This is a genomic window from Lactiplantibacillus sp. 3062 (assembly GCF_055413545.1).
The window spans coordinates 518,544-633,886 of sequence record NZ_JBVAYE010000001.1 but is presented as its reverse complement, the minus strand read 5'-3'; the positions used below and the strand labels follow the sequence as shown (position 1 = coordinate 633,886).

Below are 115,343 nucleotides of genomic sequence, written 5' to 3'. Positions count from 1 at the left end.
TGCTGTTTTCCGCCGCATTTTTCGGACTCGCCTACTACTTGTCCGTTGAACAGAGCAAAATTATGGCTCGGGTCGGCAAATTATTAAATCCATTATTTTTGCTATTATTAGTCGCCATCTTCGCCGTAGCTTTCAGCAGTCCGCTAGCTCATGCCGGTAGCACCAGTGCAACTGCTGCCTATCAGACCGCAGGCTTTACCAATGGTTTCTTGCAAGGCTACAACACGATGGACGCCTTAGCTGGGTTGGCGTTAGGTGTCACTATCGTCACTGCCGTTAATTTCATGGGCCAAACCGACCCGAACAAAGCCGCGTGGGTGACCGCCCGAGCTGGCTTCTTCTCAATGGCCTTTGAAGGCTTGATTTACGTGCTCTTAATCTTGTTAGGCGCGCAATCGTTAGGTCAATTCAAATTATCCGATAACGGCGGGGTCGCCTTTGACCAAATCGTTAACCACTACATGGGTAATGTCGGACAAGCCATTTTAGCCGTGTTGATCATTACCACTTGTTTGACCACCGCTATCGGGCTCGTCGCCGCCTTCGCTCAGGACTTCCATAAGCACTTCGGTTTCTTGAGTTACAAAGCCTGGTTAAGAATCACGTGCCTCGCCTCATTTTTAACTGCTAATGTGGGATTAAATCAGATCATTGCATGGTCCACCCCCGTCCTGATGTTCCTTTACCCGTTAGCCATGGCACTAATCTTCTTATCGATCCTTTCGCCACTCTTCCACAAGTCAAGTGTCGTCTATGTTTGGGTCGTCGTCTTCACCGTCGTCCCCGCCGTCTTTGATATGGTTGCCGCTTTCCCCGCCGTTGTTAGCCAAAGTACTTTCGGCCAAGCAATGGCGCATGTCCAAAGCTTCTTACCACTTGCCAGCAGCGGAATGGATTGGTTAGTCCCTGCGCTAGTTGGTGCCGTCTTTGGCACGGCCCACTACTTGTTGTTACAGCGGGCAAAGACCAGCACTGGCATGGAAGTACCGATGAAACGCTAACCCGTACCGTACTTGTTAAACAATTTAATGAATGCCAAATAAGCACTGCCCACTATTTTGTGAGCAGTGCTTATTTGATACCTCAAGTCTAACACGAACAATTATCGCAATGAGTCGGCGTTGTCATGACCGACAACTCCAATCTATTTGAATGTTACTTTCATTGCTGATTGACCATGCTGTACTTCTGTTGACCAATCTTCAGTGTGTGCTGTAACGCGACCAGGTTGCGTAAAGAAAGTAACAACCACATCGTCATAACCACTCTGTTTGATCAGATCACGATCAAAGGTCATCAGTAAATCACCAGCGTGTACGACTTGCCCATCTTGATAATAAGTCGTAAAGCCAGCACCACGGAGGTTAACCGTCCCGATTCCCACGTGAATAATTGTTTCAAGACCGTCAGCTGACACGATTCCTAACGTATGTTTAGTTGAGAACGTAAACCGAATCGTCCCATCGAATGGCGCATAGAGGCGACCATCACTTGGCCTGATGGCGAAACCAACTCCCGGTAAGCCTTGTGGCTGTGCGGCACTTTTGACATCCGCTAATGCGAGCGGTTGACCGCTTACTGGTGCTAAGATTTCAGTGGTCAGAATGTCAGATGCAGGCGTTACCGCAACATCCGCTGCTTCCCCTGTTGCCAATTTGGCCTGTAACTCTTCAACAATTTCGGCATGTTTCTTTTCGGTAATGGTTACTTTGAATGTAAAGACTAACAATGACAAGATTGCACATGCTAACGGCAAGTAAAACGCTAAGAGTTCAAACGTATGAATATTACTTGCAGTCATATCGGCGGCCGTTGCACTACCAGTCATACCAGCAACTAAAGCAATGGCACCGACGATACCGTTGGAAAAGGCACCAGTAATTTTGTCGAGCATCGGCCGAACGGCAAGCACCACCGCTTCATTACGATTGCCATTCTTCAATTGACCGTATTCAATGGCATCGGTCATTGATAGGACCGTGACTAATTGGGCAAAGTTAATATTGAAAAGGACTAATCCGATGATCAATAAGGTCAAATTCGTCTGCGCAACAATAAAGATAATATAGGCTAAAATCATTGAGCATTGACCGAGTGCAAAGAGCACTTTCCGTGGAATAAACCGGTTCAAGATTGGATATAGTGGTGACGTCACAAAACCGATCACAGTTGCGACCGCCCCAGCAATCCAAAATTCACTAGGTTTACCAATCACGAATTTAAAAAGATAGAATAGAACCCCGTTGGTTGTCACGTATGCTAATGAATAGAATAAGTAACCCAGACTGACCCACATAATTTGGTCATTCTTGATAATGCCCATAAAGACACCTTTGATCGTCGTCTTTTGTTTGGCTGCTTCCCGAATCGCATTGTGCTTCTCACTGGTTCCAAAGGCGACAAATAGTGCAGAAATGACTGCCACAATACCGACAATAACGGCAAACGCTAGCCAGCCTTGTGGACCTTGGGTATGCTTACCAGTTGCGATAAAGGTAAAGTACGTGGTAATTGGTACAACGACCATTGTCAGGCCGTTCCAACCGATCGTCCCAGTAAAACTGCCAAGAGCCGTGAAAATTCCCCGGGCATGACTATCTTCACTAATCGCTGGAACCATGCCCCAATACGAGACATCTGTTAACGAATAGAAGACATCCAAGATAATAAATAAAATCACAAAAACAATTGCAAATAAAATCCAGTTTACCTTTGCTAATCCAAAGATTCCTGAGAAAATAACGACTAATAAGACCGAACTGATAATACTCCCAATGACTTGCCAAGGCTTAAACTTGCCCCAACGTGTTTCCGTATTATCAACAATATTGCCTAAGATTGGATCGACAACGACTTCCGCTAAACGAATCACCACCACCAGTCCTGTGATTAAACCAATCAACCGATTGGCGATAGCTGGTGCAACGCCGCTAAACATCCCACTAGTGACAAAGACAATAAAATAGGTACTCAACGCACCATAGAATGCCGAGTGTCCTAAGTTACCTAATCCAAAGGCAACACCTTCATTAATTTGATGCCATGATAACTTTTTCTTGGTTACTGGTTGTTGTTCAACATTTTGTGCCATTAATTTCACCCCACTTAATTATTTATTCATCATATAGACTTGAACACCATAGCTGGCCAAGTCTTGCTTGCCACTGACCACTTGATTCTCAAAAATCTGCCGTAACGGCACTTCAAGTGTCACCGTCGTTGGTCGATGACTAAAATTGATCACGAAGTAATAGCGCGTCGTCGCATTCTCTCTAACTTGAATACTTACCTTGGCATTCGCTTTGATCACTGGCAAGGCCGGTTTAAGTGCCAAACTTGTGGCAAGCCGTTCATAGAAAGCATCCAAGAAGTCAGTATCGGTCCGCGCAGCCAAATAATACGCCGCTCCCTGGCCCAATTGATTGAGCGTTACAGCCGGCGTTCCAGCATAAAAGTCTTTTTGATACGTGCCGAGGACTTGTGCTGTTGTCGTCTCAACTACATCACAATAATCATTCACTTGATACGCTTGGTGATAAGCAGTCAGTGCATTATGTTGTTGCGGATATAATGTATCAGTTTCCTGAACTTTAATTCCGTAAGTTGCTTCTAAGTCAGCTAACCCATCACCTTGATAGGCTAAGAAGTCATGATCAACGACGCCCGTAATATAGGTGCCGATCAGATGGCCGCCCTGTTGCACATATGCTTTAAGCTTAGTCGCAAACTGGGCGCTCATCATGAAGTGCATCGGATCAATCACCAAATCATAGGCCGTCAAATCATCAGTAGTCGCAATAATTTCAACTGGAATATCATGTTTCCAGAAATACTGGTAATGTTCTTGAATCGTGCGCCAATACTTTTTAGTTTCGTTAGCGTAGTTGCGGGCATCATCTAACCCCCACATGTTGTCATAATCAAAAACAATAGCGACTTTAGCTGCAGTTCTGGTCGTTCCATGCGCGGCCTGTAAGCTTTGTAAGTCCTGACCAACTTTTTGAACGTCCTTAAATGCCCGCGTATTTGAGCCACGATGGTTGGCAATGACGGCGCCATGAAACATTTCAGAAGCTCCTAATGATTGATGTAGTTGGAAATACAAAACTGAGTCGGCACCATGGGCAACCAGTTGCAAGCTCCCCATTTCGTGCATGCCTGGTCGTTTGGCACGATTATATGGGTGCCAATTAACCTGTGACGGTGTACTTTCCATAATCAAGTAGTTATCATGCTTGAGGCTCCGCATCACGTCATTCATCAAAGCAGTTTTCATGGCCAAGTGGGCCGTACTTTCGTAACCATTACTCCAATTAGGATATGAATCCCAACTCACAATATCGACATGCTTCGCAAACTTCTGATAATCTAAATCATAAAAGACGTGTGATTCTGATGGGTTGCCACCCATAAAATTGGCTGTCACAGGGATATTAGGTGTCAGCGCTCGTAACGGTTTAATTTCATTATCAAAAAAGTCAATCGTCCGGTCTGTTACAAAACGATGCCAATCCAGGTTAAGTCCCATTACATTCGTATCACCCAGCGGCGACGGTGCCTGAACCTGATCCCAACTTGTATAATCGTGACTCCAAAAAGCACCACAGTAAGCATGGTTCAAATTGGCTAACATTTGATACTTTTTTTGAACCCAATGACGAAAGGCTTGCTGGCACAAATCACAGTAACAAGCACCGCCATATTCATTAGAGATATGCCATAGCAGCAAGCTTGGTCGTTGACCGTAACGTTCCGCCAACTTCTGGTTAATCATTTGAACCTTTTCTCGGTAAACTGGCGATGTGTAACAGTGATTATGTCGCTCGCCGAATTGATTTCGCTGTCCGTGTTCATTGACACGTAACACTTCTGGATATTTCTCAGCTAACCAGCGTGGACGAGCCCCGCTTGGCGTCGACAAAATGATCTTAGTCCCTTGGGCTTCGGCACGATCGAAAATTTGATCTAACCAGCTAAAATCATACTGCCCCTCAGCAGGCTCTAACTTGTCCCAAGCAAAGATTCCCAATGTCACCGTATTTAACTTAGCAGCCTTAAACGCTTTAAAATCCTGCTTAATCACCTCGGGTTGGTCAAGCCACTGGTCTGGATTATAATCACCACCATGCAAAAATTCTGTTGTCTTTAATGGATTGGACATTCAAACGCACCCTCACTTCTATCAACTTAATTACGCTTTAACAACTCTTATGATAAGCGCTTTCATTTACGAATGTAACCCGTTTTACTAAAATAATTACTAAATATCAGTAAACACTATTTACGTTTTGTTTATATTCATTACTGCTTTTATTAGCGCTAATGAAAGCGTATTATTATAAGTGAAGCTTTTTAACTCTGGTAATCATCTGTTTAGTAACTTGTTTGACGAAAGGAGTCTTCCACTGTGCCGACTATTCGTGAAATTGCCGCTAAAGCGGGCTATTCACCGGCAACCGTCTCACGGCTGTTGAATAATGATCCGTCATTTTCAATCTCGGATCACGCTCGCAAAAAAATACTACAAACTGCTCAAAACTTGAATTACGAACAACCAAACACCACTCACGGCCTTGCCTATCAGGTAGCTACAATCTTCGCTGTCCAACCAAAACAAGAACTTGAAGATATTTATTTCAGTAATTTGCGTCAGAGTCTCGTTGAACACGGAAAACAGGCTAATTTAAAGCTCACCTTTTATCCGGATATCGACCACATTCCCCACGACATCGACGGTGTGATGGCAGTTGGCGAATTCGATTCTGATGCGCTCCATAAATTGCGCCAGCTAACACCCCACAGAATCTTCGTTGATTCCAATCCAGACCCGCATCACTTCAATTCGGTACAGCCTAACCTCCAAGCAATTACCGAACAAGCCATCGATCAATTGATAGCCGCAGGTGATACGCCCATTGGTCTCATTAACGGCGGCTACTGGAATAAAGATCAACAAGTCACCCATCAACAAGATCCGCGTCAAAAATACTTTGAAAGTCGACTACGCGAGTTACAACTATTTGATTCGCGGTTTCTATTCATCGGTGGTGAATTCTCCGTTGCAAGTGGCTATCGCTTGGGACAACAAGTCGTGCAATCGTTGAGTAAACAAGCATTTCCCAAAGGGTTCTTAGTCGGTTCAGATCCGTTGGCCGTGGGTGTCTTACAGGCTTTCAATGAAAACAAAATCACAGTCCCCACTGATACCGCAATTATTAGTATTAACGATATCGACATTGCGCGCTACGTTTCACCACCATTGACGACTTTCCACATTGACACAGACGACTTAGCCGCACAGGCTATCACAACATTGAAAGATACGATTATTTTTGACCGTCCACAGAAGCGCATGGTATTAGTTGATGCTAAATTAATTTATCGGAAAAGTTTTGTGAAACCGACGAATAAATCATAGTTTGACACAAATCAAAGACACTTTTGGTATGCACTTGCTTCAACAAGCGCATACCAAAAGTGTCTTCTAAATTAACCCATTAAAATAATGACGGCTACACTGGGACCACCGCAGTTCCATTAGGTTCCAAAGATTGTCTTTGCCCATCCACAATCAATGTCCCACCAGCTCGGCTAGCAGTGACTGATAGTTGGTGTTGATCTTTTACGACAGTCACGGTACCGCCTTTAATGGGTAACACGGTGTGTAAATGATGAAATTCTGATAACTCAGGCTTGATCTCAAAAGTCTGGTATCCTGGAGCCGTGGGCCGTAATCCTACAAAATGACGACCTAATAAATATATCGGACTGGCTCCCCAGGCATGGCACAGGCTCTTACCATAGGGATCACCATACATGGCATACATATCCTTGCCATGCTGCGACGGATCGAATTCTTCCCAGAAGGTCACGGCCCCGCGATCTAACATGCCGCCCCAATAGTCTAATAAAACTTGGTAAACACGGTGTTGTTCCCCCAGCTTACATAAAGCATCTTGTTCAAAAAACTTAAAATACGGCGTGGTAATTTGAGTAATCGCATTATTCAACAAAACATTCTTTAAAATTAATTGTTGTTTGTTCTCATCAACAACGTCAAACAAAATGGCAAAAATATTAGCATGACGAGTAACGTGCCGCTTACCCGATTCATAACTATCAATAAATGCTCCTTGTTCATCATCCCAAAAGTATTTCATTAAGTTCTTAAACAACTGGTCATACTTCGCTTGGTAGCCCGCCACATCTTTGCCTAAGACCTCACCACAAGTCATAATTGTCTTGTAATCTTCAAGTAATAAGATTTGTTCAGCCGCCACGGTACCCTGTTTATCCATTTCTGACCAATCGACAAAGATCCAGTCATTTTTCCGACCATAAATAAAACCATGCTCATTTGTCTGTTGAATAAAGTATTGCACCATACTCTCTAACTTAGGGTAAATAATTTTGAGAAATTCACGGTCACCCGTCATCTGGTAATGATTTAGAACACCAATCACCCACAACATGGAATAGTCGACAATCGTATTCATATGTTGCTTAATATCATCTTGCCCACGCAACGCTAATAACGTCCGTTTATCAATATCTTCATTGAAGAAAGAATATTGATTGATAAAATTAGCTTGGTACGCGTCACCAGCCCAAATCCACCGATCACGTTTGATCCCATCGATAAAGAACAAGTCACTGCAAAGGTTTAACGTTTCCGTCGCTACATTCCAAATTTGATTGATCAACTTATTATCAGAGGTAAAACTGGAGGGATTATTTTTAGGAATATATTCGTGCATAGCAGTTAATTCAATGTCACCTAACTGACAATGAGGCACAAAGACATATCGAAACGCACGTTTACGAACCTTTGTTGTAGCTGTAACGTCCGACTGCTTGTAATAACACATCTCAACATCCCGTGCTTCAGTTTCGGACTCCCCGTAACATAGTGTAACTGGCCCATTCGTTTTGACTGTGACAGTTCCATTCACAGCGCGACCAAAATCATATAAAACGCCACCATCAACTGCTTGTTGTGCTTTGGCCACTACTTTTTCTGTCCGATATTCAATCACATTAGGATCCTGGTTACGGTCAGTGTAGAGAATATCGTGACCAGCGGGTAATGTGGTGACAAAATTGCTAGCTAGCCAACCACTATCAGATTTGATAATCTCACCAACAATATAAATTGTCGGCAATCCCTGAACGTTACCAACAAACACTTGAATATCAGTCGCACCCGCATCACAATTAATCGCATGATTTAAGCGATACTTAGTGCCATTAACATCAACATAGCCCGTTCCTTTGGCGAGTACTGTAAATTGTGTGGATTCTTTTAAATCATAGTGCCGTTTAAAATTAACATTACGGTTGCAATCATCAATATACCAATAGGCAGGCCAACCCATCCCACGTTCTTCACGTTTAAAATTTTGTAACATTCCTTGGTGGATTTCAAAATCACCAGGATACCATAACCAAACAGCCTCTTTTGACATGAGCATTATCCTCCTTGATTTTAAATAAATAAGCCCGGCAATGCCCGGCTTACATTTTTAATTCTTAGTAATATTAATCAATTTGTTAAGAAACCGCTTTCATCGTTAGGTCTTTTAAACCGGTCTTCTTAATAATAGCGACAATGATCACTGCACAGGCACCGAATAGCACCGTACATCCAACCATAATCCATAATAAGAGTTGCGGCGAATATCCCATTAATGTTGGCGTTACTAGTGAGAAAGCAGCGGTCAGCACCCGAACTAAGCCATAAGAAAAACCCGTCATCGTTGCCCGTGCATCCACTGGATAGAAAGTCTGACTCCAAATTTTATAAAGGGCCTCACCACATAATACTGTGCTACCAGAGTAGAAAATATAAACAACGGTGAAAATCTGCCAGTCATCACTAAAGATCCCTGCAGTCACAAAGGAAAGCAATGCTACGGCAATACCTAAATACATCACTCGGTAGCGATACCTAGTGTCTGAAACCTTTAAATAGATCAGGTTAACTAACAGACACACGATATTGGCAATTAATGCCACGATTGTCGAATAGGCTTGCGTACGGCCATCAACAGTCACTAAGAAATAGTTAACAAATGACCCCCACGTATTGGCCGGCAAATTCCAAAATAGATAAAAAACAGTTAGTAGAATCATTGGTACTAACAAACCACCTGTTCGCAATAGCTGACCTAATCGATACTTCTTAACCGATTGACCGTTAGATGCACAGTCCACATGTTCATGGTCAACTAAGTCTGTTTCAATCTGTTTAAAACGCTTTGAAAAGACCCGCACGCACCAATTAATAATCGCCACTAATCCAATCCAACCAAATAAGGCTGCCGGGCTTCCCATACCACTGTTAGCAGTTATAAAACCAATAAACTGTGACAACAAAATGCCCATCGTCCAAAAAATCTGAGTTGAAGAAATTGCCCGACCATAAACTTTACTAGACATCCGTTCCGAAATAACCGCCAATGACGTTGGTAAATCAGCACCAGAGGCCAAACCAGCAATCACAACACCAATAATCAATATCGTCGTATTTTGTGCAATCGCAATAATAAACGAGCCAATCGCGACAAAAAAGATATCAGCATTAAACACCGCGACCCGGCCAAATTTATCCGACAGCCAGCCGCCCACAAATGAACCAATTGCAACCGCGACCGTCAGCATAGTACTTAGTAGTCCGACCATCCAGCTATTCAGTGCTAAATATTTTGTCCAGATAGGTAGCGCTACTCCCAGACTAACGAGCAACGCTGCATCCATATAGGAAGCTAGACCAGCAACAATTATTAAGAGTACGTTTGCTTTACTCAGCTTTACTTTTTCGTCAACCATCGCAGACACTCCTCCTAAACGAGGTACTTATTAATCAAGTACACCGGTGTACAGCTCCAAGCATGACAATAACTATTTAAAATGGGACTCCCATACGGCGAATAATCAGGTTGATTAGGATCAAATGCTTCCCAATAAGTATCCGCACCTAGCGTAATCATTTTGCCCCAGTAATCTTTCATTAATTGGACGGCCTCTTGCTTTAAGCCTGCTTCAAATAATGCTTCCGTAATATGGTGATACATATACGGCGTTGCAATACCAGTAATTGGAAACAGTTTCGTGACGGTCGTTTGCATAAGCGCCGTGGTTTGCTCAGGATCCAAAACATGTGCTAGTGTCATCCACACTTGGCTTGCCACATTAACTTCACGCTGATCCCCTGAGACAAATAACCCCGATTGCGAATCAAACAATTGAGTTTTAGCGTACTGGTTTAATTTACGCAGTATCGCTGTATAGGTCTCTAAGCTTGTATCATTAACCAGTTCCGCAAGCGTAATAAATTGTTTTAGCGTATAAATAATAATGGCCTGCCCAGCCGTTTCTTTGTCAAAATCATTTGACCAGTCGATGAAAACCGGATTTTCTTCAGTCAATTTCAATTTACCTTCAGAAGTAACTTGTGCCAACGCCAAATCCATTTGCTTTTTAGCAACACGATATAAATCATTCAAAACTGTTTTATCAGAACTAAACGCCTCATAATCAGCCAAAATTGAAATAAAGAATAGACTGTAATCAAACAAGAAGGTGTCATCTGGAACTGCCGTTGGTTTAGTAAAAACATTGGCAGGAATCCGGCCAGCCGTTGTAGGCATCGCACCGAACAAATACAGACACCGCTTGACCAGATCTGTATCTTTGAACGTTGCATAATTGGCCAATGCTTGTAGCCGAAGATCACCAATCCATAATCGCCGATCGCGCTTTGGTCCATCTTCAAAGACATCCTGCATACAATCAGCTAATGTTTTCAAGCCAACCTCATAAATCCGTTGTAATTGTGCATCGGCTAATTCCGGTTGATGCACTGTCGCAGTGTCTACCGCACTTGTCGCCGTGACCACTGGATTGCTAAAAACAGCTCGCCATTTTGGTGACGTATCAACAACTGTGATCTCAGCATAACGAAAACTATAGCGTCGTGGTAACGTCAGCGTGGTTGGCAGCACATCTAAGTGAACAGTTTCTTCTTGAATCCAAGATTTGCTCAACCAACCGTCGTAATCTTCACTCTTGCGTGCTAATTCTGCAGGCATTTCAGCAAACTTAATCTTAAAACATAGTGGTGCATCCATTGGTGAACCAACAGCGTTAATATTAATACTAAATTGACCAACCTGATGATCGCCAAAATCTATGATAATTTGGTCGTCACGTTTCAACTCATAACTTGATAATCGTTCAATAGGTGCAATTTGTTTAACACCCCATCCTTCAAGGTATTGCGTATCACGCTCGAGCGCCACAATCGATGCCGCCTTAACTTGGGTTTCTTTCAGTATTGGCCGATAGCTTGCCGACTTGTCTAATAATGCTTGATTATGCCGAAATTGAACATCATTATTGATCTGAAAAGTAAACGCCATCTCTTCCACTCGCTTTCTAAATACTTTGTTTAAAAGTTATTAATACCATGTTTCTTTTCCAATCGCATCATTGTCAGCCCTGCTACAAAGCTAATAAAGACAATGGCAGCGAACCCAAACATCGTGTTACGAATTGCTGATGGCACAACTAACGCAGGTGTAATTAAGGCAAATAGGCCACAACATACCCGTGAAAAGCCATTAATAAATCCTTGAACTGATGCCCGAACTTCAACTGGAAATGCTTCCTGTGTCCAAACTTTATACATCGCTTCACCAGCAATATTATTCCCAATGTTGTAACAGCCAATCGTGATGACAATTGGCCATAACGAATGACTACTCATTGCTAGTCCGAGCATTGCCAAAAATTGAACGGTAATCCCAACTAAGAAGAACTTATTACGATACTTACCCCCAGCGACTGATGCAAAAGCCATGGTTGCCAACAACGAGATAAAGTTTAGGACTATCCCAGCACCAGTTGCGAAACTTTGACTCGCATGTGCTTGAACCAGCGTAAACGTTTGAAACTGTCCGAACGTATTGGCCAGTAGATTCCAGCAAACATAGAAGATTAAAATACTGAAGAAGAATGCCATAAAGCGTCCCTTGTTGGCACCAGCGAAGACCGTCTTAATCGAGACCTTCTCTGTTGTCTGTGAAGCTGCTTCGCGATCAATACGCCGTTGTTCACCTTCTTCATGAAATGCTCGGAACTTAGTTGAAAAAGTCCGCCATGCCCAAGTAATCAAGGCAAAAATTGCTAAAATCGAAAAAACAATCCGAGCACCGGAAGCACCGGCCATTTTAGAAACAATAAAGGCACAAACATAAGACATGAAAACCCCAATTTGCCAGAAGATTTGCGTCGACGATACTAAACTAGCCGAGGTCTTATCATCCGGTGCATCATGCGAAACTACGGTTAAACTAATTGGTAAATCAGCACCCGAAGCTAACCCGGTAATGATGACGCCAATCAAAAGCATGATATAATTATTCGAGAAAACACAGATCAAGGCGCCAATCGCATAAATCAGGTTTAACCAATTAAACGATTTAACTAGACCAAAAGATTTTGTTATCTGTCCTGCTAATAGGGATCCAATTGCAATTGCAAAAGTTAGTGCACCTGAAATAATACCAACTTGACTGTTAGTAAGACCTAGTCCGTTCTGCCACACTGTAATAGTCGCGGATAAGCCAACGATAATTCCTGATCCTAGAATGGAACCAATTCCTGCAGCTACTGCTAATGGCCGATATTTTTTCACCATTGAAGTTGACGTCTCGCCGTTATTCATATGAAGAACCTCCCTTTATTTATACGAATATTGTAAGCGATTACTGTAAGGGGTACCATATCTCAACTACATGAATGATCGTGCAAAATCACAGGTTGTACTAAACGATAAATATTAAAGAAGGTTAGTATTAATGACTAGTAAATTTCTCAATTACGAATTATTTGCTCTGACACCGGTTGAGCTAAAGCAACGCCAATCACATGGTAACGTTAACTACATGGACTTAGACTATGTGAATAATCCGATTCCCCAGATGCCCCGCTCAGATTTTTTTAAGCACGGTGATATTGCTGTTACCAAAAATAATCGCTTTTCCTATGTTCCAGCTCACACGCATAGCTTTATTGAGCTTAATTATATGTATGCTGGCACTTGTACTCAGTATATTAATGGCGAAAAAGTGACCCTCCATCAGCACAACCTAATTTTGATGGATAAAGACATTGTTCAGCAAATTGAATCAACGGGCAGTAATGATATTTTGATTAACATCTTGCTCAAGAATGACTCAACGATGAACCAACTTTTCGACTATATTGCCGTTTCAACCAATGAAATCACTCAATTTTTATATAATGCATCCCACATCAATACGTTGCACAACAACTTTATTCTGTTTGACTTAACACACCAAGAAGTTGCCATCAATTTAGTTGAAAGTTTAATTATCAAGGGCCTTACAAAGAGCCGCCAACGTAATAAATCAATGGGCCTGCTGCTATCTACATTAATTCTTGAATTATCGCAATCGATTGAGCAAGAATACATTAACTTTTCTGACAATACGGACGACAATCTTTTGCCAATCATTCAGTACATCAATCAGAATTTCGCCAGCGTGACATTACGTGATGTCAGCGCCAAGTTCTCTTATAATACGAATTATCTGGGTAACAAATTAAAAGAAGCGACGGGCAAGACCTTTAAAGAACTTGTTGACCGCCGCCGAATTTCTGCTGCCCAAAATCTGATGATCAAAACTAACTGTACACTCGCTGACATTTGCGACATCATCGGATATCAAAACACCTCATCACTCTTTCGTCTGTTTAAAAAATACCTAAAGACCACCCCATCCGAATATAAACGAAAAGTTAGTGGCCCACTCAAGCAGTAAAATTGACCGCTGCGACAAACGTCATATATCTCACTAAACTAAAACAACAAGTGCACTCAGATTAGAAATTTCCGAGTGCACTTGTTGTTTTAATTTAAGACCATTCTTAGTATCACGACTAACAATAATTGATCTATTTGGTTAGTACTTCCAGGAACACCTGTGCCATCATCTCAGCATCATCTTGAATTGACGCTTGCATGTAAGCATCCTGCTGTGCCTGGGTATAGTTGATGTCAAAACCATGCTGCCAAGCCAAAACCTCAGTAAACAGCCGCGTCGTGCGGCCATTACCTTCCCGAAACGGATGAAACATGTTGATTTCGGTGACAACTTGTCCCAACGCCTGTGCAAGCTGTTCCCGATCATTCGGTAACATCGCAAAATTATCGAGTTGGCGTTGAATATCCATCTCAGCATTACCAAATAAAGCCACCGGGTGGAAAAACGTCACCACGCCATTCGCAGTCTTGTTGAAATCAACTTCGCGATAGTGACCGGCCCAGTCGTAAATTTCACCGAGCAAAAACCCATTGATCAATTTTAGCTCTCCAATTTGACGTCCTGTCAATTGATGAGAGTCTGGCAGAAGATAGTGATTGCGGGATAATTGCTGTTGCCGTTGCGTACTCACTTTGTACTCAATTTTCTGCAAAGTAGCCGCTTCAGTAATGCCTAAGCGATTTTTCAAAATACCGTTTGGTTGTAGGTAGTCCGCCCATACCTTTCTCATTCGGCTTTACGATTGGTCGAAGTACGTATTCTTGCTAGCATCTCTTGTGCGCTAATCGGGCCTTCGTCATAGAAGCGACGAGCGTCTTGAACATCTTCCTTAGTCGGCTCAAAACCCTCATACATATTGCTGATAATTGCATTCATGGTCGCCCGGTATTCCTCTTGATTCCGAAACTGCACACCCATGATGGTGAACTTCTGATCATCGTGTTCTAAATACATAATCGTATTCTCCTCCTCGAGGTTTGTCAGTGCGGTATATACCGCATCGTCCGTAGCCAAAATCTGAATCAAACGTACCGCGGTGCCACTTGGTTGGTAGTCCGCTTGTTCCCAGTGCTGCACCGTTCTAACCGAGGTGTTGAGTAACTTTGCCAGCTTTGCCTGACTAATTTGGTAATGTTGCCGAATCTCCTTAAGGATTGTGGCAGTTGTTTTCATTTTCATCACCTCACTCACAATTATACCCTTGAAGGGTACAATTGTCGTTATTATGGCCTCACACCTTAGCAAAACAGACCAACTAATCAGAAAGTAGTAGCATGACCAATCAACCCATTCACGTGCGCTATTCAATACCAACCAGTGCCCATCAAAGTCATGCACCACTTTTTAACAATCGGGTGGCACATTAATTAATTACGATATTTCTGCCAAATTTCACGAACACTCGATGATTTCATTTGGTGCTTTCACGTTCTACCAACGTCGTTCCCAGTTCAATGCGCTGGGCTGCTTGACGATCATCTTGGAATCGGCTCACCAACAAATCGATGGCCGTCTTTCCCATCAGTTCAGTCTCAACATTGACCGAGCTAATCTCTGGATACACATATTCGGCCAGCGTCGTGTTATTGAAACTAAACAACTTGACCCGCTGTGGCACAGCAATATCAGCTTGCTGTAACGCTTTGAGCGCACCGGCTGCCATCGGATCATTAGCGATAAAGAAAGCGTGTGGTAAGCGGTCACCTAACATTTCAATGGCCCGTTTCATCATCAGATAACCAGATTGACTAGTGTAATCACCAGCTAATACATACTCAGCATGATAGGCATGATGCCGCTGCAACGCCTGTTCAAAGCTTTGCTGACGTTGGTTGGGAATCTCCACCTGCTGATCAGTGGACCACTCTTTGCCATAAATCATGCCGATATCTCGGATACCACGCCGCCAAAAATAATCAACGACGCGGTTAGTAGCAAACGTAAAATCAGTCACCACACTGCTGAATCCCTGAGCAAAGTGATCGTCATCAACAAAAACAAGCTGGCTTGACAAACGACTCAACTGTTGTACTTGAACAGGGCTAAATTTTCCCACCGCCACGATTGCATCAATATCATCGCCAACCTGATCTAAATTATTCTGGAAGATACTAGTCGTCGTAAAACCACACACTTGAGCTTGATGCTCAATTCCTTTACGAATCGCTAAATAATATAAGTCATCATGTTCTTGAATCTTAGAGTACCACTGAATCACAGCGATATTTTTCCGCATTAGCGCCTTTATATGCTGACGTTTACGCTTACTGTACCGCAGCTCGCCAGCAATCGTAAACACGCGCTTGCGTGTCTGCTCGCTCACTGATAGTGTCTTGTCATAATTTAAGACCCGCGATACCGTCGCCAATGAGACATCTGCTCGTTGCGCAATATCTTTTAACGTTACGGCCATCGTCATTCCTCTTTTCTCTTAATTAGCACTGAATAACAAACGTGGGGCAACTGGGCGTGACACTATTCACCAATCATGACTCGTCGGTAAATCGCGTCTGCAACACCCCGTTGCCCCACGTCTTCATTTGATTAACAACTTAATCGTGCATTGCTGCGACAAAACGATCAAAGGCTGCCTCACCAGCGTCATCCCACTTAAAGACCCCAGCATCGGCCAGAACCCGGGCAAAGACGTTGCCGACCGCCGTATCAATGACAGTCGTCACATTGTCAGCGGTGATGGTATTAGTGGCCTTCAATTGATCAGCCCATGCTTGATGCATCGCGACCATTTGATTAGGCTGATCCAACAAGTATTTGCCGACTTCAGCTAATTCGGTCTTCAACCGGGCTGGTAAAATGGCCCGGCCCATCACTTCAATCAAGCCAATATTTTCCTTCTTGATATGTTGAACATCCTGATGTGGATGGAAGATGCCATCTGGAAATTCAGCAGACGTCTGATTATCACGCAAAACGATATCTAATACGTAGTCATCGCCAACTTTGCGTGCAATCGGTGTCGTTGTGTGATGACGTGTGCCATCCGTATAAGCACGAACATCCACACTCTCGTCCGAATAATTCTTCCACGTCTCATGAATCTTCACAGCGGCATCCGTTAATGCAACCAAGTCCTGACTCGTCAGCCGAATCGTCGACATTGGCCATTTAACAATCCCAGCCTTAACACCCGCGATACCTAAGTCAATCGTGCGTGCAATTGGCGCTTTCATCATTGGAAATTCGTGCCGACCACCTTGGTAATGCTCGTGTGACAGCATTGAACCACCAACAATTGGCAAGTCCGCATTACTGCCCACAAAGTAATGTGGAAATTGCTGAGCAATTTCAAGTAAGTTGGTAAAAGTTTGCCGGTTAATGACCATTGGCCGGTGCTCTTGATCCAAGAAAATCGAGTGTTCATTAAAGTAAGCATATGGAGAATATTGGAAACCCCAAGTATTGCCACCAAGTGTTAACCGAATAATTCGGTGATTACTCCGTGCTGGGTAACCGAGCCGGCCTAGATAGCCTTCATTCTGCATACATAGTTGGCAAAGTGGATAGCCATCTTGCGGTTGGTTACGCGCTGCCGCAATCGCTTTAGGATCCTTTTCAGGCTTTGATAAGTTGATGGTAATCTCTAAGTCACCAAATGGCGTTTTTGCTGGAAAGACCACGTTTTTCGCAATGGCCCGCGTCTTGATATAATCATTAGCTTTGCTTAAGTTAAAGAAATAATCGGTTGCCGTTTGCGGACTAACCTGATACTTATCCCAAAAACGTTGGTTTAATACGGATGGTAACGGGGTCACAAGATCCATCAATTGATCCGCTAAGATATCTTCATCCGATTGGGTCGCTTCGATCTTGCCATTTTGAATCGCCGTTTTAACCAAGGCATCGGTTAAACTTGTTAATTGGTCATCGCTTGCCGCAATCGGATCACCCTCGCCGACCAAACCAAGAACCCGGTTATGCACATAGATTCGATCTAATTCAGTATATTGCGAAGGCGACGCGATCACCGCCGTGACAAATTGATCCAAACTCGTCATTATGCTTGGCCTCCCCGATCATCATAGCCGGCCGGATGACTTTCTTTCCAAGTCCAAGCCGTCTTGATAATTTCTTTCACATCATCATACTGAGGTGTCCAACCTAAAACAGTACGTGCCTTGTCGCTAGCTGCAACCAATGTGCTTGGATCACCAGCGCGGCGTGGTGCCATGATTGCTGGAATTGGCTTACCAGTGACTTCACGAGCAGCGTCCAACATTTGTTTGTTGGAGAAGCCCGTTGAAGAACCCAAGTTAAACGCATCACTATCGTGCCCCTGCTTTAGGTATTCCAAGGCTAAGATATGTGCATCAGCTAAATCGACAACGTGAACATAGTCCCGAACATTGGTCCCGTCTGGAGTGGGATAGTCGTCACCGAAGATTTGTAATTGATCCCGTTCACCAGCAGCTACTTGTAAAATAATTGGGACGAGATGCGTTTCTGGTGCGTGATCTTCGCCGATGCTGCCGTCAGGCTTAGCCCCCGCCACGTTGAAGTAACGTAAGGCCACGAACTTAATCCCGTAAGCCACATCTGACCAGTGCATGATCTTTTCCATCGCTAATTTACTTTCGCCGTATGGGTTAGTTGGCACTTGTGGGTCCGATTCCTTGATTGGCACCTGCTTAGGTTCACCATAAGTTGCTGCGGTCGATGAGAAGACGATTTTCTTCACATCGTGCTTAGCCATCACTTCGAGCAACTTAACCATCCCTGCCGTGTTGTTATCAAAGTACTTGAGCGGATTCTTCATCGATTCAGGAACAACTGAGAAAGCTGCAAAATGAATGACACCTTCAACGTTTTCTTGGTCAAACACGGTATTCATGAACACCGTATCCCGGACATCACCTTCATAAAAACGCGCGTGTTCATTGACTGCTGCCCGGTGCCCCGTGACCAAGTTATCAACAACCGCCACGTCATACCCCTTTGCAACCAACCGATCAACTGCGTGTGAACCGATGTAGCCGGCACCACCTAAAACTAAAACTGCCATTCTAATTCCTCCTCAATATTTCTCAATGCTTACTGCTAATTTGTATTTTAAATCAATTCTTTTATTAAAGTTCCTTAGGGCCGTCTGCGATTTCAGCAATGTAGAAATCAGCGTCGTAACCAATCGTGTCGCGATAAACTTTACCGACGTTTTCCTTAAAGGCATCGACTTGGTCCTTATCAACGATGGCAATACCACAGCCACCAAAGCCAGCACCAGTCATCCGCGCACCAAGCACGCCTGGTTGTTTCCAAGCTGTTTCGGCCAACGTATCCAATTCTTTCCCAGTCACTTCATAGTCAAAGTGTAGTGAAACGTGGGAAGCCGTCACTAATTCGCCAAAGGTCGTTAAATCATCGTCAGCCAAGGCCTTAGTTGCGCGAATGGCCCGTTGATTTTCGAAAACGGCATGCCGGGCACGTTTGATTAAGGTTTCATCATTGATTAAGTAGGCCGCTTCGTCAAACTGGTCGTTAGTTAAATCGCCAAGTGATTTGATGTCTAACTTAGTTTGTAATCGGCGTAATGCTTCTTCACATTCGGAGCGGCGTTCATTATATTTTGAATCCGCCAATTCGCGCCGTTTGTTCGTATTCATGATAACGATTACGTTGTTGCCTAACTTTACGGGTGCATAAGAATAGTCCATGGTGTTGGTATCAAGTAAAATTGCTTGGTCCTTTTTACCCATTCCAACAGCAAATTGATCCATGATCCCGGAGTTAACACCAACATAGTTGTTTTCGCACTTTTGACCAATCTTAACAAGATCTAATTGGCTAATACCGAGATTAAAACCAGTGTTTAAAATGATTCCAGTTAATAACTCAATTGACGCAGATGATGATAATCCAGCACCATCAGGCATGTTGCCATGGACGTAGAAATCAAAACCATGATCGAATTTAACGCCGGTCTTCGCGATTTCGTCCATCATTCCCTTAGGATAATTTGTCCAACCAGCGGCTTTGTCATATGAAAGGTCGTTGACATCAAACGTGACGATCCCAGCATCTGGAATATTAGCTGAGTACATCCGCACTGTCGTATCTGTCCGGGGTGCATAAACACCATATGTCCCGATTGTAATCGCACATGGGAAAACATGGCCCCCGTTATAATCAGTATGTTCACCGATCAAGTTGATTCGACCAGGTGAGAAAAAGACCCGTTCTGGCTTGGTATCAAAGGCTTCGGTAAACTCCTGTTTTAAGTCGCTAGTATTCATGAAAAATCCCTCCGTAAATAGTTTTACTAAAATTTTATTAGTTTGACTATAATGCTTTTTTTGATTGTTGTCAACACCCCATAAGACCTTTAGAACAAGATTTGGTAACGCTTTACAAATTTATCACGTTATCGATTCAAATTCTTCTTATCGCCCGTTGTCGTTGTCAGTAGTTGTTGTCATTTAGTTAAAATTTAACTAAAACGACATATACAAATTTAATATTTTGTTTTATGATAATTGTAAGCGTTTTTATTTATGTAACTTTGAAAGGAGCTTCCTCATGCAAGCTAATCTTCAATGGTTAGATGACCCAGAAGTCTTCCGGGTCAACCAATTACCTGCACATAGTGATCACCATTATTATCACGACACAGCAGAATTCAAAACGGGTAGTCGCTTCATCAAGAGTCTCAATGGCGCTTGGCGTTTTAACTTCGCCAAGACACCGGCTGAACGCCCAGTTGATTTTTATCAACCCGATTTCGATGCAACCGACTTTGATACGATTCAAGTTCCCGGTCATATTGAACTAGCCGGCTATGGTCAAATTCAATACATTAACACGCTATACCCATGGGAAGGTAAAATTTATCGTCGCCCACCGTATACCCTCAATCAAGATCAATTAACACCAGGCCTATTCAGCGACGCTGCGGACAACACCGTCGGCTCGTACCTCAAAACCTTTGATCTCGACGATGCTTTTAAAGGGCAACGTATTATCATTCAGTTCCAAGGGGTAGAAGAAGCCCTGTACGTCTGGTTAAATGGCCATTTTATTGGCTACGCTGAAGATAGTTTCACCCCTTCAGAATTTGATTTGACGCCGTATATTCAGGACCAAGGTAACGTTTTAGCGGTTCGGGTCTACAAACGCAGTACTGCTGCCTTTATTGAAGACCAAGATATGTTCCGTTTCTCTGGTATTTTCCGTGACGTCAATATACTGGCGGAGCCTGCTAGCCATATTACTGATTTGGACATCCGACCAGTTCCAAATGCCAATCTCAAAAGTGGTGAGCTCAACATCACTACTAAAGTAACCGGCGAACCAGCCACTTTAGCGCTGACCGTTAAAGACCATGACGGGCGAGTACTGACGAGTCAAACGCAAACCGGTAGTGGCAGTGTAACCTTTGATACCATGTTATTCGACCAACTGCACTTGTGGTCACCACAAACGCCGTATCTCTATCAATTGACAATTGAAGTTTACGATGCTGATCACCAACTCTTGGAAGTCGTCCCATATCAGTTTGGGTTCCGGACGGTCGAGCTGCGCGATGACAAAGTCATTTACGTCAACAATAAACGGTTGGTGATCAACGGGGTTAACCGGCACGAATGGAACGCCCACACCGGTCGCGTTATCAGTATGGCTGATATGCGCGCTGATATCCAAACCATGTTAGCTAACAATATCAATGCCGATCGGACCTGCCATTATCCTGATCAATTACCTTGGTATCAATTATGTGACGAGGCCGGTATCTACCTAATGGCCGAAAACAACCTCGAATCGCACGGGTCATGGCAAAAGATGGGGGCTATCGAGCCTTCTTACAATGTTCCTGGCGATAATCCACACTGGTTAGCAGCGGTGATCGACCGGGCCCGTTCAAACTACGAATGGTTTAAAAACCACCCATCGATCATTTTTTGGTCACTTGGCAATGAATCGTATGCTGGCGAAGATATCGCGGCGATGCAGGCTTTTTATAAAGAACACGATGATTCACGACTCGTCCACTACGAAGGTGTTGTCCACACACCAGAATTAAAAGATCGCATTTCTGATGTTGAAAGTCGGATGTACGAAAAGCCCCAAAATATTGTAGCTTACTTGGAAGATAACCCAACCAAACCTTTCCTAGATTGTGAATATATGCATGACATGGGGAATTCTCTGGGCGGTATGCAATCATATAATGATTTGATCGACAAGTATCCGATGTATCAAGGTGGCTTTATTTGGGACTTTATTGATCAAGCCCTCTTCGTTCATGACCCAATTACCGACCAAGACGTGCTCCGGTATGGCGGTGATTTCGACGAACGCCACTCCGATTATGAATTCTCCGGTGACGGCTTAATGTTTGCCGACCGGACACCAAAACCAGCAATGCAAGAGGTGAAATATTATTATGGCTTACACAAATAATCAACTACACGTTATTTACGGCGACGGGAGTTTAGGACTACAGGGGGCTAATTTCCACTACCTCTTTAGCTACGAACGTGGCGGACTCGAATCACTCGTCGTCAACGATAAAGAGTGGCTCTATCGTACACCCACGCCCATCTTTTGGCGGGCGACAACCGATAATGATCACGGTAGCGGCTTTTCAGTCAAATCCGCACAGTGGTACGCGGCCGATAAGTTCTCAACTTGTCAAGATATCGAATTGACGGTTGACGACCAACCAGTCACACCGTTACCAATCGCGCCACTCAATAACAAATACACGGATCACGAAATCGCCACGAAAGTCTCACTGGCTTACCACTTCGTTACCACGACCGTTCCTAGTACCATCGTCACAGTGACTTATACGGTGACAGCAGACGGTCAGATCAATATCGCCACCCATTATAGCGGTCAGTCTGATTTGCCAGAGCTACCCGCATTTGGTCTGCGGTTTATCATACCAACTACCGCGACCGGCTTCGACTATACCGGTTTGTCCGGTGAGACTTATCCTGACCGGCTGGCCGGCGCAACGCACGGGCGATTCCACGTTGACAGTCTGCCAGTCACACCATACTTGGTCCCACAAGAATGCGGCATGCACATGCAAACTGAACAAGTGACAGTAACGCGATCAACAACACAAAATAACGCTGACCACGACAACACACCGTTCAGTTTGACATTTAGCCAAGCCGATGCACCATTCGCCTTCAGCTGCCTTCCCTATACCGCCGCTGAACTAGAAAACGCAACGCACATGGAAGAATTACCATTAGCACGGCGAACGGTCTTATCAATCTACGGTGCCGTTCGTGGGGTCGGTGGCATTGATAGTTGGGGAACAGACGTAGAATCCCCATATCATATCCCCGCTGATCAAGACATTGACTTCAGCTTTAATATTCATTTCTAAAAGTTATTTTGATTTCAAAAGAACGCTCCGGCGAGTTATTTGCCAGAGCGTTCTTTTAGATTAACGATGATTAAGTTTTAATATGTTTAATGGCTGAGCTTAGTCCTTAGCCTTGAAGTAATGTACCTGCGCCGTAAAGTCACTAGTTTGAACGGGAGTCGTGTAGAGTCCTAGTTGCATCAATTCATCGCCACCGTACATTTTGTTTGTGTCGGTCTCAACGTAGGTCTGCTGAGGGTCTAATCCCGCTAACTTCGTAATATGCGGTTCTGGTTGAACTGCACCTAAAATAACGAAGGTGAACAGCAAGGCTTCTTTCTGATCCGGACTAACAAACATCCACGCCACCGTATTAGATTCAAACGGGCTCTCTAATCGATAAAAGGTCCCGTATTGAACTAACTCACGGTGCTGCTTATAGAAGGCAACCTGTCTTTTAACGGCCTGCTTGTCCGCATCACTTAGTTGGGCCGCGTCCAGTTCATAGCCCAAGGTACCACTCATTGCCACAGCACCACGCATCTTCATCGACGTCGACCGTCCTAACAATTCATCCGGGCTCGTCCCAACATGGGCGGTAATTGCAGAAATTGGATAAACGAGTGAAGTCCCATATTGAATTTTGAGCCGTTCAATCGGGTCATTATTATCTGATGGCCAACTCTGTGGCATATAATACATTAAACCAGCATCAAAGCGGCCACCACCGCCAGAGCAGCCTTCAAATAAAATCTGTGGATAGCGTTTCGTTAAACGCTCCATCAAGTCATATACACCTAAGATAAAGCGGTGGCTAGTCTCACCTTCATGAGCTGAATCGCTATGTGGCGAATAGACTTCCGTTAAATTGCGGTTCATATCCCACTTGATATAATCAATGGGCACCTTATCAAGAACTGCGGTCATTTGTTCAAAAATATTGTCGACAACATCCGGTTGGCTGAAATCAAGCACGTATTCGTTCCGCGATAACGTTCGACCACGATCCGGTACGCCTAGCACCCAGTCAGGATGGGCCCGATAGAGTTCGGAATCAGCCGAAATATTTTCTGGCTCGAACCAAAGTCCGAACCGCATCCCTTTATCATGGGTCCGTTTGCTAATATCCGCTAAGCCTCCTGGTAACTTGTTCCGATTAACAAACCAGTCACCTAGCGAACTATTATCATCATTTCGATGACCGAACCAACCGTCATCCAGCACAAACATTTCGATACCCAGTGGTGCTGCAGCATCCAAGATTGATTGAATCTTGTCCGCATCAAAGTCAAAGTAAGTAGCTTCCCAATTGTTGATCAAGATCGGCCGGAGATCGTGCTTGTAACGACTGCGCGCCACGCGATCACGCAATAAATCATGGTAGGTTTGCGACATACCATTAAGCCCCGTCGTTGAGTATACCATTGCAACCTCGGGCGTTTGGAAACTATCACCGGCCGCCAATCGCCAGTCGAAGTTATATTCATTGATTCCCATAGTCAAGCGTGTCTGACCAATTGGGTCCCGTTCTAAACTAATCTGGTGGTTACCTGAATAAATTAGCAATGCACCAAGGACATTGCCTTGAAATTCATTAGTATTCGGATCAGCTAGCGCCACAAAAGGATTCATATGATGAGAACTAGCACCCCGGCGACTTTCAAACTGAGTTACACCTCGATGGAGCCGTTCACGACTAAGCTGGCGCTCACGCGCATAGCTTCCAGGTAACGAAATGGCATCTAATGGTTGGGTTGGCAGGTCCATCTGCATCGAAGCCACTTTTTCTAAGTCGACAGCTTGCTCACTGTGATTAATCAACCGGGCGCTACGCGTGATAACTGGCCGATCCCGATAAATCGTGTAGGCTAATTCGAGTGTCACGCCTAATGTGGCATCTCGCAACGTCACAATCAAAGTTTGGGCTTCATCCTCATCTTCGACATAAGTTTGTGGCAAGCCCTTAAGTTCCGGCTTACCGGCTTCCATCCGGCAGTCTTGATAACGAAAATCAACTGTTCGAGCACCATTGGCCGCGCGAATAATCGCGGCGGGTTGCCGATAATCACCGGTATTATTGCCACCGTATTCCTGTGGCAAATCATCCTTGGAATAGCTTCGATCAGTCGTATTCGGTAAATTTCCTGAGAACCCCCGATCAATCCGGGGATACTGACGCTCGCCATGATAACCCCGAACCCGTGGGCCAAAGTACAAGTGGGCCAACACGTTGCCTGTCTCCACACCTAGAATATACGAGATTTGATCGTTATGCAGGTGAAAGACAAGTTGTTCTTCATCAATGTCAATTAAAGTTTGCTGCAACGTTACTGCCATAGTAAAATCTTCCCTTCGCTATTAGCTTTTTCTATTTCAGTTCACAAAAAGAGCTATTAATGGCTCGCGTCATTAATAGCTCTCCTCGTAAAGAAACTATGCTTGATCCGGTAAGCCGACATTCGATAATTGTAAGACATCTTCATCATCTTGTACGGTGGTTCCTGAATCTTTAAGATACGTAAATTCGGGCATATCTTTATAGTTTGTAATAACGACCATAACGGTATCATCCAAGCCAGCCTTTTCAATTGCTGGTTGCCAGAATTCAATTAATTCTTGCCCTTGTGTGACATGGTCGCCCTTCTCAACGTACTGAACAAATCCAGTCCCACGCATCTTAACGGTACCAATCCCAATATGAATTAGCGTTAAAATACCGGTATCAGAACGTAATCCGATTGCATGGCGAGTCGGGAAGGTTGCAACAACTTCACCATCAAATGGTGCGACAACGCGACCATCCGTTGGTTTAATGGCGAAACCTTTACCCATACTACCGTTTGCGAAGGATTCGTCAGCAACATCTTTCAAACTGAGCAGTTCCCCGGCAACAGGATCTTGATAAACCGTCGTCTTGGCATCGGCTTCTGCTTCAACTTCAGCAGGAGTTTCATCGGTTTCCAAGTGAGTTGACCATGTTTTTTCAAGTTCATCAACGATTTGTGCATGCATCTTTTCATCCAACTTAACCTTCTTGAAGAAGATGAATGTCCCAATCAAAATCATAGCAGCAGGTACACCGAACATCATTAACTTGAAGATGGCAGCGCCATGGCTAGTCACATCACCAGCAGTGGCACCAGCTGTCATCCCAGCCCAAACAGCAGTTAAACCAACGACACCGTTAGAAATCGCACCGCCTAATTTATCAAGTAAAGGCCGAACGGATAAGGTTAAAGATTCGTCACGATGACCAAACTTCAACTGCCCATATTCAACAGAATCACTCAAAACCATCAAAACAACTAAGAAAATTAATGGTTGTGGAATGTAGAATAATACGGCCGCTGTTAAGATCATTGGTAATGACTGACCAGCAAAGGCAAACATGATCAGTGAAATCATCATAATAACAACTGCTAAGAAGAACACCTTACGACGACTAAACTTCTTTGCTAATGGTGGGAAGGCCAATACGGCAAAAATCCCAATAATCGCATTTAGTGAACCTAATAGTGTAAACTTCGAGGCGTCACCCAAAATATAGGTGAAGTAGTAAAGTTCTAGTGAGTTCGTAATGGCAATCCCTGCCGTGTAGATCCCATACATCAATGATAACCACATCAATTGATCGTTACGGGCTAACACTTTGAAGACTTCCTTGAAGCTAGTCTTTTCAGTGTTCTTACGCAATTCAGAATCATTTTCTTTGGTTCCAAGTGCAACAACTAAGGCAGAAATCAAAGCGATTGCGGCAATAATGATCCCAAACGCCATCCAACCACGGTTGTCACCTTGACCACTGTTAGACTTAACAGAAAACATTAAGACGATTGGCATAACGATAACCCCAACGATGTTGGCACCAATGTTAGAGCCAACCCGGGCGTATGTCGCCGTCTTTTCACGTTCTGCTGAGTCAAATGAGATTGCTGGAATCATTGACCAAAAACCAACGTCTTTAAACGAATAGAAAATATCCATTGTAATGTATAAAATTGCAAAAATAATTAAATATAGAATGGGGTTTGAGGTATTTAATCCGCCTAAACTCGTGAATAAAAGTGCTAAAACGACGGAACCTATAATCCCACCAATGACAATCCATGGTTTAAAGTGGCCCCACCGAGAATTAGTATTATCAATGGCATTCCCGATCAAAGGATCAATTGCTAGTTCCACGAACCGCAAACCTGCAATAATCATGGTGATCCAAGCAATCATTTGTGTTCCTTGAGCCCCACTACTCTTATCGAACAAGTGGGAGGTCACAAACATAATAAAATAAGTTGATAAAGTGGCATAGAAGGCATCGTGCCCAAACGCCCCAAACGAATAAGCAAGTCGCGATGTTATTTTACGACCTTTACTCTGCTTTGTCTCTGCATCCATAATCTCGCCTCACATCTTCCTTGAATAATTTACAAGTTTAAATGTAATCGTTTTCAGAAGTAATGTCAATGATTTTTAGTAAAATTTGTTCAAAAGTTTTATCTATACCGTTTTTGATTAGGACCTGCTAATGCGCCTATCGACACTGATTGCCCGCTTTCCAAGGGCTTAAGCAGTCTGGCACTCATTATCTTACCAATGATCATCGTTTTACTAATCACGGTATTAATCAGATGCTCGGGACTTTGTTAACTAAATTAAACATTGTTTACTCATACGTTTACAAAAAAGGCGCCAGGCAGAACTCGCCTGACACCTCAACTAGTATTAATTTAACCGTTCATATTGGTACCGAATCGTATGCGTCACTGGTGCTCCTGGACGTAACACAATATCACCAAAATCAGGATGATTGATTGCATCAGGAAGTGTCTGGGCTTCCGTCGCTAACGCATTATATTGATGCGCGTCTTCCTTATCAGCATCAAACGGATTAGCCGTGAAGATAATAAGACTATTGCGATCTGAATAAATTTTTACTTGGCGCTTATCATCAGTATCCCCAACGATAGCAATTGGTTCTGCCGCACTTGGGGCGACTTCATACGCATCGTCAAATTCAATGCCACCATTCTCAGTCTTCAGCTGGGCTAATGCCTTTTCAACTGGTTGTGCCTGGTTAAAGTCATACGCTGTGCCTTTAACTGCTAATTTCTTACCAGTTGGGACTTTTTCATCATCAAATTCCAAGTGAGCTGCACTCGTAATCTGTAATTTTTGTTGGGCCAAACTGGTCCGATCATCAGTTGTGTTCCAATAAACGTGATTAGTTGGATTAAAGAGGGTTGCTGCATCAGTATCACCGGTAAATGCAATGGATACTTGATCCTGATTATCTAATGTAAACTTGATAGCGACATCCATATTTCCCGGGTAATTATCATCACTGGCGTTGATATGCTTCTTCAAAGTCACACTGACACTATCATTGGTTTGGCTAAAAGCACCTTCAAAGTTCAGCGTGTTAAAACCATGATTCCCACCGTGTAGCGAATGGGTTTGTTCGTTCATATCAACTTGATAGGATTGATCGTCGATTTTGAACTTAGCACCGCCAATCCGGCCAGCAACCCGACCAATTGATTGACATAGGCAGTATCCCACCCGTTGATAGTCAGTCATGTTATCAAGGCCCCAAATCAAGGGATGCTCAACGCCGTCTTCATTGACGACGAATTCTTGCCACGTCCCACCATAACTAATGACCGAGATACGAGTTTGATGGTCATTGACCAGCGTATAACGCATTACATCTTGACCATCTAGTTGGTCAAACACCGTTTTTTTAGTTTCCAAAATCATGCACCTCCGTGTTATTTAAACCGCTTTCATTTAGAAGTATACCAGAATTTCTTGAAGTTGAGTAAAACTTTTAGTTAAAATACTAAAAGAACGATCTGGTTTCTATCCCAGATCGCCCTTCACTACTTGGAACTTGCTCGCTCAACCAGATTAGTACCCAGCTCAACCCGTTGTGTCGTTGTTCGCCCTGCTAGTCGACTGATGACCAAATTAACTGCGGTCGCCCCCATCAACTCAGTATCTACGTTAACTGCGCTTAATTCGGGATAAACGAATGTCGCCAGCGAAGTATTGTTAAAGCTAAATAACTTCACTCGTTCTGGCACCTGGATGCCACTAGCTTGCAACGCTTTAAGCGCACCTGCCGCCATCGGATCATTTGCCACAAAGAAGGCTCCTGGTAGCTGATCTCCCAACTTACGAATGGCTTTTTGCATCATTTTAAACCCAGATTCACTAGTATAATCGCCCTTAAAAACGAACTTAGGATCAAACGCATGCCGTCGTTCCATCGCGGCCCGAAAACCCAGCATGCGTCGATCAACTACCGCTAACTGATGGTCGGTTGTCATTTCTTGACCGTGAATAAAGCCAATATGATGAAAGTTGCGTTGCCAAAAATAATCGACAACTTTTTCTGTAGCCAACCGAAAATCAGTAATGACACTATCAAAACCAGCATCAAACTGATCATCATCTACGAATACTAAGTTGTCAGTTACTGATGCCAAGTCCTTGACTTGTGGCTCGCTGAACTTTCCAACTGCAATCACTGCATCTACGTCTGGTCCCAATTCTTGTAAATTATTTTGGAAGATCCGAGTCACTTCAAACTGATTATCCTGTCCACGACGTTCAATCCCCATCCGGACTGACATATAATACAAATCATCTTGTTCCTTAGATTCCGAATACCATTGAACAATAGCAAGTCGCTTACGCGCCGTCGTGACAGTATGCCGTTTATTTTTTGAATACTGTAATGCTTCTGCTGCATCTAGAATTCGTTGGCGCGTTGTATCACTAACAGACAATGATTGATCTTTGTTTAACACGCGCGATACCGTTGCCAATGATACGCCAACTTTATTTGCAATATCTTTTAGCGTCGCCGCCATGAATTGGCCCCCTTAAATTCAAACTAATTCTTACTACCATCTAAAGTCGCTATCGCATGATTTATTTGCAAATTATTTTAATTTTCAAGTATTGCGCCGAACTTCAACGCATAATCGTGATAACTATCATGTAAAACTTTATCATTAATTGTGAAAATTGGCGAATTTAAACACTAATTTATTTAGTAAAGGCCCCCTGTGCGTGCAAATCTGCAAAATTATGTTATTATTAACTTAACTATTAGGTACAGAAAGGGCCATATCCTCGGATATGGCCCTTTCTTTTGCGGCTCTATAACATTGACTATAGCGAATTGTGCAAACGCTATGATCGACCAGCATTCCAATCAATTGCCGGTTGTTCGGTAAGAATCTGTTCAATCGTTGCTAATTCTGATTCACTAAATTTCAACTTTTCCAATGCAGCAACGTTATTAACCACCTGCTCTGGCCGGCTAGCACCAATCAAGACACTTGCTAAGGCTGGCTGACGTAGGTTCCAAGCCAAAGCCATTTGAGCTAAGCTTTGCTCCCGTTGTTGCGCGACTTCATTTAAGCGCTTTACCGTAGCTAGTGTCTGTTCTACCTGGACTGGATTCAAAAATGGAATTGTTTGCTTATTGGCCCGCGAATCTGTCGTGATTCCGTGCAGATACTTGTCCGTCAATAACCCCTGTGATAGTGAGCTAAAGCCAACCGCCGCCTTATGAGTTGCTTGTAGAACGGGGAACAAGTCCTGTTCCACCTGTCGATTAAACATATTATAGCGTGGTTGGTGAATAATGTATGGGGTTCCTAATGATTCAAATATCTTGGTCATAGCAGCCGTCTGCTTGCCATTATAATTTGAAATGCCTACATACAATGTCTTACCCTGCCGTACTAGCTGATCAAGCGCAGCGGCCGTCTCCTCCATTGGTGTTTCAGGATCAGGACGGTGACTATAAAAAATATCAAAGTAGTCTAAACCAGTTCGCTGCAGACTCTGATCAGCACTGGCAATAATACTTTTTCGTGACCCCCAATTGCCGTATGGTCCCGGCCACATCACATAGCCCGCTTTACTAGCAATGACCATTTCGTCACGGTATGGCCGCATATCGGTAGCCATAATACGACCAAAATTAGTTTCTGCACTGCCGGGCTCCGGGCCATAGTTATTGGCTAAGTCGTAGTAGGTAATTCCCAAATCAAAAGCTTGATGAATGATTGCCTTTTGATTAGCGATCGGATCAACGCTTCCAAAATTATTCCAAAGACCTAGCCCGATTGCTGACAGCTTCAAACCACTATTGCCTACTCGATTATAAATCATATGGTCATAGCGCTTCTGGCTTGCTTGATACATATTAAACACCCTCTCGTTATTCGTTCCTAGCTAAAGTTACCGCTTTCATTAGTAAAAAGCAACGCCTGGTTTTACCATGCTACCTCCGCTAAGATTATTGAGACATCGAACACTCTCGCTTGATAATTTATATATATCAATTACAATATATTATGAGAATATAAACGTAAAGGAGTACTTATTATGGACCCTAAATTTATTGAAGTTATCAAAGACACGACCCCCGCAACCATCGTTACGGTCAACGCCGCACCAGCACACGTCGTCAACACCTGGAGTCATTATATGCAACTTATCGATGATCATACCCTATTGATCCCATCGGCTGGCATGCACTCAATTGAGGCCGATTTTGCTACCGACAACCACATTACAATTGCTGTCGGTAGTTACAAGGTTCCCGGCACAACTGGTACTGGCTGTGGTTTCCACATTCATGGTACCGGCAAGTTTGAAACTAGTGGCGCTTATTTCGATCAAATGCATACTAAGTTTGATTGGATTCGCGCGACCCTGGTTGTCACAATCGACGATGTGGAACAAAAGATTTAACAACTAAAATCTAGACTAAAAGAACGTACACGAGTTGTGTACGTTCTTTTAGTCTAGACAGTAGTTAATTCGTCACTGTCTTCTTAGATGCTAATTCAAGCCCCTCTAAAAAGTGCCCAAAGCACTGCTTCAAGAAGTGTTCACTACCGTCATCATTCAGATGATCGTTCTCATCAAACTTATTGCCGGCTTGAGGTAACATGAACTCGTTACCAGGCATAACTTTGGCATCCACACCGGGTGAGTCCAAAATCTGTCGTAAGTTCATCTGAGCACGTACCGTACCTTGAATACCTAACGAAGTCCCAACAATCATCACTGGTTTATCTTTGAATGGATGTTCTGCACAGGACAGCCATTCAATGGCACTCTTCAAGGCAGCTGGAATCGAATGATCGTATTCTGGCACGCCAAAGACGACACCATCAGCGGCTTCAATCTTAGCGGCTAACGCTTTTACACTTGCCGGTTCCCGATCCATATCATCTTCATTGAATAGCGGTAAATCTTTAATTTCACAAATTTCAAAATTAACTTGCGTTTCAAATAATTCTTTCATGGCATACAACAACTTACGGTTATATGATTTTGAAGCGTTAGTCCCCACAATAGCCACAATATTGGCTTCGTCATCGCCCGCGGTTGCCTGCCGCTGAGCGTTTTCGCTAGCCGCGGCGCCGGCAACGTAACCCGACGAAATCCCCCAAGTATTCATCATACTTGGCATTGAATCATGTCCGTTAGCGCCGCCGATGATTTCCCCCGCACCAAAGTAATTAGCTACCGGTGCATTTTTAGTCGTTACCAATTGCAAGTTATCAGCATCAACACTATAGCCACCTAAAGTCGTCGCAAAGCGATCACGTTGTTCAATGATGTAGAATGTTTCACCTTCAAATTGGTGCAAGTACTTCGGATCACGACCGAAATCATGATCGTGACCATCTTGAACATAGCCTTGATAATTTTTGACCGTTTGGACTAATTCATCAACCACAATTCCGGCCTGCTCAGCAGCACTTTCCAAAGAACCCTTAACAAATACTGGCCGTTTACCCTTATTCTCAAAGAAGCTCTTAATTTCTTCTGGTGTGAAATCATGCAGGATCAGTAGGTCGTAAACTTTCTTCCAAGTCCGTTCATCCATTACTAGGTAAGCAACTTTATCCGCTTGTTTAAGGATGGCATTCCGAAAAGTCGTATAAACATTTGATTCGTTAACGATTCGATCACCCTTAGAGTTAACGTAAATTGCACCCATATCAGTTGCTTGTTTCGACGCGTACGTGGTCAATTTAGCAACGCCTGGTTCCACTTCAACACCATGTGGATACAGCTTGTACCAACCTAAATCGTGCGTTTGCAAATCCAAATCACCATTAAATTGATAGGCATCCCCAGTGGAAGTCATTGGGCCATAATAATCAATGCCTTCGCTTTCAGTACCACGCATCTTTTGGTTAGCGCCATGACCACCTGCAGCAAGCACAACTGAACGTGCCTTGATGTTGACTGTTTGGTCCTTTTGAGCAGCAATCACACCGCGTAACTTTTTATCGTTGTCCAACATAAGCTTCTCGACTCGAGTATCCAACATAATTTGACCACCCGCAGCAGCAAACGCCTTCGAAACTTTTTGAATGAATTCATAGCTACTTGCTGAAGGTAGTTCAATCTGACGGTTAATCGAATGTTCTGGCGTTTGCGTCTGTGCTTTTTGATAATGTAAATCTGCAAACTTACTAATAAAATCAATGGCTGGACCAATGTTATGCACCATTAGGTCGGTCAAAGCTGGATAGTTCGTCTCCAAGCTTTCACGAGCAACATCTTGTGCCAACATTTCTGGCGTATCATGATTATTATCAAAAATTTGCGCAGCAACATCAGACCCGGTACCAACTACGTTAGAACCATTCAGAATCGTCGCACCACCAAGATAGCCGTTCTTTTCAACTAAGATAACCTTCTGACCCATTGTCAACGCTCGACAGCCAGCGACTAAGCCCGCTTCTCCGCCACCAATAATGAGCACGTCGGTCCGCAAGTTTTGCGTCTTGGGGGCTTTTTTCTTAGGAACTGGCTGCACATCAACACCAGCATCGGTTACAGCCTTATCTGCCGACTTAAGTAACGCTTGGGTCATCACCGTTGCACCACTAATTGTGTCAACATTGAATGATTGTTCCGTAATGATATTTTGTTTCAATTTATCAATGACTTGGTTAAAGATCCCCGACGTTTCGGAATGCTTTAATATTTTCAAATCCTCAATCTTATTATCTTGCACGTCAACTTCATAATTGATAATACCGTTGTGGCCCATTGCTTGGCCGGTAATTTGTTTTTTACTCAATAGTAAACACTCCTTTGCGTCGCGGCGTTAAGCCACTGGTAACTGTTACCTGTTGTTCATGATCAATAAAAATTGCTTCCGTATGTGGCAACTGTTCGATTAGTTGACAACCACGGTTTGGCCCTTCAAAGTAGGCCACCGTTGATAACACTTCAGCTAATTCTGACCGTTCAGTTATAATCGACACCTGATCAACTTGATTTTCAACTGGATAACCAGTTCGCGGATCAAGGATATGGTGGTAGCGGTGATTGCCAATTTTAAAATATCGTTCGAAGATACCTGACGTCACTACCGTTCTAGCAGGCGTTTCAACCTGTAGCGCTGGATAGCCACGTGGCGCTTCGGGTGCTTGAATTCCAACTTGCCAACGCCGATTATCGGTTAGCGGATTGGCCCCTAATAGCTTAACGTTACCACCAAGATTAACAATAGCGCTGGTAATGCCAGCCTGCTGTAACTGCTTAACGACCTGATCGGCAAAATACCCCTTGGCAATCGCACCAAGATCTAATTGCATGCCAGATTGACGCAAGTAGATACTCGATTGGGCTTCATCTAGGATAACTTCGTGCGTATCTAATAAGGCTAATCGTTGGCTAATTCCCTTGGCCGCTGGTACTTGATGCCCACCAAAACCAATCTTCCAAAGTTTAACCAACGGTCCAATTAGCACATTAAAACTATCCGCATATTGCTTTGTGTACTTAATAGCATCCGACACTAGTTGAAAGCATTCAGTGCTAACCAAAACTGGATGAATACCGGCATATTGATTGATCGCAGCTAATTCTGAATCGGCACGATTGACAGAAAAGACACCATCCATCCGCTGCAAGTAATCATAGACCGCTTCGACCGCTAACTGATTCGGCTCAAATAATGTCAGCGAGATGACGGTTCCCATCATCGTAAATTGTGAAACATACTTTTTTTGTGTCCCAATCATCACTCTGACCTCACGATTTCTTTCAGTTATGCTTTAATTTAACTTCAGATCTTCCAATTCCGGCCGTAAATTTTCAAGTGCAATTTGCCCAGGTGCCGAAGCCGCCCCGACCGTTGCAAATGATAAACAAGAGCCGAACACTTCACCAGCAAGCCGTGACACTTTTCCTAAGTCACCCATCGACATTGTGATTACTGGCTGTGGTAGTGTTTGGCGTGCAATATTAGTCGCTGTCAGTAATGTTAAGACATCCTCCACCGATTGTGGCATCACAGCCATCTTAGCAACGTCAGCACCATAATCGACCATACTAGTAAGGTGCTTAACGATCTCAGCAACCGCCGGCGTTTTATCAAAATCATGATTACTCATGATCACAACTACTTGATGCTCATGAGCTGCTGCAACAATTTGTTTAACAGCTTGTTCGTCATGGTAACGCTCAACATCTAAGGCATCCGTGAACCCACCATCTAAGACCGTCTCACACAGTTTAAAATACTCAGTATCTGATAGTGCTAATTCGCCGCCTTCACCTTTAGTTCGGAAAGTAGTTAATAAGGCAATATCACCTAAAGCCTGACGAAGTTGCTGACCGGCCGATTTCAACTTTTCTGGATTAATTACATCCTTGAAAAAATCAATTCGCCATTCAACGACATCTGGCTGTGCAGCTAAAATCGGTGTCGTCGCTGCTAAAATATCATTAATCGTCGTTCCTGTGATAGGCACTGCCAACTTAGGTCGACCACTACCAAGTTCAATATTTCGTAGCTTTATCGCTGGTTGCATCTTAACTTGCCTCCTGTCATCAATTATTTATCCTGATCATCACTAAACAGAATCTGATGAATGTAATCAACTGGCATGTCTTCGCCAGTCCACAGCTTAAAGGCTGCTGCACCTTGTTCAAGCATCATACCTAAACCATTGTAAACATGCTTCAATCCTGCTTGACGAGCTACCTTCATTAATTTAGTCGTTCGTGGTGCATATACTGTATCAAACACAATTTGGTCTGAGCTGAACCAACTAGGATCGTCCACAAGCGTCTTATCTTCAAGTGGTTTCATTCCAACACCTGTCGAATCAGTATAGATATAAGAGCTTTGGATTTCCCGTTTGAAATCATCACGATCTTCTAATGAGTGTAAAGTGGCGTGACAGTCGGTCTGCTCATTAATTAGTTTAACGTTCCGTTCGGCATTTGCCCATGTTGCATCGTGCATATTAAAAATAGATATTTCTTTGACACCATCCAATGCAGCCTGCACTGCGATCGCAGTCCCGGCACCACCAGCACCAGCTAGCGTCATTTTATGTTCGCGAATATCCAAGCCTTCATCCGCGAGCGCTTTCATAAATCCGATGCCATCAGTCGTATAACCTGTTAAAACACCATCATCATTAACAATTGTATTAACCGCACCCACCATTTTAGCTGCTGGATCAAGCTTATCAAGCAATGGAATCACTTTTTGCTTGTTTGGCATTGAAATATTGGAGCCACGCATATCAAGTGTTCTGATTGACTCAATTGCACTTGGCAGCGTTTCATTCGTCACTTCAAATGCTAAGTAAGCGTAATTTAGTCCTAATTTAGCAAAAGCATTGTTATGCATAGTTGGGGACATTGAATGACGAATTGGATACGCCATTAAACCAATCAGTAAAGTATGCCCATCAATTCGTTCTGCCATGAAAAACCACTCCTAAATATTATTTTTGTCTGTTTGTTACTCAATTCACTTGTTATGTTAGCAAATTAGTTTAATATAATAAATATGGATGAGTTGTTTAAATCATCAAAGTTATCTATGAGTAAAGGAGCATTCCTCATGAATTTAAGACATTTAGTTTTTTTCAAAGAGCTAGCTCGAACACAACATATGGCAAAGGCTGCCGAAAACTTAGGTATCTCACAGCCTTCGTTGAGTTATGCCATCAAAAAACTCGAACACGAATTGGGTGTTCCACTTTTTGAAGCAGATGGCCGTAATATCAAGTTAACATCAATTGGCGGTGTTTATTTGAAATACGTCACTGCTACTTTAAATGATTTATCACAAGGCAACGAACTCGTCAAACAACTTATGGATCCAGATACCGGTCATGTTAAATTAGGATTTACCTACACCCTTGGACAGCAACTAGTTCCTGAGTTACTGTCCCATTTCAAAAATCAAAGCGAAAATCAAGCAATTACTTTTGAGCTTGGTCAAGGAAACTCCGGTGTGCTCCTGCAAGCACTAGCCGATGAAAAATACGACATCGTTCTAGCCTCTAACGTCGATAGACTGGGTGAGCAGCTAACTGCCCATCTCTTTGACTTTATCCCACTAGTTCAACAAGAAATTGTTGCAGTTGTTCCAAATGATCATCCCGCGGTACAAAAAAATCCGCTACACGTTGAAGACCTAGCACCTTATCCAATGATCTTATTTTCACAGAATAGCGGCTTGCGACCATTAATCGACCAAATCCTATCAGCAGCCCACGTTCAGCCCAAGGTAGCTTATGAAGTAGAAGAAGATCATACTATGGCTGGGTTTGTTCGTTACAATATGGGTGTTGCGTTAATGCCCTACTTACCACTTTTAAATCCCGAGCGTGTTCAAATCAAACACTTAGCTGATCAGCCATTACAACATCAAATTTACTTAGTCGTTCGTCGCAGTGGTTTTATTACACCTGCCGTCCACCGTTTCCAAGAGTTTATTCGCAGTTATTGTTGGCAACATTACACTAATCAAGAACGATCAATCTAAAAATTGCGCCTTTATTGAAGGCGCAATTTTTAATTAACTTTCAACACCGGAAGCAGCCGACGTACGTGTTGACCGACCACCATGTTTCACAATCAATGCTAAACCAACCCCAATTAACGTAATCACAATGTTCATTAGAATTATCATCCGTGGCGCATCAGCACCGGTAACTTTTGTCAAGTATGCCGCAGCTGATAATACAGCATAATTAGCCACGCTTGAGGCAATCATTACAAGGGATGTCGCTAGACCTTTACTATCTGGAAAGAAACCAATGGTCGTAGAGGTCGCCAATTGTAGTACCCCACCAGCAGCAGCGTAACCAATAACAAAACTACCAATATAGAGAATGACTGGATTATTAATGAAATAACATAACATTAACATGACGATTGAAATACTTGGATATAGTACTAATACGGTCGTCTCTTTCAGCCCCATATGGATAAACTGAGCAGTTAATAAGACCGCTACCGTTGCACCAACCGCATAAAATGATTGCAGGATACTGGGGTCTTTGATTCCGTAACTAGCTCCTAGCTCTTGATTGCAATTCAACCAAATCATAAACGTCGCTGAACTAGTAAAACCAATTAAAATTGATGCAATCGCAGCTGGTGTGAAACGATGCTTCGGTTTGTCAGTAGTCGTTTTAGCCTCAGCAGTTGCTTTATCTTGCTTAGGAAATGGTAAAACCAGAACTAAGATTGCATCAGCAATCATTAAAATTCCACACCCGATAAAAATGACTCGATATGACATTTGAGCACTAGCAACCAAACCAATAACGAACGGCAATACAAACTGAGCAACCGTTATGGCAAACTTTGTAAATAGATTTGCAATTGAGGCCGATTTAGGAAAGATTTCCATCACACTTGGTGACACACAAGTATCCAAGAACGAATTAGCAATCCCGTTAATAATACCAATAGCATACGCCCACCACATGCTGTGAACTGTGATCATCCCAAAAAAGAATACGGCGTACAACGCAATTCCAATGAAACCACTGATACGACGCCCAATCCTATCAGAGACTGGACCAGCAAATGGGTAAGCAATCAGCCGTCCCAGACCATAGGCAGCAATGACAGAAACTACCATACTAACATCAATGGTTCCGTTAGCCAGCGTGGATGCGCCCCACGCCTTTGCAAACTCAGTTTTATACTGTCCCATTATTGAAGAGGCAATTCCTAAAATAAAGTAAGCAAAGTACAATGCCAATGCTGTTACATAATATTTACGGTTTGAATTTGTGTTACTTGTCATCTTAACGTCCCCCATCATCTGAGAAGAACCGTTGCGTTACTTCTTCAACGGGCATTTCTTGGCCTGTGTACAATTTGAACGCTGCGGCACCTTGCCAAACCAGCATCCCCTTACCGCCAATTGTTTTGCTTCCATGTTCAGCTGCATCTGCTAACATTTTTGTGGTAGCAGGATTATAAACAGTATCTGTCACAACTAAATCAGAACGAAAAACGGTCATATCCTTAATATTAGTTTGTTCAACATTCGGTGCCATACCGGCCTTGGTTGCGTTAGCCAAAATATCACTTTGTGCAATTGCTTGTGTCAAGACTTCCTGGTCATTAATATCGCCTACAGTAACTTGGCATGCGGGAACTTTATCCATGATCTTTTGAGCCGTTAACTCAGCATTTTGATAAAACGAGTCCTTAGGATTAAAGATATGAATCGCCTGAGCGCCATCTAGTGCCATTTGAACGGCAATTGCTGTAGCAGCACCACCAGCACCTAACACCGTAAGGCGCTTTCCCTGTGGGTCAACACCATGCTGGCGTAGATTTTCAACATAGCCCGCACCGTCCGTATTATGACCAACTAACACGCCATCATTATTGACAATCGTATTCACAGCACCGATTAATTCTGCAGCTGGTGACAATTCATCAACTAATTCTGCAGCAACCTTTTTACAAGGCATCGTTACGTTAGCACCACGCATATTTAAAACGCGCATTTTAGTTAACGCACTGGCCATTTCATCAGCCTGAATGTCAAAAGCCAGGTATGCATCATTAATACCTGCCTTTTCAAAACTGTAGTTATACATTGCTGGTGAGCCTGAATGGCCAACCGGCGAGCCGAAAAGGCCTAGCATAGTTGTGTGTCCATCAATTCGTGCTTCCATCTTTTTATTGCCCCTTTCTAATGCTGCTTAGCTGCTTGACGTGCCTCGTAGGCTTGATATTCGGCCGTTGGCATAGCCTTACCTGTAAAGAGTGTGTATGCTGCATCACCTTGCCACAATAACATGCCTTTCCCCGGCGCTACCGTGCATCCTAATGCCTCGGCGTCTTCAATTAACTTGGTCTTTAGGGGGTTGTAAACAGTATCCGCAACAACCAAGTCTGAACGTAAATAGCTTGGATCGACTAATGATTGACCGTCCAGCGGCTTCATACCAACAATAGTAGCGTTAACCAGAATATCAGCCTTCTCAATCTCAGCTTTTAACTTGTCTTGGTCTTCTAGATGATAGACGTTAACGTCGACTTCTGGCTTTGCTTCCTTAATCTTCTTTTGAGTGTTTTCGGCATTCGCATAAAAGTCGTCCTCACGGTTAAAAATAGCCAATGATTTAGCACCATCTAATGCACATTGAACTTGTAGCGCCGTAGCAGCACCACCAGCACCAATCACGACTAGCTTTTTACCAGCAATATCTACACCGTTCTCTTTCAGATTGCGTACAAAACCAATACCATCCGTAATATGACCTGTCAACTTACCATTATCGTTAACAATGACATTAATAGCCCCCACAATCTTTGCGGCCGGTGACAACTCATCAACAAGTGTTGCGGCAACGCCCTTACATGGCATCGTTACGTTGCTACCGCGAACCTTAAATAATCGTAATGCATCAATCGCTTCTGGCATTTGTGCTTTTTTAACATCAAAAGCTAAATATGCATAGTCTAATCCTTGCTCTTGAAAGCTAAAGTTATACATTGCCGGTGAACCTGAATGACCTACTGGAGAGCCTAGTAAGGTAAATAAACCAGTGGTACCTGAAATTCGTTTTTCCATAATTGTTATCTCCTCTTAATTAATAAAGAAAGAGACCGAGACAGTCGTCCCAGTCTCATCCACGAGTTCATGTAACTGAATTAATTTCTATTTTTTCGCTGGTTGATGATGATCAATCGCGTATTGACGACGACCACCTGGCTTTGGAATCATGTCAGAAATCATCATATTCAAACCACCATCAACGGTCACTTCACCACCATTAGTGTAGTCAGAACGGTCACTAGCCATGAATAAGACCGTATTAGCAATATCATCCAAAGTCCCAATGCGGCGACTAGCCACTAACCGCTCACGGCCCTCTTCAACTTTAGGATCACTGTAAAAGTTCTCAGATAACGGCGTCTTAACCAGACAAGGTAAGACACAGTTACTCCGAACACCATACTGTCCCCATTCAGCAGCCATTTGCTTAGACATCATATTAACCGCTGCTTTAGTTGTACTATAGGCCCCACTATATGTTTCAGGATAACGTGACGCTACGGTTGAGATGTGTACCATCGCACCATGTTTCTGTTGAATCATGACGCGACCAAACCGTTGTGACATTAAGAAGTAACCCGTTAAGTTAACATTCAAGGCAGCTTGCCATTCATCCAAACGCAAGTCTTCAAGTGGTGAGAAGCGTAAAATAGCAGCCGTATTAACTAGCACATCGACTTCACCAAACTTATCAGTCACGGCCTTAACAGCAGCATCAACTTCCTCTTCGTTAGTCGTATTGCACTTAACGGCCAACGTTTCAACGCCATACTTTTCTGTCAATTTCTTTGCGTACGCTTCGGTTTTATCCGCAATCATATCAATCAAGACAATTTTGGCACCCTGCTTAGCAAACTCTTCACAGAACTTGGTACCCATACCACCAACAGCACCCGTAATTGCAACAACTTTATCCGTTAATCCTAACCAATTATTATTCATTAATAATCACTCCTTATAATCAAATATCTAAGCTTGAACTGGGTCTTTTAAAATTTCAGGCCACGCTTCCTTTAAAACAGACACAGTCTGCTTATAGGTGTAATCCGCAACGTAATCAATACCCTTAGCCATGTATTGATCAGAGATTACTTCGACACCAATCACCTTAGGATCAACACCTGCATCTTTTATCATCTTGACAAACCCAGCGGTATCCAAATCACCAGCACCTGGAGCCAACCGATCATGCATTGATTCATCCCGTAAGATAGAATCAGCATATGGCCGAGTATATGCATCATCAATTTGAATTGAAATAACCCGCTTTGCTTGTTCCTCGGTCAACAAGTCATATGGTTGGTTGGCTCGTACCCAATGCCACATATCTAGTAACATATATACATTGTCACAGTTGGCTTTTTGCATAATCTTCCAAGTCTTGTCCAAGTTAGGTAAGCCACTATAAGGCATTGGTTCCAATGCAATAATTAAATCACCCGCCCGGGCTGCTAATTCTTGTAACTTCTTTGCTGTATAGTCAATATCATAATCTTCCATCAATCCGGTATTAATATGCTTTACACCAAATAATTCACACATATGGAAGCAAGCCTGTTCCTTATATTTTTGTTCGTATGTGCGCGTTGCTTCACACCACTGAACAATATATTCGACTTCGGTGCAACGAATATTATACTTATCCAAAATAGCGAGAATATCATCGTCTGTTAACCCTTCGTTCAAGGCATCCACGTAAGTTTCAGCGCGTAACCCAATGCCATCGTAACCAGCAGCACTAGCCGCTTTGCAACGATCTTCAAATGTACATTGATCACCAAGTGTCCAGGAACTAATTGTAATTGGATGTGATTTTGTCATAATAATTTCCTCCAAATAGTGGATTCGACACATGCATGTTTTGTGATTCACATAATTTATTTTACAAGTTAAATGTAATCGCTATCACTCGACTCGTCCAATTGCTTTTAGTTGGGGCTATCCATAGCCAAAAGTTATTAATTCTGTTATATTAACCGTAGTTGTTAACTTTTGAGTATCAATCGTTACCCGTCAGAATGAACTTCGGGAGGTTATTTCTATCATGAATTTGGATCATTTACGATACTTCGTCGCATTATCAAGAACTGAAAACTATACACAAACTGCCAAGCTGTTACATATTACACAACCAAGTTTAACTAAAGCCATACACTCCTTAGAAGCAGAATTGAACATTGATCTCTTTCAAAAAGCCGGACGTAGTGTTACTTTAACTCCTGCTGGTAAGGTTTTCGCTAGTGATGTCGAATCCGCACTCCTACTACTCGACAAAAGTGTGACTAATATTAAACGTTTTGATCAACAAAAAGCCCCCATTCGTATTGCCGCACTCCGAACACTAAGTATTAAGTGGTTGCCAGATATTGCCCAGCGTTTTCTTCAACTAAGCCCCCATGCCGCTGTCCAATTTCAATTCAACACTGATACTGGCCTGTCCCCAGATATTCTGAACGGTTTACGTAACAACAAATATGATGTTGCTTTTTGCTCAAAGATGGATCACTTTAGCGATATCGAGTTTTTTCCCGTCGCTGAACAAACTATGGTTTGCATCACACCAACTACACACCCACTGGCAAACCGCTCCAGTATCAATTTGGCAGAAACATTAGCCTATCCCCAAATCACTTTTTCGCAACGCAGTGGACTTCATCCAATTATGCAAAAACTATTTAACGACTGTGGCGGTCAACCCATTAGTGCATATGCCGTAGAAGAAGATCAGGCCATCGCCGGTTTAGTGGCCAGCGGTTTTGGAATTGCCGTTGTACCTAATATGTCTATTCTTCAAACCATGCCAGTCAAGATTATTCCATTGTCATTTCCAACATGGCAACGAATTTTGTACATGGGTACCCTTAAGCACCGTACACCTCAACCCGCTGTTGAAGAGTTCATCACCTTCGTTCGTGATCAAAGCAAAACACTCTCTGTTAACAATATTTAACTCTGAACCAATAAAATCGCATTCGATTAATAGCTTCTAGCTATCGATTGAATGCGATTTTGTTATTAGACACTTCTCGAGACCGTGTTAAAATTTGAAGTGAATCAACGATTGTGAATTTAGTATCAATTAAAAATATTAATAATTATAAACCGTTTACTTGATTGATTTTTCAACATTTATATTGGATATTAAAAATGCCATTTTTGTTGCTTATAACGTTTAAAAATGCACACTTTGTGAAAATAAGAATTGGTGGGTGATACTATGGAACTTAAAGAAAAGCAGGATATAACCATGAAACATAAGACATATTTACCATTAGCTGCCGGAATTTACTTAAATTATGCTATTTTAGGAATGGCTACTATTATTGTGTCTCAATACGGGACTCAATTCCAAGCACTATGGCACACTGATGTTAAAGGGCTCTCAACTGTCATTGCAATGATTGGAATTGGCCGCTTATTGACAATTCTCATTGCGGGTTATCTTTCTGATCGCTTGGGGCGTAAGGGAACTATGTTAATCGGTATGGTTGCACAAATTCTATTTCTTATGGGCCTGTTCTTTAGTACTAATCTCATCAGTGCTTGCATCGCTGCACTCTTTATGGGCGCAACCAATTCCTTTGGTGATACAGCTAGTTATCCAGCACTGACAGATGCTTTCCAAGAGCAAGCTGCTAGCATGAATTCGTTAGTAAAAGCGGCCATGTCTCTTGCACAATTCGTCCTGCCGTTCATTGTTGCTGCTCAGCCAAACGCTCAAATCACACTAGTCGTCATGGTAGTTGTGATGGTTTTAGATATCATCTTAATTGGACTTGCCAGCTTCGCACCACAAACATTAACTCAAAAACACACTAAAATTAGCGACGAGCCTAAAACAACCATTAATCCTAGTGGCAATCAGCCTTCGATGTTAATTGATGGTAGTTTGCTAATAATTGTTGGTTTTACACTTTCATTTACGTTTTACATTTTCTCTCAATACGCACCAAACTTCGGTAGTAGCGTCTTAAAGTTGGGGCTAAACAGCTCTAAATCACTAATTTCATGGTATGCAATGGCCTCACTAGTATCCGTTTTTATTACCTCCTCATTAGTAACTCGCATTAAGCCAATCAAGTTGATCTTTGCTTACACTCTGATTTCGTTCCTAGCATTACTCCAAATGGTGGTTATCCCTAGTGCTGACGGTGCTCGGTTAACTGCCATTGCAATTGGCTTCTTCGCAGCCGGAGGTATTTGGCAATTAGGATTAACTTTACTAAGCCAATACTTTCCAGCTGAGAAAGGTAAGGTGACTGGCTACTATAGTTTTGCTACTGCACTGACATTCTTTGTAGGTCCATTAGTCTCTAGCTTCATCATTGATGACACAGCTGTCAGTGTTCTACATGTTTTCGAAATCGATACTGGCGTGACGCTGCTCAGTCTTGTAATCGTTATCATTTTAATGATTCGAAATCGCAAGTTTTCTATGTAAAACAGCACAAAAATTAGTAAAATGGCTATAGTTTGAGGAACTTGATTGCTCAATCTGTAGCCATTTTACTATTCAATAATATCGTTAATCTCATAGTGCCAACTTCACACCTGACAAACCACTCACCGACTAACACTTACCAAGATTTGAACCACCACCATCAAAGTCGCCAAAATATCCAACACCCAGCTGCTCCACACATAGTAGTTCTCCATTGGCCGATATTTTTGGCGGGTTACCTTGAGATTTTTTTCATATAACCGGTTGAAGAAGATAAATAGCCAGATAAAGAACCACAGAATCAGGCAAAAGACGGGATAAATGAAGATATTGCTCTTGATTCCCCACGGCGTCAGACTGGTGACAGCGGTTGGCACGTAGACACGATTAGGTAGCAGTGGATATGCGATAATTGCCAATAATAGCGGTAATAACGCTAATCCCGTCTGCCGCCACAAATTATAGTGGCCGTGCTCATCTTTAACATTAAACATTGCGCCAACCTCCCTTAATTAACCAGTGCATCGCAAATGGTAATTGATGATTCCAGAGCCGCCAATCATGGTGACCCGGTTGTAACTGCCATTCAAACTGGTCTTTAAACACAGCCGCCAACTCTGGCTTGAAGGCTTCATCCATTGACCGTAACATATCTTGATCACCCGTCGCCATTAGAACACGTAACGTCCCCCAGTTTGTCAGTTGCTGTACCAAGTAAGACAAATCCGCTGGCGTCCCTTGCATCTGTGCTGGTGAGAAAGCCAGCTCAAGGTCTGGCATAATTGCCGATTGTTCCACGTGAAACCTTTTGAGATCCGTCACCGGTGATAGTGCCGCGACAGCCGCAAACCGCTGCGGATAGGTAAAGGCATAACGTAATGCCCCATAGCCACCCATGGAGTTCCCCAACAAATAATTGTCTTTCGGTCGTGCCGACAACGGGAAGATATAACGCATTCGTGTTGGTAACTCGTGGGTCAAGTAATCCCAATAGCGTGGACCATGGACCATATTCGTATAAAATCCCCGCCCCGTTTCCGGCATGACGACCGCTACTCGGTATTGCGTTGCCAGTAGTTCGATTTCCGTTCGCCGTAACCACGACGTTGCGTCCCCACCTAAGCCATGCAACAGCCACACAGTTGGAAGTTGCTGTTCACCACTACTGTAGTCTGGTAAAATTTGTCCGACCGCGTTCACTGGTTCCGGCAAGATAACTTGGACTTGCACTGACTGTCGTAACACGTTGGAATAAAAGTTATTGCTATGAATTGACATTGTGTGCCACTCCTCTCTTTATGCATCGATCATCGAATTCGGTTAGGATCTACCGACTTGGAATCACTAGTTAGCGCCAGCCCAAAATAGTTAGGCAACATGTAACTAACGGTATATTCCAGCGTTTCTTCCCCTTGAAATACCCACCGTTCGATCTTAATCACCATCGTATCCAGACTCACGTGCAAATAATCCGCAATTCGTTGATTAGGAACGCAGGTCGCCGCATATTCTTGCTCAAAGGGCTGGCGTGATAAATCAAGCTGCGCATGTTTCCTAATTAGTGCATAAATCGAATGTACGGCCCGTAACTTCTTCATTGCTGTGGCAGGAATCAGCGTCGCCAAATACCACGACTGCGAAAATTCAAATGGTGCGTGTCTAATTTCGCGTAATCGCTCTAAATACCAGGTTGTCGATTCAGCCGTAAACTTAGCCCGTGTTGGTAGTGGCGTCGTCTGATTGGCCACTAAGATTGCAACCTGTTCCTCATCAACATCGTATGTATGGGTATCCGTAATTCGTACCGCAGTCCCCCGATTAAATTTGGAAACAAAGCTGCCCTTACCCTGAATACGATAGATATAACCCTGATCGGCTAACATATTCAGTACCCGCACGACTGTCGTGGAACTGACTTGATACTTCTTCCGCAGCTCACTCTCACTATAAAACGGATCATTCTTTCGAAAATGGTTCGTGTTCAATTCCAGAATCAAGGCGCTTAAAATGGTTTGATAAATTGGTTCTTTACGACTCATGGCTGCCCCCCTTATTATTAACTTAATACATTAAATGTCTATACTTAATCAAAATTTACCCATGTCAATTAACTAACAACAATGAAAGCGTTAACTATACTGTTATATTATGCTATACTCACTCATGAAATCAAGTTAATGTGTTAACTCAAATCAAAAAGGGAGGACTTAATTCAACACTAACTTGTCATTACTAATTTGTTAAGGAGATGAATGAATTATGGATAATTCACGTACGTGGAAAGATAAGACGATTGATGTCATGAGTAAGATCGCAGCCAACCGTTATTTACGTGCTATTCGAGACGGAATGGCCGTCATTATTCCAGTTACCATCGTTGGCTCATTCTTTACGATCGTCACGCAACTACCCATTACTGCTTGGACAAACTTTATTAAACCCTATGCCGCTGGTTTAGCAATTCCAATTAATTTTTCAATGGGGTTTATGGCTATTTACGCCGCGTTTGCCATTGCAGGTCGGTTAGCTGAAGATTATCACTTCGATCATATTTCAACCGGGGTCGTCTCAGTGATGGTCTTTCTATTGTTGGCAGTTAAACCAATTACGACCACCCCAGCAGCTTTCAAAGCGTTAGGACTAAAGGCCGCTGCCACCGTGGTGCCGCTAACACACTTCGGGGCTGCGGGGTTATTTACAGCAATGCTCGCTGGGATTTTAACGGCCGAAGTGACTCGGATCTGCCGCGACCATCACCTCGTCATTACATTACCAGATGGAGTCCCACCGGCTGTTGCAGCTTCATTCTCAGCTTTGATTCCCGCGACTTTCTTAATCGTTGGTGCTTGGGTCATTCACGTTGGTTTGAACTTTGACGTTAATGCTTTCCTACAATGGGTCTTCAGCCCATTAGCCTACTTTGGTCGTGACAATTTACTTTCAGTTATCGTACCAATCCTCTTAACTGATATTGTTTGGCTATTCGGGATTCACGGTGCTGCTTTAGCCACCCCAATCTTCTGGCCATTATGGTATCCAAACCTGAACGATAACTTAGCTGCCATTTCCAAAGGTGCAACTGCTGCAACGGTTCCTCACTTCATGACTGAACAATTTTTCCAATGGTTCGTCTACATTGGTGGTGCTGGGGCAACACTGTCTCTCTGTATCTTATTAGCATTTTTCTCTAAGTCCGCTTACGGTAAAACAATTGGACGGGTTACCATTATCCCAGGGATCTTCAACATCAACGAACCCGTTATCTTTGGTGTTCCAATTGTCATGAACCCATACTTTGCAATCCCATTTGTCCTCGCACCGTTAACCATGGGGATTATCACTTGGGCTGCAACTGTTCTACATCTCGTTAGTCGGACAGTAGCTTTAGTTCCATGGACATTACCAGGACCAATTGGGGCGTTGATGACCACTGCTTGGGACTGGCGAGCAGCCGTTCTATGTATTATTAATATTATTGTGGCCACCTTTATCTATTACCCATTCTTCAAGATCTGGGATCGTAACCAATTGAAGGCTGAACAAGACGCTGCTAAAGCCGATGCTGAAAAAGCAGCTCAAGCAGCCGTTGCCGAATAATAGCTTGCACAAAAATCACACGGATTTGTCATTACGGTATGCTTAAACTAACGACTACTTTCAATGAACATGATTGCTTATTTGCTGACAATCGGTCTGACTTTAGCGCCAACCGTAATTAGCCATTATGATCATGATTCTGGGAGGACTGCTGCATTGGCCGCAGTCCTCTTTGTACATATTCTAAGAAACGAGGGAAAACGATTGAAATCTGATATTAACCAACTTACTACTGAGGGTCGTAATCCTGCCAGTAACGACTTAGACGAAATGTCGATCCTGGCAATTGCCCAGTTAATGAATCAAGAAGACGCTAAAGTCAGTCAAAGCATCACACCCGAACTACCACAAATTGTCGCTGCTATTGCCCTTATCGTCACTGCCTTTAAAGCTAACGGCCGCTTAATTTACATGGGCGCTGGTACTAGCGGTCGCCTAGGCGTTTTAGACGCTGCTGAATGTGTCCCAACATTTGGTACTGAACCAGAGATGGTTCAAGGACTCATTGCTGGCGGGGCTCAAGCTATGACGGTCGCCGTTGAAGGTGCTGAGGATAATCCTAATTTAGGCGCACAAGACTTGAAAGATCTGGCCTTAACTGCTAATGATGCCGTGGTCGGCCTGGCAGCAAGTGGTCGCACACCTTATGTTATCGGTGCACTGGACTACGCACAACAAATTGGTGCGGCGACGATCAGTCTAGCCTGCAATAATCAGGCACTAATCAGTCAACACGCTCAGGTTGCCATTGAAGTAACCCCCGGCCCTGAAGTTCTCGCTGGTTCAACACGTTTGAAAGCTGGCACGGCAGAAAAGATGGTCCTTAACATGCTATCGACAATTTCGATGGCCAAGATCGGCAAAGTTTACCATAACTTGATGGTGGACGTTAAACCAACTAACGAAAAACTCGTGATTCGCGCGAAACACATGATCGAACTGGCCACTGGAGTTTCTGCCGATGAAGCCAGCGAACTATTCGCTGCAGCTCATCAAAACGTTAAGACAGCGATTGTCATGAACTTGGCTGGCGTCTCTGTCAGCGACGCCGAGCAGCGTTTGCAGCGCGCACACGGTGTCGTTCGTGACGCACTCGCACTGCAATGAGGAGGTCTAAAATGACATATTTAATTGGCGTTGACTGTGGTGGCACGCACATCGTTGGTCAAACTTGGACGACAGCCCCCGAGCATCTGGTCCAAAGCGTTACGGGTGGACCTGGTAACGTTGTCCTAGACTACTCTGCTGCCGTTACTAACTTAACCACTGTCTTAGACCAGCTCACTGCCGCAATTCCAGCTAGTCATCTTGGGTTGATTTTAATCGGAATTGCTGGAATTGAAACTGCTGGCCGGGCTGATCAGGTCCAACAAACCATCACCCAACGTTACCACGCTAATACCCAGGTCATAAGCGATGCAAAACTGGCCCTACTGAACGGTCTTGCAGGAGCAGACGGCACCTTAGTGATTGCCGGCACGGGCTCGGTCGTTTATGGCCGCCAAGCCGGGAAATTTCTGCGCGTTGGCGGCTGGGGTTACGTTTTAGGTGACGAAGGCAGTGCCTACGACATTAGCAAGCGGGCACTTAAACTGGTTCTGACCCAGACTGATAACGGTCAAACTAGTCAACTAACAGCTCCCCTATTGGCACAACTTAAAGTTACCGATGTTGCTGCCGCCGTCCAGAAATTTTACGCTCAAGATCGACAAACTAACGCTCAATTAGCACAGTTAATCGCCAAACTGGCCGAGCAACAAAATTCTGAAGCCATCACGGTATTAGTCACGTCAGCCCAAGCACTGGCACAACAAGTCGTTACCTTATATCAGCGGTTTGCAGAGTCCCGGCCACAACGGGTCGCCCTCTCTGGTTCCGTTTTAAAACACAATCGCCTGGTCCGCGACACGTTAACGACGACAGTGCACCAGTCAATACCAACAATTGCATTTAACGATATTACAACTAACAACGCCCACGCCGTCATCTATTGGCACCGGTGGACTCAGGAGGAAATTAATTCATGACAATGCGTCAACTAGGTTTATCCATTTATCCCGATCATAGCGACTTTGAAGAAAACGCCGCTTATCTCAAATTAGGCCAACACTACGGCTTCACTCGAATTTTTATGAGCATGCTGGAAGTATCTGGTACGGTCGCCGAAACCAAAGCTAAGTACCAGAAAATCATTGACGTTGGAAATCAGTTGGGTTACCAAACGATTTTGGACGTTTCACCACGGATTTTTAAACAACTAGGAATTTCCTATAAAGATCTAAAGTTTTTCGCTGATTTACACGTCGCCGGTATTCGACTAGATGAGGGTTTCGATGGCGCGACCGAGGCGCTGCTCTCGTATAATCCGTACGGCTTGATCATCGAACTTAATATGAGTAATGACGTCGATTATCTGAATAATATTCTCAGCTACCAAGCAAACGTCCCATTTATTTATGGCTGCCATAATTTCTATCCCCAAGTTGGAACCGCACTACCTTACAACTTTTTCGTTAAGTGTAGCGAACGTTTTCGTAAGTTCGGCATTCACTCCGCCGCTTTCGTGGCAAGTCAGGTTGGTACGATGGGGCCATGGAACGTCAACGATGGTCTGCCAACATTGGAAGCTGATCGGCGCTTACCAATCGCCGTCCAGGCCAAGCATCTCTTCGCTTCCGGACTAATCGACGATGTAATTATCGGTAACGCTTATGCGAGTGAAGCCGAACTGGCCGCATTATCAGCAATCAATCGGTACCAAGTACAATTTCACATTGAATTTGAAGCTCAGACGAATGCGATCGAAAGAACCATTGCCTTGACCCCACAACATTTTCGCCGTGGCGATATTAACCCAAATGTCATCCGTTCAACCATGCCCCGTGTGACCTACAAGGAAACGCCCAACAGTCCACACGATAATGATGTGGAATTTCAGCGTGGCGACGTATTAGTAGGCAACGATAACTTCGGCATTTATAAAAATGAATTGCAAATCGTCTTGCAACCCCACTGTGAACCCCGAAAGAATCGGATTGGTCGGATTGCACCTGAGGAACTGTTACTGCTTGACTTTATTAAACCTTGGAGTAAATTCCGGTTTGTGGATTGAATATAGTAAAAAATATGTTACTGATTATAAAAAAGTCTATCTCGAAATTTTAATAATTTCGAGATAGACTTTTTTAGTTTAATCCAACTTATCAAAGCAAATTTCTGCAATTCACATGCTATTTTAAACTGGGTGGATGCTAACAGTATCATTTCCCATCAGTTGATCACACCAGCGGCAAGTCAGTTCTTATATCACGTAAATTCACCATCATTAACTAATTAAGCTAGATCTTCACCATTAGATTTAATGACCTTCTGGTACCAGTAAAATGAATCTTTCTTATAACGTTTCAGACTTCCTTTACCAGCATCATCCTGGTCAACATAAATAAAACCATATCGCTTGGACATCTCTGAGGTAGAAAAACTAATCAAATCGATTGGCCCCCACATCGTATAGCCCATTAGTTGTACGCCATCCTGAACTGCAGCTTTCATTTGCGCAATATGTTTACGTAAATAGTCAATTCGATACGTATCATGCACTTGTTGATCAGTTGTTAATTGATCTAGAGCGCCTAGCCCATTTTCAACAACAAATAATGGCTTACGATAGCGATCCCACATCTCATTCAGTGTCACTCGCAACCCCACCGGATCAATTTGCCAACCCCAATCGGATTCCTCAAGGTAAGGATTACGACCACCAGTAGCCATATTACCGTTCACTTGTTCAGGCGCATCAGCTTGAGTTACTGTTGTCATATAGTAACTAAAACTAATAAAGTCAACCGGATACTTCGCTAAAATCGTCTGATCATCTGGTGCCATTTGCAGTTGAATATCATTCTCTGCAAAAAAACGGTTCATGAATTCTGGATATTCCCCCCGAGCTTGAACATCCGTGAAGAATAAGTTCTTATCGTCTTCCACTTGAGCAGCCTGAACATCTGCAGGATTAGGTGTGGCTGGGTAAGTTTGCATTCTTGCCAGCATTGACCCAATCTTAGCATCCGGGTCAATAGCATGTAATTGTTTGGTAGCCAGTGCACTAGCGATAAATTGATGGTGCAGCGCTTGGTAACGTAACTGCATCTGATCATGCGCCGAATTCTCAGTATCAACAGCTCCAGTGGCATGAAACCCCCAAGTTCCGGTATTAATTTCATTAAAAGTTAAATAATACGGAACGCGACCTTTAAAATGTTTAAAAACGACTTCAGTAAACCGATTAAAATCGGCAATGGTTGCCCGGCTGGCCCACCCATTTTGCTTAAGCGTTAATCCAATGGGCATTTCATAATGTGACAGTGTAACTAATGGTTGAATGTGATAGCGTCGCAATTCATCAATGACTCGATCATAGAAAGCAAGTCCATCTGAATTTGGCTTGAGTTCATCACCTTTTGGAAATAATCGCGACCAAGCAATAGAGAAACGATAAACTTTAAATCCCATCTCAGCAAATAGTTTGATATCTTCTTTGTAATGATGATAAAAATCAACACCTCGACGCTTAGGATACATTGTATCAGTTTGATCATCTAGCGCCGTTTGAATTGAAGATATCGTTACATCATCCATTGACATATGCTTGCGATCCGTCGTTTTTTTCACTACTTCTGCCGTTGTCAGGCCTTTACCTGCTTCATTCCAGGCACCTTCAACTTGATTAGCTGCTGTCGCTCCGCCCCACAAAAAGTCTTTAGGGAACGTTTTAGGATAAGTTGGTTTATACATTAGCTGGTGCTCCTTCCATGATCTCCTTAGGTTGTAATTCTAAAATCCAATTATCACTAGTCTCCGTCGCATCAGTTGGCTTGACCATTTGATAGTCAGCCGTATTCGTAATAATGACCATGACAGTTGTATCGTAACCAGCCGTTTTGATCTTATCCACATCAAATTTAGTTAATAAATCACCACGTTTGACTACTTGGTTTTGCTTAACCATTGTTTCGAAGTATTGACCATTTAATTGAACCGTATTAATACCAATGTGAATCAGAATTTCAGCACCACTATTGGCCGTAATTCCAATCGCATGACCAGTGGGATATACTGCCGTAATTGTCCCATCAACGGGCGCTGTGACCGTCCCTTTATTTGGAACAATGGCTAATCCTTTGCCCATTGCTTCAGACGCAAATACTTCGTCATGAACGCTAGTCAATGGAATAATTGTCCCTTCAACCGGAGCCATTACTGTGTTATCACTTTGATCACTTACTACTGAGTAATCAGCCTGCTGTTGACGAGCGAATCCAAAGAAGTACGTTAAGATCGCACCACCTAAGAATGCTACAATCAATCCAATGACTTCACCCATAAACCCATGCCCTAGAAAAGTTGGTACCGCTAATAAGCTAGGGAGTGTAAATGAGCTAGCGTGCGTACCAGCGGCGCCAATAATTGCACCACCAAGGGCACCACCCACAACGGCACAATAGAATGGTCGTTTTAACTTAAGCGTTACCCCGTAAATCGTCGGTTCGGTAATTCCAAACAATGCCGTGACAAAAGAAGACCCTGCTAATGCTTTCATTTTTTGATCTCGTGACTTCAAAAAAACAGCTAACGCAGCACCAGCCTGTGATAATACGGCCGCACTAAGAATTGGTAACAACGGGTCATAACCCATCTTAGCAATATTATTCATCATCAATGGTACGAACGTCCAATGTACACCAAAGATAACAAAGACTTGCCAGAAGGCACCCATGATAACACCAGCACCAATTGGCATGAAGTTATAAATTGCCATAACACCACTTGCTAATCCATTACCAATGAGTCCCCCAATTGGGCCGACAACTAACAGCGTCAATGGCACCATGATAATTAATGAAAAGAGGGGCGTGAAAATATTCCGAATTGCCGCTGGAAATAGCTTGTCCAGTACTGGCTCTAAATACGACAATACCCAAACTGCCAGCAGAATTGGGATAACCGTTGACGTGTATGTTGTTGGAACCACCGGAATACCAAAGAAATGTAGTGTTGTTGAATTCGTCATAACAGTTACTAAAGTTGGGTATAGCAGAGCTGCACCAAGTGACACCGCTACAAATTGGTTAACCTTCAACTGCTTAGCAGCAGTAAATGCTAGAAAAACAGGTAAAAAGTAAAAAATAGCATCACCAGCAGAATACCAAATCTTATAAGCCCCACTAGTCGTTGACATCCAATTAAAAGCAACCGCTAAAGCTAGCAACCCTTTCAAAATACCAGCACCAGCCAAAGCACCTAAAAACGGCGTAAAGATTCCGGAGATAAAAGCAATAAACCGATTAATGATGTTTTGCTTTTCACCCGTATCTTCCGTTGTAGTAGCTGCATCAGCCGCCGTATCAGGATTTGCTAATCCTGCTAAATCTGCTAAAACGGCAAAGACCTGCGCCACAGCATTACCAATAACAACTTGATACTGGCCCGCGCTTTGAACAACCGTAATGACACCATCTAAGTTTTCAATCGCCTCAGTATTCGCTTTGTCCGTTGACTTTAAGTTGAAACGTAGTCTGGTCGCACAGTGCCATGCTTTGCTAATATTATCTTTTCCACCAATATTGGTAAGAATTGATTGTGCTAATTCTGAATAATCCATACACTTTTTCCTCCCTTTATAAAACGACAAAAACCCAAGTAGGCCCGTTATCAACACTAAAAACACAGGTTGACTGGTTGCTACTTGGGTTTTGCCTAATCGAATAGTTACAATCCCAAAAATATTATTGATTCTCGTTCAACATCCGCTGAATGTGCATGATTAAGTAAATACGCTCATTCACCGAAACAGTCTGTTCCGTCGACTTCTTCACAAAAACAGCGATTTTTTGGACACAGGCAAAGGCTCGGGGGTATTGCTTAGATAAATGTTCAAATAAGAAATCATCATCTGCCCCTTGGGATTGATCAGGTCGTTTCAGCGTTAAACGCTCCGCAAAAAAGCGTAGATGAACTAAAAATCGTTGCAAACTAACACTCTCATCTGGCATCGTTAATGACAGCTGATACTTAACAATATCCAAAATATCATTAATCAACTTAGTCATTGCAAGTGTTTGATCAGTGTTAGAGTCAGCCATACTATTCTCAACAAACTTCATTGCAATAAATCCAGCTTCATCTTCCAACAACGTCACATTAAAATGCTTTTTAATCAGTGCCAATGCTTGCATACCGACTTGAAACTCACGGTGATAAATTCGCTTAGTTTCCCACAAGATTTCATTATGAATATCCATCTGATGGTGGTGCCGATAGACAGCAAAGTGAATATGGTCAGTCAACGAAATCAACAAATAAACATTAAAAGTCGTTTGCAATTGTTGTTCTGCCAACTCAATAATTTGCGAAGCAACTTCAAAATATTCCGGTTCAATATCTGCCATCAAGCTTTGGAAATTACTAATCCAATTATCTCCTTCTGGCGTATAAATCTTAGTAATCTGTTGTTGCTCAACATCGTCACCAGTATGCTTTTTGAACCCGATTCCTTTACCAATTAAGACAACTTCCCGTCCATTTTTTTCAGCCAATAGGACGTTATTATTAAAAACCTTTTTGATTCGCATGCGCACGCTCCTCGACTCTCATACCTAAATAAAGAAAAAAACCTAATAACCCACTGCATCCGTGCTATCAATCACGAATACAATCGATTAATTAGGTTTTGCCCACTAGCTAATGTTAGCGGTAACAATCCTTATTTACAATTAGCTAGTATAGCGGTTTCGGAAAACGATTGCAAGCGTTAAATGCCAATTTATATCATCTCAGCAATGATATATCGCTGTTAGATATCACTAATTGCATTTCAACTATTCAGATTTCTCCGCTAACCCATTATGCTTAATCACATCTTGATACCAGTAGAACGACTTCTTGGGATAGCGAGCTAACGTCCCGTGGCCCTGATCATCTAGGTCCACGTAAATAAAGCCATACCGCTTACTCATCTCGCCAGTTGATGCACTAACAAGGTCGATGCACCCCCATGGTGTGTAGCCCATCAAATCGACGCCATCATCAATGGCACCAGCCATCGCTTCAATATGTTGCTTCAAATAATCAATGCGATAATCATCTTCAACATAGAAATTCTTATCAGGTTTATCAATCGCACCTAGGCCATTTTCAACCACAAACAACGGTTTCTGATAGCGATCATATAGCTCATTTAACGCAATCCGTAACCCGGTTGGGTCAATCTGCCAACCCCAGTCACTCGCCTTCAAAAATGGATTCTTGACGCCGCCCATCAGGTTACCAGCAACAGTATCGGTTACACTACCCGTGGTTTCCACCGCGCTCGACATATAATAACTAAACCCAATATAATCAACTGGATATTGTTGTAGTAATGCCAAGTCGCCATCCGTGGTCTCCAGATCATCAAAGGTCAGATTATATTCAGCCAGCAGTCGCTTGGTATAGGTCGGATAAGCTCCACGTACTTGAACATCCGCACAGAAGAAGTTGAAATCTTGATTATGCTGCAAATTAGCCAGCTGGTTAACTGGGTTCGAATCATAAGCATAACTAGTGGCATAGAGAATCATACAGCCAACCTGAATATCGTCTCGCAATTCGTGGGCGATTTTGACTGCCTTAGCACTGGCCACAAACTGATTGTGCCATGCCTGAAAAACGTTCTTTTTGTCATTAGCACCCGTCGATGGCACTAATCCTTGGCCCATCACCGGAAAATGTGCCGCACTATTGATTTCGTTGAAGGTCATCCAATACTTAACCTTTGAAGCATAACGCGTTAAGATGGTCCGCGCGAAAGTTTCGTAGAATTCAATCAAATACCGGTTCTTCCAGCCACCATACCGTTTGGCCAAGTTCAATGGCAATTCATAATGTGAGATTGTAATCACTGGTTCAATATTATTGGCCAAGCATTCGTCAATCACATCATCATAAAACTTTAATCCGGCTTCGTTAGGTTGCGTTTCATCACCGTTTGGAAAAATTCGTGACCATGCAATTGAGAAACGATAACACTTGAAACCCATTTCGGCAAACAGTGCAATATCTTCTTTGTAATGATGATAGAAATCAATACCTTCATGGTTCGGATAGGTGTACTTATCTGTATCGATCGTCCAGTCAAAATCTGGTTGACTAACGATTTTAAATCGGTCTTTGCCACCTGGTAACGCATCCGCAATCGATAAGCCACGACCACCTTCTTGGTAGCCACCTTCTAACTGGTTGGCAGCAGTCGCGCCGCCCCATAGAAATCCTTCTGGGAACTCTGACATTTAATCAACACCCTTTCTAGTTAGCTAATAATGATAGCCCTTACAACAAGTATAATCAATCATTGGTCTGAATATCAATTATTAATAACTATCCCAAATCTTCCCCATTCGAAGCAATTACTTTCTTATACCAGTCAAATGAGTCTTTCTTCATCCGCTTCAAACTACCATTACCTTCATCATCTTGATCGACATAGATGAAGCCATACCGCTTAGACATTTCGGATGTACCGGCACTAATGACATCAATGCAACCCCAGGTCGTGTAGCCCATCAAATCAACACCATCCTTGACTGCTTCTTTCATCTGTTCAATATGTTGACGTAAGTAGTCAATCCGATAATCATCATGAATCTTACCATCGGCGCTGATTTCATCTTCGGCACCCAAGCCGTTCTCAACAACGAATAATGGTACCCGATAGCGATCCCAGAACTCGTTCAAGGTAATCCGTAAACCAACTGGGTCAATCTGCCAGCCCCAGGCACTGGATTTCAAGTATGGATTTTTACCACCCATTGATAAGTTACCACTGGCTTGTTCAACATCATCAGTCGCCGAAGTAATCGTCGTCATATAGTAACTAAAACTTAAGTAATCGACCTTGCCTTCAGCTAACAATTGTTCATCGCCAGCTGCCATCGTTAATTCAATCCCGTTTTCTGCAAAGTACCGGTTCATATATTCTGGATATTCACCACGTACCTGTACGTCAGTAAAGAACAAATTCAATTGATCTTGCAATTGGGCCGCCCGAACATCAGCTGGATTAGGCGTATTGGCATAAGTTTGCATCCGCGCAAGCATTGAGCCAATTTGGGCCTCAGGATCAATCTCGTGACACTGCTTAACTGCAATTGCACTTGCAACAAACTCATGATGTAGCGCTTGGTAGCGTAATTGCATTTGATCATGTAAGCTTAGATCACTATCAATTGCACCAGTACCAGTAAATCCCCAAGTTGAAGCGTTAATTTCATTGAAAGTTAGCCAATACTTCACAACACCCTTATAGCGTTTGAATAGCACTTCAGTATAGCGAGTGAAATCTGCAATTGTCTTGCGACTTGCCCAACCATTATTCGTTAATGTTAGGTTTAATGGCATTTCATAGTGGGAAATGGTCACTAGGGGCTCAATACCATACTTGTGACATTCAGCAAAAACATTGTCATAAAACTTCAAACCAGCTTCATTAGGTTCAACTTCATCACCTTTAGGAAAGATCCGAGCCCATGCTAAGGATAGGCGATATACCTTGAAGCCCATTTCCGCAAATAGCTTAATGTCTTCCTTGTAGTGATGATAGAAGTCGACGCCACGGCGCTTAGGATAGAGCTTATCCGTTTGATCATCAATGGCAGCTTGGACACTCTCTTTAGTAACCTCGTTCATCGACATTACTTTGCGGTCAGTAGCCTTCTGAACAACTTCAGCAGTTGTTAGGCCCTTCCCATCAACGTTCCAACCCCCTTCAACTTGGTTGGCAGCAGTCGCGCCGCCCCACAAAAAGTTCTTTGGAAAGCCAGTTGGCATTGTTTTTGAATACATAATTGAAAACTCCCTTTTAATTAGTCTAATTGTAATAATGGTTCAGTTGCATTAACTTCCGTAGCAGCTGGAAAGGCCAGTTTAACGTCATGATAGTTCTTAGAATTAGTCACAACCATTGGCGTTGTAACGGGATACCCTGCCGCCTTAATCGCTTCAATATCAAACTTCACTAGCGGCTGACCAGCTTTGACCGTCTCGCCCTTTTGAACTAGCGTTTCAAAACCTTTGCCCTCTAATTCGACAGTATCCATTCCAATATGCATCAGGATTTCAGCACCATCTGTTGTGTTTAAACCAACGGCATGTCCAGTTGGGAACACGAGTGCTACTTCGCCGTCAGCTGGAGCGTATAAGACACCATCAGTTGGTTCGATTGCAACACCTTTGCCCATTGCACCTGATGAGAAGACCTCATCCTTAACTTCACTTAGTGGGATGATTTGGCCCGTTTCGGGGCTACTCAACTTAGTGGCTACATTATAAGTGACGTTTGGTTCTACTTTAGTTGCTGCACCAGTTGGTGTCGCTTCTAATGAAACGACACCGGCCATGACAGGATCAGCCGTTGCCGCAGTTTCTACGACCTTAGTTTGCTTGTTATTACTATCAACACTCTTGTAACCAAATAACATTTGTAGGGCAAAACCAAGGACTGCAGCAATGGCCATCGCAATAATTAAGCCATATACAGAGCCGTCTACCCCAGTTTTAGAATTAATCGCAGCTGGGATTGAGAATAATCCCATACCGCCCATCATATACATTTTTGTACCTGCAAAACCAATAATACCGCCACCAATTGAAGCGGCCACACAACTCAGAATAAATGGGCGCTTACGTGGCAATGTTAACCCATAAATGGCAGGCTCCGTAACACCGAAAATACCGGAGATAAAGGCTGGTAAAGCAATACCGCGTGTCTTTTGATTTTTCGTTTGTAATAGAATACCTAATACAACTCCAGTTTGGGCAAACGAAGCGGCTAATGATAATCCTAAAATAGGGTCAAAGCCTTGTGAGGCTAGGTTGGCCATCATAACAGCTACGAACCCCCAGTGAACACCAAAGATAACGAAAGCTTGCCAGAAAGCACCCATCACAAGCCCAGCAACGATCGGACTGAAGTTATAGATTGCAACACACACTGTTGAAATACCATCACTTAACCAACTTGCAACTGGTCCAATAATTAAAAAGGTAATCGGCACTGCGATTAATAACGTAATAAATGGGACTAAGAACGTCTTAACTACCGTTGGCACGATTCGTTTTGCAAATGCCTGAACTTTAGATGCAAACCAAACGGCCAAGATAATTGGAATTACTGAAGAAGTATAGCTCATCATCACAACTGGAATACCTAAGAAAGTCGCGTGAATCTGTGATTCAAAAATACTGCCACTGAACAGCGTGCTTAATACTGTTTTACTGCTGTTCAAAGCGACGATACTTGGATAACAAAGTGCCATCCCAATCGCCATTCCGACAAATTGATCAACATGAAACTTTTTGGCTGCTGTCAATCCCAAAACAATTGGTAGGAAATAGAAGAAACCATCACCGATCGAGTAGAGAATCTTGTATGTTCCTGAATTCTCTGACAACCAATTGAACGCGACAAACATCGCAACGAACCCTTTGATCATCCCAGCCGCACATAAAACACCTAACATCGGAGTAAAAATACCAGAAATCAAATCGATGAACCGGTCAAAGATACTCATCTTTTCCCCGTCTTCATAATCATCAGGTACACTACCACCATCGGCAAAACCACCGACGCGAATGAGCGTTTCATAAACGTCTGCAACTTCATTTCCAATGACTACTTGGTACTGACCACCGGACTGAACAACTGTAATAACACCATCTGTATCTTTTAATTCATCAGTATGGGTAGCGCTTTCATCTTTGAGCTTAAACCGCAACCGGGTTGTACAGTGAACCACGCTCTTAACATTATCCTTACCGCCAACTCCGGCGATAATCTTTTTACTTAAATCTTCATAAGCCATCATTGTTCCTCCTCATTTATCTATAAATCAATAATTGCAATTTGAGTAAACAAAAACCCAAATGTCCTTTCTTCAAACCACGCCACTAGGGCCCTAGTGACTGCTGCTCTCAAGAAAAGATATTTGGGTTAATGCCTGCATAACCAGTAACACACCGTTAATAATCTTATTTATTCACTTTTTTGTCGGTGGGTGACGCGCCAGATGTGAAGGGTCAAATAGACTTTGTCATCCGGCTCTAGTCGCCAGCCAGCCTTACTTTGTAAAAATGTATCGATCCGTTCCACTGTTGCATAGGCATGCGCATATTTTATTTGCATCAACTGCAGTAATGACTGATCTAATTCACTGCCAGTTCCATTACTGCGGCTAACGCGTTGCACCATTAGCGCACGTAAATGCGCAATGAAACGATTGTAATTGAAGGACTCTGGGTCCAGATGCATCTGGTATTGATATTGCACGATATCAATGATGCCACTGATCAATTTCGTGATTTTAATCGTTTCCTGCAACTTGGAACCATCTGAACCAGCATTGATGAAATGATAAGTCATAAAAACCACTTCACTTTTAGGAAGGATCACGTCCGCCGTCACATTAATTAAATCGACCGCTTGACTGGCTGCGTGAAACTCCTTAGGAAACAATTTTTTAACTTCCCAACGGACTGTGCCGTTATCGACATCGATTCCATCATTGGCTCGCTTCAACGCAAAATCAATGTGGTCTGCAAGCACAAAGTACTGATAATCACTAAAACTGACCTTCAACAGCGGCTCCACTAGGTGAACCACCTTTGTTGTAATCACAAACGATTGGGGTTTTAAATCTTGAAAAGCGTCAATATCAACATTCTGTTTCAAAGTTGCCACAAAACGCCGCTGAATTTTCTGATCATCAATCTGATCACCCTGATGCTTACCAAAACCTACGCCATTACCAATTACAATCCATTCAACATCCTGATCGTCCACCACTAAAGCGGCATTATTATTGAAGTTCTTTAGAAATTTCACCACTCACGCCTCCTGGATTTTCAAACAAAAAACCTACTTAAAGAGTATCACATCTCACTGAAGAGACTGTGAATACAGATATGAGTAGGTTTATGCCTGATCGAATCAGTAACACGCTTTAATTTATGTTATTTATACTAGCAACAATTGTAAGCGGTGTCAACCGCATGTGAATATTTTTTTGTCATACTTCCATCTGGTCAATTCGCTATAATCCTTCATCATTCGCTACGGGCACCTTGCAATACATCATATTCTTTTCCAGCCACTACCACTACTAACGGTAAGCCAGTGACAAGCTTAACTTGCGTTTTATCTTGATATAGTTGAACTTCTAGCACTCGACCACGAAAACGCAACCGATAACTAAGATGCGTTATCTGAGTTGGTAAATGATTGGTAATGTGTAACTTACCGTCAGCGACATACATCCCAGCAAATCCATACGTTAATCCCAACCAACTGCCGCCCAGATTTGCTTCATGAAGCCCATCTTTGGCATTACCTTGTAGATCAACCAAATCCATTAACGATGTATCCATATAATAACTGAACGCCTTATCATGATCACCTAGTCGGCTCGCCAAAATACTGAAAATCGATCGTGATAAAGAGGAATCATGCGTCGTAATTGGTTCATAGTACTCGTAATCTCGCCGCAATTGTTCCAGTGATTGATCTTCTGGAAACAACATTTCCGCTAATAACGTATCTGCCTGCTTGTTGACCCGGTGACTATAGATCATGAGCGGGTGATAATGTAACAACAATGGATATTGTGTTGCTGCCGTCGTCGCAAAAGGCCATACCGGCATCTTTGGTGAATTATCATCTTGTGCAGTGACTTGTTGTTCTTGATCATACGGTAGGTACATGTTCGTACTTGCCTTTGTGAACTGTGCTTGCTCATCAGCATCGCCGTCAATATAATGATTTTCAAGTAACCAAGCTGCAAAAGCCATATTTTCCTTAGCCATCCGATTCGTGTAGTAATTATTATCTACCAAGGCGGTATATTCATCCGGCCCCGTCACCTTGTATAAGCAGAATTGCGACCGGCCATCACGCTGTTGCCAGCTACCAAACTGCAACCAGAAACGTGCGGTTTCCAGGACAACTGCTGCACCTTGTTCCCGCAAGAAGTTCTGATCATTAGTGACATCAAAATATAACTTAACCGTATGCGCAATGTCCGCATTGATGTGATATTGCGCAGTGCCAGCAGGAAAATAGGCACTTGCTTCTTCACCATTAATCGTTCGCCATGCGTACAATGCGCCCCGTGTCACACCCAAGCTCCGCGCCCGCTCTCGAGCTTGCGGCAAAATACTAAACCGATAATGCAACAGTTGCTTGGCAATTTGTGGCTGCGTATAAATGAAGAACGGTAACATATACATCTCGGTATCCCAGAAATAATGGCCCTCATAGCCCGGTCCAGTAATCCCTTTAGCTGCAATGTTCGTTAACCCGTTACGACCAGCTGATTGAAATAACTGGAACAAGTTATATTGAATCCCAGTTTGTAACTTTTTATCACTAATTTGCACTTGCGACTGTTGCCAAAAGTTCGTTAAAATCTGCCGATTACGATCCACAATATCGTTGGTCCAACTCGTTATCGTATCCGGCAGCACTTGATTAATTTCACTGATTTGACGCGTAAACGACCAGCTCAGCGTTGTCTGTACTTCGATGGTACCACTGCCATGAAAACCGGCATGATCGCCATATACTTCAAAGCCTGTCGGAAAGCTGGTCAACCAATCCCGTTGCGTTATTTGTTGGTGTGTTGAAGCTACCAACGTCTGCCACTTTATTTGCTGCTGACGATCAGCTGGTATAAATTGGTTGGTTAACCCAGATTGTCGTTGCGCTACTCGCGGATCGTCCGCGTCCGCCGTCGTCGCAGTCACATCATGAATAATTGGCCGCGTGAACCGCAACGTCCCCGTATAATCAAGCGAAGTCAGTTCGTAGTTCAAGAATAGTTGATGCGAATTATCCAACGCAATCATTGATTTAACGACCAGTTCAAAATGATGGTCGTCGGAGGTAACAATCTGAAACTTTTCCGTTAATACGCCCGTATCAAAATCAAGCACGGCATCGTCGACCGTCATATCCCAGTCACCAGGAATCTCAGAACTTGTCTTCTCAGTTGCAAAGTCTAAGTACCGCGGACTTGTTAATGAAATAATCGTTTGATGATTTTTCGCATATCCATAGGCACTTTCTCCATATGTGATTGGATTCGTCGCATAATAGCCATTGATGAGCATCACTGGTAGTGTTGCTTGTTGATTACCTGTAAACGGTACTGAGTCTCGAACACCCATGTGACCATCACCCAAGGCAAAAATCGTCTCCAGATACTGCCGATTCGTCGTTGCCACATCTTTTAATGTTAACTTATCAATTTGCATAGTCTCCCCCACTTTCGACTTCATTTGCTGTAGTATAGCATCCGAAATAAAGCGGTTTCATCGATTTGAGAATCACTTTGCTGCTTTTCGCATAAAACAATCGCTTAGTACCGACAATATACTAACGTTAATGAGAACGTATTTAAAGTGACGGAATAATCTCGTTGTAACCAAAAAGCTTCGCTGACCTGACAATCAAGTTCTCGATTATCAGGTCAGCGAAGCTAAAATTATTTCTCAGTACGCTTTATATAGTTGCAACACTCTCACGTTCAACCAATGTGACTGGGACTAACCGCGTGGCAGATTTGCCAACCAAACAATTAACACTTTCAATACCAATCTGGACAAAATTCTGGGTAACACTTGTCAACGCAGGAGTCGCAATATCGCAGATGAGCGTTCCATCAATGCTGACAACAGAAAGCGCCCCAGGTAGCTTCACATTACTCTCCTGAGCAGCCTTTTGTAGTCCGGCCGCCGTCATATCACTAGCTGCAACAACCCCAGTAATGCCCAGCTCTTGATAAGCATTAAAAACATTATAACCAGCCTGATAACTATAATCTCCGGGTTGCACCCATTCAGCTTGCCCATGAATCGAATAATTTTTTAACGCCGCTTGATACCCAGCAAGCCGTTGACTACCTGTATGATAATGGTCGATTCCGGCTAGGCCAATTGTCCGATGACCATGCGAAATTAAATACTTTGTCGCCAAATAGGCCGCCTGATAATTGTCAGAGCTAACGGATTTGACGCGTTCATCTGCTAGATTGATCGAAACAAAACAAAACGGTGTCTTTGATTCTGTTAATAATTGTAAGTCTGCTTTATCTGGTTCAATCGCCATTAACAAAATACCTGAAACAGTACGTTCCAAGGCGGTCACAATTGCTTGATGTTGTAACTCGGTATTCCGATTACCAGCATATAGAATAATAACCTGTAACCCGATCTCAGTCGCGCGCTGTTGAATACCATCAATAATTCCACTTGAAAAATTCGTCGGCGTGACGTTGACAATAACGGCAATCACGTCCGTCTTCTTTTTAACCAATTCCATGGCTAGTGTATTCTTCCGATAGCCGAGATCCTTAGCAACTTTTAAAATACGCTCCTGAGTCTTGTCGCTATATGTACCCTGTTTTTTCGCCAACACTCGTGACACTGTAGCAATTGAAAAGCCAGTTTTAGCGGCAATATCTTTGATTGTTGGCTTCATTTTTCCAGCTCCCCTCCGATTTAAATTAATTATAGCGCTAAAAGCCGGTAAAATCATTGCCAAAAGCGTAAACGTTTACTTTATTATTAAAACGGTATTGTAAACGTTTACGTTAAGTGCTAGTATTGCCCTGTTGAAAAGTGATTAACTTTTAAGGAGATGGATTCTCATGAACCAACCTGCAGTACACCCGAATAAACCAATCGCTGATGTTTCCAGTAAGCCTAAGACATCTACTATTGCTAATTCGCTGCCCAACCTCCCATTAAAAACCATCTTTGCAATTACCTTTGGTTTTTGTGGGGTTAATATGGCCTTCTCATTACAATCATCACAGATGAGCCGGATTTTCCAGACCATTGGCGCTGATCCCACCAAACTAGGACTCTTCTTCATTCTGCCGCCATTGGCTGGATTATTCGTCCAACCACTAGTCGGTAAATACTCTGATCGAACTTGGACGCGCTTTGGTCGTAGAATGCCCTACTTACTATTCAGCGCACCATTAGCGGCGTTGGTCATGGTGTTATTACCAAATGCTGGTTCATTCGGCTTTGGCTACGCTTCAACTGCTGCATTACTATTTGGTGCTATTGCTATTTTATTTATGGATTTATCAAGTAATGTTTGCATGCAACCATTCCGCATGATTATTGGAGATATGGTTAATGAAAATCAGAAGGACAAAGCATGGTCTTGGCAACAAGCTTTCAGTAACCTAGGAGGCGTACTTGCTACTATTCTACCGTTCGTCCTAACTTACTTTGGTGTTGCAAACACGGCGCAAAAAGGCGTTGTCCCTCTTTCTGTAAGAATTGCGTTTTATATTGGTGCCATTATTTTATTAGGCATCTCAGCATATACTATTCATACGGTTAAGGAATATGATCCTGACACGTACGCACTTTATCATCATATCGATCCTGAACAACATAAGCACACCAAACCTATTTGGCAATTAGTAAAAGAAGCCCCGAAAGCTTTCTGGGAAGTTGCCCTCGTTCAACTATTTGCCTGGATTGGTATTCAATATATGTGGACTTATACTACTGGTGCTATCGCCGAAAACGTTTGGCACACAACTAATGCTGCTTCGGCTGGCTATCAAGCTGCCGGTAATTGGTATGGAATCTTGACCTTCATTCAATCAATGGCCGCCGTTCTATATGGTTTCTTAGTTCTTTCACGGACTAATCCATACAAGCGAAAGTTTTGGTATCGCTTTGGCTTAGCTAGCTTCGCAGTTGGCCTCGTTTGGGTATTCTTCATTCACAACCAGTACCTATTAATTGCCCCATTCTGTTTAATCGGTATCGGCTTCTTTACGGTGCATGTCGAGCCCTTTAATATCTTTACTTCTTCACTAGATGGTGCCAATGAAGGCTCATATATTGGAATTTTTAACGGTACGATTTGCTTGCCACAAATTCTCGCATCCGTTGCCAGCTTTATGGTCTTTAAATTCGTTGGTAATTCGATGCCTGGAATGATGCTTATTGCTGGTATCTCAATGTTCATCGCAGTACTTGCCATTAGTATTATTAAGCAAGACAAGCCTCAAGAAGATTTGTCAGAGAATCCAACTAAATAAAAGTCATTTTACTAAGGAGTGTTTTTTAATATGAGTGCATTACCAAGTTACACACAGAACGGCCAAACGATCACGTTTGCTTTCGCCCAACCATTACAATTAACTATTGTTACGCCGGAAATCATCCGCGTCTTTATTAATCGCGGTGAGCAAGGTGAATCCTATGCAATTGAGGGTCATAAAATTCAGGCGACTGATTTCACTATTGAAAGTGCTGGTGATCATTACATTATCCGGACATCAGCTTTAACGATTCACCTCGATTCCGAACGGCATCTTGATACCTTTGATAAAGATGGCAATGCCTTGATTACCGATTATCGTGGTGAACGCATTCACTTGAAAGGCGTCGACAAAGTCCATGAACGATTAGTTGAGGCAGAAGGCCATTCAGTGACTAAGGCACCTACTAAATCTGATCAAGGTTACTACGAAATCATTAAATCGCTAGCACCTGATGAATATCTTTATGGACTTGGTGACAAGACCGGATATCTGAACAAACGTGGTTTTGCCTATGATAATTGGAACGTTGATAACCCCGCTCCCCAGCTGGAGATCCTACCTAATATTTACAAGTCAATCCCAGTGATGTTGGGGCTAAAAAATGGACATCCTTACGGTATCTTCTTCGACAATACCTACCAGAGCCATTTAGATATGGGTAAGGAAAGCAACCATTACTACTTTTATTCAGCTGTCCAAGGTAACCTTGACTACTACATTATTGGTGGTACCACGTTAAAAGACATTGTCACCAATTACACCTACTTAACTGGTCGAACGCCACTACCTCAAAAGTGGACGCTCGGTTACCAACAATCACGGTGGGGTTACAGTGCTAGTCAAGAAGAAGTGCAAGCAATTGCAGATAACCTTGCAAAGTACGACTTACCATGCGATGCGATTCACTTTGACGTCGATTACATGGATGGTTATCGGGTCTTCACCTGGGACAAGGATAAATACCAGGGTAATCCCAAGAAGTTTATTACCAAGTTGAACCAACAGGGTCTCAAGGTCATCCCGATCATCGATCCCGGTGTTAAACAAGATTCTGACTATCACATTTATGCCGAGGGTCTTAAAAAAGGCTATTTCGTTAAATCTGCTGACGGTGATGTCTATATTAACAAAGTATGGCCAGGTAACGCTGCTTTTCCAGACTTCGGTCGTCCAGAAGTTCGTCAGTGGTGGGCTAACAACGGTAAATTTTTAACTGATTTAGGTGTCGCTGGTATTTGGATCGATATGAACGAACCTGCTACGTTCGAAGGCCCAATTCCAGATGACGCGGTCTTTAATGATCAAGACACGCCTTCAACACATAAGAAGATGCATAACGTTTATGGCCATAATATGGCTAAAGCAACCTACACCGGACTAAAAGAGCAAACTGGCAATCGACCATTTGTCATCACACGGGCAGCTTACGCCGGAACTCAGAAATACTCGACTGTTTGGACCGGTGACAACCGCAGTATGTGGCCACATATCCAAATGATGATCCCACAACTCTGCAATCTAGGATTAAGTGGCTTTAGTTTTACTGGAACTGACATTGGTGGCTTTGCCTCAGACACGACATCTGAATTACTGACACGGTGGATTGAAGGGGCAATTTTCAGTCCACTGTTACGGAACCATGCAGCATTAGGGACTCGCCAACAAGAACCATGGGCATTTGGCGAGCCAACGTTAAACATTTATCGCAAGTATCTCAAATTGCGTTATCGTCTGATTCCTTATCTATACGATTTATTTGCTAAGGAAACCAAAACTGGCTTACCAATCATGCGTCCCGTTGTCTTAAACTACGATCAGGACCCTCGTGTACGCGACTTGAATGACGAATACATGGTTGGTGACGACATACTAGTTGCCCCCGTTGTTCAAAAATCTCAATTTAAGCGGTTAGTTTATTTACCAGCTGGGAACTGGGTTGATTTTTGGAACGGTGCTGAGTATGACGGTAATCAGGATATTGTAGTCGATACCCCACTCGATAAACTACCATTATTTGTAAAACAAAACACCATTTTGCCATGGGGACCCGCTGTTAGCCACATTAGCGATGAACCGTTGAAAGCGATGACGTTTAGAGTATTTGGTACTCAAGGGACCTACCAACACTATCAAGATAATGGACGTGACTTTAAGTATCAGTCAGGTGAATGGAACAATTACACAATTACCGTTGATCATAACAAGGTTAATGTGCAACTCACTCATCACGGTTATCAACCAGTTTATCAGCAGATCACAGTTGAATTGTCTGATCATGTTGTTAAACTCACTTACGATAATGACAGTAGCTGTTATCGAGAATAGTAGCTTAATATTTTAATCCTTAACTTTAATAAACACCTTAGGATACCAATCACTCCTAAGGTGTTTATTATTTCAATTACTATTGGATATATTAACGTGCTCTTTTCCTAAATAAACTTGTCATTAATATCTTAATGTCTATCCAGTCGCTCAAATTAATCCCCTTATTCAAAACATGATCATATAAAATTTGGTAAAAATGTATTTTAGTAGGTGTTTCAAGCATCTCATAACTATTATGTTTTCTACCAATTAAACCCAACTTACCATCGAGCTTAACATGATAACTTATATCATCTAGTGTCATATTAACAGCAATGCCAGCCATTGGAACTTACTCTGAAAACAGTGATACATAAAAGAGGAAATCAACTGATAACAAACTGATTTCCTCTTTTAAACAATTTTAACTATTACAGTAGTGGCTTTTAGTTAACTGCATAGTATTGTGCTTCTGATCGTAATGGATAAGAAATTAATTCAGTCGTATCCAAGTGCTCATGGTTTAAACTGACACTGTTAATTTGACTATTGTCATAAGTTCTATAGTAATAAACTCCCTTGTCCATATCACAACAAGAAGAATAGATTGTATATTCGTACTTTCCGTCAGTAACTTCACATAGCCCTTTTTGTTGTTCTACAGACCCTAGTATATGGAAAAACTGACTAACACTGCCACTCTCTGTCTGCATCGGCAACGAGTTTAATTTAGTAAAAGCGGCTCTGACAAATCTAGACATTGAGGACAAGTCTCCAGGTAATCCTAGTCCGCCCATTCCTCTACTATAACTATCTAAATCCACTTTTTCCGAAAAACTATTTTGAGGTGTGCTATTTGATAAGGCACGATAGTTGTTCAAATTAAATAATTGGTAGTCAAAATTAGGATTGTTTGTTAACACACCTACTGGATTGTCGTAAATTTTTAGTCCTTCTTTAACACTTTCAATAACTATCGATTCCTGTTTATCAGCAACCAACCAATGTAGCGGTGATAATGGTAATTGTTCACTAAAATTAATATTAACCAAGTTTAGTTTTTGTATGTTCTTTTTCACTTCTCTAACACTTGAAAATTGTCCCAATAACCAAGGAATTAATTCAAATGGTGTGATATTAACTTTATCAGCATCATATTTTTTATAATCAGCATAACCTGCAAAATTTAATCCCGCAATACACAAGCCTTTTTCATTCATCGCATCGTAGTAAAGTGGATAGCTTTCTACATCAGCAGTAATTCCAATTATTGCATAATGGTGATCTAAGTTCTCCACCTTACGAAATACTAGTGGATATTTTCTAGGCGTAATCGTAACCATTTCATTGTATGAAATTTCATAATCGAAATTTCTACCGAAGTAATTATTATAAGATTGATAAGTTATGGCAGTACACATAAATAGTAATCCTCCTCGAAAATAATATTTAGATTTGATAAGCCAATAAGCTTACATCTTTTTAGTATAATATCATTGCTGAAAAAATAAAGTTTTTTTCATGAAATCATCTCTAAAATAATTTAATCTATTCCAAACACTTTAAGAGTCAATAATCAATTGTAACCCTTATAGCCGATATAACAATGCTGTTATACCTACTTATCCTTATCTCGTGATTTCTTCAATAGCCTTTGCAACCCCATCATGTTCATTATCGACAGTTATTTCATCAGCCACTTGCTTCACTTCAGGAATAGCGTTGCCCATCGCTACTCCATGTCCTGCAAACTTAATCATGCTCAAATCATTAGCTTCATCACCAATTGCCATCACATTGGCAGCAGTCAAACTTAACTTTTCACAGAGTACTTGCAAAGCGTTTCCCTTACTAACACCATTAGTGTTGGCCTCGTAATAAAATGGTGCACTTTTCGTGAAAGTAACCTGCTTTTTCAACGGTTCAAATAGTTTTTGCTGTTTAATGGCAGCGTCTAAAACTTCGGGTTCATCAACGTACATCGATTTAATCAGTTTAATATTCCGCATCTCTTCTGGCGTCCGATATGAGATACCCATTGAAACGAGATTAGCTTCATAGAGTGTATAATCACCAATATTACGGTCGGCCGTATACAGCCAATCCTCAGATACCGCGTGAAAATGCAAGCGTAACTTACGTGCTAGGGCTTCCAAGTCAATATAATCTTCATAACTAATCGGTCGTTCATCAATCAGTTCGCCACTAGTTGTGTAGGTTGCAGCACCGCCAAAACAAACAACGTATTGATCATCTTGAGCATCGAGTTCCAACTCCTGCAACAATGCTTTAACACCTGTTAATGGCCGTCCCGTGCAGATAACCACTTTAATCTTCTTTTCCTTCGCCATTTTAATCGCTTGCTTGACTCGCAATGTCACCTGCTTTTTTGAATTAACTAGTGTGCCATCGATATCAATCGCAATCATCTTAATATTTTCCATCATAGCCATCCTCATTCTTTATCGAACACGAAATAGAAACCGAGCAACGCCCCGTTTCTATTTCTTCAATAATTATTTTAATTTCAGATAAGTATTCACAACATTAGTTACATTAAAGCCATACTTATCAAGTACCAAGTCACCAGGTGCCGAAGTGCCGAAGCGATCCACACCTATCTTAGCACCATGATCGCCAGCATACTGATCCCAGCCAAATGTTGATCCAGCTTCAATTGTCACCCTTCTTGTGACCGCACTCGGAAGCACACTAGCGCGATATTTTGGTGATTGTTGCGCAAACCGATCAAAGCTCGGAATTGAAACGACCGCGACATCTTGACTATGCTTTGCTAACTGGGCTTTGGCCTCCAATGCTAAGTTAACTTCAGAACCAGTCGCAATTAGTAAACCATCTGGTATTTCTTTTTGAGCAGCACTGACCACATAGCCACCCTTTTCAACGCCAGCAAAGGCCGTATCAACTGATACAGGTAATGTCTTCAAGGCTTGTCGACTCAATACCAGAACGGTTGGTTTATCAGTTGTTTTCAGTGCTTGCTCCCACGCAGCTGAAGTCTCATTACCATCAGCTGGCCGAATCACTTGTACGTTCGGCATGCATCGTAAACTAGCTAATTGTTCAATCGGTTCGTGGGTCGGCCCATCCTCGCCGACCGCAATTGAATCATGCGTTAAGACGTAGATAACCGGTGCGTGTTGTAGTGCGGACAACCGGACTGCCGCACGTAAGTAATCAGTGAAGACAAAGAATGTTCCCCCGAATACCCGAGTGCCGCCATGTAATACAATTCCGTTCATCGCAGCCGCCATGCCAAATTCACGTACACCAAACCAGATATTACGACCATCGTAGGATTCTGGCTGAAAGTCTGATGTTTCCGCAATCATTGTTTTGTTCGAACTCGACAAATCGGCTGCGCCACCCCATAAGCTAGGTATTACTTTGGCAGCAGCGTTAATCGCCTTAGCGCTTGCCGCCCGACTAGCCAATGCATCTGTTAATTGATAGTGCGGTAAAGTAGATTTCAAGTCATCAGAAAATTGTCCGTTGAACGCTTGCTTAAAAGACTGCGCCTGATCTGGATACTTCGCCTCATATTCTTCAAATAGCCGTTTCCATTGCTGCTCAGCACGCGCACCATTTTCCTGAATAGTTACTTCAAACCGGTCTGAAACAGCTGACGGCACTTCAAAATCCGAGTAATTCCAGCCATATACTTTTTCAGCTGCTTTAATGCCATCCGCACCAATTGGGTTACCATGAACAGCATTAGTCCCTTGTTTAGGTGCGCCATAACCAATCACCGTTTTCACTTCAATCAAAGAAGGACGGTCAGTTGTCTTTTTTGCAAGTTCGATTGCCGCGTCAATTGCATTAAGATCATTCCCATCTTCAACCACCAGATGCTGCCAGCCATAAGCAGTGAACCTGTCACCAACATTTTCAGTAAACGCTTGCGACGTCTTACCATCTAATGAAATGCCGTTCGAATCGTAAAGTGCAATTAACTTTCCCAGCTTAAGATGCCCAGCTAGTGAACCAGCTTCGTGCGAAATTCCTTCCATTAAGTCGCCATCACCGACAATTGTATAAGTGTAATGATCAACAATTGGAAAATTAGGTCGGTTATATTGGGCAGCTAGATGTGCCTCCGCCATTGCCATTCCAACGGCCATACCGAAGCCTTGTCCCAACGGACCAGTAGTTACTTCAACGCCATCGGTATGTCCATACTCTGGATGCCCCGGAGTCCGACTGTCCCACTGCCGAAAATGCTTGAGATCATCAATCGAAACATCATACCCGGCTAAATGTAACAGGCTGTATAACATAGCTGAACCATGTCCAGCTGAAAGAATGAAACGATCACGATTAACCCAATTCATGTGTGTTTGTGGGTTGACTTTTAGATGTTTTGTCCATAACACATAGGCCATTGGTGCGGCTCCCATCGGTAACCCTGGATGTCCGGAATTTGCTTTTTGAATTGCTTCGATACTTAACGTCCGAATAGTATTAACACCCAGCTCGTCAACTTTATCAAACATTATACTTACCTCCTAAGCTGCTATTATGATTACTTTTGCGTTGTTTGAAATGCTTTCCAATCCGAAGCAAAACTGGCCAAACCTTTGTCCGTTAATGGATGAGACCATAACTTACCGAAAACTGCGGCTGGAATTGTGGCAATATCAGCGCCAGCCAACGCAGCTTCTTGAACATGTTGTGGCCCCCGAACACTGGCAGCGATAATTTCCGTCTTGAATCCATAAGTATCCAAAACTTGACGTAAATCCTTAACTAGCTGAATTCCATTGCCACCAATATCATCAAGACGTCCTAAGAATGGTGAAATGTAAGTAGCACCGGCCTTTGCCGCTAATAAGCCTTGCGAAACTGAGAATACAAGGGTCACATTTGTTTTAATGCCCTCACCACTTAATACTTTGACCGCCTTAAGTCCTTCTTCAGTCATCGGAATCTTCACCACAATATTTGAAGCCCACTTAACTTCATTGCGAGCCTGGGCAATCATCTCTTCGGCCTTGGTTGCCGTTACCTCAGCGGATACTGGACCTGATACAATCTGCGCAATTTCTTTGATAACGGTTTCAAAATCACGACCTTCACGTGACACCAACGTTGGATTTGTTGTTACCCCATCTACTAAACCAAGTTCCGCGAAATGTTTAATATCTTCAGTATTCGCAGTATCTAAGAAAAATTTCATGATTAGATTTATCTCCTTTATTATTAGTTTTCATAAATTATTGAAAGTAGTACTCATAATTACTGATTACTTAGTTCCATCAGTCATACGTTTAGCACGCCGGGTAAGAAAAATACTGCAAAGAATCACAATAATTGTAAACAAGATAATTCCTGTAATAACTGCTACACTTCCGTAACTCCCTAATTTTCCTAACAAGATTCCTGGAACCAAATAGTCGGTATCTGCAAACGTTGAAGCTGCTAATTTCAAGCTTCCCAAAACTGGTAAAATAAACAATGGCAACCAACTAATCAACAAACTATTTACTGTAGCGCCAATGATTGCACCACGCCGACCACCAGTAGAATTACCATAAATTGCTGCAGCAGCACCACAGAAGAAGTGCCCCACTACACCTGGAATAATAACAGTAGTTCCTAGCGCAATCATGATAAACATACTTAGCGTCCCAACAATGAAACTGACAAAGAATCCTAATAAAACTGCATTTGGTGCGTATGGGAAAATAATTGGAACGTCTAATGCAGGCTTAGAATTAGGAACCAACTTGGTCGCAATACCTTGAAAAGCTGGCACAATTTCGGCCAAAATCATCCGAACACCTTGTAAAACAACCACGAAACCGGCAGCAAATGTTCCTGCTTGTACTAATGCATAAACAATATAATTAGTCCCACCACTCAATTTCGATTCAATGTAAGCTGGACCTGTCACAATCGCCAAAATAATGTAGACAATACCCATCAAAATCGTAATTGAAACTGTCGAATCACGCAGAAAGCCCAAACTCTTAGGGATTTCTAGATCCTCTGTAGACTTTTCTGCATTACCAAACCATTTACCCATCAATCCTGAGAGCGCATAGCCAATGTTACCCGTGTGTCCCATAGCAACATCATCGCCACCCGTGATTTTACGCATAAATGGTTGTGTCAATGCTGGTGTTACCGTTAATAATGTCCCTTCAAATAGACCACCAAGTACAATCGTTTGCCAACCCGTGCCAATGTTAGCGCTTACCAATATAACTGCAGTTAAACAAGAAACATATAACATTGCTTGCCCTGTCAAGAAGATATACTTAAAGCGAGTAAAACGAGCTAATAAAATATTAACAATCATCCCAACTAACATAATTAGTGCTGTTGTTGAGCCGTATTTAACCAGGGCAATTGCAACAACTGCTTCATTACTAGGAACAACTCCTTGCACATGTAACGCAAACTTAAACATGGAAGCAAAGGGTGACAATGCATTTTGAAGAATTCCGGCACCACCAGTTAAGACTAAGAAACCGGCAAAGGTCTTAATAGTTCCTTGAACAACTTCCGTACTTTTCTTTTTTTGAAGTAGTAGCCCTAACATCGCAATTAGCGCTACTAAAATAGACGGTTGGGTCACAATACCAACAAATAAGTTCAAAACAGTCTTCATGTGATTCTCCTCCTTTTCAGCGGCTAATCATGTTCAATATTTTCTTGATCCAGAATTGTATTGACATGGTTCCGGACTTCTTGCTTATCAATCAAGCTTTTTAGTAACACAACCTTATTCTCAGGAATACTTCCTAATGCACTTTGAAGCGTTGATTCAACAAAGAAGTAATCTGCTGAATCAGCGCCAACGCTCCCAATATCAGAATGATCCACTTGGATATCTTCTTTAACATTCTCGTCCTTTAAAATACTCTGAATGTTCATCTGAACCATAAAACTACTTCCCAGACCACTTTGACATACAGCTAAAAATTTCATAATAGTACCCTCCTATTTTTGTAATTCTTGCTCATGTGCAATAACTTCTAAAATATCAACTTCACTAGTTGCATTTAACATAGCTGTCACCGCCGACTCATCGGTTAACAACTCCATTAACTCTTTAATAACGGCTAAATGGCTGTTATTATCTACCGCGGCCAATACGAACCATAAATTGATGGGGTGTTCATCATTAACTAGACTAATGCTATGATTTGTTTTTAAGATAGATAATCCGATTTCATGGACGTTACCCGCTGGTCTAGAATGTGCGAGTGCGATTTGTGGTCCGATATTGATGTACGGGCCTTCTGATTCCACCACATTGAGCATTTCCTTGATGTATCCATCTTCAATCGTCTTATTATTAATCAATGGTTCCGCAGCTAATTCAATTGCTTGCTTCCAATCTAGCCCTGTGCCTTCTGATACTTGCACAGTCTTTTTATTCAATAAATCCAACAGCATTTTTATTCATCCTCCTTTCTTGATATCGCTATTTATCTGACAATGACCAGTATAAACTTGAATAATAGCGCCACAAGTGCAACAATGTTTTTGAGAATAGTGCAACTTTGGCACTTTGGTACCTTAATGCTTTAATTTTTTAGTAGACTTAATACAGGGAGGATACTGAATTGCGTGTAAATTTCAGCAAACGAAAACATGGTAATGAATTATTAGAAATTCTATTGACGTCATCGGGCTACACCACAGCTAACTTCTTACAACAACATCTACATATCTCACGTCGTAGCCTATTCTATCTAATAAATAAAGTAAACGATGAGCTTGATCAGCATGCAGAATTTCCGATTACTAATGTTAAAAAACTAGGATATTACCTTCCAACTGACACGATCAAATTTCTGCATAAAATGACAGAAAAAGAAACTTCTAGCAAGATCATGACCAACAATGCTAAGCAACGCCAACTACTAATTGCATTTAGTATCCTCAACACTAGTGGTTGCTCGTTAGCGGACCTAACTTACCAATTTAATATTTCTAAGAACACAGTTATTAGAGATATCAAAGTACTACACTCACAACTAGCGCTATATCATTTACAAATCACCAATACAGAATCCGGTAAAATAATCACGGGTTCCCCGACAGCAGTTCGCAAATGGGTGTACGATCATGCTACTCAACTGAAGACACTCATTGAACAAACTAGGCGGGCTACCATTAAGCCCACTACCATAAACGACCAGATTAAACTCTTTGAAAGAATAACTGGAAAATATTTAACCGACGATGCAAGTATCACAATTCGACTATTTTTATATTGGTACTTAACTAACATTAGAGACTGTAATAACCAACTAAGTGATGTTATATCCGCACAAACTGACTTAACACTGGATCACATTTGGGCTAAAAGTTTTTTGAACGATTATCATATCGATAACTCTAATGAGGTTGACTACTTAGTCAAGTTGATCAATTCTAGTCAATTTGCTCATGTCAATTGGAATGACGACTTGATTCAAAAGTTAAAACCATTCTCAGTTCGAATGATTTCTAGTTTTAACCACCTCTCCGGCGCACATGTTTCAATCAAGTCGATTAGTGACAGTTTAACGGTTCACTTGCTTTCAACCTACTATCGTGCTCAATATAATATGCCATTTGAATACCCTGACTTAAAAAGTATTCAACAGCATTATCACCACACTTTTGAAATCACTCGTAAAGTTGTCGTACCATTTGAACAATATATTCATCACACACTTTCTGATGATGAAATCGCATTAATTGCCATTTACTTTGGTGGTGCTATTCGTGAGCAAAAAACAAGCACCCCAACACAAAATGAAGTACTTGTCGTTTGTTCTAGTGGCATCGGTACCAGTCGTCTATTACTTCAACAACTAGAAAGCCGTTACCGCGGTATTCATTTTTCTAGTCCAATGAATGTGCTTCAATACGAAAATTCAGATCTAAGTAATGTTCAGCTTGTCATCAGTACAATCAAATTGAACACCCAGCGCAACATACCAATAACTACCGTATCTGCTTTTCCTTCCGAGTTGGAGTGGAAAATCATCGATAATGCTATTATTAAGGCTGGGTTGGCAACTTCTGACACACTCAAGTTATTTAATGTGGATACACTATTGGATATTGTAGGCAACTACGCTATGATAAGAAATCCTATGGGTCTGAAACTCGCACTCAACGACTATTTGACCCAGCTAACTCAGGAACCACTATTAGCCGCACCCCAAGAAAATTTATCAGAATTAATCAAACTACTGCCGCCAGAACATGTTGGTTTTCTAAATCATCAAAAATCTTGGAAGCAGGCGGTGCGTACAGCACTGTCCCCCCTACTTGAAGACTATAGTGTTGAAAAAAATTATATCGATCAGATCATTCATTTAACTGAAAGTAACGGACCATACATGGTTATTGGGTCAGGCGTTATGTTGGCGCACGCTGCTCCACGTGATGGCGTTAATAATCTCGGTGCTACTTTCTTTTTACTTGATAAGCCGCTACCTGTTATGACAAATCAAAAAATGGTCCATGTAATTATTGGTCTAGCCCCCATAGATTACGAGAAGCATCTATCATTTATCAGTGACTTGATGACACAATTACAACAAAAGGATTGGTTAACTAATCTGTATCATTTGAATAATAAAAGGGACTTATTCAGATATTTGTATAAAGATAACTAGCTCGTCTTCATTTCATTTATTAATGTATCTAAAAGCAGAAGCCAAGAAACGAAAGTTGCTATCTTGGCCTCTGCTTTTAGAGTTAAAAAGGATTTTTTATTATTAAATAATGCGCTCTTTCCAGTCTAATCTCATTTACTTACTGAACTATTCCAACGATATCATTCGGGGTCTTAGCTTGATATTTCGCATTATTAAAATCGACATTCGGTAATGCTCCCCATTTAGCAACTACAAAATCAACGCCTGCATTCTTTGAAGCCTGCATATCAAAGATACTATCACCAACATACAACGTCCTTTCACGTGCTAAGTTAAATCTCTCTAATGTGTAGGTAATCGGCTCTCCACTTGGCTTTGGATTTTTAGTTAAATCAGCAGTAGTCACAATTGGCATCTTTGCGATAATCGGAAAATGACTGACTTCTTTATCAAATTGAACACGATCCTTAGATGTAACCACTCCCACTGTGAGATTCATTGCCAATAAATCATCTAACATTTGTTCAACTCCCACAAAATACGTTAGTTCATTCATATTCTCGTTAAATTCAATTAGATATCTGGCTAATACATTCTGCCAATTTTGAACACCAAATTCTCTCAGGATCATCTCACCGGGCTGGCCAATTCTCTTACGATATTCTTCAATTGGCATATCAACACCCTCGCGAACTGCCCCCTCCTTCAATAACTTAGCAATTAAGTCCGCTGAATTAATCAAGGTATTATCAATATCGAACAAGATATTTTGATACTTCATAAAGAACCCCCCCTGCTCCCAAAAAAGAGCACTAAGACAAATATCTCAGCGCTCTAAATTAAGGAGGTTATAATTTTAATATTCTGTCATTCAACTACAATTAGTTTAGTCTGCTAAATCTGGATCATCAGGATTAGAGGCAATCATAACTTTGAGCTCTTTACCGGCCATCATTGCATCAAAAGCGTCACGCCAGTGTTCAAGATCAAAGACCTTCGTAATCATTGCATCTTGGTTAATAGCACCCTTGCTTTCAAGATGTAAAGCAATCGCCCAATCATACGGATTTTGTGACCGTGAGCCACGATACGTAATTTCATGCTGAATAATTGAACGTTCATCTAATTCATTCATCGGCTTTGCAAAAAGACCAACCTGTTGGAAAGTTCCACCCTTACGGATCAATGGTAATGCAGAGTTAACCGCTGGCGTTGCACCTGAACAGTCATAAACCTTGGTAACGCCAACGCCATCTGTCGCATCCATCACGACCTTGGCCAAGTCTTCTTTTTGGGTATCTACAATAATGTCAGCACCTAACTCTTTAGCAATTTGTAAACGATCAGCATCCTTAGTGATCCCAGAAACAATAACAAAGGCACCAATTTCTTTGGCAATCTGCAATGAGAGTAGCCCCATTGGTCCTGGTCCCATAATTAATAAAGTGTCGTGTAACGTGAATGGTGTCTTTTGATACATAGCATGAACACAAGATGCTAAAGGTTCCGACATTGCAGCCATCTTGTAGGAAACGTTATCTGGTAAAATGTGAGCACTTTCCTCACGAGTTAGAACATAATTTGCCATTGAACCATTAGCTTTAGTTCCGATTCCTACACGGTTAGGACATAAATTATATTCTTTATCTTGGCAGTAAACACATGTGCCATCCGTTGCAAAAGTCGTTTCACTAGTCACCCGGTCGCCAGGCTTTAGCGTTTTAACATCTGGTCCCACTTCAACAACTTCACCTGAAAATTCATGGCCCAAAACAAGTGGTGTCACCGCATTGGCATACTGACCCTTAAATGTATGAATATCAGTACCGCAGATCCCAGTGTAGGCCACTTTTAATAAAACTTTGTCTCCTGTTACTTCAGGGATTGGAATTTGCTTCAGTTCCATATTGTCGTAACCAGATTCCGTCTTAACGACAGCCTCCATAGTTTTAGCGCCCTTTAATTCGTCAGTTTTAGTTGTTTTTACAGTATCCATAATCCATTTTCCTTTCTACGGATAATCCTTTAATTAAATAATGGTTGTACTAACTGTGATAGTTTCAAAATTAACCAGTTCAAGATGTTACCACCCGTATCCAAGTTAGTGACCTCTGATGCGCCCTTTGGAAAGGCAACAATACCGTGCATCATTGATGTCAACGTTGGCCCAAAGTCAGTTGCCATCAACAATGCAAATACCATTACGATAGTAGCAGAGAGTACAGAGTGGACGATATTTCCTTTACGACTAGGAACAATCAAGGCAGCAAAGAATGGAATTGTTGCTAAATCACCGAATGGCAATACCCGGTTACCAGGTAAAATAATGGCTAAGAATAACGTAATTGGTACCATTAATAGTCCAGTTGCCAAAGTAGCTGGTGACCCGGTTGAAAGAGCAGCATCCATTCCTAAGTAAATCTTCCGGTTCCCGTACTTCTCTTGAAGTAACTTTTGAGCACCTTCTTGAATTGGAATTAACCCTTCCATTAAGATCTTAACCATACGCGGCATTAAGAACATCACACCACCCATGGACATTCCAAGCTTCAAAATGTTCGGTACGCTGTAACCACCTAAGGCTGCTAGTAACATCCCAATGACAATCCCCATGACCATGGGTTCACCAAAGACCCCAAACCGTTTTTGAATTGTTTGTGGATCCACATCCCATTTTCTGATTCCAGGAATTTTGCTGACAACCCATCCAATTGGAATACCAAGTAGGCCATAAGCCGCAGCAGAACCAGTTGGAAAGCTAATGCCATCCAAGCCATAAAACTCAGCGACTTTTGGCGCAGTTTTATCAGCAATAATTAAGACAGCGATTTCATAGATAATCCCGCAAAGAATTGCAAACCACCAGTTTTTCGTCACCACATAAGCCGTAGCCGCGGCCGCAATCATATGCCAGTAATTCCAAATATCGATATCAAGTGTTTTAGTAAGATTTAACAAAATTAAGCCAACGTTAACGACTAAAATAATTGGAATCATGATAGCTGAGATCGGCTGTGCCCATGTCCCAGCAGAAACGGCAGGCCATCCAGCATCAATAATCGTTAAATGAAACCCAAACCGTTTAACCATCGCCTGCGCAGCAGGACCAACACTAGTTGTCAACAAATTGATGACTAGGTTAATCCCAATCATACCGATACCAACAGTAATCCCAGATGTGAGTGCCTTACCCGGTTTAACCCTAAAGATTAACCCAACAATAAAGATAATAATGGGAAGCATAACGCTGGGGCCGACATTAATGATGCTTTGTACAACATCAGATAATACTTTCATAATGCATCCTCCTGCTTAAAACCCTAGCTCTTAATTATTGTGCTTGAATTTCGCGTGCTTTAGTCAAGATTTCATCCTGCAATTTATCAACACCAAGACCAGTTAAAAAGCCCATTGCTTTAATCGCTGGAATCTTATATTCAGTTGGTAGTACAGTTGTTGAAATCAACATATCCGCGTCATCCTGCTTAGAAGCAGCTTCAGCAATCTTAATTTGAATCAAATTAGCGTCAATATTATTTTCGGCAAACAAATCTTCAACTTTTTTCATAACAACCGTTGAAGTGGCAATTCCGGCACCGCAAGCTACTAATACATTTAATTTTTTCATAATAATCTCTCCTCGTATTTCTTCTATTTATCTTTTATTTGCTTAACAACTGATGAATTTGGTTAAAGTTCTCGGCATTTTCCAATGAATTTACTAATGAATCATCTTGAATAATTCCCATTAATGCTTGCAGCATCTCTAACTGAGCATGTGGTTTATTCAGACCAAGCACAAAAACTAATTTTGCATCAACCTTTTGCTCTGGATCATCCATCCGACTAAAAGCAATTGGAGCATCATTAACAACCACGGCAACAAATTCTTTGTTGATTGTATCCGCGTCAGTATGTGGAATTGCAACACCTCGATGTTCCAGTTGCAAGCCAGTTGGAAAAGTTGATTCTCGCTTGATTATTTTCGGTAAAAATTGATCAGTTACAAACCCATTTTCCTGTGCCTTCGCGTTAATCGCTGTAAATAATTCCTTCGACGTTTTAAAAGAGGTGTGTAGAAAAATAAGTTGGTCTCTCAAATAATCACTTACTTCAACAAGGTTCTCACTCAAAATAAGTCGCTCCCTTCGTATTTATATAAATGTAATCGCTTTCAACAGTTCAAATTGTATCATTTTGCAAATCTTTTGCAATACTTTTCTTTAAAAACTTTTTAAAGTGCTCTTTGCAAGCGATACTTTGCAAGGCAATTTACATAAAAAACACCAAATTATTATATTCACAAAGTTTATATAATCAGTATGTTAAGCGCTTACAAATCTGGGACAAAATTAATTATTTCATTCACTTTACTAAAACCAGATGCAAATAAATGCAAAATATATGATATTATTACAAATAGAAAATACTTTTATATTTTAGGGAGGTTAGCCCGATGGAAGTCATGCAACGTCAAAAATATATCCTAGACCAACTAAGGCAACAAGGAACAATCAAAATCACAGATATTAGTAAAGAAATTAGTGTCTCTCGCGAAACTGTTCGTAAAGATATTTACACTTTAGATAAACAGGGGCTAGTCCAAGCCATTCGTGGCGGGGCAACAACGCCACAAAGCGTCAATGAGACCAAGTATGGCAAACGACAGCATGAAGCCGTTGCGGAGAAGAAAGAGATTGCTACCAATGCACTTCGACTTATCCATGACGGCGAATCCATTTTCCTAGATTATGGCACCACGGCATTTCAAGTCGCTGAAAAAATCAAACATAGTCAACTAACTAACTTAACAGTTATTACTAACTCGACTTTCGTTTTAAATTCGTTACAGTTCGTTAAAGACATTCAATTCGTTCTATTAGGCGGCACTATGCGAACTAGCGAAGGGTCTCTATCAGGGCCAATTACATTAGATAACATTGATAATCTCTATGCAGATATCGGATTTTTTGGCTGTGGTGGCGTTGATCTGCAAGCAGGCATTACCAACCACTACATCGAAGAAGTTGAAGTTTCAAAAAAAATGATGTCACATTGTCGGATGAAAGTTATTTTGGCTGATCATACCAAATTCGAAAAAAACGCACTTTATAAAACTACAGACATTAGTAACGTGGACGCCATTATCACCGATGAACAATTAGATAGTCGGCTTGCGAAACAAATTCGGTTGGCTGACATCTCATTGATCAGCGGTAAATAAACAATAGAAGGACAAACAGTCAAGGGTACTTACATACCGCTTCCCTGTTTGTCCTTTGATGTTAAACTGATAAATTTGCCAAATATTGCTTGACTTTACAATTGAAACCGCTATCATAATAACCGTAATGATAAATAAAACAAATATTTGCAAAGGAGTTGCAAAATAATGAGTGAAGCAATTAAATCCAAAACAGTTGATTACTCTTCTGATGAATATCTAAAACGCGTTGATGAATATTGGCGTGCTGCTAACTACATCTCAGTTGGTCAACTCTATCTACTAAATAACCCGTTACTTCGGGAACCACTAAAGGCGACCGACGTGAAAGTTCATCCAATCGGCCATTGGGGCACGATTGCTGGTCAAAACTTTATTTATGCCCATTTAAACCGGGCAATCAATAAGTATGGCTTGAACATGTTCTACATTGAAGGCCCTGGTCATGGTGGTCAAGTAATGGTTTCTAACTCCTACTTAGATGGCACCTATACGGAAACGTATCCTAAAATCACCCAAGACAAAGCTGGGATGAAACGCTTATTCAAGCAATTCTCATTCCCAGGCGGGGTTGCTTCCCATGCCGATCCTAAGACGCCTGGTTCGATCCATGAAGGTGGCGAACTTGGCTACTCAATCCTGCATGGTGCTGGTGCAGTATTAGATAATCCAGGTTTAATTGCCGCTACCGTTGTTGGTGATGGTGAATCTGAAACTGGGCCATTGGCAACTTCTTGGCAAGTTAACAAGTTCCTTAACCCAATTACAGACGGGACAGTCTTACCAATCTTGAACTTAAACGGCTTCAAGATTTCTAATCCAACAGTTCTTTCACGTGAATCACATGAAGAACTTGAAGACTACTTTAAAGGTCTAGGCTGGGATCCACACTTTGTTGAAGGTACAGACCCTGCCAAGATGCACAAAATTATGGCTGAAGAATTGGATAAAGTCATTGAAGAAATCCACGCAATTCGTGAGAACGCCAAGGATAACAATGATGAATCTCGTCCTAAGTGGCCAATGATTGTTTTCCGGGCACCTAAGGGCTGGACCGGTCCTAAGAGTTGGGACGGCGAACCAATTGAAGGTTCATTCCGGGCTCACCAAATTCCAATTCCTGTCGATCGCAATCACATGGAACACGCCGACAAATTAGTTGACTGGCTCAAATCATACAAACCAGAAGAATTATTTGATGAAAATGGTACTTTAAAACCAGAAATTGCCGCAATCATCCCTGAAGGCCAAGCTCGTATGGCTGCTAACCCCGTTACTAACGGCGGTAAGTTAACTAAAGACTTAATTACACCAAATATCGATGATTATGCTTTGGACAACAAGAGTCACGGTAAGGAAGACGGTTCAGACATGACTGAACTTGGTAAGTATATCCGTGATTTAATTGAGTTGAACAAAGACAACAAGAACTTCCGTGGCTGGGGTCCTGACGAAACCTTATCTAACAAACTAGGCGCTGCTTTTGAAGATACCAAACGTCAGTGGATGGAACCAATCCACGAACCTAATGATGCTTTGTTAGCACCTCAAGGCCGGATTATTGACTCCATGTTGTCAGAACACATGGATGAAGGGATGTTGGAAGCTTACAATTTAACCGGACGTTACGGTTTCTTCGCAAGTTATGAATCATTCCTGCGCGTTGTGGATTCAATGTTAACCCAACACTTCAAGTGGTTACGGAATTCTCACGAAGAAACCCCTTGGCGGGCTGATGTACCTTCACTGAATGTGATTGCATCATCAACAGCCTTCCAACAAGATCACAATGGTTACTCTCACCAAGATCCAGGTATCATTTCACACTTGGCTGAAAAGAAGACCGAATACGTTCGTGCCTATCTTCCAGGTGATGCCAATACTTTGATTGCAACCTTTGATAAGGCTATCCAAAGCAAACAATTGATTAATTTAATCATTGCCAGCAAGCACCCTCGTCCACAATGGTTCACAATGGACGAAGCTAAGCGCTTAGTTCGTGATGGCCTTGGTGTTGTTGATTGGGCAAGCACTGATCATGGTGAAGAACCCGACGTTGTCTTCGCAACTGCCGGCTCTGAACCAACGACTGAAAGCTTAGCTGCCGTATCAATCTTGCATGCACGCTTCCCTGAAATGAAGATTCGCTTCATTAACGTTGTTGATCTTCTGAAGCTGAAGAAAGACGACCCTCGTGGTTTATCAGATGCTGAATTTGATGCTTTCTTCACTAAGGACAAACCAGTTATCTTTGCTTATCATGCATACGACGACTTAGTAAAGACCATCTTCTTCGATCGCCATAACCATAACTTACACGTTCATGGTTACCGCGAAGAAGGCGACATTACAACGCCATTCGACATGCGTGTTCGCAACGAACTCGATCGTTTCCACTTAGTCAAAGCTGCCTTATTAGCAACGCCAGCTTATGCCGAAAAAGGTGCCCATGTCATTCAAGAGATGAACAGCATTTTAGACAAGCATCATGATTATATCCGTGCTGAAGGTACCGATATTCCAGAAGTTGAAAACTGGAAATGGACTGCATTGAAGTAGAGTTTTAATCAATAATTCAGCGTAAATTAAAAGCGACTTTCAAATGAGAATTCATTTGAAAGTCGCTTTTTGCACATTATTAGTATTGCGGGTAACGCTTCATAATATCAATTTCTTTGCGATTCAGCGCATGATCAGCACACAAAATGATTGCAGCGCTTTCAGCATTATGCCGATAATGCTGACTATTCTTAATTGCAAATGGCATTGCACATCGATTAGCTAATCTGATATATTGTCCCAAAATCTCCATATCAAGACGACCATTAAATAATAGTTGATAATTACGTTTCTTTTTCATAACCTTCTCAAGAATCGTCGTCCAATCATAACGCATTGCTTCACTAAACGTTATTTTAAGCTCGATCCGCTCATAAAAAGTACCTAAGCAGCGATTTTGTTCATCAGGCTTTAGTAATGGCAGCCCTAAAACTGCATTTTTGACACGAGCGTCAATGTCTAAATCTTTATTTTGCATTTTCTCACCTCAAGAAGATAAGCGACTACACTAAAGATCACATTTCCAAATTACACGTTCAATAATAATCACTAATCCTTCTCATAATTCCCGAATCACCCGCGCTGGATTACCACCAACAACCACGTTATCTCCAAAGGACTTGGTGACCACACTCCCCGCAGCAACAATCACATTATTTCCCAATGTGACCCCTGGACAAATAATCGCGCCACCGCCAACCCATAAATCATCTCCTAGATTCACAGACTTACCAATACCCATGGCACCATTGCGTCGTAACTGAGGGTCATCAGGATGATTCACAGAATAAATTTGTACTTTGGGACCTAATAGACAGTGTTTTCCAATCTTAATCGGGGCCACATCTAAAATCACGCAGTCATAATTAGCAAAGAAATCTTCACCAACGAATAGGTTATACCCGTAATCACAACGAAAGGTAGCATGAACTTCAATTTTATCACCAGTCGCGCCAAATAATCGTTTAATTATTTGTTGGCTTTTATGGGGATTCGTCTCACCGAGCTGATTGAAAGCTTCTACTTGTTGCCGTGCTATGGCTCGCTCACCGACTAGTTCTGGGTCATAAACATTAAACAACTCACCAGCAATCATTTTGGCCTTTTCACTCTTAATCACACTAATCACTCCACTTCTGATTCTGAATAAAAATGGTTATGGCCACAATAAGTAACCACAACCATTTTGTGATATTCACTTTACTTTAAGAATGCCTTAGTCATGCCAACCATGGTTGCATAGTCTTCCATTTGTTCTTCAGTTAACGAGAAGGACAGCATCGTGTGGTGACCACCACCAGCTTGCATCCATTCTAGTGCACCTTTCTTTAAGCCCATCTTTGGGGTCCATAATTGCTTAGCAACTGGTAAATTAGGTGTTTCGGCTTCTGGCTTATTCGCATCTACCGCGTAGCTAATCATCTTGAACCCATCACGGAAATCGGCAACGGTGACATCAATTGCTTCACCTTCTGAACCAGTAAATACTAGGCGAGCAGGATCATCTTTACCCCCAATATCCAATGGATGAACTTCGACCCGTGGTTTATCACTTGCGATAGACGGATCAACTTCCAACATGTGTGAACCTAAGATCGCTTCATGACCATGACGCAAGTCTAACGTGTAGTCTTCCATAAAGGCGGTTTGCTTGTTGTGAGACATAATCTTCATAACCCGTCCTAAAGCAGCCGTCTTCCAGTCACCTTCAGCACCAAAACCATACCCATCACGAATTAATAATTGTGAAGCTAGACCAGGTAATTGCTCCATCCCCCAAAGATCTTCAAAGTTCGTGGTAAAGGCTGTGTAACCGCCTCTTTCTAAGAACCGCTTAATACCCAGATATTGTGCCAATTGAACCCGAACTGAATGTTTATACGTGTCCGCATCGTTATCACCTTGGACCATTTCATACCGAGACTCCAAGTCAGCGTATTCCTTATCAACATCAGCATCCGAAACCTTATTGATCTCTTCAACTAAGTCACCGATACCATAATAGTCAACTGTCCAGCCCATCTTAATTTGAGCCTCAACCTTGTCACCTTCAGTAACGGCCACATTACGCATTGTGTCGCCAAAGCGAGCAACCTTAACTTTAAAGCTCTCATTGTACGCTACGGCGACGTCTTCCCAACGTGCAATCTGCTCTTGCACATCTTCATCGCCCCAATAGCCGTAAACAATCTTATTATGTTTCTGCAACCGGGCGTTAATGTAGGCATACTCGCGGTCGCCATGGGCACTTTGGTTAAGGTTCATGTAATCAAAGTCAATGTCTGCATATGGAATATTATTCAAATATTGCGTTGCTAAGTGTAATAATGGTTTTTGTAACAGTTCAGTTCCACGAATCCAGTTCTTAGCTGGTGAGAATGTGTGCATCCAAGTAATAACACCGGCTACCTTATCATTGTAATTAACTTCTTTCATAAAGTTGGTGATACTTTCAGCCGTCGTCATAACATCCTTAAAGACTACTTTATAAGGTAACTTGCCGCTTGCATTCAATTTATCCGCAATATCTTGCGCATCCTTAGCAACAGACTTCAATTGTTCTTCACCATAAAGGTGTTGTGAACCGGTAACAAACCAAAACTCATAATCAGGTACTGATAACATAATTAAGCACTCCTCGTCTATTTGTATGTTTTTTAATTCAACTAATCCTTATTACTTGCGAACTGCATGATCCTTAGAATGCGCATTATTTTGACCATAATAGGCACTTGCACCATGCTTACGTAAATAATGCTTATCTAATAAATATTGTGGTAATTCGCTACTTGCACGGGTCAATTGCGCAGTATGATAATCTTCTTCGGCAACCACTTCCAACACTTTAGCATTGTAAACGGCTTTAGCTGGCGTTGGTCCCCAAGCAAATGGGCCGTGCTGGCTGACTAATGAGGCTGGTACAGCTTCATAATCGAGGCCCCGTTCTTGGAACGTCTTCACAATGGTTTTACCCGTGTTGCCTTCATAATCTGCTTCAATTTCTTCCTTAGTCAGCGCATCCGCGGCCGGCACGTCACCATAGAACGTATCAGCATGGGTCGTGTTCATAGCTGGCACATCCATTTGGGCAGCTGCATAGGCAACTGCCCATGGCGAATGAGTATGGACAATTCCGCCAATATTAGGAAAAGCGTTATATAACACCGTATGAGTCGGCGTATCACTAGACGGATTTAGTTTACCTTCAACCACTTCACCCTGTAAGTTAACAACGACTAAATCGCTTGGTTTTAATTCACCATAATCAACACCAGATGGCTTGATCACGAATAGGCCTTTTTCCCGGTCAATGCCCGAGACATTGCCCCAGGTAAAAGTAACCAGGCCCAGCTTCGGAAGCTGCATGTTAGCCTCATAAACTTCTTGTTTTAATGCTTCTAGCATTTTATTAACCCTCTTCTCTAATATTTGATTGCTTGCCCAGCCGCTGCTTCAACTGGTAAGCCAGCTTGATAACGTTGAATAAATTCACGATATCCGGCCACCCGTTCCGGTTCTGGACTCAACGTCATACTTTCTGGCTCTTTAAAGACTTCTTGATCTAAGAAATCTTCTAGGTTCATTGCAGTTTGCCGACAAGCAAAGTTGGCTAACACTGCCATCCCCCATGGGCCGCCTTCACCAGCAGTACTCATTACAGTAATCGGAATGTTCAGTGCGTTGGCCAATACTTGTTGGCCAATTACCGGCGTTCGGAACAATCCACCCTGTGCAATCATAACGTCCGTTTGAACATGTTCTTCGTTAACAAGAATATCCATACCAAGTTGGAGGGGTGCGAACGCCGCATATAATTGGGTCAACATAAAGTTCGGTAAACTAAATTTACTGTTTGGTGTCCGTACAAATAGCGGCCGACCAGCTTGAATCTTAGTAATATTCTCACCGGATTGATAACTATAATTAGCCAACCCTCCAGCATCCGCATCAGCGCGAGTTGATTCCAAGAATAACGTTTCATATAATCGATCCGGTTTCAATTCCATTCCCAACCGGGCTGCAAACTCACGAAAAATCGTTGCCCACGCATTAATATCTGATGAACAATTATTAACATGCACCATTGCAACTGGTGACCCATCTGGCGTCATAACAATATCAATATCGCGATAGACTTTAGACAATGGTTTATCTAGAACGTTCATCGAAAATGCTGAGGTTCCCACCGAGATGTTACCCGTGCGTTTACGGACGCTGTTCGTACCGACCATTCCTGTTCCAGCATCCCCTTCTGGCGGTGCAATAACACTGCCAGCGTCGAGCGTGCCGCTCTGATCAAGTAAGCTCGCCCCGGCAGCCGTTAACTTTCCAGCAATGGCTCCCGCTGGTAAAACCCGCGGTAAAATATGCTGGATATCCCATGAATACGGTTTAACTTTGTCAAGTTGGCTAAACTTGGTTAACATCGTCTGATTGTATGTGTCAGTCGTTTCATCAATTGGGAAAACGCCAGACGCATCACCGATTCCTAGAACTTTCTCACCCGACAATTTCCAGGTTACATAGCCAGCCAGCGTTGTTATGAAGTCCACCTGTTTAACGTGCGCTTCATTATTTAAGATTGCCTGGTATAAGTGCGCGATACTCCACCGTTGTGGAATGTTGAAATCAAATAATTCGGTCAATTCATCTGCTGCTTGCCCCGTAATGTTATTACGCCAAGTCCGAAACGGAACTAATAATTTCGCTTGTTGATCAAATGCTAGGTATCCGTGCATCATGGCACTAATGCCAATAGCATTGATATGCTTCAAACTCATGTGATATTTACTGCGGACATCTGCTGATAATTGCGTATAACTTTGTTGAATTCCGGTCCAGACATCTTCAAGTGCGTAAGTCCAAGTACCATCAACAAATTGGTTTTCCCAAACGTAACTTCCCGAAGCAATCGTATTAAAATCGTCCGTGATCAAAACGGCTTTAATTCGAGTTGAGCCAAGCTCAATTCCTAAAGAAACTTTGCCAGTTTTAATCGCTTGGGCTGTTTCAACTAAATTCATCTGACCTGCCTCCTAATTAATGACTCGCTTGTTGTACGGGTACTTGTTTGTGATGATTCGTTCCTGCTGCTTCAATCTCTTCAAGTGAGTGACCACGAGTTTCTGGAACACAGAATCGAACGAATAGCACTCCTAATACACAGATCACACCGAACACCGCAAAAACTGCTTCTTGTGACATTGAAGCCGTCATAATTGGGAATAATAACCCCACAGCCCATGACCCAATCCAATTGAATGAAGAAGCTAAGCCTGATGCCCGACCGCGAACTGCAAGCGGAAAGACTTCACCCACGAGCACCCAAGTCAATGGTGCCCAAGTGAATGAGTAGAAAGCCACGTAAATCGATAAGAAGACAACAATCATCATTGGACTTGCATTTGGCACCAAACTATTAATAACAGCTGGTAGCAGGAATGATAATGCCATGACGGAACCACCCAACATCAATAAAGTCCGCCGATTGAATTTTTCAGCAATCCAAATGTAAAGTAATGATCCTAAAACTAATAAGATGCCTTGAACAATTGGCCACATTAGTGCTGAACTTGCAGCACTACCGGTTGCCTTTTCAACGATTAACGGAATGTAGTAAAAGATTGCATTAGCACCTTGAAATTGTTGAAAAGCTGCAACCCCAACACCTGCCATGACTAAGTACCGATATTTCCCATTGAACAAGGTCGCCCAGGAGGTCTTTTCTAAATTGTTAGCCTCCGTTTGGGCTGTTGATTGAATCGCTTTAACTTCACTGTCAACTTCATCTGGTTTACGAACAAAAGATAAAACTTGACGGGCTTCGTCTAACCGATTGGCTTTAATTAAGAACCGTGGGGATTCCGGCAACTTCAAGACTCCCAGAAAGAGAATAATCGCTGGAACCGCTGCCAATCCTAACATTAGCCGCCATGACATATTCTCGGGTAGATCCTTCAGAATATAATCAACAATGTAAGAAATTAACATCCCCGACACAATCATGGTCTGATTAATCCCAGATAAACTACCGCGCAATCGTGCTGGTGCCATTTCAGACATATATGCAGGTACTAGTGCAGAAGCAGCACCCACGGCTAACCCCAAGAAGATTCGCATGCCAATCAAATAGTAAGTTCCGTTGTTAGGTGAAAAGCCACACAGAATCGAGCCAATTGCAAAAATCAATGATGACATCAAGATCATCCGCCGACGACCTAGTCGATCCGCCAACTGACCGGCAATTGCAGCACCAAAAATTGCGCCAAACATTACTGCTGATGTCACCCACCCAACCAATGTTGCATTAGTCAATGCCCAATCGGTTTTCAGAAACGGTAATGCGCCTGTCATTACCCCAATGTCATACCCAAAGAGAATGCCACCAAACGAACCAAAGAAGAAAATAAATTTACTGGAAACCTTTTTCTGCTTATCCAAAGTTGTTCCTCCTCATATCTGGACTTGTTAATAATTGCAAACCATTTTAGAAAGCCCTTTCAAAAAGAGTTGAATTTTAATTAACAACGTTATTACGATTCACCTTTTGATAAAACGCTTTCATTTTCGAACAACTACAGTCTAATATATTTATACGTATAAATCAACACAAAATTGTTTTATTAGTACAAATTATTTATTTCTTTTTCGATTTGTCACGGCTACTGGCTGTTTCAGGCACAAAAAAACTGTCCTAATCCGTTTTCGATTAAGACAGTTATAAGTTCAATAGGGTTAATTTAAGTCTGCTACTGAAGTGCGAACAATCAGTTTAGGCGTATAGACGATCGACTCTACTGGCTGCTTGTGCAACAACCGTAGCATTTGCCGCCCCGTATCCTCGCCCATCGTCGTCTTCTCATGATTCATCGTGGTAATTCCTGGACTCATGTACCGTGACATATGGTAATCATCAAAGCCAACAATGGATATGTCTGTTGGAATGTTTAATCCCTTCCCTTTGAGATAATCCATCACCCGAATTGCTAGTTGGTCATTGTAACAGGCGATTGCTGTTGGTCGCTCATTATTTTGCAGATAAGTATCCAGCCGATGCGCTAATTTTTCAAAAGGATCACCAGACTGATACATCAAAATATTACTCTTATATGAAATCTCAGGCTGCTCTTGATAAGCTTTCACAAAACCATTCATACGATGAACCCCCTGAGCATCATCCACCTGAAAAATACCCAGAATGCTCTCATGACCCATTTCAAACAAATATTCAATCATCCGCTGTTCGGCCTCTTGATCACTGGTTGTGACGGCTTGAAAGTCCAAATTAGGATAACTTGCATTAATGAATAACACGGGAATACCATTATCCTTAATTTCCTGATACAAGTCCATATTAGGATTGTCCAAAGCACTCTGAGTTGGTTCAATGATTAGCCCCGCAACCTTGCTATTGAGCATATTGATCAAATTTTTACGTTCACGTTGATGATTATTATGCGTATTGCCAAGTAGCAACGAGTAACCACCCTCCGAAATAACTTGATCAATCCCATAAATAATTTGCGGAAAGATATAATCTGCAACATGTGTCGCAATCACACCAATAATTTTACTGTCATGTTCACTCGACCAGTCCTTATGCCAATCTTGAACAAACATTCCCCCGCCTTGAATACGATAAATGAAATGCTCCGTTTCAAGGTCTCCTACAGCTCGTCGAATCGTATATCTTGAGACGGCAAAACGTTTCATCATTTCCGTCTCCGTAGGTAATTTTGCATCAATTGCATATTCTCCCGAAAGAATGGCTTCTTTCAGGGCATCTTTGACTTTTTGATATTTATTTTCCATACACTACTCCACTCAGTACTACCTATTTATTTATTCAAACTCAGGTCTGAATCTTCATGTTGCTCTTAACCACCGAACCCAAGCGCTAATATTATTGCTATCATTAAGCCAATTATCCCACGCCATTTCGTCAGTCAGCAATTATATTTGCTATTACTATTATAACAAACACAATTAATCATATAATTAGTTCTGACTCTATCAATTCAGATACTAGCGCTCCTAATTTATTAGCATTAATTTTATATTTATAAATTGTGCTGATAAATAAACGTGCTCTGGTCAATACACGCTAATTACTAGCGGAATTCCACCACTAAAAGATTAGCCTTGTCATATACGTCCCACTCAATTTATGATAACGTTATCATAAGTACAAATAATACGGGGAGAGACTATCCAATGAAAAATACATTCTTAAATACAGTTAAGGGATCATTAATTATCTCGTGTCAGGCGTTACCTAATGAACCACTGCATAGTTCATTTATTATGTCACGAATGGCCCTTGCCGCTAAGGAAGCTGGGGCCGCGGGTATTCGCGCTAATTCCGTTGTTGATATTCAGGCCATTCAAGACGAAGTTGATCTACCGCTCATTGGTTTAAGCAAAGTCGACTATCCCGACTCACCTGTTTACATCACGCCAACAATCAAAGAGATGCGAGCCGTTGCTGCTACGGGCTGTGCCGTAGTTGCCTGCGATGTCACGGGTCAGCCGCGTCCTAACGGTGAAAAATTGGCGGAGATTGTGGCCACCATGCGAACAGAATTCCCTGATACCCTCTTGATGGCTGATACTGATACCATCGAGAACGTCAAAGTAGCGGATAGGTTAGGGTTTGATATTATTGGGACCACGATGCACGGCTACACACCAGCCACGACTGGTGCCAACATTGCTGATAATGACTTCGCCTACTTAAAGGAAGTCCTCCAAGCCACATCACGCCCTGTTATCGCTGAAGGTAAGGTGGATACGCCCGAGAAGATGAAACGTTGCCTTGACTTAGGGTGCCACGCGGTCGTTGTCGGGGGCGCCATCACCCGGCCACTCGAAATCGCACAACGCTTCATTAGCGCCTTATAATTTTAGACATTAAAAATAAAAGCCAGTCGTAAGCAAAATAACTTACGGCTGACTTTTCATTTGTTACTGAACCATCGTTAATGATGGTCGATTTGTCCTGACGTACATTCACAATAGCGCAAATGTCTCATCCAGATACTATCCCTCTTGCTCTCGAATGGAACCTACCAAATCATCCGTGGCTGGAGCGTTCGCAAGCAATGTGCGAACATCATCAAGGTTCACCTTAACATTCCAAACTAAAACACCAACTAACTTACCGGCATCTATGAAATAAACAAGCGATCCATGCGTTCGCCGATCAAAAATCAATTGCAATTTAGGATCAATATTACCGATTGCTTGCCAGGAAATATCAAAAATCATGGAATAGAAGTATGGGGTATGTTGATAGCTCATGTGAGCACCTGCCATATTACGGCCAACTAATTCACCAGAAAGTCGGGCGTGGTCCACGTGCTCAATCCGTTGCCGACCCAAGATGTGATCTGGATAAGAGGCAATATCTCCAGCAGACCAGATGGCTGGGTCACTAGTATTGAGATACTCATCAACTTTCACACCACCATCAGCTAAATCCAAACTACTATCTTCAGCCAAACTAATCCGCGGCGTGACACCTAACCCAACAATAATCGTATCGGCTGCGATCGCCGTACCATCCTTTGTCAATAGAGTCAAATGATCACCTTGGCGTTGATATGATTGGACAAACTGACCACTCATCAGTGTGACACCATTACGTTTGAACGTTGCTTCATACTCAGCCCGAATGGACTCAGGAAATTTACCCTCGCCCAGCGCTTTTTCTGGAAAAATCATCGTAACTTTAGTCCCATTTTGAGTCAGTGACGATGCGAGCTCTGTACCAACATATCCACCACCAATGATCACAACTCGCTTGTTCGGACCACTAAATTTACGTAACTTGCGATAATCTGACCACTGTCTAAAGACTAGCACATGTGGATCAGCAGGTCCCTGGATTTGTCGAGGTTCTCCGCCAGTTGCCAGCAATAGCTGTTCATACTTGATTTGCTCACTATCAGTCAATGTAATGACCTTATCTTGCCGATTAATAGCCGTAACCGTTGTCTTGAACTTAAAAGTCACATTAGGATAATCTTCAGCACCAATCCGAATGTTCTCTTCAGTAAACTCATCATCTAGCCATAGCTTTTTACTCAGTGCCGGCCGTTCATACGGAACATCCGCCTCTTGCGAAATAACTAAGATTGCGCCCTCTGGATCTTCCTGTCGAATTCCCTTGATGGCATAGCCAGCAACCATTCCGCCACCAACAATGACGTATCGATAATTGTTTGTCTGATCCAAATCACTCATTTAATCGCCTCCATAACTTTACTTTTTCTAGGACCATTGTAATATAAAAACGCCATGATTCGAAAAATGACGCTCAAGATTATTAATCATTGATTCCTTTTATCAGAACAATAATTTTATTTGCATACCGCCAAACATCTATCAAACACCGCTGTGATCAAAATTTAGAACTGCTGCTAACACAACATAAAATAATGTTATTTTTAATTACTCAACCCAACTTTCAAGGTAAGCATTCTAAGGAATGTTTGATCATATCAGTTGTTGCTATGGCCGTTTTTTTTGATCTTGTACTAAACTATTGATCAATTCGCTATGCTATAATAATTGCGAATATTCACTTTAACTATCCGTCGTTTACAATCATCACCCGTTCAAAAGTATCAGTATATTCGGCATCATAATGATGAGTTGGTCCTTTTAATATTCACCTGTTAATTTTAAAATTCGATAAGGGAGTGTGGCCTATGCGTCTATGGCATGAACAATTAATCCATCAATTACCACGACAACAATTACTAGGTCAACACCGTGAGCTTGCCGCATTGAGAGGCAATGGTTGGGGTAAAAATCATGCAACCGTTAATTATGTTTTCAAATATTCCCCTTACAAGTTGTATCAATTTCATGTATTAGTGATGGATGAAATGCAACTTCGCGGCTATCATCCTAATAAAATATGGTATGATCCAAATTATCGTGGGCAGTTTTGCCCGCCTTATGATCACCTCACTCCTATTGCATTAACAACACCAATCTATCCAGAACACAACGCCAGCTACTTAGCAGAATGTGTCCGCAATTTAGCTGCTAAGGGAATTATCATGCCCACCACATAGCCGCTCTTTTATTTTGCTGGGTACCAACTCAACCATCGATACCCAAATTGTTTTTCCGCAGTCATAATAAGGCCAGTTAATATTAAAAAAGGTTGAACTAGACTTGAAGTGCAATAGAAAAGTTAGACTTATTTGTTTAACGATTGTAGCGCATTTCATACCATGTTCAACCTCTTTTTGTGGCATCCATCGATGTTATCTAAGCCCCATTCTATCAAAAACGTGTCGTTTTTCTAACGCCTTAATGAAGTAAAAAATAGCAATCACCTGTAATGGTATCTGAATGATGACGCGTGCCAATCTTCCCAACAATAACACTTTAAAATTAGTGCCAAATAGTACTGAAATCAGCCATGAGTCCATCATCAGACTAACAAAAATCATTACAAGTATTTGCGTCATCACAACGGATAACCAATTGACTGATTTACGATATAAAAACAAACCGTCAATAAATCCCCCTAAAAATGCAGTTAACAAAAAGGCAATCTGAAACGCGCCGGAACCAAAAATAGTAAAGCTTAATATATCGGAGATCATCTCCAAGAGACCACCCCAAATGGGACCATATAGATAACCAATACAAGCCATAGACAAAAAGCCAAAAGATAATTGAAAATACGCTGGTCCGATAGCAATTTTGTATAAAATAACGTCTAAGGCTAATAAGAAAGCCGATGTAGTCAGCACTAATAAATTCATTTTTGGCAACTGAAAAACATTTTTCGCAATAAGTTTAGACATAGGACAATCCTCTTTTTTTGATTTTAATCATACCCTCATTCTTAATAAAAGTAAATATTACTTTTATTCGATTGAAGGTAGTTTAAAATCGTCGCTCTTGATTTAGTTCCTTGAACTCAATGATATTACTCATACTAAAAGCCACTAACAGGTCAACTAGTACACCCATCAGTGGCTCATTGTAAAATTAATTTTTATCCATGTAACTTATCTTGTAATTTATCACCCAAGTTATCAATTCCCTTAGCAGTAAGTACGGTCCCACCAATAAGAACACCACTTACGATTAAGGTTGCAGCTAAACAAAACTTTAAAATGCTTTTAATCATCGCAATCATCTCCTTACTAATCCATCCGTGTCAGAACAAATGAGGTTATCGCAACAACAATCACACCACCAATAATTGAAGGAACAATTGCCATTCCGGCTAATTGTGGTCCCCATGATCCCAAAAGAGCTTCCCCAATTGCAGATCCAACCAATCCGGCAATAATATTACTAATCCACCCCATCGATTTACCTTTATTAGTAATAGCACCTGCAATTGCACCAATAATAGCACCAATGATCAAAACCCATAACCAATGCATAAAATCCCTCCTAGACTTATTAACCCGCTTAAATACAATAATAGAATTACACGAATATTTAAGCCGATTCATAAATGATTACTTCTTATAATTATCATTTTACAATTATCGATAATGATAGACAAATATAACACATTATTTAATAAATGGGTCGCTACTATTTCTCATGTGACGATTCCGGGTGGCCTAGAAAATATCAAACAGCTTGATAGCTGATTAAAATTAAACTACGCCACATGAACGATTAACTTAACTGTGCATAATGATTGAAGTCACTCTGTTAAGGTGTTAGCGTTTAAATTGTGCAAGAGCTTTCTTGTAATTTACGTGAAAAGGGCGATTAAAATGACGGAAAAATTAACGACGGAAACCGGCCAACCATGGGCTAACAATGAACATTCCCAAACGGCAGGAGCTCGTGGTCCCGTATTAATGCAAGACTATAATCTTTTGGAAAAACTAGCCCATTTTGATCGTGAACGAATTCCAGAACGGGTCGTTCATGCTAAGGGGGCCGGAGCAAAAGGTTTTTTTGAACTTGAAAACGACATGGGGGAATATACTAAGGCAGACTTATTTAATGGTGTCGGTAAGAAAACTCCCGTAATCTTAAGGTTCTCACAAGTTGCCGGTGAAAAAGGTTATCCTGACACCGTTCGAGACGTGCGCGGTTTTGCCTTAAAATTTTATACTCAGCAAGGCAATTATGATCTCGTTGGAAACAACACACCGGTCTTTTTTGTAAACGACCCTTTAAAATTTCCTGACTTCATCCATTCACAAAAACGGGATCCTAAAACGAACCGTCGTACACAAAATATGCAATGGGATTTTTGGGCTCATTCTCCAGAATCATTGCACCAGGTCACTTATTTAATGGGCGACCGAGGACTTCCTGCGTCCTATCGAACCATGAATGGTTACGGTTCCCATACTTTTAAATGGGTTAATCAGAATGGCGAACAGTTTTGGGTTAAGTATCACTTCATCTCAGACCAAGGCGTTAAAAATATGACTGCTCAAGCAGCTGAAAAAGCAATGAGCCAAGATTTAGATTATTTACAAGATGACTTATATGATGCAATTCAAGAAAAAAATTACCCATCATGGACGATGTATGTCCAAATCTTGCCATATGAGGAAGGTCTAAACTATAAATGGGACATTTTTGATGTCACTAAAGTCATCTCCCACAAAGACTATCCACTAATTAAAGTCGGCAAACTAACTTTAAATGAGAATCCCACTAATAACTTTACCGATATTGAAGAGGCGGCCATGTCGCCAGCAAATTTTGTTCCTGGTATCGAACCATCTCCCGACAAATTACTACAAGGTCGCCTATTCTCCTATAAAGATGCACAGCGATATCGGTTAGGTGCCAACTTTGAAGATTTACCCGTGAACAAGCCGGTTGTTCCAGTTCATAATTATGAACGTGATGGTTACATGAAAATTAATAATCAAGGTGCTGAGGTCAACTACGAGCCTAATGCACTTCATGGGCCAGAAGAGGTGCCGGATGCCGCACTTTCACCTGATTCTGTTCGTGGTGAAACACGCGCACAGCCTTATCGCTATCAAGTTGATTACACAACTCAAGCAGGCGACCTATATCGCTTAATGTCAGAACCCGAGCAAGAACGCTTAATTAATACTATCAAAGATGCGTTAGGCCAAGTTACTTTGCCTGGTGTCAAAGAACTCGAAATCAAGCAATTTTATGAGGCCGACAAAAACTACGGTACACGCGTGGCTAATGCTCTGGGAATGAATATTGCTGATATTATCAGTGATTAATATTTTGACCGGATGTTATCCATCGCGATATTATTTTTGTTATAAAGAATGATGATGCCGTCTCATGGTTATTAACTAAAGAGCGACAGGTTAGACTCATATCGTGTAAGTCTAGCCCGTCGCTCTTTAATTAACAAAAAATCTTAGATATAGCTTACTACTCGACCATCCTTTTATTAATAATGTGATCCCCTGTATTACCATCTAGACGACTCAACAATGCATTGAACTTTAGTCGCCGAACTGGTCGTGGAATAAATTGGCGAATATCATCTTCATTAAAGCCAACTTGAATTTTACTATCACTAATGATGATAGGCCGACGTAACAACTTCGGATGATCACACAACAATTTAAGTGCCTCATTCAATGGCATTTCGGGTAACTTAGGCGCAATTTCAGGATAGTCTTTAGATCGAGCTGAGATAATATCGTCTACACCATGTTCGGTTAAACTCAAAATACGTTTTAGATCTTGCACCGTGGGCGAATCAACACTAAAATTTTTCTCCTTGAACTCAATCCCATGTGCTTCCAACCATTGCCGTGCAACTCTAGAAGAATGACAGCTTGATTGTGTATATAACCTAATCATTCCTAATCTGCCCCTCTCTCGTTAAAATTCATCACAGCGTATTGATCGACATTAACTTCTGCCTGTCACAACATCCTTTAAACTAAACGCATTCGTTACTGTCATGACCAATCCAATACCCCGTGAACACATCTTTATTATAGGCTCTGAACAAGGGACATACCGACCGTTTTAAGACGAATAATCTGAGGATAATCGTTTTAAGTACACTTTTAAACGGTTTAGGAAAGAACGAACCCAGTACACGTAATGCTGACAAATACCACTGCAATTTCTAATCGAATAACGCTGAATTTTCATCACGTAGCACATAAAAAGTCGCCTACTAATTTGGCAGGCGACTTCCTTGGAACTATTATGACTTTTTAGCAAGCCATTTAGCTAGATAACGATTAGCTTGTGCAGAACAAAGCACTTTTTCACCATTTGCCATGGTTAATCGTCGCAAGTGCTTGTCCAATGACTTAATGCGTTTCAAGTTAACAACATATGACTTATGACATCTATAGAAATTAGGACTCAAATCAGGAACGTCCTTTAACAGTCCATAGTATTCTAATTCACCATCATCCAAATGGACTACGATTTTATGGGGACTGGTTGAACTTTCAAAAAATATAATGCTTTTAACATTAATTGATCTGACCGTCTCACCAATTTTTATTTGAACATAGTCGTCTTGGTCATTTTCATCGGTTTGAAAACGATCTTGTGCCACGTGTAAAACCTTGCTAAATCGCTCATACAAGGAATCTGGAAAATCCTTAAGAATAAAATCTAATGCCTCAACTTGATATTGAAACACCATCAAAGATAACTCCGTGTGTGTCGTGATAAAAATAATCTTGCTGCGCCGGCCCATGTCACGAATCTGGCTAGCTAGTTGAATACCATTAATATCTGAATTAAGGGCAATATCTAACACATAGATTGCCTTTTGAGGCTGCTGTGCATTAACCTTGTCTAACAATTCGTGGGGATCTTGGCATGCTAAACAGATACTCATGTCTAGCTGTTGATCGACGATTACCTTAGTAATGATTTGCCGTATTTGTTGTAATTGTTTCGGATCATCTTCGCAAATATAGACACTAATCATTCTGAGATACTCGCTTCACCGTCAAGCGTTGTAAGAATACCGCTCCTAAGACTCTGGTTTCGAGTATCATGTTCTCATTGCGATTAACAATCTTACTTAAACTATTCAATCCAATCCCCCGATTCTTGCCCTTAGTGGAATAACCTGCCTCTTTCAGTTTCCATAAGGGTGGTAACTGTTCAAAAACATTGTTTTGAATCAAGAACACCGTACTATTTTTTTCGATAAAAATGGCACTCATAATCTCTCCATCAGCATGTCCTACCGATGCTTCAATTGCATTATCCAACATAATTCCTAATGCAATGTCTAAATCCAATTCATTAACGGTAATGTCAATTAATGGTTCCTTTAAATCAAAATGAACTTCAATCTCTTGCGATTGTGCATAGCTCAACTTACTAAATAGGATACTCTTAATCGACTTCACTTTGACCCGACTCAAATCTTCAAGATTATATTTTTCTTTTAACACCCGATTTGAAACCGGTGCAAGATTCTTTTGATAATATTCTTGTAAACCTTCTAAATCATCAGTTTTCAAATATTCATCTATCGAAATCAACATATTCTGATAGTCATGTCTGAAACGTCGCAACTCATTATAGTGAGCTTCGATTTCATTCATATAGCGAGTATCATTTTGTATTTGTATTCTTTGCTTTTGGACTTCATATTTGGCTCTTACATTTTTTAAATATTCGTTATAAATCACCAATACTAACCCCATTACAACTGACAATATAATTAAATTACTTAATATAACCTGGAACTGATTTTCCAGACCTTCACTCAACATAATATACAAGTATATTATCATTAATAATAGTGCGGTTATGCGATTTAAGCTCTGATTACTAAACGTGGGACTGAAATTCGTGCGATCCATTACAATATTAAGAAAAATTAAGCTTACGACACTCAATATGACAAACACTACCACATACCCATTAGGAACTTTCATTAAACGAGTTAATATATCACAAATATGGTCAACCATAATCGACCATATGAACACTTGAAATGTTATACATAGTGCACCGCTTAGAACTCGTACATACCACCAAGTGAAAAATATAAACATCATTAACATTAAAAAAGAAAAACTAATTCCTAACTTTGCTAAAAAAATATAACTCATCAGCATACAGACGGATAAAAATATAACATCAAAAAGTCTCACAAAAAATATATTTCTCAACAAAGATTTAATTATCAAATAGATAGATAATTCTTGGAAGACAATCATTAACATATATCTACACTAATCCTTGCTTTTTAATTCATCAGGAATTTTAGTTTCGAATAATATCCCATGGCAGCACATAACCAACTGTTTAGTACCTACGTATTGAAAAAGATGGCTAAGTACTTTATACATTTTTTCTTTCATAATTTTCCCTCCTTTCATAGGGCATTAGTAATAAAGCGGCTAATGCCATCGCAATTAAAATGATTGTGCCAAAATAATTATTACTAACTATTTGTAACAAACTCAAAATTAATGACAATCCAATTGCCCGTCGCTTTAATTTTTTTCTCAATGACTTCGATGTAATAGGATTCTTTACCGTATCAGCTGGAGCAAAAATACTTATGATTATTACAAATATTAAACTTAATAACAATCTGTATACTTCAGAAATACCAGTTCCAATCACATACGGCACACCCACAAACACAAAGATAGTTAATATCGTACATAACAAATCCGATTTCAAGTGACGTCCATAGGCAAAGCCACGCAAAACTAAAAAACTACCCATAAAAACTAACACTGGGACCAACTCGTGTAGCAGCAACGCTAAGATAATAGTAATTATCAGCTTAGGAATAACATTTAATACAGTATCAATGCCTAGTTTAACTAGTAATGCCTGCCGTCTTTCTAGTTGAAGATTCTTTTGAATCGCAGCGAATAACCGGTCGCTTAATTTATAAAGCAATAGTTTTTGTTCTGGCTTTTCCATATCCCACTCCTATAATGCTCAAATACATACCTGTATCAACAGTTTAAAACAGTATTAATTAATTGAAAAGAATACATAAATAGATTAATTATTCAATATTGTTTTAAGACTAGAAATAAACATTTAAAGATACATCAGTTTAATTATTCATACGAAACTAAAGTTTCATGTAAAAAGATCGTTAATATAAATCAGTTTCATCGATACTCACCCTTAATTTTTCCTTAAATTACAAGTCAAACTAGACTTAATTTCACTAATTCACATTACTCAATAGATTAATATCAAATGGTGAAAATCAACGAAAAAAGGAGATCTATCAAGCAATCTCCTCTTACATAAAGTTATTTATGAACACTGATTTAAGCTAAGCTGCCGATATCACAATCTCAGCATCCACTAAATCAGCCTTCAAGTTTTTGACATCTAAGTGGTCAAGGTAGAAATCCGTTACCTTGTCACGAATTTGTTGTTCAATTACTCGCCGTAATGGCCGCGCACCCATCGCTTCATCATAGCCTTGTTCCATCAGCCAATCTTTGGCCGCTTTAGTTACCTCAAGTTTGATGGATTTTTTGGCTAACGTTTTTTGTACATCCGCCAACATCAAATCGACAATTTGACTTAAGTCTTGCTTAGTCAGATGTGAAAATTCCACGATTCCATTAAAACGGTTCAGAAATTCTGGGCGGAAAAATGGTGCTAACTTATCCATTAATGACTGATCTCGTTGCTTGTCACCACTTAATGCTTCATTACCAAAGCCAGCATTAGAAGTAGCGATAATAATCGTATTTTTGAAATTAATGACATTGCCTTGTCCATCCGTTAAGCGCCCATCATCCATCACTTGTAACAGTAACGTTAATACTTGTGGATCAGCCTTTTCAATTTCATCTAATAATACAATGGAATATGGATTACGCCGAACCCGTTCAGTTAGAGTATTAGCATTATCTTCATAGCCTACGTATCCAGCCGAGGTACCAATTAATTTCGACACAGCTGTACGATCAGCATATTCACTCATATCTAGCCGAATAATCGCATTTTTATTTCCAAACATATCTAAGGCTAATTGCTTAGCTAATTCAGTCTTTCCTACGCCAGTTGGGCCCACAAACAGAAAACTTCCAATTGGCTGATCACCCTCTGAAAAGCCCGCACGGTTACGCCGAATTGCCTTCGCTACCATTTCAACCGCTTCATCTTGACCGATTACCTTACTTTTCAGACGCTTATCAAGATTTTTCAAGTGCTCAATATCATTAGCGCCCATATCAGCAACTGGTATACCAGTTAAACGTTCAACCGATTGTGCCACATCATCAATCGTGGCAGTGATTTTTTCTTTTTGATCCGTTTTTTTAATTTTTTGCTTGGTTTCCTCGATCGACTTCTTGATATCAGCGGCTTTTGTAAAGTCCTCCGATTTAACGGCGGCCTCCTTAGCTGCCTCTAATTTTTTAACGCGTTGATCCAATGTCTCAACATCAGTTTGCGAATTTTTAGCCGCTAAATGAGCCGCAGTCATGTCGATCAAATCGATAGCTTTATCTGGCAAAGTGCGTTGTGGTATATATTGGATTGAATAATCCACAGCCGCCTTCAAAACATCATCTGGTAATACAACATGATGATGCTTTTCGTACAGCTTTTTAACACCTTGTAATATACGTAAAGTGTCAGCGGCCGTCGGTTCATTAATCACAACATCATTGAATCGCCGTGCCAAAGCCGCATTTTTCAAAATAGTATTGCGATATTCATCTTGAGTCGTAGCCCCGATTACAGTCAGCTCGCCACGTGACAAAGCAGGTTTAATGATATCAGCCAATCCTTTGCCACCATCTTCACCACCAGTGGCGCCCGTGCCGATAATCTGATGAATTTCATCGAAGAATAGAATAATATTACCAGCTGCTTTAACTTCCTTTACTAGCTGTTTAATATTTTCTTCAAAAGAACCGCGATATTGAGTTCCTGCTTCCAAAGACGATAAATCAATCGAATAGATTTCTTTATCTTGAATCGTTTCTGGAACTTTACCAGCCACAATTGCTTGTGCCAGACCTTCGACGACTGCAGTTTTACCTACACCGGCATCACCAACTAAGATTGGATTATTTTTCGTCCTACGACTCAAAATTTCTGCAGTTTCTTGAATCTCATTCTCACGTCCAATCACTGGATCTAGTAATCCATCACGAGCCTGTTCCGTCAAATTAGTCCCTAACTTTTCTAAAATCCCCCCTTTTTTAACAGCCTGTTTACCATCTTTAGATACTTCTATTGTTTTATTATTTTGGGGTAGCTTACCAGTTGCTCGGTATTGAGCAAACTCATCCGGTGTCAGCGATTGTCCATTAACTAAATACCGTGCACGCTCCGAATTTTGATTATCCATGCGCCGAAATAATTGATTGAAAACATCATCCATATCATTGTTGAAAAAAGGATCATTTCCGTAGAAATTTGCCATATTACAACACCTCCATAAAAATTTATATGTGTAACTTAGTGACCATAATATCCTTTAAAACTACAACTGAATCGTATCACGATTTTTATGTATCGTTAAGTAAAGTGCTTATAGAATCAATTAGAAATAATTAGAATAATTTTGTTTAAACAAAAGAGAAATCAATTTCATAAAATGAATTGATTTCCCTACAAGGTTCCCTATTTAATAGCCCTTGATAAAGAACTTGAATTAACAAGTTACTTTCCAGACCAATTTTAATTTAAGAGACTACGACTCAAAAAGCACACCCAGTATCAAGTTAAGGCCAACTAGTTATCGTTAATATTGCCACTTAAATATCAATACTAGCAATCATGACACACGTGTGAAATCATAAACCAAAACATATTACATGACGTAACGGCGGTCTTGGGACTGTAAACTCACAGTAATGATTCTATTGAGTTGGATAAGGTGCCGATGACCAGTAATTGCCATAAATGCAATTGCTTTCGGTACAATCGTAGTGACATAGCCAACTGTCTCGGCCATCTGCCCATTTGTTTTATAAAACCGTAATGAGACTCGACATTTTTGATCATGCGCTTGTTGTAATTTACAATAATTATTTTCAACACTCAAATTAAAGTCTCCCGTTCAAAGAATTCAGGTTTATTTATTCGTCAGTGAATCTATGTGTTTGTTTTTCTCATTGTTGACGGCGTAAGTCCACATTAAGGAGTCAGCTATTCAGTAAAAACTAAATAACTAGTATTCATGTTCAGCTCAGTATAATATGCATTGATGGTTACTAATCAAAAATCGATCTCTAAATATCCTAATTACTATGAAACTTTGAAGTTAATTTATGAAAAAAATAACTTACAACAAAACTCATGATTACAACCTTGTCATCATAACTAGATTATGAAACATTCAGCCTCCTAAATAAAACTGGTATGCGCGCATGTGCGCATGTGTACAGTATACTATTGCCAAGTATGTCTGAATAACCGTTTTAAGACTTGAAAAACTCAGCTGGGTGCTTTAGGACGCTTTTTGTGCATTTTAAGACAATATCCTAACTTCAACGCCGGCATAGCTTCAATTCGTCAATCAGTGTCTTAGTTTCTCAGCTATTTCTGTTCAGAACATCTTCCTATTACAATAAAAAGCGTTGATCTCAGCAGAATTTACTTCCACCAAAACCAACGCTAAAGTGTTATTATATCAGGTATTTTAAATTCATTTTAGACATTATATTCAGCATTACTTCTACTACCTAAGTAATTTAGCACGTTTAACATCTTCAATCGTCTTAGTTCCCGCTAGTTGCATATCGATCAACAGCTCATCATTAAGGTGACTCACTACGGAAGCGACACCCTGCGCACCACCCAATGCTAATCCATAGATAATCGGCCGAGCAAGTGCCACCAGATCTGCACCATTGGCTAACGCCTTAAAGACATGGGAGCCACGCCGAACACCGCTATCAAAAATTATTGGGACGCGCCCATTAACGGCTTGCGCAATCTCGTGTAAAACATCAAAGGAAGCTGGACCACCATTTAATTGCCGACCGCCATGGTTTGAAACATAGATACCTTGAGCACCAGCCCCGATTGCTAACAAGGCATCTTCTGGTGACTGAACCCCCTTCACAATAACTGGTAAATTCGTATATTCCGTAATACGCCGAACATCAGCCGGGCTAATCTTTTGCGCCGCAGCAGCATAGATTTCCATGATACCTTTCCCTTTACCATCCCCTTCGCTGAACTTAGTCAAGTTAGCCATTGGGATTGGAAACTGGAAATTGTTGATAATATCAGCTTCACGATAACCGTCAACTGTTGCATCAACTGTCAAAATGATTGCCTTAGCACCAGCCTTCACTGCTTCATCCAGTAAACTCTGATTAAAATCCCAATCCTTGCTCATATATAATTGGAAAAATTGGGGCGCACCTTTACCAGCTGAGGCAGTATCTGCAATTGACGTTGAAGAGTAAGTACTCTGAGCCATAAGTGCCCCAACTTGAGCCATCCCTTCAGCAGTCGCAGCTTCACCCCGTGCATGTGCCAATCCTTGAGCGGCCGCTGGAGCCATCATAATAGGCGTTTTGAGATCTATGCCAAAAGCTTGAGTCTGTGTGCTTGGCTGTTCCATATCCGTCAATGCTCGTGGCACAATTTGAACATGGTTAAAGGCCATTGTATTCTGCTTTAAAGTCCATTCGTCTTCTGACCCACCACTAATATAACCAAAGCCTCCGCTCGGGATGATCTTTTTAGCAGCTGCTTCCAATGATGGTAAATTTAAAATCGTTAACTTTTGCTCACGATCACTCTGTTCATATCCATTAATAACTGTCATTATACTAATCTCCTTTACATAACCCTTTATAATTCATTTAATAATTGGCTAAGTGCCGGTTGATCCGCTTCAGCGATACCATATCGTTCACGATACTTAGCAATCGTATCTGCATCAAAGTTTTCTGGATCTACTGGAACAAAACTAGTATCAATTGGATCAACATTTTTAATTTTTGCATCAATCACAATTGGTAGTTGATTACCATTCTGCTGTAGTTGAGTAACTTTCTGAAACGTTGCTTTCAACTCTTTAAGGTTAGTCACTTTAAAACCAATCGCACCCATGTTGTCTGCCATCTTGGCCCAATCAGCACCAATCAAGTCAATCCCATACGGCGCCTGATTAGCGAGTAACTTTTCATGTTGAATAAAGCCTAATACTTTGTTTTCTAAAACCACGTTAATGACTGGCAAATGATATTTAACTTCCGTTAGTAAGTCTGGCATCACCATGGCATAACCACCATCACCAGAAATACTCCAAACCTGCTTCTTAGGATAATTCAATTGGGCGGCCAAACCTGCTGGCAAACCAAAACCCATCGTGCCATACCAAGCCGACATCGTAAAAGTCTGTTGCTTATTCAATGGTAACTGTCGGATTGCCCATTCCGTATTATTCCCAACATCCAGACCAAAGACGGCATCATCAGTAGCATTGTCTTTAATAGCTTCTAGCACCCCTTCAGCCGTCAACCCTCCTTGATCATCAGTAGCAATTGTCTTGAGCCACCGGTTCCAGTTTTGCTTATCACGTTGAGCAGCTTTCAAGAACTTAGTTGGCTTAATTGTCACTTCGGATTGAAGTAATGCTTGGAAAAATTCTTTTGCATCTGCAAGAACAGTAATATCAGCATCATGTTGTTTGCCTAAATCTGCTAAATTGTTATTGACTTGAATAAACTTAATTCCTTGTGGCAAGTAACGTGCAAACGGAAAGTTAGTACCAACAAACAAAACTAGATCTGCCGCTTGCGAGACTTCAAAGGCGGGTTTAGTTCCTAGTCGACCGCGAGAGCCCATGAAATTAGGATGGTCAGTTGGCATAATACCAGTTGCTGGAGCCGTCGACAAAACCGGCAAACTAAATTTTTCAGAAACTGCGATAACTTCTTGACGCGCATTATAGGCACCCTTACCAATCCATAAAACAGGGTGTTGAGCAGCTTTCAAAGCCGCTATCGTCTGCTGAACATCATCTGATTTCGGCATTAAGACCTGTTGACTGCCGCTAAGTGAAGCCGTTTTAAAACCATCAAACTCAATATCTTGACCAGACAAATCATCTGGAATGATAACAACAGAAACCGAACGGGTCGCGTATGCTGATCTAATTGCTTCATCAACCACGTATGGAATCTGTTCAGCCGTTGTCACTTGTTTATGAAATTCGGCTACATCTGCAAAAATTGGATCTTGGTTCATTTCTTGAAAGAAGTTCGTATTCATAATGGATGTTGCTGATTGACCGACTAAAGCTAGCACCGGTACGTGATCCATCTTGGCATCGTATAATCCGTTCAAGAGATGAACGGCGCCTGGCCCTGCTGAACCAAAGCTAACACCAATCGTCCCCGTTAATTTAGCATCTGCCGCGGCAGCTAAAGCACCAACTTCTTCATGACGTACTTGAATATACTTCAAGTGGTCTTTCTCTTGGTAGAACCCATCTACCGTATTATTAATCGAGTCAGCTGTAATACCATAGATATGATCAATGTTCCAGTCAACCAACACTTGTGCCAATGCTTGTCCTGCTTTAATTTTAGTCATTTCCATTACCCTCTTTTTGTTGTTACTTTTTTAAGCACAACCATATCCTAAATAAAAACTTGATCCTTGTCAAGTCTTTATCTTAAATTATGCTTGTTGTTGAACAGCGCTAATGTCATCAATAATATCTTGCAGCGTCACTCGCGACATACGTGCCTCAGCACTATTCTGAATATCACAGTAGTATTTTTCCATCACTCGCGGAATTACCGACCCGACCGGACACGTCTCCGAAGTATTATGGTCAACGTTTAAAAAATTACGCTTAGCCACCACTGCTACATAGATATCCTTCAAGGTAATATCATTGGGCGAACAAGCTAATGTTGGTCTAGCAACGCCACGAACCGAAGTTAACAAGCCTGCTTTTCTTAACTTACTCATCATTCTTCTGACCATGGTAGGATCCGTATTTAAACTACTAGCAATATGCTCACTTTTCAGCTGGTCATCAGTATGCAACGCAATATATGCCATAATATGCGTCGCATCACTTAATTGTGTATTAGCCATCTAGACACCTCCCATATCCATCTCTATTGTTACTTATTTTAGCACATCTAGCATGAACATAAAAGCGATTAAGGAAATAAGTTAGGCTTCTTTCCCTAATCGCAACATAAGATTATTTGATAATCTCCATTAATTCAATCAAACTTATTCAAGACACCGATAGTAGCTGAATTTAAAACCCACCCTGTCCAATTTGATGTTGCAAATCATCTAAGCCAAATTGTTTTAAATAAGTTGAAAGTGGTTGTAAATCTTGAGCTTCATACCGTTGTTTAAATGCTTCAATATCAGCTGCCGAACTCATTGCCGAATCTAAACGAAGCTTTTCAGCAGGCAGTGGCCGATCTCCTGTAATCACCGCATCAATCAGAACTGGTTCATGCTGAGCGATTGCTTTGGCTTGTTCAAAAACATCAGGTAATTGCTCAATCTTATTAACTCGAAAAGCTTGCATGTGCACGCCATCGGCAATCTTACTAAAATCAATATCATTGAATTCAACGCCAATAAAATCATTCTGATTAGTATCTTCCTGCTCATCTTTGATAAATCCATATTGGCAGTTGGTGAAAACAACATTAATCACTGGTAAATGGTATTGAACTTGCGTCGCCAAATCTTGCATGGTCATCGAAGCGCCACCATCACCAGCCAGATTAAACACCTGCCGCTCAGGATAATTAAGTTTGGCAGCAATTGCTCCCGGAATACCAACTCCCATCGTAGCAAATAAGTTAGAAGTAATGTGCCGATTGGATGGCGTTAATTTCAAATGTCGATTCGCATTCAAATTGATATCACCAACATCAATCGAATAGATTGCATCAGGCTCCGCAATTTTATTAACCGCACGTAGCACTTGATATGCTTGTAAAGGCCCTTCCTGCTTATCTTCTAATGAAGCTAGATAAGCCCGCCAATTTTTAACATTGGCTAAATTGGCTTGCCACCAAGGTGTCGACTCCCGTTCAGATACCTGTGCTAAAATTGCAGCCAGCGTTTTTTGTGCATCAGCAAGTACCGCAATATCTGTTTTATGTCGTTTACCTAACTTAGCTGGATCAATATCAATTTGTAAGAAATAACGCGTATTTTTAAACGCTTTGGAAACTTCTGCAAACGGATAATTATTACCAACAAATAAAACAACGTCGGCTTGCGCAAGTGCCTCATTCGCCGGTTTTTGTGCCACCCGATTAGCAGAACCCAAATAGGCTGGATAACGATCCGCGACAATACCCTTAGCTGGATACGTACTCATTAATGGAATTTTCAACGTTTTACTCAATTGTTCGAGTTCTTTACCAGCCTTACGAGCTCCAATGCCATAGTAAATAAGTGGCCGTTCAGCTGCGAGTAAAGTCTGTGTCAATCTCGTCACTGCTTGAACGTCGGGTTCTGGTAATAACGGCGTTTGATAACTATTAGCGGAAGCATACCAATCTTCAGCTGGAATCTGTTGCCATGGTAAATCGACTGGAATTTGCACAACCGCAACACCTTGGTGCGCGTAGGCGCGTCGAATTGCTTCGTCAATAACATGTGGCAACGTGGCAGCATTGACGGCTGTTACATTATAATCTGCAACGTCCGCATAAATCGGATTCTCATTCATTTCTTGGAACGTATCCATGTTCATCCCAGTAGTTCCAAATTGACCAATAAGTGCTAGAACAGGGACATGGTCTTCACGCGCATCATATAACCCATTCATAAGATGAGTGCCACCAGGTCCCGCTGAGCCGAAGCAAACCCCGATTTTACCCGTTAGCTTAGCATCAGCAGCGGCGGCCATTGCACCAACTTCTTCATGCCGTACTTGAATATAATGGATTCGATCCCTTTCTGCTGATAATGCGTCCATAATTGAATTAATTGAACCTCCAGGAATACCATACAAATGATCTACTCCCCAAGCTTCTAAAACTTTAATAACTGCTGCACCTGCTAGTATGTTAGTTTGTTTTGTTTGTTTCATAACCATAATAAAGCCCCCATTTCATGCACAATTTAATTACGCACAATTTAATAAACGAATATTACCATAGCAAACGCTTACATTCAAGTGGTCATAAACTCATGCTTTTTACCACTTAATCACGATTCAAACGCATTGTAGATCAACAACAGCGCTAGTCTGCTTGCCTTGATGAACCACCATCGCTGTTGAAAATTAGTATCTCATACATTCGTTTTTTAAACAATTTTAGTAATTAGTGTATGTTTTACAGGGGCATACTTCCAACAATGTCTGCATGTTTAGAAGCTAGCCATTCTTCGAAAACTAACTACCGCTTTCAAAACATGACCTTAACTCAATTCGACACAGAGC

Annotated in this window: 94 protein-coding genes (1 of these 94 only partly in view); 21 read left to right on the top strand and 73 right to left on the bottom strand. The window is 41.7% G+C overall.

The window, feature by feature from the left end; all coding sequences use genetic code 11:
* On the top strand, nt 1-1,001 hold the 3' portion of the coding sequence (gene brnQ / locus ACWQAU_RS02820; RefSeq protein WP_015379527.1) for a branched-chain amino acid transport system II carrier protein. 391 nt of this gene lie to the left of the window's left edge; only the last 1,001 of its 1,392 coding nucleotides appear in the window; the start codon falls outside the window, past its left edge; it ends in the stop codon at nt 999-1,001.
* A gap of 143 nt (nt 1,002-1,144) precedes the next feature.
* On the opposite strand, the gene ACWQAU_RS02815 is transcribed toward brnQ, so the two are convergent.
* Together ACWQAU_RS02815 and ACWQAU_RS02810 are read right to left on the bottom strand one after the other, a co-directional pair.
* Nucleotides 1,145-3,091 carry a PTS sugar transporter subunit IIA gene (locus ACWQAU_RS02815; RefSeq protein ID WP_027821641.1) on the bottom strand — a complete coding sequence of 649 codons (1,947 nt, stop codon included), beginning with the start codon at nt 3,089-3,091 and terminating at the stop codon, nt 1,145-1,147.
* An 18-nt stretch (nt 3,092-3,109) separates the two neighbouring features.
* A complete protein-coding gene (locus tag ACWQAU_RS02810) occupies nt 3,110-5,161 on the bottom strand; it encodes a beta-galactosidase (RefSeq protein WP_079111863.1) in 2,052 nt (683 codons plus the stop codon).
* Nucleotides 5,162-5,407: 246 nt separating this feature from the next.
* Here ACWQAU_RS02810 and ACWQAU_RS02805 point away from each other — a divergent pair, with 246 nt between their 5' ends.
* Nucleotides 5,408-6,418, top strand: a complete 1,011-nt coding sequence (locus tag ACWQAU_RS02805; RefSeq protein ID WP_027821639.1) for a LacI family DNA-binding transcriptional regulator — start codon at nt 5,408-5,410, stop codon at nt 6,416-6,418.
* Nucleotides 6,419-6,512: 94 nt separating this feature from the next.
* On the opposite strand, the gene ACWQAU_RS02800 is transcribed toward ACWQAU_RS02805, so the two are convergent.
* The 4 genes from ACWQAU_RS02800 to ACWQAU_RS02785 form a co-directional block, all read right to left on the bottom strand.
* Entirely contained in the window at nt 6,513-8,471 is a 1,959-nt protein-coding gene (locus ACWQAU_RS02800) for an alpha-L-rhamnosidase-related protein (protein WP_079111864.1), read from the bottom strand.
* A 79-nt stretch (nt 8,472-8,550) separates the two neighbouring features.
* Entirely contained in the window at nt 8,551-9,828 is a 1,278-nt protein-coding gene (locus tag ACWQAU_RS02795; RefSeq protein WP_027821638.1) for an MFS transporter, read from the bottom strand.
* Nucleotides 9,829-9,842: 14 nt separating this feature from the next.
* A complete protein-coding gene (locus tag ACWQAU_RS02790) occupies nt 9,843-11,420 on the bottom strand; it encodes an alpha-L-rhamnosidase-related protein (protein WP_027821637.1) in 1,578 nt (525 codons plus the stop codon).
* Between the two features lie 29 nt (nt 11,421-11,449).
* A complete protein-coding gene (locus ACWQAU_RS02785; RefSeq protein WP_003643054.1) occupies nt 11,450-12,727 on the bottom strand; it encodes an MFS transporter in 1,278 nt (425 codons plus the stop codon).
* 235 nt (nt 12,728-12,962) lie between these two features.
* Between ACWQAU_RS02785 and ACWQAU_RS02780 the strand changes: the two genes are divergently transcribed.
* Nucleotides 12,963-13,847 (top strand): AraC family transcriptional regulator, encoded by an 885-nt coding sequence (locus ACWQAU_RS02780; RefSeq protein WP_223843861.1) that lies wholly within the window; start codon nt 12,963-12,965, stop codon nt 13,845-13,847.
* Nucleotides 13,848-13,980: 133 nt separating this feature from the next.
* Here ACWQAU_RS02780 and ACWQAU_RS02775 read toward each other — a convergent pair whose 3' ends face one another.
* From ACWQAU_RS02775 to ACWQAU_RS02750, 6 genes are all read right to left on the bottom strand, one after another.
* A complete protein-coding gene (locus tag ACWQAU_RS02775; protein WP_011102179.1) occupies nt 13,981-14,580 on the bottom strand; it encodes a Fic/DOC family protein in 600 nt (199 codons plus the stop codon).
* Nucleotides 14,577-15,023: a helix-turn-helix domain-containing protein gene (locus ACWQAU_RS02770; RefSeq protein WP_016511055.1), complete on the bottom strand. Its 447-nt coding sequence runs from the start codon at nt 15,021-15,023 to the stop codon at nt 14,577-14,579. Before ACWQAU_RS02770 ends, ACWQAU_RS02775 begins: the two co-directional genes overlap by 4 nt.
* A 238-nt stretch (nt 15,024-15,261) precedes the next feature.
* Nucleotides 15,262-16,269 carry a LacI family DNA-binding transcriptional regulator gene (locus ACWQAU_RS02765; RefSeq protein ID WP_003643058.1) on the bottom strand — a complete coding sequence of 336 codons (1,008 nt, stop codon included), beginning with the start codon at nt 16,267-16,269 and terminating at the stop codon, nt 15,262-15,264.
* Nucleotides 16,270-16,402: 133 nt separating this feature from the next.
* On the bottom strand, nt 16,403-17,866 hold the full coding sequence (locus ACWQAU_RS02760; protein ID WP_027821636.1) for a UDP-glucose--hexose-1-phosphate uridylyltransferase: 1,464 nt from the start codon (nt 17,864-17,866) through the stop codon (nt 16,403-16,405).
* Nucleotides 17,866-18,870, bottom strand: coding sequence for a UDP-glucose 4-epimerase GalE (galE, locus tag ACWQAU_RS02755; RefSeq protein ID WP_027821635.1), 1,005 nt, complete (start codon nt 18,868-18,870; stop codon nt 17,866-17,868). The genes ACWQAU_RS02760 and galE overlap by 1 nt, the downstream gene beginning before the upstream one ends.
* Nucleotides 18,871-18,934: 64 nt before the next feature.
* Entirely contained in the window at nt 18,935-20,098 is a 1,164-nt protein-coding gene (locus ACWQAU_RS02750; RefSeq protein WP_027821634.1) for a galactokinase, read from the bottom strand.
* A 283-nt stretch (nt 20,099-20,381) separates the two neighbouring features.
* On the opposite strand from ACWQAU_RS02750, the gene ACWQAU_RS02745 reads away from it, so the two are divergent.
* Entirely contained in the window at nt 20,382-22,262 is a 1,881-nt protein-coding gene (locus tag ACWQAU_RS02745) for a glycoside hydrolase family 2 TIM barrel-domain containing protein (protein ID WP_003643062.1), read from the top strand.
* Nucleotides 22,246-23,205: a beta-galactosidase small subunit gene (locus ACWQAU_RS02740; protein ID WP_011102183.1), complete on the top strand. Its 960-nt coding sequence runs from the start codon at nt 22,246-22,248 to the stop codon at nt 23,203-23,205. The genes ACWQAU_RS02745 and ACWQAU_RS02740 overlap by 17 nt, the downstream gene beginning before the upstream one ends.
* A gap of 99 nt (nt 23,206-23,304) precedes the next feature.
* Here the strand turns inward: ACWQAU_RS02740 and ACWQAU_RS02735 are convergent, their stop codons facing one another.
* The 5 genes from ACWQAU_RS02735 to ACWQAU_RS02715 form a co-directional block, all read right to left on the bottom strand.
* Complete coding sequence (locus ACWQAU_RS02735; protein WP_027821633.1) at nt 23,305-25,521, bottom strand: alpha-galactosidase; 2,217 nt, start codon at nt 25,519-25,521, stop codon at nt 23,305-23,307.
* 96 nt (nt 25,522-25,617) lie between these two features.
* Entirely contained in the window at nt 25,618-27,576 is a 1,959-nt protein-coding gene (locus ACWQAU_RS02730; protein WP_003645695.1) for a glycoside-pentoside-hexuronide (GPH):cation symporter, read from the bottom strand.
* 327 nt (nt 27,577-27,903) lie between these two features.
* The gene (locus ACWQAU_RS02725; RefSeq protein ID WP_079111865.1) at nt 27,904-28,938 is read right to left on the bottom strand and encodes an aldose epimerase family protein; all 1,035 of its coding nucleotides are present in this window, start codon (nt 28,936-28,938) and stop codon (nt 27,904-27,906) included.
* Between the two features lie 122 nt (nt 28,939-29,060).
* Nucleotides 29,061-30,056: a LacI family DNA-binding transcriptional regulator gene (locus tag ACWQAU_RS02720; protein WP_003643067.1), complete on the bottom strand. Its 996-nt coding sequence runs from the start codon at nt 30,054-30,056 to the stop codon at nt 29,061-29,063.
* 325 nt (nt 30,057-30,381) lie between these two features.
* Complete coding sequence (locus ACWQAU_RS02715; RefSeq protein ID WP_027821632.1) at nt 30,382-31,404, bottom strand: aldo/keto reductase; 1,023 nt, start codon at nt 31,402-31,404, stop codon at nt 30,382-30,384.
* Between the two features lie 183 nt (nt 31,405-31,587).
* Here ACWQAU_RS02715 and ACWQAU_RS02710 point away from each other — a divergent pair, with 183 nt between their 5' ends.
* Nucleotides 31,588-31,956 carry a pyridoxamine 5'-phosphate oxidase family protein gene (locus ACWQAU_RS02710; protein ID WP_011102185.1) on the top strand — a complete coding sequence of 123 codons (369 nt, stop codon included), beginning with the start codon at nt 31,588-31,590 and terminating at the stop codon, nt 31,954-31,956.
* Nucleotides 31,957-32,020: 64 nt separating this feature from the next.
* Here the strand turns inward: ACWQAU_RS02710 and ACWQAU_RS02705 are convergent, their stop codons facing one another.
* From ACWQAU_RS02705 to ACWQAU_RS02690, 4 genes are read right to left on the bottom strand one after another with little or no spacing between them, the layout of a single operon-like run.
* Nucleotides 32,021-34,312, bottom strand: a complete 2,292-nt coding sequence (locus tag ACWQAU_RS02705) for an FAD-dependent oxidoreductase (protein WP_003643070.1) — start codon at nt 34,310-34,312, stop codon at nt 32,021-32,023.
* Nucleotides 34,305-35,261, bottom strand: coding sequence for an FAD:protein FMN transferase (locus tag ACWQAU_RS02700; RefSeq protein WP_003643071.1), 957 nt, complete (start codon nt 35,259-35,261; stop codon nt 34,305-34,307). Before ACWQAU_RS02700 ends, ACWQAU_RS02705 begins: the two co-directional genes overlap by 8 nt.
* A gap of 33 nt (nt 35,262-35,294) precedes the next feature.
* Nucleotides 35,295-36,053, bottom strand: coding sequence for a type I 3-dehydroquinate dehydratase (aroD, locus tag ACWQAU_RS02695; protein WP_027821631.1), 759 nt, complete (start codon nt 36,051-36,053; stop codon nt 35,295-35,297).
* 23 nt (nt 36,054-36,076) lie between these two features.
* Nucleotides 36,077-36,961, bottom strand: coding sequence for a shikimate dehydrogenase (locus ACWQAU_RS02690; protein ID WP_003643073.1), 885 nt, complete (start codon nt 36,959-36,961; stop codon nt 36,077-36,079).
* A 138-nt stretch (nt 36,962-37,099) separates the two neighbouring features.
* Between ACWQAU_RS02690 and ACWQAU_RS02685 the strand changes: the two genes are divergently transcribed.
* The gene (locus tag ACWQAU_RS02685) at nt 37,100-38,029 is read left to right on the top strand and encodes a LysR family transcriptional regulator (RefSeq protein WP_003643563.1); all 930 of its coding nucleotides are present in this window, start codon (nt 37,100-37,102) and stop codon (nt 38,027-38,029) included.
* Between the two features lie 33 nt (nt 38,030-38,062).
* Here the strand turns inward: ACWQAU_RS02685 and ACWQAU_RS02680 are convergent, their stop codons facing one another.
* The 5 genes from ACWQAU_RS02680 to ACWQAU_RS02660 form a co-directional block, all read right to left on the bottom strand.
* Complete coding sequence (locus ACWQAU_RS02680) at nt 38,063-39,304, bottom strand: MFS transporter (RefSeq protein ID WP_003643564.1); 1,242 nt, start codon at nt 39,302-39,304, stop codon at nt 38,063-38,065.
* A gap of 1 nt (nt 39,305) precedes the next feature.
* Nucleotides 39,306-40,190, bottom strand: coding sequence for a shikimate dehydrogenase (gene aroE, locus ACWQAU_RS02675; RefSeq protein WP_011102190.1), 885 nt, complete (start codon nt 40,188-40,190; stop codon nt 39,306-39,308).
* 17 nt (nt 40,191-40,207) lie between these two features.
* Nucleotides 40,208-41,092 (bottom strand): shikimate dehydrogenase, encoded by an 885-nt coding sequence (locus ACWQAU_RS02670; protein ID WP_003643077.1) that lies wholly within the window; start codon nt 41,090-41,092, stop codon nt 40,208-40,210.
* A gap of 87 nt (nt 41,093-41,179) precedes the next feature.
* A complete protein-coding gene (locus ACWQAU_RS02665; RefSeq protein ID WP_003643078.1) occupies nt 41,180-42,019 on the bottom strand; it encodes an SDR family NAD(P)-dependent oxidoreductase in 840 nt (279 codons plus the stop codon).
* 27 nt (nt 42,020-42,046) lie between these two features.
* On the bottom strand, nt 42,047-42,898 hold the full coding sequence (locus ACWQAU_RS02660) for a sugar phosphate isomerase/epimerase family protein (RefSeq protein WP_011102192.1): 852 nt from the start codon (nt 42,896-42,898) through the stop codon (nt 42,047-42,049).
* Between the two features lie 223 nt (nt 42,899-43,121).
* Here ACWQAU_RS02660 and ACWQAU_RS02655 point away from each other — a divergent pair, with 223 nt between their 5' ends.
* Both ACWQAU_RS02655 and ACWQAU_RS02650 read left to right on the top strand, forming a co-directional pair.
* Nucleotides 43,122-44,027 carry a LysR family transcriptional regulator gene (locus tag ACWQAU_RS02655; RefSeq protein ID WP_003643080.1) on the top strand — a complete coding sequence of 302 codons (906 nt, stop codon included), beginning with the start codon at nt 43,122-43,124 and terminating at the stop codon, nt 44,025-44,027.
* A gap of 267 nt (nt 44,028-44,294) precedes the next feature.
* Nucleotides 44,295-45,518: an MFS transporter gene (locus tag ACWQAU_RS02650; RefSeq protein ID WP_003643081.1), complete on the top strand. Its 1,224-nt coding sequence runs from the start codon at nt 44,295-44,297 to the stop codon at nt 45,516-45,518.
* 122 nt (nt 45,519-45,640) lie between these two features.
* On the opposite strand, the gene ACWQAU_RS02645 is transcribed toward ACWQAU_RS02650, so the two are convergent.
* Genes ACWQAU_RS02645 through ACWQAU_RS02635 form a run of 3 tightly spaced genes read right to left on the bottom strand, consistent with a single transcriptional unit; the run spans nt 45,641 to nt 47,557 of the window.
* Nucleotides 45,641-46,012: a hypothetical protein gene (locus ACWQAU_RS02645; protein WP_003643082.1), complete on the bottom strand. Its 372-nt coding sequence runs from the start codon at nt 46,010-46,012 to the stop codon at nt 45,641-45,643.
* Nucleotides 46,005-46,796 (bottom strand): alpha/beta hydrolase, encoded by a 792-nt coding sequence (locus tag ACWQAU_RS02640; protein WP_027821630.1) that lies wholly within the window; start codon nt 46,794-46,796, stop codon nt 46,005-46,007. Before ACWQAU_RS02640 ends, ACWQAU_RS02645 begins: the two co-directional genes overlap by 8 nt.
* A 29-nt stretch (nt 46,797-46,825) precedes the next feature.
* Nucleotides 46,826-47,557 (bottom strand): GntR family transcriptional regulator, encoded by a 732-nt coding sequence (locus ACWQAU_RS02635; protein WP_003643084.1) that lies wholly within the window; start codon nt 47,555-47,557, stop codon nt 46,826-46,828.
* 220 nt (nt 47,558-47,777) lie between these two features.
* Between ACWQAU_RS02635 and ACWQAU_RS02630 the strand changes: the two genes are divergently transcribed.
* The 4 genes from ACWQAU_RS02630 to ACWQAU_RS02615 all read left to right on the top strand — a co-directional run bounded on the left by ACWQAU_RS02630 (nt 47,778) and on the right by ACWQAU_RS02615 (nt 52,227).
* The gene (locus ACWQAU_RS02630) at nt 47,778-49,115 is read left to right on the top strand and encodes a PTS sugar transporter subunit IIC (RefSeq protein WP_003643568.1); all 1,338 of its coding nucleotides are present in this window, start codon (nt 47,778-47,780) and stop codon (nt 49,113-49,115) included.
* A 204-nt stretch (nt 49,116-49,319) separates the two neighbouring features.
* Nucleotides 49,320-50,222 (top strand): N-acetylmuramic acid 6-phosphate etherase, encoded by a 903-nt coding sequence (gene murQ / locus ACWQAU_RS02625; RefSeq protein ID WP_033608022.1) that lies wholly within the window; start codon nt 49,320-49,322, stop codon nt 50,220-50,222.
* An 11-nt stretch (nt 50,223-50,233) separates the two neighbouring features.
* Nucleotides 50,234-51,142 carry an N-acetylglucosamine kinase gene (locus ACWQAU_RS02620; RefSeq protein ID WP_021356546.1) on the top strand — a complete coding sequence of 303 codons (909 nt, stop codon included), beginning with the start codon at nt 50,234-50,236 and terminating at the stop codon, nt 51,140-51,142.
* Entirely contained in the window at nt 51,139-52,227 is a 1,089-nt protein-coding gene (locus ACWQAU_RS02615; RefSeq protein WP_003643089.1) for a DUF871 domain-containing protein, read from the top strand. The genes ACWQAU_RS02620 and ACWQAU_RS02615 overlap by 4 nt, the downstream gene beginning before the upstream one ends.
* Nucleotides 52,228-52,448: 221 nt before the next feature.
* On the opposite strand, the gene ACWQAU_RS02610 is transcribed toward ACWQAU_RS02615, so the two are convergent.
* From ACWQAU_RS02610 to ACWQAU_RS02570, 9 genes are all read right to left on the bottom strand, one after another.
* Nucleotides 52,449-53,909 carry a glycoside hydrolase family 1 protein gene (locus tag ACWQAU_RS02610; RefSeq protein ID WP_015641116.1) on the bottom strand — a complete coding sequence of 487 codons (1,461 nt, stop codon included), beginning with the start codon at nt 53,907-53,909 and terminating at the stop codon, nt 52,449-52,451.
* On the bottom strand, nt 53,902-55,776 hold the full coding sequence (locus ACWQAU_RS02605; protein WP_027821627.1) for a beta-glucoside-specific PTS transporter subunit IIABC: 1,875 nt from the start codon (nt 55,774-55,776) through the stop codon (nt 53,902-53,904). Before ACWQAU_RS02605 ends, ACWQAU_RS02610 begins: the two co-directional genes overlap by 8 nt.
* A gap of 124 nt (nt 55,777-55,900) precedes the next feature.
* Nucleotides 55,901-56,746: a PRD domain-containing protein gene (locus tag ACWQAU_RS02600; RefSeq protein ID WP_027821626.1), complete on the bottom strand. Its 846-nt coding sequence runs from the start codon at nt 56,744-56,746 to the stop codon at nt 55,901-55,903.
* A 246-nt stretch (nt 56,747-56,992) separates the two neighbouring features.
* Nucleotides 56,993-58,441: a glycoside hydrolase family 1 protein gene (locus ACWQAU_RS02595; protein WP_013356042.1), complete on the bottom strand. Its 1,449-nt coding sequence runs from the start codon at nt 58,439-58,441 to the stop codon at nt 56,993-56,995.
* An 88-nt stretch (nt 58,442-58,529) separates the two neighbouring features.
* Entirely contained in the window at nt 58,530-59,993 is a 1,464-nt protein-coding gene (locus tag ACWQAU_RS02590) for a glycoside hydrolase family 1 protein (RefSeq protein ID WP_027821625.1), read from the bottom strand.
* Nucleotides 59,994-60,013: 20 nt separating this feature from the next.
* The gene (locus tag ACWQAU_RS02585; RefSeq protein WP_027821624.1) at nt 60,014-62,011 is read right to left on the bottom strand and encodes a beta-glucoside-specific PTS transporter subunit IIABC; all 1,998 of its coding nucleotides are present in this window, start codon (nt 62,009-62,011) and stop codon (nt 60,014-60,016) included.
* Between the two features lie 170 nt (nt 62,012-62,181).
* Entirely contained in the window at nt 62,182-63,030 is an 849-nt protein-coding gene (locus ACWQAU_RS02580) for a PRD domain-containing protein (protein WP_027821623.1), read from the bottom strand.
* 221 nt (nt 63,031-63,251) lie between these two features.
* Nucleotides 63,252-65,456, bottom strand: coding sequence for a glycoside hydrolase family 65 protein (locus ACWQAU_RS02575; RefSeq protein ID WP_027821622.1), 2,205 nt, complete (start codon nt 65,454-65,456; stop codon nt 63,252-63,254).
* Nucleotides 65,457-65,703: 247 nt separating this feature from the next.
* Nucleotides 65,704-66,681, bottom strand: a complete 978-nt coding sequence (locus tag ACWQAU_RS02570) for a LacI family DNA-binding transcriptional regulator (RefSeq protein ID WP_003643574.1) — start codon at nt 66,679-66,681, stop codon at nt 65,704-65,706.
* Nucleotides 66,682-66,850: 169 nt separating this feature from the next.
* On the opposite strand from ACWQAU_RS02570, the gene ACWQAU_RS02565 reads away from it, so the two are divergent.
* Together ACWQAU_RS02565 and ACWQAU_RS02560 are read left to right on the top strand one after the other, a co-directional pair.
* The gene (locus ACWQAU_RS02565) at nt 66,851-68,272 is read left to right on the top strand and encodes an SLC45 family MFS transporter (protein WP_003642895.1); all 1,422 of its coding nucleotides are present in this window, start codon (nt 66,851-66,853) and stop codon (nt 68,270-68,272) included.
* Between the two features lie 30 nt (nt 68,273-68,302).
* The gene (locus ACWQAU_RS02560; RefSeq protein WP_027821621.1) at nt 68,303-70,603 is read left to right on the top strand and encodes a glycoside hydrolase family 31 protein; all 2,301 of its coding nucleotides are present in this window, start codon (nt 68,303-68,305) and stop codon (nt 70,601-70,603) included.
* A 91-nt stretch (nt 70,604-70,694) separates the two neighbouring features.
* Here the strand turns inward: ACWQAU_RS02560 and ACWQAU_RS02555 are convergent, their stop codons facing one another.
* The 8 genes from ACWQAU_RS02555 to ACWQAU_RS02520 form a co-directional block, all read right to left on the bottom strand.
* The gene (locus ACWQAU_RS02555) at nt 70,695-70,931 is read right to left on the bottom strand and encodes a hypothetical protein (RefSeq protein ID WP_027821620.1); all 237 of its coding nucleotides are present in this window, start codon (nt 70,929-70,931) and stop codon (nt 70,695-70,697) included.
* 100 nt (nt 70,932-71,031) lie between these two features.
* Nucleotides 71,032-72,006 carry a choloylglycine hydrolase gene (gene bsh / locus ACWQAU_RS02550; protein WP_015826136.1) on the bottom strand — a complete coding sequence of 325 codons (975 nt, stop codon included), beginning with the start codon at nt 72,004-72,006 and terminating at the stop codon, nt 71,032-71,034.
* A gap of 207 nt (nt 72,007-72,213) precedes the next feature.
* Nucleotides 72,214-73,029 carry a sugar-phosphatase gene (yidA, locus tag ACWQAU_RS02545; RefSeq protein WP_027821619.1) on the bottom strand — a complete coding sequence of 272 codons (816 nt, stop codon included), beginning with the start codon at nt 73,027-73,029 and terminating at the stop codon, nt 72,214-72,216.
* A 72-nt stretch (nt 73,030-73,101) separates the two neighbouring features.
* Nucleotides 73,102-75,099, bottom strand: a complete 1,998-nt coding sequence (gene tkt / locus ACWQAU_RS02540) for a transketolase (RefSeq protein ID WP_027821618.1) — start codon at nt 75,097-75,099, stop codon at nt 73,102-73,104.
* Between the two features lie 29 nt (nt 75,100-75,128).
* Nucleotides 75,129-75,782, bottom strand: coding sequence for a fructose-6-phosphate aldolase (fsa, locus tag ACWQAU_RS02535; RefSeq protein WP_027821617.1), 654 nt, complete (start codon nt 75,780-75,782; stop codon nt 75,129-75,131).
* Nucleotides 75,783-75,848: 66 nt separating this feature from the next.
* Nucleotides 75,849-77,219, bottom strand: coding sequence for a PTS ascorbate transporter subunit IIC (locus tag ACWQAU_RS02530; protein WP_044432449.1), 1,371 nt, complete (start codon nt 77,217-77,219; stop codon nt 75,849-75,851).
* A 23-nt stretch (nt 77,220-77,242) separates the two neighbouring features.
* Nucleotides 77,243-77,539: a PTS sugar transporter subunit IIB gene (locus tag ACWQAU_RS02525; RefSeq protein WP_027821615.1), complete on the bottom strand. Its 297-nt coding sequence runs from the start codon at nt 77,537-77,539 to the stop codon at nt 77,243-77,245.
* Between the two features lie 12 nt (nt 77,540-77,551).
* A complete protein-coding gene (locus ACWQAU_RS02520; RefSeq protein ID WP_003642904.1) occupies nt 77,552-78,010 on the bottom strand; it encodes a PTS sugar transporter subunit IIA in 459 nt (152 codons plus the stop codon).
* Between the two features lie 170 nt (nt 78,011-78,180).
* Between ACWQAU_RS02520 and ACWQAU_RS02515 the strand changes: the two genes are divergently transcribed.
* Complete coding sequence (locus ACWQAU_RS02515; protein ID WP_003642905.1) at nt 78,181-80,232, top strand: BglG family transcription antiterminator; 2,052 nt, start codon at nt 78,181-78,183, stop codon at nt 80,230-80,232.
* Nucleotides 80,233-80,371: 139 nt separating this feature from the next.
* Here ACWQAU_RS02515 and ACWQAU_RS02510 read toward each other — a convergent pair whose 3' ends face one another.
* The 5 genes from ACWQAU_RS02510 to ACWQAU_RS02490 form a co-directional block, all read right to left on the bottom strand.
* The gene (locus ACWQAU_RS02510; protein WP_003642906.1) at nt 80,372-80,995 is read right to left on the bottom strand and encodes an HAD family hydrolase; all 624 of its coding nucleotides are present in this window, start codon (nt 80,993-80,995) and stop codon (nt 80,372-80,374) included.
* A 105-nt stretch (nt 80,996-81,100) separates the two neighbouring features.
* Nucleotides 81,101-82,210, bottom strand: a complete 1,110-nt coding sequence (locus tag ACWQAU_RS02505) for a zinc-binding dehydrogenase (protein ID WP_003642907.1) — start codon at nt 82,208-82,210, stop codon at nt 81,101-81,103.
* A gap of 29 nt (nt 82,211-82,239) precedes the next feature.
* The gene (locus tag ACWQAU_RS02500) at nt 82,240-83,511 is read right to left on the bottom strand and encodes a PTS galactitol transporter subunit IIC (protein ID WP_003642908.1); all 1,272 of its coding nucleotides are present in this window, start codon (nt 83,509-83,511) and stop codon (nt 82,240-82,242) included.
* 34 nt (nt 83,512-83,545) lie between these two features.
* On the bottom strand, nt 83,546-83,842 hold the full coding sequence (locus ACWQAU_RS02495) for a PTS sugar transporter subunit IIB (RefSeq protein ID WP_003642909.1): 297 nt from the start codon (nt 83,840-83,842) through the stop codon (nt 83,546-83,548).
* Between the two features lie 34 nt (nt 83,843-83,876).
* Nucleotides 83,877-84,347, bottom strand: a complete 471-nt coding sequence (locus tag ACWQAU_RS02490) for a PTS sugar transporter subunit IIA (RefSeq protein WP_003642910.1) — start codon at nt 84,345-84,347, stop codon at nt 83,877-83,879.
* 323 nt (nt 84,348-84,670) lie between these two features.
* Between ACWQAU_RS02490 and ACWQAU_RS02485 the strand changes: the two genes are divergently transcribed.
* Complete coding sequence (locus ACWQAU_RS02485) at nt 84,671-85,438, top strand: DeoR/GlpR family DNA-binding transcription regulator (RefSeq protein WP_003642911.1); 768 nt, start codon at nt 84,671-84,673, stop codon at nt 85,436-85,438.
* Nucleotides 85,439-85,606: 168 nt separating this feature from the next.
* On the top strand, nt 85,607-87,997 hold the full coding sequence (locus tag ACWQAU_RS02480) for a phosphoketolase family protein (protein ID WP_027821614.1): 2,391 nt from the start codon (nt 85,607-85,609) through the stop codon (nt 87,995-87,997).
* Between the two features lie 79 nt (nt 87,998-88,076).
* Here the strand turns inward: ACWQAU_RS02480 and ACWQAU_RS02475 are convergent, their stop codons facing one another.
* The 7 genes from ACWQAU_RS02475 to ACWQAU_RS02445 form a co-directional block, all read right to left on the bottom strand.
* Complete coding sequence (locus ACWQAU_RS02475; RefSeq protein WP_003642913.1) at nt 88,077-88,475, bottom strand: YueI family protein; 399 nt, start codon at nt 88,473-88,475, stop codon at nt 88,077-88,079.
* 81 nt (nt 88,476-88,556) lie between these two features.
* Nucleotides 88,557-89,117 carry a sugar O-acetyltransferase gene (locus tag ACWQAU_RS02470; RefSeq protein ID WP_003643578.1) on the bottom strand — a complete coding sequence of 187 codons (561 nt, stop codon included), beginning with the start codon at nt 89,115-89,117 and terminating at the stop codon, nt 88,557-88,559.
* Nucleotides 89,118-89,197: 80 nt separating this feature from the next.
* The gene (gene araA / locus ACWQAU_RS02465) at nt 89,198-90,622 is read right to left on the bottom strand and encodes an L-arabinose isomerase (protein WP_003642915.1); all 1,425 of its coding nucleotides are present in this window, start codon (nt 90,620-90,622) and stop codon (nt 89,198-89,200) included.
* A gap of 51 nt (nt 90,623-90,673) precedes the next feature.
* A complete protein-coding gene (locus ACWQAU_RS02460) occupies nt 90,674-91,402 on the bottom strand; it encodes an L-ribulose-5-phosphate 4-epimerase (RefSeq protein ID WP_003642916.1) in 729 nt (242 codons plus the stop codon).
* A gap of 17 nt (nt 91,403-91,419) precedes the next feature.
* A complete protein-coding gene (locus ACWQAU_RS02455; RefSeq protein ID WP_003642917.1) occupies nt 91,420-93,021 on the bottom strand; it encodes a xylulokinase in 1,602 nt (533 codons plus the stop codon).
* Between the two features lie 16 nt (nt 93,022-93,037).
* Nucleotides 93,038-94,438: a sugar porter family MFS transporter gene (locus tag ACWQAU_RS02450; RefSeq protein WP_003642918.1), complete on the bottom strand. Its 1,401-nt coding sequence runs from the start codon at nt 94,436-94,438 to the stop codon at nt 93,038-93,040.
* Nucleotides 94,439-94,732: 294 nt separating this feature from the next.
* Nucleotides 94,733-95,809 (bottom strand): GntR family transcriptional regulator, encoded by a 1,077-nt coding sequence (locus ACWQAU_RS02445; protein WP_003642919.1) that lies wholly within the window; start codon nt 95,807-95,809, stop codon nt 94,733-94,735.
* A gap of 402 nt (nt 95,810-96,211) precedes the next feature.
* On the opposite strand from ACWQAU_RS02445, the gene ACWQAU_RS02440 reads away from it, so the two are divergent.
* Nucleotides 96,212-96,898, top strand: a complete 687-nt coding sequence (locus ACWQAU_RS02440; RefSeq protein ID WP_015641133.1) for an N-acetylmannosamine-6-phosphate 2-epimerase — start codon at nt 96,212-96,214, stop codon at nt 96,896-96,898.
* 138 nt (nt 96,899-97,036) lie between these two features.
* Here the strand turns inward: ACWQAU_RS02440 and ACWQAU_RS02435 are convergent, their stop codons facing one another.
* Nucleotides 97,037-98,242 carry an NAD(P)/FAD-dependent oxidoreductase gene (locus ACWQAU_RS02435; protein ID WP_027821613.1) on the bottom strand — a complete coding sequence of 402 codons (1,206 nt, stop codon included), beginning with the start codon at nt 98,240-98,242 and terminating at the stop codon, nt 97,037-97,039.
* A 467-nt stretch (nt 98,243-98,709) separates the two neighbouring features.
* On the opposite strand from ACWQAU_RS02435, the gene ACWQAU_RS02430 reads away from it, so the two are divergent.
* Nucleotides 98,710-99,081: a TIGR02328 family protein gene (locus ACWQAU_RS02430; protein ID WP_003642922.1), complete on the top strand. Its 372-nt coding sequence runs from the start codon at nt 98,710-98,712 to the stop codon at nt 99,079-99,081.
* A 195-nt stretch (nt 99,082-99,276) separates the two neighbouring features.
* On the opposite strand, the gene ACWQAU_RS02425 is transcribed toward ACWQAU_RS02430, so the two are convergent.
* From ACWQAU_RS02425 to ACWQAU_RS02415, 3 genes are all read right to left on the bottom strand, one after another.
* Nucleotides 99,277-99,825 carry a folate family ECF transporter S component gene (locus ACWQAU_RS02425; RefSeq protein WP_003642923.1) on the bottom strand — a complete coding sequence of 183 codons (549 nt, stop codon included), beginning with the start codon at nt 99,823-99,825 and terminating at the stop codon, nt 99,277-99,279.
* Nucleotides 99,826-100,019: 194 nt separating this feature from the next.
* Nucleotides 100,020-100,154 carry a hypothetical protein gene (locus tag ACWQAU_RS02420; protein WP_003643581.1) on the bottom strand — a complete coding sequence of 45 codons (135 nt, stop codon included), beginning with the start codon at nt 100,152-100,154 and terminating at the stop codon, nt 100,020-100,022.
* Between the two features lie 16 nt (nt 100,155-100,170).
* Nucleotides 100,171-100,416, bottom strand: a complete 246-nt coding sequence (locus ACWQAU_RS02415; RefSeq protein WP_003643582.1) for a GlsB/YeaQ/YmgE family stress response membrane protein — start codon at nt 100,414-100,416, stop codon at nt 100,171-100,173.
* Between the two features lie 345 nt (nt 100,417-100,761).
* Between ACWQAU_RS02415 and ACWQAU_RS02410 the strand changes: the two genes are divergently transcribed.
* Nucleotides 100,762-102,216 carry a catalase gene (locus tag ACWQAU_RS02410; RefSeq protein ID WP_015826151.1) on the top strand — a complete coding sequence of 485 codons (1,455 nt, stop codon included), beginning with the start codon at nt 100,762-100,764 and terminating at the stop codon, nt 102,214-102,216.
* Between the two features lie 157 nt (nt 102,217-102,373).
* Here the strand turns inward: ACWQAU_RS02410 and ACWQAU_RS02405 are convergent, their stop codons facing one another.
* The 11 genes from ACWQAU_RS02405 to spxB all read right to left on the bottom strand — a co-directional run bounded on the left by ACWQAU_RS02405 (nt 102,374) and on the right by spxB (nt 114,995).
* Entirely contained in the window at nt 102,374-102,811 is a 438-nt protein-coding gene (locus ACWQAU_RS02405) for a Spx/MgsR family RNA polymerase-binding regulatory protein (protein WP_003642927.1), read from the bottom strand.
* 355 nt (nt 102,812-103,166) lie between these two features.
* Nucleotides 103,167-103,910: a LytR/AlgR family response regulator transcription factor gene (locus ACWQAU_RS02400; RefSeq protein WP_003643584.1), complete on the bottom strand. Its 744-nt coding sequence runs from the start codon at nt 103,908-103,910 to the stop codon at nt 103,167-103,169.
* Nucleotides 103,903-105,165 carry a sensor histidine kinase gene (locus ACWQAU_RS02395; RefSeq protein WP_003642929.1) on the bottom strand — a complete coding sequence of 421 codons (1,263 nt, stop codon included), beginning with the start codon at nt 105,163-105,165 and terminating at the stop codon, nt 103,903-103,905. Before ACWQAU_RS02395 ends, ACWQAU_RS02400 begins: the two co-directional genes overlap by 8 nt.
* Nucleotides 105,166-105,174: 9 nt before the next feature.
* Nucleotides 105,175-105,303, bottom strand: coding sequence for a cyclic lactone autoinducer peptide (locus ACWQAU_RS02390; RefSeq protein WP_003643585.1), 129 nt, complete (start codon nt 105,301-105,303; stop codon nt 105,175-105,177).
* Nucleotides 105,284-105,880 (bottom strand): accessory gene regulator AgrB, encoded by a 597-nt coding sequence (locus ACWQAU_RS02385; protein WP_003642930.1) that lies wholly within the window; start codon nt 105,878-105,880, stop codon nt 105,284-105,286. Before ACWQAU_RS02385 ends, ACWQAU_RS02390 begins: the two co-directional genes overlap by 20 nt.
* A gap of 367 nt (nt 105,881-106,247) precedes the next feature.
* Entirely contained in the window at nt 106,248-108,362 is a 2,115-nt protein-coding gene (gene clpL, locus ACWQAU_RS02380) for an ATP-dependent protease ClpL (protein ID WP_003642931.1), read from the bottom strand.
* A 390-nt stretch (nt 108,363-108,752) separates the two neighbouring features.
* Nucleotides 108,753-108,986 (bottom strand): hypothetical protein, encoded by a 234-nt coding sequence (locus ACWQAU_RS02375; protein WP_003642932.1) that lies wholly within the window; start codon nt 108,984-108,986, stop codon nt 108,753-108,755.
* Nucleotides 108,987-109,622: 636 nt separating this feature from the next.
* A complete protein-coding gene (locus ACWQAU_RS02370) occupies nt 109,623-110,723 on the bottom strand; it encodes a lactate oxidase (RefSeq protein ID WP_024002560.1) in 1,101 nt (366 codons plus the stop codon).
* A gap of 26 nt (nt 110,724-110,749) precedes the next feature.
* Entirely contained in the window at nt 110,750-112,504 is a 1,755-nt protein-coding gene (locus ACWQAU_RS02365; protein WP_003642934.1) for a thiamine pyrophosphate-dependent enzyme, read from the bottom strand.
* A gap of 81 nt (nt 112,505-112,585) precedes the next feature.
* The gene (locus ACWQAU_RS02360) at nt 112,586-113,011 is read right to left on the bottom strand and encodes an Rrf2 family transcriptional regulator (protein ID WP_003642935.1); all 426 of its coding nucleotides are present in this window, start codon (nt 113,009-113,011) and stop codon (nt 112,586-112,588) included.
* A gap of 172 nt (nt 113,012-113,183) precedes the next feature.
* Nucleotides 113,184-114,995, bottom strand: coding sequence for a pyruvate oxidase (gene spxB, locus ACWQAU_RS02355; protein ID WP_015826157.1), 1,812 nt, complete (start codon nt 114,993-114,995; stop codon nt 113,184-113,186).
* Nucleotides 114,996-115,343: the final 348 nt, after the last annotated feature.

What these genes read in the sequence shown, in the direction of transcription:
- ACWQAU_RS02815 (WP_027821641.1), bottom strand. Translation starts at nt 3,091, where the DNA reads ATGGCACAAAATGTTGAACAACAACCAGTAACCAAGAAAAAGTTATCA.
- ACWQAU_RS02810 (WP_079111863.1), bottom strand. Translation starts at nt 5,161, where the DNA reads ATGTCCAATCCATTAAAGACAACAGAATTTTTGCATGGTGGTGATTAT.
- ACWQAU_RS02800 (WP_079111864.1), bottom strand. Translation starts at nt 8,471, where the DNA reads ATGCTCATGTCAAAAGAGGCTGTTTGGTTATGGTATCCTGGTGATTTT.
- ACWQAU_RS02795 (WP_027821638.1), bottom strand. Translation starts at nt 9,828, where the DNA reads ATGGTTGACGAAAAAGTAAAGCTGAGTAAAGCAAACGTACTCTTAATA.
- ACWQAU_RS02790 (WP_027821637.1), bottom strand. Translation starts at nt 11,420, where the DNA reads ATGGCGTTTACTTTTCAGATCAATAATGATGTTCAATTTCGGCATAAT.
- ACWQAU_RS02785 (WP_003643054.1), bottom strand. Translation starts at nt 12,727, where the DNA reads ATGAATAACGGCGAGACGTCAACTTCAATGGTGAAAAAATATCGGCCA.
- ACWQAU_RS02775 (WP_011102179.1), bottom strand. Translation starts at nt 14,580, where the DNA reads ATGAGAAAGGTATGGGCGGACTACCTACAACCAAACGGTATTTTGAAA.
- ACWQAU_RS02770 (WP_016511055.1), bottom strand. Translation starts at nt 15,023, where the DNA reads ATGAAAACAACTGCCACAATCCTTAAGGAGATTCGGCAACATTACCAA.
- ACWQAU_RS02765 (WP_003643058.1), bottom strand. Translation starts at nt 16,269, where the DNA reads ATGACGATGGCCGTAACGTTAAAAGATATTGCGCAACGAGCAGATGTC.
- ACWQAU_RS02760 (WP_027821636.1), bottom strand. Translation starts at nt 17,866, where the DNA reads ATGACGAGTTTGGATCAATTTGTCACGGCGGTGATCGCGTCGCCTTCG.
- galE (WP_027821635.1), bottom strand. Translation starts at nt 18,870, where the DNA reads ATGGCAGTTTTAGTTTTAGGTGGTGCCGGCTACATCGGTTCACACGCA.
- ACWQAU_RS02750 (WP_027821634.1), bottom strand. Translation starts at nt 20,098, where the DNA reads ATGAATACTAGCGACTTAAAACAGGAGTTTACCGAAGCCTTTGATACC.
- ACWQAU_RS02745 (WP_003643062.1), top strand. Translation starts at nt 20,382, where the DNA reads ATGCAAGCTAATCTTCAATGGTTAGATGACCCAGAAGTCTTCCGGGTC.
- ACWQAU_RS02740 (WP_011102183.1), top strand. Translation starts at nt 22,246, where the DNA reads ATGGCTTACACAAATAATCAACTACACGTTATTTACGGCGACGGGAGT.
- ACWQAU_RS02735 (WP_027821633.1), bottom strand. Translation starts at nt 25,521, where the DNA reads ATGGCAGTAACGTTGCAGCAAACTTTAATTGACATTGATGAAGAACAA.
- ACWQAU_RS02730 (WP_003645695.1), bottom strand. Translation starts at nt 27,576, where the DNA reads ATGGATGCAGAGACAAAGCAGAGTAAAGGTCGTAAAATAACATCGCGA.
- ACWQAU_RS02725 (WP_079111865.1), bottom strand. Translation starts at nt 28,938, where the DNA reads ATGATTTTGGAAACTAAAAAAACGGTGTTTGACCAACTAGATGGTCAA.
- ACWQAU_RS02720 (WP_003643067.1), bottom strand. Translation starts at nt 30,056, where the DNA reads ATGGCGGCGACGCTAAAAGATATTGCAAATAAAGTTGGCGTATCATTG.
- ACWQAU_RS02715 (WP_027821632.1), bottom strand. Translation starts at nt 31,404, where the DNA reads ATGTATCAAGCAAGCCAGAAGCGCTATGACCATATGATTTATAATCGA.
- ACWQAU_RS02710 (WP_011102185.1), top strand. Translation starts at nt 31,588, where the DNA reads ATGGACCCTAAATTTATTGAAGTTATCAAAGACACGACCCCCGCAACC.
- ACWQAU_RS02700 (WP_003643071.1), bottom strand. Translation starts at nt 35,261, where the DNA reads ATGATTGGGACACAAAAAAAGTATGTTTCACAATTTACGATGATGGGA.
- aroD (WP_027821631.1), bottom strand. Translation starts at nt 36,053, where the DNA reads ATGCAACCAGCGATAAAGCTACGAAATATTGAACTTGGTAGTGGTCGA.
- ACWQAU_RS02690 (WP_003643073.1), bottom strand. Translation starts at nt 36,961, where the DNA reads ATGGCAGAACGAATTGATGGGCATACTTTACTGATTGGTTTAATGGCG.
- ACWQAU_RS02685 (WP_003643563.1), top strand. Translation starts at nt 37,100, where the DNA reads ATGAATTTAAGACATTTAGTTTTTTTCAAAGAGCTAGCTCGAACACAA.
- ACWQAU_RS02680 (WP_003643564.1), bottom strand. Translation starts at nt 39,304, where the DNA reads ATGACAAGTAACACAAATTCAAACCGTAAATATTATGTAACAGCATTG.
- aroE (WP_011102190.1), bottom strand. Translation starts at nt 40,190, where the DNA reads ATGGAAGCACGAATTGATGGACACACAACTATGCTAGGCCTTTTCGGC.
- ACWQAU_RS02670 (WP_003643077.1), bottom strand. Translation starts at nt 41,092, where the DNA reads ATGGAAAAACGAATTTCAGGTACCACTGGTTTATTTACCTTACTAGGC.
- ACWQAU_RS02665 (WP_003643078.1), bottom strand. Translation starts at nt 42,019, where the DNA reads ATGAATAATAATTGGTTAGGATTAACGGATAAAGTTGTTGCAATTACG.
- ACWQAU_RS02660 (WP_011102192.1), bottom strand. Translation starts at nt 42,898, where the DNA reads ATGACAAAATCACATCCAATTACAATTAGTTCCTGGACACTTGGTGAT.
- ACWQAU_RS02655 (WP_003643080.1), top strand. Translation starts at nt 43,122, where the DNA reads ATGAATTTGGATCATTTACGATACTTCGTCGCATTATCAAGAACTGAA.
- ACWQAU_RS02650 (WP_003643081.1), top strand. Translation starts at nt 44,295, where the DNA reads ATGGAACTTAAAGAAAAGCAGGATATAACCATGAAACATAAGACATAT.
- ACWQAU_RS02645 (WP_003643082.1), bottom strand. Translation starts at nt 46,012, where the DNA reads ATGTTTAATGTTAAAGATGAGCACGGCCACTATAATTTGTGGCGGCAG.
- ACWQAU_RS02640 (WP_027821630.1), bottom strand. Translation starts at nt 46,796, where the DNA reads ATGTCAATTCATAGCAATAACTTTTATTCCAACGTGTTACGACAGTCA.
- ACWQAU_RS02635 (WP_003643084.1), bottom strand. Translation starts at nt 47,557, where the DNA reads ATGAGTCGTAAAGAACCAATTTATCAAACCATTTTAAGCGCCTTGATT.
- ACWQAU_RS02630 (WP_003643568.1), top strand. Translation starts at nt 47,778, where the DNA reads ATGGATAATTCACGTACGTGGAAAGATAAGACGATTGATGTCATGAGT.
- ACWQAU_RS02620 (WP_021356546.1), top strand. Translation starts at nt 50,234, where the DNA reads ATGACATATTTAATTGGCGTTGACTGTGGTGGCACGCACATCGTTGGT.
- ACWQAU_RS02615 (WP_003643089.1), top strand. Translation starts at nt 51,139, where the DNA reads ATGACAATGCGTCAACTAGGTTTATCCATTTATCCCGATCATAGCGAC.
- ACWQAU_RS02610 (WP_015641116.1), bottom strand. Translation starts at nt 53,909, where the DNA reads ATGTATAAACCAACTTATCCTAAAACGTTCCCTAAAGACTTTTTGTGG.
- ACWQAU_RS02605 (WP_027821627.1), bottom strand. Translation starts at nt 55,776, where the DNA reads ATGGATTATTCAGAATTAGCACAATCAATTCTTACCAATATTGGTGGA.
- ACWQAU_RS02600 (WP_027821626.1), bottom strand. Translation starts at nt 56,746, where the DNA reads ATGCGAATCAAAAAGGTTTTTAATAATAACGTCCTATTGGCTGAAAAA.
- ACWQAU_RS02595 (WP_013356042.1), bottom strand. Translation starts at nt 58,441, where the DNA reads ATGTCAGAGTTCCCAGAAGGATTTCTATGGGGCGGCGCGACTGCTGCC.
- ACWQAU_RS02590 (WP_027821625.1), bottom strand. Translation starts at nt 59,993, where the DNA reads ATGTATTCAAAAACAATGCCAACTGGCTTTCCAAAGAACTTTTTGTGG.
- ACWQAU_RS02585 (WP_027821624.1), bottom strand. Translation starts at nt 62,011, where the DNA reads ATGGCTTATGAAGATTTAAGTAAAAAGATTATCGCCGGAGTTGGCGGT.
- ACWQAU_RS02575 (WP_027821622.1), bottom strand. Translation starts at nt 65,456, where the DNA reads ATGCAAATTGATAAGTTAACATTAAAAGATGTGGCAACGACGAATCGG.
- ACWQAU_RS02570 (WP_003643574.1), bottom strand. Translation starts at nt 66,681, where the DNA reads ATGAAGCCAACAATCAAAGATATTGCCGCTAAAACTGGCTTTTCAATT.
- ACWQAU_RS02565 (WP_003642895.1), top strand. Translation starts at nt 66,851, where the DNA reads ATGAACCAACCTGCAGTACACCCGAATAAACCAATCGCTGATGTTTCC.
- ACWQAU_RS02560 (WP_027821621.1), top strand. Translation starts at nt 68,303, where the DNA reads ATGAGTGCATTACCAAGTTACACACAGAACGGCCAAACGATCACGTTT.
- ACWQAU_RS02555 (WP_027821620.1), bottom strand. Translation starts at nt 70,931, where the DNA reads ATGGCTGGCATTGCTGTTAATATGACACTAGATGATATAAGTTATCAT.
- bsh (WP_015826136.1), bottom strand. Translation starts at nt 72,006, where the DNA reads ATGTGTACTGCCATAACTTATCAATCTTATAATAATTACTTCGGTAGA.
- yidA (WP_027821619.1), bottom strand. Translation starts at nt 73,029, where the DNA reads ATGGAAAATATTAAGATGATTGCGATTGATATCGATGGCACACTAGTT.
- tkt (WP_027821618.1), bottom strand. Translation starts at nt 75,099, where the DNA reads ATGTTTGATAAAGTTGACGAGCTGGGTGTTAATACTATTCGGACGTTA.
- fsa (WP_027821617.1), bottom strand. Translation starts at nt 75,782, where the DNA reads ATGAAATTTTTCTTAGATACTGCGAATACTGAAGATATTAAACATTTC.
- ACWQAU_RS02530 (WP_044432449.1), bottom strand. Translation starts at nt 77,219, where the DNA reads ATGAAGACTGTTTTGAACTTATTTGTTGGTATTGTGACCCAACCGTCT.
- ACWQAU_RS02525 (WP_027821615.1), bottom strand. Translation starts at nt 77,539, where the DNA reads ATGAAATTTTTAGCTGTATGTCAAAGTGGTCTGGGAAGTAGTTTTATG.
- ACWQAU_RS02520 (WP_003642904.1), bottom strand. Translation starts at nt 78,010, where the DNA reads ATGCTGTTGGATTTATTGAATAAAAAGACTGTGCAAGTATCAGAAGGC.
- ACWQAU_RS02510 (WP_003642906.1), bottom strand. Translation starts at nt 80,995, where the DNA reads ATGAAGTATCAAAATATCTTGTTCGATATTGATAATACCTTGATTAAT.
- ACWQAU_RS02505 (WP_003642907.1), bottom strand. Translation starts at nt 82,210, where the DNA reads ATGGATACTGTAAAAACAACTAAAACTGACGAATTAAAGGGCGCTAAA.
- ACWQAU_RS02500 (WP_003642908.1), bottom strand. Translation starts at nt 83,511, where the DNA reads ATGAAAGTATTATCTGATGTTGTACAAAGCATCATTAATGTCGGCCCC.
- ACWQAU_RS02495 (WP_003642909.1), bottom strand. Translation starts at nt 83,842, where the DNA reads ATGAAAAAATTAAATGTATTAGTAGCTTGCGGTGCCGGAATTGCCACT.
- ACWQAU_RS02485 (WP_003642911.1), top strand. Translation starts at nt 84,671, where the DNA reads ATGGAAGTCATGCAACGTCAAAAATATATCCTAGACCAACTAAGGCAA.
- ACWQAU_RS02480 (WP_027821614.1), top strand. Translation starts at nt 85,607, where the DNA reads ATGAGTGAAGCAATTAAATCCAAAACAGTTGATTACTCTTCTGATGAA.
- ACWQAU_RS02475 (WP_003642913.1), bottom strand. Translation starts at nt 88,475, where the DNA reads ATGCAAAATAAAGATTTAGACATTGACGCTCGTGTCAAAAATGCAGTT.
- araA (WP_003642915.1), bottom strand. Translation starts at nt 90,622, where the DNA reads ATGTTATCAGTACCTGATTATGAGTTTTGGTTTGTTACCGGTTCACAA.
- ACWQAU_RS02460 (WP_003642916.1), bottom strand. Translation starts at nt 91,402, where the DNA reads ATGCTAGAAGCATTAAAACAAGAAGTTTATGAGGCTAACATGCAGCTT.
- ACWQAU_RS02455 (WP_003642917.1), bottom strand. Translation starts at nt 93,021, where the DNA reads ATGAATTTAGTTGAAACAGCCCAAGCGATTAAAACTGGCAAAGTTTCT.
- ACWQAU_RS02445 (WP_003642919.1), bottom strand. Translation starts at nt 95,809, where the DNA reads ATGGAAAATAAATATCAAAAAGTCAAAGATGCCCTGAAAGAAGCCATT.
- ACWQAU_RS02440 (WP_015641133.1), top strand. Translation starts at nt 96,212, where the DNA reads ATGAAAAATACATTCTTAAATACAGTTAAGGGATCATTAATTATCTCG.
- ACWQAU_RS02435 (WP_027821613.1), bottom strand. Translation starts at nt 98,242, where the DNA reads ATGAGTGATTTGGATCAGACAAACAATTATCGATACGTCATTGTTGGT.
- ACWQAU_RS02430 (WP_003642922.1), top strand. Translation starts at nt 98,710, where the DNA reads ATGCGTCTATGGCATGAACAATTAATCCATCAATTACCACGACAACAA.
- ACWQAU_RS02425 (WP_003642923.1), bottom strand. Translation starts at nt 99,825, where the DNA reads ATGTCTAAACTTATTGCGAAAAATGTTTTTCAGTTGCCAAAAATGAAT.
- ACWQAU_RS02420 (WP_003643581.1), bottom strand. Translation starts at nt 100,154, where the DNA reads ATGATTAAAAGCATTTTAAAGTTTTGTTTAGCTGCAACCTTAATCGTA.
- ACWQAU_RS02415 (WP_003643582.1), bottom strand. Translation starts at nt 100,416, where the DNA reads ATGCATTGGTTATGGGTTTTGATCATTGGTGCTATTATTGGTGCAATT.
- ACWQAU_RS02410 (WP_015826151.1), top strand. Translation starts at nt 100,762, where the DNA reads ATGACGGAAAAATTAACGACGGAAACCGGCCAACCATGGGCTAACAAT.
- ACWQAU_RS02405 (WP_003642927.1), bottom strand. Translation starts at nt 102,811, where the DNA reads ATGATTAGGTTATATACACAATCAAGCTGTCATTCTTCTAGAGTTGCA.
- ACWQAU_RS02400 (WP_003643584.1), bottom strand. Translation starts at nt 103,910, where the DNA reads ATGATTAGTGTCTATATTTGCGAAGATGATCCGAAACAATTACAACAA.
- ACWQAU_RS02395 (WP_003642929.1), bottom strand. Translation starts at nt 105,165, where the DNA reads ATGTTAATGATTGTCTTCCAAGAATTATCTATCTATTTGATAATTAAA.
- ACWQAU_RS02390 (WP_003643585.1), bottom strand. Translation starts at nt 105,303, where the DNA reads ATGAAAGAAAAAATGTATAAAGTACTTAGCCATCTTTTTCAATACGTA.
- ACWQAU_RS02385 (WP_003642930.1), bottom strand. Translation starts at nt 105,880, where the DNA reads ATGGAAAAGCCAGAACAAAAACTATTGCTTTATAAATTAAGCGACCGG.
- clpL (WP_003642931.1), bottom strand. Translation starts at nt 108,362, where the DNA reads ATGGCAAATTTCTACGGAAATGATCCTTTTTTCAACAATGATATGGAT.
- ACWQAU_RS02370 (WP_024002560.1), bottom strand. Translation starts at nt 110,723, where the DNA reads ATGACAGTTATTAATGGATATGAACAGAGTGATCGTGAGCAAAAGTTA.
- ACWQAU_RS02365 (WP_003642934.1), bottom strand. Translation starts at nt 112,504, where the DNA reads ATGGAAATGACTAAAATTAAAGCAGGACAAGCATTGGCACAAGTGTTG.
- ACWQAU_RS02360 (WP_003642935.1), bottom strand. Translation starts at nt 113,011, where the DNA reads ATGGCTAATACACAATTAAGTGATGCGACGCATATTATGGCATATATT.
- spxB (WP_015826157.1), bottom strand. Translation starts at nt 114,995, where the DNA reads ATGGTTATGAAACAAACAAAACAAACTAACATACTAGCAGGTGCAGCA.